The 114,132-nt window shown below is 74.6% G+C and carries 93 protein-coding genes and 1 pseudogene (2 of these 94 only partly in view); 42 read left to right on the top strand and 52 right to left on the bottom strand.

From position 1 onward, the window contains the following. Window positions 1-240 carry the 3' portion of a lysophospholipid acyltransferase family protein gene (locus GBN72_RS16510; RefSeq protein WP_151772542.1) on the top strand. The gene continues 486 nt to the left of window position 1, outside the view, so the window shows 240 of its 726 coding nt (coding positions 487-726); the start codon falls outside the window, past its left edge; the stop codon is at window positions 238-240. 52 nt (window positions 241-292) lie between these two features. Here the strand turns inward: GBN72_RS16510 and GBN72_RS16505 are convergent, their stop codons facing one another. The 4 genes from GBN72_RS16505 to GBN72_RS16490 all read right to left on the bottom strand — a co-directional run bounded on the left by GBN72_RS16505 (window position 293) and on the right by GBN72_RS16490 (window position 4,254). Beyond that, window positions 293-883, bottom strand: coding sequence for a transglutaminase domain-containing protein (locus GBN72_RS16505; protein WP_151772541.1), 591 nt, complete (start codon window positions 881-883; stop codon window positions 293-295). Between the two features lie 71 nt (window positions 884-954). Then, the gene (locus tag GBN72_RS16500) at window positions 955-2,028 is read right to left on the bottom strand and encodes a threonine aldolase family protein (RefSeq protein WP_151772540.1); all 1,074 of its coding nucleotides are present in this window, start codon (window positions 2,026-2,028) and stop codon (window positions 955-957) included. Beyond that, the gene (locus tag GBN72_RS16495; protein WP_151772539.1) at window positions 2,025-2,777 is read right to left on the bottom strand and encodes an SDR family NAD(P)-dependent oxidoreductase; all 753 of its coding nucleotides are present in this window, start codon (window positions 2,775-2,777) and stop codon (window positions 2,025-2,027) included. The genes GBN72_RS16500 and GBN72_RS16495 overlap by 4 nt, the downstream gene beginning before the upstream one ends. Before the next feature lie 73 nt (window positions 2,778-2,850). Then, complete coding sequence (locus tag GBN72_RS16490) at window positions 2,851-4,254, bottom strand: DUF6421 family protein (protein WP_151772538.1); 1,404 nt, start codon at window positions 4,252-4,254, stop codon at window positions 2,851-2,853. A 231-nt stretch (window positions 4,255-4,485) separates the two neighbouring features. Here GBN72_RS16490 and GBN72_RS16485 point away from each other — a divergent pair, with 231 nt between their 5' ends. Next, a complete protein-coding gene (locus GBN72_RS16485; protein WP_151772537.1) occupies window positions 4,486-5,154 on the top strand; it encodes a glycerophosphodiester phosphodiesterase in 669 nt (222 codons plus the stop codon). Here GBN72_RS16485 and GBN72_RS16480 read toward each other — a convergent pair. Further along, window positions 5,141-5,731, bottom strand: a complete 591-nt coding sequence (locus GBN72_RS16480; RefSeq protein WP_151772536.1) for a GNAT family N-acetyltransferase — start codon at window positions 5,729-5,731, stop codon at window positions 5,141-5,143. The two genes, GBN72_RS16485 and GBN72_RS16480, sit on opposite strands and share 14 nt — an antisense overlap. 28 nt (window positions 5,732-5,759) lie before the next feature. Here GBN72_RS16480 and GBN72_RS16475 point away from each other — a divergent pair, with 28 nt between their 5' ends. Further along, window positions 5,760-6,167: a VOC family protein gene (locus tag GBN72_RS16475; protein WP_151772535.1), complete on the top strand. Its 408-nt coding sequence runs from the start codon at window positions 5,760-5,762 to the stop codon at window positions 6,165-6,167. A gap of 33 nt (window positions 6,168-6,200) precedes the next feature. On the opposite strand, the gene GBN72_RS16470 is transcribed toward GBN72_RS16475, so the two are convergent. Continuing rightward, entirely contained in the window at window positions 6,201-6,743 is a 543-nt protein-coding gene (locus tag GBN72_RS16470; protein WP_151772534.1) for a MarR family winged helix-turn-helix transcriptional regulator, read from the bottom strand. Next, a complete protein-coding gene (locus GBN72_RS16465; protein WP_439959772.1) occupies window positions 6,740-8,419 on the bottom strand; it encodes an FUSC family protein in 1,680 nt (559 codons plus the stop codon). The genes GBN72_RS16470 and GBN72_RS16465 overlap by 4 nt, the downstream gene beginning before the upstream one ends. Window positions 8,420-8,620: 201 nt before the next feature. Here GBN72_RS16465 and GBN72_RS16460 point away from each other — a divergent pair, with 201 nt between their 5' ends. The 4 genes from GBN72_RS16460 to GBN72_RS16445 all read left to right on the top strand — a co-directional run bounded on the left by GBN72_RS16460 (window position 8,621) and on the right by GBN72_RS16445 (window position 11,839). Beyond that, window positions 8,621-9,169, top strand: coding sequence for a DUF5134 domain-containing protein (locus tag GBN72_RS16460; RefSeq protein ID WP_151772533.1), 549 nt, complete (start codon window positions 8,621-8,623; stop codon window positions 9,167-9,169). A 129-nt stretch (window positions 9,170-9,298) separates the two neighbouring features. Beyond that, window positions 9,299-10,243 carry a M56 family metallopeptidase gene (locus GBN72_RS16455; protein WP_151772532.1) on the top strand — a complete coding sequence of 315 codons (945 nt, stop codon included), beginning with the start codon at window positions 9,299-9,301 and terminating at the stop codon, window positions 10,241-10,243. A gap of 100 nt (window positions 10,244-10,343) precedes the next feature. Beyond that, window positions 10,344-11,093, top strand: a complete 750-nt coding sequence (locus GBN72_RS16450) for a phosphatase PAP2 family protein (RefSeq protein WP_151772531.1) — start codon at window positions 10,344-10,346, stop codon at window positions 11,091-11,093. Beyond that, on the top strand, window positions 11,090-11,839 hold the full coding sequence (locus GBN72_RS16445; RefSeq protein ID WP_151772530.1) for an HAD family hydrolase: 750 nt from the start codon (window positions 11,090-11,092) through the stop codon (window positions 11,837-11,839). The genes GBN72_RS16450 and GBN72_RS16445 overlap by 4 nt, the downstream gene beginning before the upstream one ends. A 295-nt stretch (window positions 11,840-12,134) precedes the next feature. On the opposite strand, the gene GBN72_RS16440 is transcribed toward GBN72_RS16445, so the two are convergent. Then, the gene (locus GBN72_RS16440; protein WP_246212592.1) at window positions 12,135-13,559 is read right to left on the bottom strand and encodes an LVIVD repeat-containing protein; all 1,425 of its coding nucleotides are present in this window, start codon (window positions 13,557-13,559) and stop codon (window positions 12,135-12,137) included. 257 nt (window positions 13,560-13,816) lie between these two features. Here GBN72_RS16440 and GBN72_RS16435 point away from each other — a divergent pair, with 257 nt between their 5' ends. Both GBN72_RS16435 and GBN72_RS16430 read left to right on the top strand, forming a co-directional pair. Next, window positions 13,817-14,470 carry a DUF305 domain-containing protein gene (locus GBN72_RS16435; protein WP_151772528.1) on the top strand — a complete coding sequence of 218 codons (654 nt, stop codon included), beginning with the start codon at window positions 13,817-13,819 and terminating at the stop codon, window positions 14,468-14,470. A 177-nt stretch (window positions 14,471-14,647) separates the two neighbouring features. After that, window positions 14,648-15,736 carry a WD40/YVTN/BNR-like repeat-containing protein gene (locus GBN72_RS16430; RefSeq protein WP_164540672.1) on the top strand — a complete coding sequence of 363 codons (1,089 nt, stop codon included), beginning with the start codon at window positions 14,648-14,650 and terminating at the stop codon, window positions 15,734-15,736. A gap of 93 nt (window positions 15,737-15,829) precedes the next feature. On the opposite strand, the gene GBN72_RS16425 is transcribed toward GBN72_RS16430, so the two are convergent. From GBN72_RS16425 to GBN72_RS16410, 4 genes are all read right to left on the bottom strand, one after another. After that, window positions 15,830-16,591 (bottom strand): SDR family NAD(P)-dependent oxidoreductase, encoded by a 762-nt coding sequence (locus tag GBN72_RS16425; protein ID WP_151772526.1) that lies wholly within the window; start codon window positions 16,589-16,591, stop codon window positions 15,830-15,832. Window positions 16,592-16,630: 39 nt separating this feature from the next. Further along, window positions 16,631-17,965 (bottom strand): MFS transporter, encoded by a 1,335-nt coding sequence (locus GBN72_RS16420; RefSeq protein WP_164540670.1) that lies wholly within the window; start codon window positions 17,963-17,965, stop codon window positions 16,631-16,633. Window positions 17,966-18,084: 119 nt separating this feature from the next. Continuing rightward, the gene (locus GBN72_RS16415) at window positions 18,085-19,044 is read right to left on the bottom strand and encodes a 3-carboxyethylcatechol 2,3-dioxygenase (protein WP_151772524.1); all 960 of its coding nucleotides are present in this window, start codon (window positions 19,042-19,044) and stop codon (window positions 18,085-18,087) included. Beyond that, window positions 19,041-19,907, bottom strand: coding sequence for a fumarylacetoacetate hydrolase family protein (locus tag GBN72_RS16410; RefSeq protein WP_218042057.1), 867 nt, complete (start codon window positions 19,905-19,907; stop codon window positions 19,041-19,043). Before GBN72_RS16410 ends, GBN72_RS16415 begins: the two co-directional genes overlap by 4 nt. A 65-nt stretch (window positions 19,908-19,972) precedes the next feature. Between GBN72_RS16410 and GBN72_RS16405 the strand changes: the two genes are divergently transcribed. The 4 genes from GBN72_RS16405 to GBN72_RS16390 all read left to right on the top strand — a co-directional run bounded on the left by GBN72_RS16405 (window position 19,973) and on the right by GBN72_RS16390 (window position 23,908). Continuing rightward, window positions 19,973-20,665, top strand: coding sequence for a GntR family transcriptional regulator (locus GBN72_RS16405; protein WP_164540667.1), 693 nt, complete (start codon window positions 19,973-19,975; stop codon window positions 20,663-20,665). Window positions 20,666-20,819: 154 nt separating this feature from the next. Continuing rightward, on the top strand, window positions 20,820-21,497 hold the full coding sequence (locus GBN72_RS16400; RefSeq protein ID WP_151772522.1) for a uracil-DNA glycosylase: 678 nt from the start codon (window positions 20,820-20,822) through the stop codon (window positions 21,495-21,497). Next, entirely contained in the window at window positions 21,494-22,564 is a 1,071-nt protein-coding gene (locus GBN72_RS16395; protein ID WP_246212544.1) for an N-acetylglucosamine kinase, read from the top strand. Before GBN72_RS16400 ends, GBN72_RS16395 begins: the two co-directional genes overlap by 4 nt. 423 nt (window positions 22,565-22,987) lie before the next feature. Beyond that, window positions 22,988-23,908, top strand: a complete 921-nt coding sequence (locus GBN72_RS16390; protein ID WP_151772521.1) for a sirohydrochlorin chelatase — start codon at window positions 22,988-22,990, stop codon at window positions 23,906-23,908. Window positions 23,909-24,144: 236 nt separating this feature from the next. Here the strand turns inward: GBN72_RS16390 and GBN72_RS16380 are convergent, their stop codons facing one another. Both GBN72_RS16380 and GBN72_RS16375 read right to left on the bottom strand, forming a co-directional pair. Then, the gene (locus GBN72_RS16380; protein WP_151772684.1) at window positions 24,145-25,179 is read right to left on the bottom strand and encodes a lactonase family protein; all 1,035 of its coding nucleotides are present in this window, start codon (window positions 25,177-25,179) and stop codon (window positions 24,145-24,147) included. A 142-nt stretch (window positions 25,180-25,321) separates the two neighbouring features. Next, complete coding sequence (locus GBN72_RS16375; protein ID WP_151772519.1) at window positions 25,322-26,884, bottom strand: FUSC family protein; 1,563 nt, start codon at window positions 26,882-26,884, stop codon at window positions 25,322-25,324. 300 nt (window positions 26,885-27,184) lie between these two features. On the opposite strand from GBN72_RS16375, the gene GBN72_RS16370 reads away from it, so the two are divergent. Continuing rightward, window positions 27,185-27,664, top strand: coding sequence for an Lrp/AsnC family transcriptional regulator (locus GBN72_RS16370; RefSeq protein ID WP_151772518.1), 480 nt, complete (start codon window positions 27,185-27,187; stop codon window positions 27,662-27,664). A gap of 39 nt (window positions 27,665-27,703) precedes the next feature. Here GBN72_RS16370 and GBN72_RS16365 read toward each other — a convergent pair whose 3' ends face one another. Further along, on the bottom strand, window positions 27,704-28,498 hold the full coding sequence (locus GBN72_RS16365) for a LysR family transcriptional regulator substrate-binding protein (RefSeq protein WP_151772517.1): 795 nt from the start codon (window positions 28,496-28,498) through the stop codon (window positions 27,704-27,706). Between the two features lie 59 nt (window positions 28,499-28,557). On the opposite strand from GBN72_RS16365, the gene GBN72_RS16360 reads away from it, so the two are divergent. The 3 genes from GBN72_RS16360 (at window position 28,558) to GBN72_RS16345 (ending at window position 35,575) form a co-directional block, all read left to right on the top strand. Further along, window positions 28,558-28,971: a DUF5997 family protein gene (locus tag GBN72_RS16360; RefSeq protein WP_151772516.1), complete on the top strand. Its 414-nt coding sequence runs from the start codon at window positions 28,558-28,560 to the stop codon at window positions 28,969-28,971. Window positions 28,972-29,419: 448 nt separating this feature from the next. Then, window positions 29,420-35,212: a DUF4132 domain-containing protein gene (locus GBN72_RS34135; protein ID WP_246212596.1), complete on the top strand. Its 5,793-nt coding sequence runs from the start codon at window positions 29,420-29,422 to the stop codon at window positions 35,210-35,212. A 147-nt stretch (window positions 35,213-35,359) separates the two neighbouring features. Beyond that, window positions 35,360-35,575: a DUF4177 domain-containing protein gene (locus tag GBN72_RS16345; protein WP_151772515.1), complete on the top strand. Its 216-nt coding sequence runs from the start codon at window positions 35,360-35,362 to the stop codon at window positions 35,573-35,575. Window positions 35,576-35,661: 86 nt separating this feature from the next. Here the strand turns inward: GBN72_RS16345 and GBN72_RS16340 are convergent, their stop codons facing one another. Both GBN72_RS16340 and GBN72_RS16335 read right to left on the bottom strand, forming a co-directional pair. Beyond that, a complete protein-coding gene (locus GBN72_RS16340) occupies window positions 35,662-36,117 on the bottom strand; it encodes a GNAT family N-acetyltransferase (RefSeq protein ID WP_151772514.1) in 456 nt (151 codons plus the stop codon). Window positions 36,118-36,166: 49 nt separating this feature from the next. Then, on the bottom strand, window positions 36,167-36,742 hold the full coding sequence (locus GBN72_RS16335; RefSeq protein ID WP_151772513.1) for a hypothetical protein: 576 nt from the start codon (window positions 36,740-36,742) through the stop codon (window positions 36,167-36,169). An 84-nt stretch (window positions 36,743-36,826) separates the two neighbouring features. Here GBN72_RS16335 and GBN72_RS16330 point away from each other — a divergent pair. Both GBN72_RS16330 and GBN72_RS16325 read left to right on the top strand, forming a co-directional pair. Next, a pseudogene (locus GBN72_RS16330) lies at window positions 36,827-37,099 on the top strand (VOC family protein); the annotation flags it as partial. A gap of 115 nt (window positions 37,100-37,214) precedes the next feature. After that, window positions 37,215-37,976, top strand: a complete 762-nt coding sequence (locus GBN72_RS16325) for a ZIP family metal transporter (RefSeq protein ID WP_151772512.1) — start codon at window positions 37,215-37,217, stop codon at window positions 37,974-37,976. Window positions 37,977-38,021: 45 nt separating this feature from the next. Here the strand turns inward: GBN72_RS16325 and GBN72_RS16320 are convergent, their stop codons facing one another. Beyond that, entirely contained in the window at window positions 38,022-39,581 is a 1,560-nt protein-coding gene (locus GBN72_RS16320; RefSeq protein ID WP_151772511.1) for an SMI1/KNR4 family protein, read from the bottom strand. A 75-nt stretch (window positions 39,582-39,656) separates the two neighbouring features. Then, the gene (locus GBN72_RS16315; protein WP_246212540.1) at window positions 39,657-40,676 is read right to left on the bottom strand and encodes a hypothetical protein; all 1,020 of its coding nucleotides are present in this window, start codon (window positions 40,674-40,676) and stop codon (window positions 39,657-39,659) included. Between the two features lie 99 nt (window positions 40,677-40,775). On the opposite strand from GBN72_RS16315, the gene GBN72_RS16310 reads away from it, so the two are divergent. After that, entirely contained in the window at window positions 40,776-41,606 is an 831-nt protein-coding gene (locus GBN72_RS16310) for a TetR/AcrR family transcriptional regulator (protein WP_246212538.1), read from the top strand. A gap of 497 nt (window positions 41,607-42,103) precedes the next feature. Here the strand turns inward: GBN72_RS16310 and GBN72_RS16305 are convergent, their stop codons facing one another. Next, window positions 42,104-43,576 (bottom strand): MFS transporter, encoded by a 1,473-nt coding sequence (locus GBN72_RS16305; RefSeq protein WP_151772510.1) that lies wholly within the window; start codon window positions 43,574-43,576, stop codon window positions 42,104-42,106. A gap of 102 nt (window positions 43,577-43,678) precedes the next feature. Between GBN72_RS16305 and GBN72_RS16300 the strand changes: the two genes are divergently transcribed. Beyond that, entirely contained in the window at window positions 43,679-44,545 is an 867-nt protein-coding gene (locus GBN72_RS16300; protein ID WP_151772509.1) for a helix-turn-helix transcriptional regulator, read from the top strand. Between the two features lie 353 nt (window positions 44,546-44,898). Beyond that, on the top strand, window positions 44,899-45,561 hold the full coding sequence (locus GBN72_RS16295) for a YceI family protein (RefSeq protein WP_174887144.1): 663 nt from the start codon (window positions 44,899-44,901) through the stop codon (window positions 45,559-45,561). Between the two features lie 109 nt (window positions 45,562-45,670). Here GBN72_RS16295 and GBN72_RS16290 read toward each other — a convergent pair whose 3' ends face one another. The 4 genes from GBN72_RS16290 to GBN72_RS16275 form a co-directional block, all read right to left on the bottom strand. Further along, on the bottom strand, window positions 45,671-47,071 hold the full coding sequence (locus GBN72_RS16290; RefSeq protein ID WP_151772508.1) for an MFS transporter: 1,401 nt from the start codon (window positions 47,069-47,071) through the stop codon (window positions 45,671-45,673). Next, window positions 47,068-47,907, bottom strand: coding sequence for an SDR family NAD(P)-dependent oxidoreductase (locus tag GBN72_RS35335; protein WP_151772507.1), 840 nt, complete (start codon window positions 47,905-47,907; stop codon window positions 47,068-47,070). The genes GBN72_RS16290 and GBN72_RS35335 overlap by 4 nt, the downstream gene beginning before the upstream one ends. Continuing rightward, entirely contained in the window at window positions 47,904-49,289 is a 1,386-nt protein-coding gene (locus GBN72_RS35330) for a flavin-containing monooxygenase (protein WP_151772506.1), read from the bottom strand. Before GBN72_RS35330 ends, GBN72_RS35335 begins: the two co-directional genes overlap by 4 nt. Before the next feature lie 70 nt (window positions 49,290-49,359). After that, window positions 49,360-51,090 carry a hypothetical protein gene (locus GBN72_RS16275; protein ID WP_151772505.1) on the bottom strand — a complete coding sequence of 577 codons (1,731 nt, stop codon included), beginning with the start codon at window positions 51,088-51,090 and terminating at the stop codon, window positions 49,360-49,362. Window positions 51,091-51,354: 264 nt separating this feature from the next. On the opposite strand from GBN72_RS16275, the gene GBN72_RS16270 reads away from it, so the two are divergent. Continuing rightward, window positions 51,355-52,674, top strand: a complete 1,320-nt coding sequence (locus GBN72_RS16270) for a glycoside hydrolase family 16 protein (protein WP_151772504.1) — start codon at window positions 51,355-51,357, stop codon at window positions 52,672-52,674. A 72-nt stretch (window positions 52,675-52,746) separates the two neighbouring features. On the opposite strand, the gene GBN72_RS16265 is transcribed toward GBN72_RS16270, so the two are convergent. Continuing rightward, window positions 52,747-53,334: a hypothetical protein gene (locus tag GBN72_RS16265; protein ID WP_151772503.1), complete on the bottom strand. Its 588-nt coding sequence runs from the start codon at window positions 53,332-53,334 to the stop codon at window positions 52,747-52,749. A gap of 175 nt (window positions 53,335-53,509) precedes the next feature. Here GBN72_RS16265 and GBN72_RS16260 point away from each other — a divergent pair, with 175 nt between their 5' ends. Further along, window positions 53,510-55,831, top strand: a complete 2,322-nt coding sequence (locus tag GBN72_RS16260; RefSeq protein ID WP_151772502.1) for an SCO7613 C-terminal domain-containing membrane protein — start codon at window positions 53,510-53,512, stop codon at window positions 55,829-55,831. Window positions 55,832-55,932: 101 nt separating this feature from the next. Here the strand turns inward: GBN72_RS16260 and GBN72_RS16255 are convergent, their stop codons facing one another. Then, window positions 55,933-57,978, bottom strand: a complete 2,046-nt coding sequence (locus GBN72_RS16255) for an NAD(+) synthase (protein ID WP_151772501.1) — start codon at window positions 57,976-57,978, stop codon at window positions 55,933-55,935. Window positions 57,979-58,149: 171 nt separating this feature from the next. Between GBN72_RS16255 and GBN72_RS16250 the strand changes: the two genes are divergently transcribed. Next, on the top strand, window positions 58,150-58,530 hold the full coding sequence (locus GBN72_RS16250) for an ArsR/SmtB family transcription factor (RefSeq protein ID WP_151772500.1): 381 nt from the start codon (window positions 58,150-58,152) through the stop codon (window positions 58,528-58,530). 121 nt (window positions 58,531-58,651) lie between these two features. On the opposite strand, the gene GBN72_RS16245 is transcribed toward GBN72_RS16250, so the two are convergent. Together GBN72_RS16245 and GBN72_RS16240 are read right to left on the bottom strand one after the other, a co-directional pair. Then, complete coding sequence (locus tag GBN72_RS16245; RefSeq protein ID WP_246212536.1) at window positions 58,652-59,689, bottom strand: glycerophosphodiester phosphodiesterase family protein; 1,038 nt, start codon at window positions 59,687-59,689, stop codon at window positions 58,652-58,654. Between the two features lie 189 nt (window positions 59,690-59,878). Next, window positions 59,879-60,364 (bottom strand): GNAT family N-acetyltransferase, encoded by a 486-nt coding sequence (locus GBN72_RS16240; protein WP_246212586.1) that lies wholly within the window; start codon window positions 60,362-60,364, stop codon window positions 59,879-59,881. 288 nt (window positions 60,365-60,652) lie between these two features. Here GBN72_RS16240 and GBN72_RS16235 point away from each other — a divergent pair, with 288 nt between their 5' ends. Both GBN72_RS16235 and GBN72_RS16230 read left to right on the top strand, forming a co-directional pair. Beyond that, window positions 60,653-61,534: a universal stress protein gene (locus GBN72_RS16235; protein ID WP_174887143.1), complete on the top strand. Its 882-nt coding sequence runs from the start codon at window positions 60,653-60,655 to the stop codon at window positions 61,532-61,534. 180 nt (window positions 61,535-61,714) lie between these two features. Further along, complete coding sequence (locus tag GBN72_RS16230) at window positions 61,715-62,962, top strand: cytochrome P450 family protein (protein WP_151772497.1); 1,248 nt, start codon at window positions 61,715-61,717, stop codon at window positions 62,960-62,962. A 64-nt stretch (window positions 62,963-63,026) separates the two neighbouring features. On the opposite strand, the gene GBN72_RS16225 is transcribed toward GBN72_RS16230, so the two are convergent. Continuing rightward, on the bottom strand, window positions 63,027-64,178 hold the full coding sequence (locus GBN72_RS16225) for an NAD(P)H-dependent flavin oxidoreductase (RefSeq protein ID WP_151772496.1): 1,152 nt from the start codon (window positions 64,176-64,178) through the stop codon (window positions 63,027-63,029). 244 nt (window positions 64,179-64,422) lie between these two features. After that, window positions 64,423-65,379, bottom strand: a complete 957-nt coding sequence (locus tag GBN72_RS16220; protein ID WP_151772495.1) for a phytoene/squalene synthase family protein — start codon at window positions 65,377-65,379, stop codon at window positions 64,423-64,425. A gap of 446 nt (window positions 65,380-65,825) precedes the next feature. Here GBN72_RS16220 and GBN72_RS16215 point away from each other — a divergent pair, with 446 nt between their 5' ends. Beyond that, on the top strand, window positions 65,826-66,641 hold the full coding sequence (locus tag GBN72_RS16215) for a methyltransferase domain-containing protein (RefSeq protein WP_151772494.1): 816 nt from the start codon (window positions 65,826-65,828) through the stop codon (window positions 66,639-66,641). A 73-nt stretch (window positions 66,642-66,714) separates the two neighbouring features. Here the strand turns inward: GBN72_RS16215 and GBN72_RS16210 are convergent, their stop codons facing one another. The 3 genes from GBN72_RS16210 to GBN72_RS16200 form a co-directional block, all read right to left on the bottom strand. Further along, a complete protein-coding gene (locus tag GBN72_RS16210) occupies window positions 66,715-67,998 on the bottom strand; it encodes a PP2C family protein-serine/threonine phosphatase (RefSeq protein ID WP_246212584.1) in 1,284 nt (427 codons plus the stop codon). 146 nt (window positions 67,999-68,144) lie between these two features. Next, window positions 68,145-68,948, bottom strand: a complete 804-nt coding sequence (locus GBN72_RS16205) for an alpha/beta fold hydrolase (RefSeq protein ID WP_151772492.1) — start codon at window positions 68,946-68,948, stop codon at window positions 68,145-68,147. Window positions 68,949-69,047: 99 nt separating this feature from the next. Beyond that, a complete protein-coding gene (locus tag GBN72_RS16200) occupies window positions 69,048-69,671 on the bottom strand; it encodes a LysE/ArgO family amino acid transporter (RefSeq protein WP_151772491.1) in 624 nt (207 codons plus the stop codon). 70 nt (window positions 69,672-69,741) lie between these two features. On the opposite strand from GBN72_RS16200, the gene GBN72_RS16195 reads away from it, so the two are divergent. After that, window positions 69,742-70,668, top strand: a complete 927-nt coding sequence (locus GBN72_RS16195; RefSeq protein WP_151772679.1) for a LysR family transcriptional regulator ArgP — start codon at window positions 69,742-69,744, stop codon at window positions 70,666-70,668. Between the two features lie 6 nt (window positions 70,669-70,674). Here GBN72_RS16195 and GBN72_RS16190 read toward each other — a convergent pair whose 3' ends face one another. After that, window positions 70,675-71,142 carry a hypothetical protein gene (locus tag GBN72_RS16190; protein WP_246212583.1) on the bottom strand — a complete coding sequence of 156 codons (468 nt, stop codon included), beginning with the start codon at window positions 71,140-71,142 and terminating at the stop codon, window positions 70,675-70,677. 278 nt (window positions 71,143-71,420) lie between these two features. On the opposite strand from GBN72_RS16190, the gene GBN72_RS16185 reads away from it, so the two are divergent. After that, window positions 71,421-72,923 carry an aldehyde dehydrogenase family protein gene (locus GBN72_RS16185; protein WP_151772489.1) on the top strand — a complete coding sequence of 501 codons (1,503 nt, stop codon included), beginning with the start codon at window positions 71,421-71,423 and terminating at the stop codon, window positions 72,921-72,923. Between the two features lie 53 nt (window positions 72,924-72,976). On the opposite strand, the gene GBN72_RS16180 is transcribed toward GBN72_RS16185, so the two are convergent. Next, the gene (locus GBN72_RS16180; RefSeq protein ID WP_151772488.1) at window positions 72,977-73,603 is read right to left on the bottom strand and encodes a TetR/AcrR family transcriptional regulator; all 627 of its coding nucleotides are present in this window, start codon (window positions 73,601-73,603) and stop codon (window positions 72,977-72,979) included. A 127-nt stretch (window positions 73,604-73,730) separates the two neighbouring features. On the opposite strand from GBN72_RS16180, the gene GBN72_RS16175 reads away from it, so the two are divergent. Then, window positions 73,731-74,870: an acyl-CoA dehydrogenase family protein gene (locus GBN72_RS16175; protein ID WP_151772487.1), complete on the top strand. Its 1,140-nt coding sequence runs from the start codon at window positions 73,731-73,733 to the stop codon at window positions 74,868-74,870. 102 nt (window positions 74,871-74,972) lie between these two features. On the opposite strand, the gene GBN72_RS16170 is transcribed toward GBN72_RS16175, so the two are convergent. The 6 genes from GBN72_RS16170 to GBN72_RS16145 form a co-directional block, all read right to left on the bottom strand. Beyond that, on the bottom strand, window positions 74,973-76,793 hold the full coding sequence (locus GBN72_RS16170; RefSeq protein WP_151772486.1) for an AMP-dependent synthetase/ligase: 1,821 nt from the start codon (window positions 76,791-76,793) through the stop codon (window positions 74,973-74,975). A 207-nt stretch (window positions 76,794-77,000) separates the two neighbouring features. Next, window positions 77,001-79,196, bottom strand: a complete 2,196-nt coding sequence (locus GBN72_RS16165; protein ID WP_151772485.1) for a 3-hydroxyacyl-CoA dehydrogenase NAD-binding domain-containing protein — start codon at window positions 79,194-79,196, stop codon at window positions 77,001-77,003. Between the two features lie 50 nt (window positions 79,197-79,246). Beyond that, entirely contained in the window at window positions 79,247-80,461 is a 1,215-nt protein-coding gene (locus GBN72_RS16160) for an acetyl-CoA C-acetyltransferase (RefSeq protein WP_151772484.1), read from the bottom strand. Between the two features lie 79 nt (window positions 80,462-80,540). Next, window positions 80,541-81,683, bottom strand: a complete 1,143-nt coding sequence (locus GBN72_RS16155; RefSeq protein WP_164540690.1) for an acyl-CoA dehydrogenase family protein — start codon at window positions 81,681-81,683, stop codon at window positions 80,541-80,543. A 2-nt stretch (window positions 81,684-81,685) separates the two neighbouring features. Continuing rightward, window positions 81,686-82,711 (bottom strand): LLM class F420-dependent oxidoreductase, encoded by a 1,026-nt coding sequence (locus GBN72_RS16150; RefSeq protein ID WP_151772482.1) that lies wholly within the window; start codon window positions 82,709-82,711, stop codon window positions 81,686-81,688. Beyond that, entirely contained in the window at window positions 82,711-83,883 is a 1,173-nt protein-coding gene (locus GBN72_RS16145) for a CaiB/BaiF CoA transferase family protein (protein ID WP_151772481.1), read from the bottom strand. Before GBN72_RS16145 ends, GBN72_RS16150 begins: the two co-directional genes overlap by 1 nt. Window positions 83,884-84,148: 265 nt before the next feature. On the opposite strand from GBN72_RS16145, the gene GBN72_RS16140 reads away from it, so the two are divergent. The 4 genes from GBN72_RS16140 (at window position 84,149) to GBN72_RS16125 (ending at window position 88,061) form a co-directional block, all read left to right on the top strand. Continuing rightward, complete coding sequence (locus GBN72_RS16140; protein ID WP_151772480.1) at window positions 84,149-84,850, top strand: TetR/AcrR family transcriptional regulator; 702 nt, start codon at window positions 84,149-84,151, stop codon at window positions 84,848-84,850. Window positions 84,851-84,969: 119 nt separating this feature from the next. Then, complete coding sequence (locus GBN72_RS16135) at window positions 84,970-85,485, top strand: DUF4334 domain-containing protein (RefSeq protein ID WP_151772479.1); 516 nt, start codon at window positions 84,970-84,972, stop codon at window positions 85,483-85,485. After that, the gene (locus GBN72_RS16130; RefSeq protein ID WP_151772478.1) at window positions 85,482-86,573 is read left to right on the top strand and encodes an NAD(P)-dependent alcohol dehydrogenase; all 1,092 of its coding nucleotides are present in this window, start codon (window positions 85,482-85,484) and stop codon (window positions 86,571-86,573) included. The genes GBN72_RS16135 and GBN72_RS16130 overlap by 4 nt, the downstream gene beginning before the upstream one ends. Window positions 86,574-86,852: 279 nt before the next feature. Continuing rightward, on the top strand, window positions 86,853-88,061 hold the full coding sequence (locus GBN72_RS16125; protein ID WP_151772477.1) for a TetR/AcrR family transcriptional regulator: 1,209 nt from the start codon (window positions 86,853-86,855) through the stop codon (window positions 88,059-88,061). Window positions 88,062-88,187: 126 nt separating this feature from the next. Here the strand turns inward: GBN72_RS16125 and GBN72_RS16120 are convergent, their stop codons facing one another. After that, window positions 88,188-89,387 carry an oxygenase MpaB family protein gene (locus GBN72_RS16120; RefSeq protein ID WP_151772476.1) on the bottom strand — a complete coding sequence of 400 codons (1,200 nt, stop codon included), beginning with the start codon at window positions 89,385-89,387 and terminating at the stop codon, window positions 88,188-88,190. Between the two features lie 287 nt (window positions 89,388-89,674). Further along, the gene (locus tag GBN72_RS16115) at window positions 89,675-91,207 is read right to left on the bottom strand and encodes an amino acid permease (RefSeq protein ID WP_151772475.1); all 1,533 of its coding nucleotides are present in this window, start codon (window positions 91,205-91,207) and stop codon (window positions 89,675-89,677) included. A gap of 240 nt (window positions 91,208-91,447) precedes the next feature. Between GBN72_RS16115 and GBN72_RS35325 the strand changes: the two genes are divergently transcribed. The 3 genes from GBN72_RS35325 to GBN72_RS16100 all read left to right on the top strand — a co-directional run bounded on the left by GBN72_RS35325 (window position 91,448) and on the right by GBN72_RS16100 (window position 95,922). Then, the gene (locus GBN72_RS35325; RefSeq protein WP_164540665.1) at window positions 91,448-93,502 is read left to right on the top strand and encodes an ATP-binding protein; all 2,055 of its coding nucleotides are present in this window, start codon (window positions 91,448-91,450) and stop codon (window positions 93,500-93,502) included. A gap of 116 nt (window positions 93,503-93,618) precedes the next feature. After that, window positions 93,619-95,058, top strand: a complete 1,440-nt coding sequence (locus GBN72_RS16105; protein WP_151772473.1) for an FAD-dependent oxidoreductase — start codon at window positions 93,619-93,621, stop codon at window positions 95,056-95,058. Window positions 95,059-95,271: 213 nt separating this feature from the next. Then, window positions 95,272-95,922 (top strand): DUF4232 domain-containing protein, encoded by a 651-nt coding sequence (locus GBN72_RS16100; RefSeq protein WP_151772472.1) that lies wholly within the window; start codon window positions 95,272-95,274, stop codon window positions 95,920-95,922. 56 nt (window positions 95,923-95,978) lie between these two features. Here the strand turns inward: GBN72_RS16100 and GBN72_RS16095 are convergent, their stop codons facing one another. Further along, window positions 95,979-97,985, bottom strand: coding sequence for an acyl-CoA dehydrogenase family protein (locus GBN72_RS16095; RefSeq protein WP_151772471.1), 2,007 nt, complete (start codon window positions 97,983-97,985; stop codon window positions 95,979-95,981). Between the two features lie 147 nt (window positions 97,986-98,132). After that, window positions 98,133-102,065, bottom strand: a complete 3,933-nt coding sequence (locus tag GBN72_RS16090) for a CHAT domain-containing protein (protein WP_151772470.1) — start codon at window positions 102,063-102,065, stop codon at window positions 98,133-98,135. Between the two features lie 101 nt (window positions 102,066-102,166). Between GBN72_RS16090 and GBN72_RS16085 the strand changes: the two genes are divergently transcribed. Together GBN72_RS16085 and GBN72_RS16080 are read left to right on the top strand one after the other, a co-directional pair. Next, on the top strand, window positions 102,167-102,550 hold the full coding sequence (locus GBN72_RS16085; RefSeq protein WP_151772469.1) for a CATRA system-associated protein: 384 nt from the start codon (window positions 102,167-102,169) through the stop codon (window positions 102,548-102,550). Then, complete coding sequence (locus GBN72_RS16080; protein ID WP_151772468.1) at window positions 102,540-104,063, top strand: CATRA conflict system CASPASE/TPR repeat-associated protein; 1,524 nt, start codon at window positions 102,540-102,542, stop codon at window positions 104,061-104,063. The genes GBN72_RS16085 and GBN72_RS16080 overlap by 11 nt, the downstream gene beginning before the upstream one ends. 159 nt (window positions 104,064-104,222) lie before the next feature. Here the strand turns inward: GBN72_RS16080 and GBN72_RS16075 are convergent, their stop codons facing one another. From GBN72_RS16075 to GBN72_RS16055, 5 genes are all read right to left on the bottom strand, one after another. Then, entirely contained in the window at window positions 104,223-105,497 is a 1,275-nt protein-coding gene (locus GBN72_RS16075; protein WP_151772467.1) for a hypothetical protein, read from the bottom strand. Window positions 105,498-105,801: 304 nt separating this feature from the next. Beyond that, window positions 105,802-106,692: a DMT family protein gene (locus GBN72_RS16070; RefSeq protein ID WP_246212533.1), complete on the bottom strand. Its 891-nt coding sequence runs from the start codon at window positions 106,690-106,692 to the stop codon at window positions 105,802-105,804. Further along, a complete protein-coding gene (locus GBN72_RS16065; protein WP_151772466.1) occupies window positions 106,689-107,540 on the bottom strand; it encodes a phosphatase PAP2 family protein in 852 nt (283 codons plus the stop codon). Before GBN72_RS16065 ends, GBN72_RS16070 begins: the two co-directional genes overlap by 4 nt. Window positions 107,541-107,930: 390 nt before the next feature. Then, window positions 107,931-108,533: a response regulator gene (locus GBN72_RS16060; protein ID WP_246212581.1), complete on the bottom strand. Its 603-nt coding sequence runs from the start codon at window positions 108,531-108,533 to the stop codon at window positions 107,931-107,933. Window positions 108,534-108,604: 71 nt separating this feature from the next. Next, a complete protein-coding gene (locus GBN72_RS16055) occupies window positions 108,605-109,813 on the bottom strand; it encodes a sensor histidine kinase (RefSeq protein ID WP_151772465.1) in 1,209 nt (402 codons plus the stop codon). Window positions 109,814-109,947: 134 nt separating this feature from the next. Here GBN72_RS16055 and GBN72_RS16050 point away from each other — a divergent pair, with 134 nt between their 5' ends. Both GBN72_RS16050 and GBN72_RS16045 read left to right on the top strand, forming a co-directional pair. Beyond that, complete coding sequence (locus GBN72_RS16050; RefSeq protein WP_151772464.1) at window positions 109,948-110,163, top strand: hypothetical protein; 216 nt, start codon at window positions 109,948-109,950, stop codon at window positions 110,161-110,163. Window positions 110,164-110,357: 194 nt separating this feature from the next. Next, complete coding sequence (locus GBN72_RS16045) at window positions 110,358-111,677, top strand: extracellular catalytic domain type 1 short-chain-length polyhydroxyalkanoate depolymerase (protein ID WP_218042055.1); 1,320 nt, start codon at window positions 110,358-110,360, stop codon at window positions 111,675-111,677. Window positions 111,678-111,752: 75 nt separating this feature from the next. Here GBN72_RS16045 and GBN72_RS16040 read toward each other — a convergent pair whose 3' ends face one another. Together GBN72_RS16040 and GBN72_RS35890 are read right to left on the bottom strand one after the other, a co-directional pair. Next, window positions 111,753-113,423 (bottom strand): hypothetical protein, encoded by a 1,671-nt coding sequence (locus GBN72_RS16040; RefSeq protein WP_151772463.1) that lies wholly within the window; start codon window positions 113,421-113,423, stop codon window positions 111,753-111,755. 49 nt (window positions 113,424-113,472) lie between these two features. After that, a protein-coding gene (locus tag GBN72_RS35890) for a hypothetical protein (protein ID WP_151772462.1) crosses the window boundary here: on the bottom strand, window positions 113,473-114,132 show its final stretch. The gene runs 4,155 nt beyond the window's last position; the window shows 660 of its 4,815 coding nt (coding positions 4,156-4,815); its start codon lies off the right edge, out of view — the gene reads right to left on this strand; its stop codon occupies window positions 113,473-113,475.

The raw sequence follows: 114,132 nt of genomic DNA, 5'->3' as shown, positions 1-114,132 counted from the left end.
GACTTCAGCCGCAGCCACACACCCGTGACCATCCGGGTGGGCGAGCCGATCGACACCTCGGAGGGAACCGCCGAGGAGCTGACGGTCCGCCTGCGGGACCGTGTCCAGGTCCTCCTCGAGGCCGCCCAGCGCGACTACCCGGACAAGCCCTCCGGCCCCGAGGACTCCTGGTGGCTCCCCGCGCACCTGGGCGGCACCGCCCCCACCGTCGAAGAGGTCGCCCGCCGCGAGCAGCACTGACCGCCGGCCCCGGCGCGGGCGCCCCCTCACCCCACGTCGCGGCGCGTGCCGGTCACAGTTCCTCCGGCAGCGTCCGCCACAGCTCGGCCCGGTCCCGCGCGCCGCGCAGCGCCGCCAGCACCGCGGGGTGGGGCTCCGCGTGGAGTTCCGGATGGTCGCGCTCGCCCCGTGAGGCGTCCACCGGGAACGCCAGCCTCTCCCCCGTCAGGGAGAACCGGGCGTCGACCCCCGGCTTGTTGCCCCGGGGGTCCTGCCGGTGCCAGGCGCCGCGGAAACGGACGGCGACCAGGCCGTGGATCACGAATCCGCCCCGGTCGTCGCCGAGCCGCTGGTAGCAGAGCGCCGTGGGGATGTCCTCGGCCCGCAGCAGCGCGGCCAGCGCGTGCGCCTTCGCGTAGCAGATGCCGGTGCGCAGTCCGATCACGTCGGAGGCGCGCCAGGTGACCCGCGGGTCGTCCGCGTCATGGGAGTGGGGAATGGCGTCGCGCACGAACTCGAAGGCGGCGCGCGCATAGTCATACGAGTCGCTGGCCGTCGAGGCCAGCCGCGCGGCGGTCCCCCGGACCAGGGGGTGCTCATGATCTATCGCGTCGGACGCGGCCAGATATGCGGACAGGTCCGGCGTCTGCTGGATGGTCTCCATGCGTCATGATCATAGGAAGGCGACCGTCCGGGGTCAATAGATTTCCGGACAGCCGCATACCTATGCATCATTTAGCGGGACGCCATCTCCTCCTTGACGGCGGCGACGAAGGCGTCGACGTCCTCCTCCGCGGTGTCGTACGCGCACATCCAGCGCACGTCACCGGCGGCCTCGTCCCAGAAGTAGAAGCGGAAGCGCTTCTGCAGTCGCTCGGTCACGGCGTGCGGCAGACGGGCGAAGACCGCGTTCGACTGCACGGGGTGAAGGATCTCCACGCCGTCCACGCCCCGGACCCCCTCGGCCAGACGCCGCGCCATCTCGTTGGCGTGCCGGGCGTTGCGGAGCCACAGGTCCTTGGCGAGCAGCGCCTCCAGCTGCACCGAGACGAACCGCATCTTCGAGGCCAGCTGCATGGAGGTCTTGCGCAGGTGCTTCATCCGGCGCACCCGCTCCTGGTCGATCACCACCACGGCCTCGCCGTACATGGCTCCGTTCTTGGTACCGCCCAGCGAGAGCAGGTCGACGCCGGCCGCGTTGGTGAAGGCCCGCATGGGCACGTCGAGGGAGGCGGCCGCGTTCCCGAGCCGGGAGCCGTCGAGGTGGACCGTCATGCCGTGGGCGTGGGCGTGGTCGCAGACGGCGCGTATCTCGTCCGGCGTGTAGACGGTGCCGAGCTCGGTCGACTGGGTGATCGAGACGACCTGTGGCATCGCCCGGTGCTCGTCGTCGAAGCCGAACGCCTGGCGGTCGATCAGCTCGGGCGTGAGCTTGCCGTCGGAGGTCGGCACGGTGAGCAGCTTGATCCCGGCCACCTGCTCCGGCGCGCCGCCCTCGTCGGTGTTGATGTGGGCGCTCTCCGCGCAGATCACCGCCCCCCAGCGGTCGGTGACCGCCTGGAGAGCCACCACGTTGGCGCCCGTGCCGTTGAAGACGGGGTAGGCCTCCGCGGTGGCGCCGAAGTGGCCGCGTACGACCTGCTGGAGGTGTTCCGTGTAGACGTCCTCGCCGTAGGCGACCTGGTGCCCGCCGTTGGCCAGGGCCAGGGCGGCGAGCACCTCGGGGTGGACCCCCGCGTAGTTGTCGCTGGCGAAGCCGCGGACCGACGGGTCGTGACGGCGGCGCGCGTCGGTCTTCGGAGGGTTCACGGCTTCTCGGTCAGCCACAGACGGTTTCCGTTCACTTCACTGGCGGGCTTCTCCCAGACTCCGGCGATGGCCTGGGCCAGGTCCTTGACGTCGGTGAAGCCCGCGAACTTCGCGTTCGGGCGCTCGGCGCGCATGGCGTCGTGCACCAGTGCCTTCACCACCAGGATGGCAGCCGCCGCGGCCGGGCCCTCCTCGCCCCCCTCCTTGCGGAAGGCGTCCGCGAGGGCCAGCGTCCAGGCCTCGGCGGCGGCCTTGGCGGCGCCGTAGGCGGCGTTGCCCGCGGTGGGCTTCGCCGCCCCGGCGGCGCTGACCAGGACGAACCGGCCGCGGTCGCTGCGCACCAGGGCGTCGTGGAAGGCGAGGGAGGTGTGCTGGACCGTGCGGACCAGCAGTTTCTCCAGCAGCTCCCAGTCGGCCAGGTCGGTCTGCGGGAAGGAGGCGCTGCCGCGCCAGCCGCCGACCAGGTGGACCATTCCGTCGATCCGGCCGTACTCCTTCTCGGTCTCGGCCGCCCAGGCACGCGTCGCGTCCAGGTCCAGCAGGTCCACCGGCTCACCGGTGACCGTGGCCCCGCCGTGCGCGTAGCGGGCCGCGTCGACGGCCTCCGCCAGGCGCACCGGGTCGTTGTCCGAGGCCACGACCACCGCGCCGGCCTCGGCCAGCCGCAGCAGCGCCGCCCGGCCGGCCGCGCCGCCCGCGCCGGCCACCGCGACGACCGCCCCCTCGAGCGCTCCGTTTCCGTTCCCCATCGCTCTCGCCTCCCAGGCGTTTCGCTGACTCGTCCGGCCGTTCCCGGGCCGGTCGGTGGCTTGTCCCGGCCGCCTACGCGGCGGTGGGCAGCTCGGCGGTTTCGGCGGTGATCCCCTTGGCGGAGGCGATCACGTGCTTGAGCTTCTTGGCGAGCGCCTCGTAGAACATGCTCAGCGGAAACTCGTCCGGCAGCACGTCGTCGACGAGCTTGCGCGGGGGCTGCGTGAGGTCGAGGGCGTCGGGGCCCTTGGCCCAGCGGGAGCCCGGGTGGGGCGCCAGGTAGGTGGAGACCAGTTCGTAGCCGGCGAACCAGTGGACCAGCTTGGGCCGGTCGATGCCGTCCCGGTAGAGCGTCTCGATCTCGGCGCAGAGCCGGTTGGTGATCTCGGGGGCGCGCTGCCAGTCGATGTGCAGCTTGTTGTCGGTCCAGCGGACGACGTCGTGCTTGTGCAGGTAGGCGAAGAGCAGCTGACCGCCGAGGCCGTCGTAGTTCCGGCTGCGCTCGCCGGTGACCGGGAAGCGGAACATGCGGTCGAAGAGGACCGCCGTCTGCACGTCGCGGGCCTGCCGGATGCCCTCGGCCTCCAGCTTCACGGCCTCCTTGAAGGCGGTGAGGTCGCAGCGCAGCTCCTCCAGGCCGTACATCCAGAACGGCTGGCGCTGCTTGATCATGAACGGGTCGAACGGCAGGTCGCCGTGGCTGTGCGTGCGGTCGTGGACCAGGTCCCACAGCACGAAGGCGTCCTGGCAGCGCCGCTGGTCGTGGACCATCTCCGCGACGTCGTCGGGGAGCTCCAGGCCGAGGATGCCGACCGCGGCCTCGGTCACCCGGCGGAAGCGGGCGGCCTCGCGGTCGCAGAAGATGCCGCCCCAGGTGAAGCGCTCGGGCGCCTCGCGCACGGCGACGGTCTCCGGGAAGAGGACGGCCGAGTTGGTGTCGTAGCCGGAGGTGAAGTCCTCGAAGGTGATGGCGCAGAAGAGCGGGTTGTCGTAGCGGGTCCGCTCCAGCTCGGCCAGCCAGTCCGGCCACACCATGCGGAGCACGACGGCCTCGAGGTTGCGGTCCGGGTTGCCGTTCTGCGTGTACATCGGGAAGACGACCAGGTGCTGGAGACCGTCCTCACGGCGCGCGGCCGGCTGGAAGGCCATCAGCGAGTCGAGGAAGTCGGGCACACCGAAGCCGGTCTCGGCCCACCGACGCAGGTCCTTGACCAGTGCCTCGTGGTAGGCGGCGTCGTGCGGCAGCAGCGGGGCGAGGGCCGTGACGGCGTCCACCACCTCGGACACGGCCCGCTCGGCCTCGGCGCGGCCGGGGGCGCCGTCGGCGGAGAGGTCGAGGGAACCGTCCTTGCTCTGCCAGGGCCGGATGCGCTCCACCGCGCCCTTGAGCGCGGGCCATGCCGGATGGTCGGCCACCCGCGCCCCGGGAGCCTGCCACTGCCCCTGAGTGCCCTTCTGCACAAGAACCTCCGTCATGTCTCACTCTCCACGGGAGTACCTCGGGTGGACTCACCGTAAGCACCATCTTCTTTTTCAGCAAGAGGAGATCTTGGGAAAACTTCCCGTCGAAGCCGCGTTTCAGAGCGAATTTTCCTGTCAAGCGGCCGCCCGGGTGACGCGGAAGCAGGACGGAAGACTGCGCGCGGCCTCTAGGCTGCGGGGCGGACAGGCATCGGAGCAGGCACAGCGCACGGGAGCGAGAAGATCTTGGGTTTCCTCACCATCGGCCACCGCGGACTCATGGGCGTCGAGCCGGAGAACACGCTGCGTTCGTTCGTCGCGGCCGAGAAGGCCGGTCTCGACCTGATCGAACTGGACCTCCACCTGAGCAGGGACGGCGCCCTGGTGGTGATGCACGACGCCACGGTCGACCGCACCACCGACGGCACGGGCCCGATCGCCGACCGCACACTGGAGGAACTGCGCAGGCTGGACGCCGGCGCCGGTGAGCGGATCCCCGTGTTCGAGGAGGTCCTGGACGCGGTGACGGCGCCGCTCCAGGCCGAGATCAAGGACGTGGCGGCGGCGCAGCGGCTGGCCGAGGTGATGCTGGGGCGCGACCTCGTGGAGCGCGTGGAGGTCATCTCGTTCCACGCGGAGGCGATCGAGGAGATCGCCCGTCTCGTCCCGGGCGTGCGGACGGCTCTGGTGGCGAGCCGCTACGACGCGGGGGTCGTCGACCGGGCGGTCCGGGCCGGCGCCCGGACCATGTCGCTGAACATCCGCCGGCTCACCCTGGAGACGGTGGAGTGCGCCCGGCGCGCGGAGCTGCGCGTCCTGGCCTGGACGGTGAACACCCCGGAGCAGCTGCGCCTGGCGCACGCCTTCGGGCTCGACGGGGTGGTCACCGACCGTCCGGAGATCAAGCCGGGCTGACCCCGGGTGCGGCCAGCTCCTTCACCAGCAGTTCGAACTCCAGGTCGTCGCGGCGGGGGATGCCGAACCGCTCGTCCCCGTAGGGGAAGGGGCTGGTCCTCCCGGTGCGGCGGTAGCCCCGGCGCTCGTACCAGGCGATCAGTTCCTCCCGGGCGGAGATCACCGTCATGTGCATCTCGGTGGCCCCCCAGGCCTCGCGGACGAAGCGCTCGGCCTCCGCCATCACGGCACGGCCCAGTCCCCCGCCCTGGAGGCCGGGCCGCACGGCGAACATGCCGAAGTACGCGTGGTCGCCGCGGTGCTCGAGCTGGCAGCAGGCGATGATCCGGCCGTCCCGTTCGGCGACCAGCAGCCGGCCCGAGGGGTCGGTGACGATCTCCCGCACGGCCTCGTGGTCGGTGCGCTGCCCGTCCAGGATGTCCGCCTCGGTGGTCCAGCCGCCCCGGCTGGCGTCCCCCCGGTAGGCGGACTCGACCAGGGCGACGAGGGCGTCGACGTCGTCGAGGGTGCCGTCGCGGAATTCCGGCGCGATGGTCGGGGTGGCGGCAGTGCCGGCTGGGCTGTCGCTGGGGCGCATGTTCTCTCCGGTGTCTAGGCTGCCGCCCATGGTGCACGTACTGGGCAGCAGGACGTTGATCCGCCCCCTCGATCCGGCGGTCTCCCGGGAGTTCTACGGCGAGAGGCTGGGCCTCGCCGTGTACCGGGAGTTCGGTACCGGCGAGGAGCGGGGGACGGTGTACTTCCTCGGCGGCGGGTTCCTGGAGCTGTCGGGACGGCGCCCCGCCGACGCCGACGGGGCCGCGTCCGACGGCGCCGTGCGGCTGTGGCTCCAGGTGGCGGACGCGGCGGCGGCCCGGGAGGAGCTGGCGGCGCGGGGCGTGGAGATCGTCCGGGAGCCGGTGCGCGAGCCGTGGGGGCTGATCGAGATGTGGATCGCCGACCCGGACGGCCTGCCGATCGTACTGGTGGAGATTCCCGCGGACCATCCGCTGCGTCACCGGCCGGCCATCTGAGAGCCGCGGCGGAGGCAGGGGGCCGGCGGCCGGTCACAGCCGTGCGGCGAGCCGGCCCTCCAGCTGGGTCAGGAGCTTGCCGAGCAGTTCCGCCAGCAGGTGACGCTCCTGCGCGTCCAGCCCCGAGAGGACGTCCGCCTCGAACGACAGCTGTTCCGGCAGCACGGCGTCGACGAGTTCCCGGCCCGCCTCGGTGAGGCGCACCAGCACCACCCTGCGGTCCCTGGCGTCGGCCCGCCGTTCCACCAGCCCTCGCTCGGTGAGTTGCTTGAGCCGTTTGGTCACCGCCGCTCCGGACGAGAACGTCTCCCGGGCCAGGTCGCCGGGCGTGAGCTCGCGCCCGGTGCGCCGGAGCGCGCCCAGCAGCTCGAACTCCGGCCGGGTGAGGCCCGGGCGGCGCAGGGGCGCGTCCTCCGCCTGCCGCAGGAGCGCGGCGCTGCGGTTGATCCGCCCGATGAGCTCCATCGGGTCGGTGTCCAGTTCCGGGAGGACGGTCCGCCACTGCCGGACGACCGCGGCGACGATGTCCGCCGCGTCCACCGGCCGCTGGCCGGGTCGGTTCCCGTTGTCCGTCATGACCTGGCGTCCTCCGTCGTCGTGCTCGGGTGGTGCGGCGGCGTCACCGCGGCGGAGCCGGGCAGTGGGTGTCGTACCGTCGCGGCGAGCGTACGGTGTCCGGCCTGGTCCTCCGTCACCACGTCCTCCATCGGCAGGGCACGCGCCCACCATTCGCCGGACGCCGCCTGGGTGGTGCCGCGCAGGCCGACCAGCGCGGCGGCCAGTTCCCGCCGGGCGACGGCCAGGGCCCCGGGTCCCGCCGAGGGCTCCGAGAGCAGCGCCTCGGCCCGGTGCCGCGCGGCCCGGGCGCGCCCGAGGGACGCGGCCACCCGGTCGACGGCCCGCCGGTCGGTGACCACCACGGCGGCGGCCAGGCCGACCAGCGCGCCCACCAGCGTGTCGACCGCCCGGTCCACCACCAGCCCGGGGGTGTCCTGCAGGTGGGCGTACTCGGTGACGAGGAGGGCCATCGGGGTGACGCAGAGGCTGCCCAGCCAGTAGTTGCGGGAGATGAGCGCCTCGGCCCCGAAGTTGAGGGCGAGGCCGGTCAGGACGAGCGTCCACGGACTGAGGTGGGCGATGGGCGCGAGCACCGCGAAGAGCACCACGCCGGCCAGGTTGCCGACGACCCGCTGGACGCTGCGGTCCCAGGTCAGCGAGAGGTTGGTCTGGAACAGCGCGGCCGCGGTGACCACCGCCCAGTAGGGCCGCCCCACGCCCAGGGCCAGGGAGGCCCAGCCTGCCAGGGCGCAGCCCAGCAGCGTACGGAGCGCGAGGGCGCGCAGCGGGGTCAGCCGGTGCCACAGGGGCGGCGGTGTGGAGGCACGCTCCATCTCGACGCCGAGCAGTTCGTCCTCGCCCGCTCCGTCGAGGGCGGGACCGAGGGTGTCCGGGACGCGGCCGAGGCCGTGCAGCCGGCCGGCCCAGCCGCGCAGCAGGGCCGCGTCGCCGGGGGCGGGCGCCGCGAGGACGGCTTCGGTGCGGACCAGCACCCGGCCGAGGGGGCGGCGCGAGGAGGAGCGGCGTCCGGTCATCAGCAGTGTCTGCCACGCGTTCTGCACCGCGCCGGCGGCGTCCGCCCGTGCCTGCGCGGCCGCCTGCCCGCCCGGCTGCGCGCCGTGGGCGGCCTCGGCGTGTTCGGCGACCCGGCGCAGGGCCTGGACCACGGCCCGGCGCTCGGGACCGTGGGGACGCGGCAGGCCGGGCGCCATGCCCACCAGCCAGGAGAACGCGCCCGCGGCGAGGGCCAGGCCCACATGGCCGGGGATCTGGCCCAGGGTCTGCGGGGTGAACAGGGCCGCCGAGGAGACGAAGGTGAGGATCACGTTCCCGGGCGGCCCGACGCGGGTGGCGTCGCAGAGCGCCTTGTGCAGAGCGGCCAGCACCGCCCCCACCGCCACCAGCACCACGCCCGAGGAGGTGAGCGAGGCCGCGGTCAGCGCCACCGCCACGCCGGCCACCATGCCGGCGACGACCCAGGCCAGCGTGCGGGCCCGGTCGGCGTAGGGGCGGTTGTGGGCGTAGAGGGCGCACAGCGACCCGGCCATCGTGTAGACCGCGAGGTCGAGACGGCCGAGGGCGACCAGCAGCAGGTTGGGCGGCGCGGTGGCCACGACCACGCTGACGGCGTGCTTGTACCAGATCTCGGCCGGCCGGCCGAGCCGTAGCACCTGGAGAAGCGGCGGGCGCGCCAAAGGACCTCCTCGGACGTCGGGCGGATGACTCACCCTTTTACGTTAACAGGTGTTTCACTCGTAAATGATCGGCGGCTTCCGTCACGCTCCGCCCGATGCTCCCCGAACGCCCCTCTGCGCCCGTATGCGCGCCGCCCCGGACGGGCATTCCCTGACCGACCGCCGCGGGGGCGGCGGCGACCTCGGGGGAAGGGGGCGGGGGTGCACGGACCGGCCACGACCGGATGGCTGCTGGTCGCCCTGTGCGCGGCGGCGGGGGCCTACTGCGTGCTGCGCATGCGCAGCGACGTGGAGGAGCAGCGCAGGGCCGCGGGAGGGGAGGCGGTGATGGGGTTCGGCATGGCGGCGATGGCCGTGCCCGCCGCCGCGCTGGATCCGCCCGGCTGGGTGTGGCCGGTGTACGCGGCCGTCTTCGCGGCTGCCGCGCTGCACTCGCTGTGGACGGCCCGGAGCAGCGCGCACCACCTGCACCATGCCGTCGGCGCGCTGGCCATGGTCCACATGGCCCTGGCGATGACCGCGTCCCCGGCCGGCCACGCGGGCCACGGCGCCGCCGTCGGCGTCCCGCCGCTGACGGGGATCCTGCTGCTGTACTACGCCGGTTACGTGCTGCTCACCGGGGCGCGGCTGCTGCCTTCGGGCGCGGTGGCCGGGGGCGGCACCGCGCGGTGGGGCGACCGGCCGGAGTTGGCGCGGGCGTGCCGGCTGGGCATGGGAATCGCCATGCTCGCCATGCTTCTGACGATGTGACGGCGTGGGCTCCTGACGAGGTGACGGCGCGGCGCGCCGGTCCTGCGCGTCGCGCCGTGCCGCGTGTCGTACGTCACTCGCGGCGCGGGTTTGTTCCCCGGCGCGGCCGGGGCTCCTACGCTGCCCTCCATGATGGTCCCCGCGGCACTGCTGCTGCTCGGCGCGCTGACCGCCGTCGTCGCGCCCCGTGTTCTGGCGCGGGCGGACGTGGACCGGGAGCCGGTGGTGGCCCTGTGGGTCTGGCAGTGCGTGGTCGCGGCCGTGCTGCTGTGTTTCGCCCTGTCGATGACGCTGAGCGCGGCGGTCGCCTGGCAGGCGGTGCGGGGCCACGTCTTCGCGCCCGCGCCCAGCCGTGTGGTCGACGTCTACGCGCCCGCGGGGACGCCCGGCACGTGGGCCGCGGCGACCGCGGTGGCGCTGGCCGCCGGCGGGCTGTGGACGGCGGCCATGCTGACCCGCGAGGTGGTACGGACGCGCTCCCGTCGCCGCCGGGACCGGGCCGCGCTGCTGGAACGCGCGCCCGTGCTGCCGGGCGAGGCCGCGGCGGCCGACGGGCTGGTGGTGCTGGAGGCCGACCGGCCGGACGCCTGGTGGCTGCCCGGTCCCGAGCCCCGGCTGGTGGTCACCACGGCCGCCCTGCGCCGCCTGGGCGAGCGCGAGCTGGACGCGGTGCGCGCCCATGAGAAGGGGCACGCCCGGGCCCGGCACGACTGGCTGCTGCACTGCTCCTCCGCGCTGGCCGGGGGGTTCCCGCGGGTGCCGGTGTTCGCCGCGTTCCGCGACGAGATCCACCGGCTGGTGGAGCTGGCCGCCGACGACTCGGCCTCCCGCCGCCACGGCCGCCTCGCCGTCGCGCTGGCCCTGGTGGGCCTCAACGAGGACCGCGGCGTCTTCGGCCCCACGCCCTCCGGCGGGCGGGCGGACGTCCCGGACCGCGTCCATCGCCTGATCGCCCCGCCGCGCCGGCTGAGCCCGTTCCGCCGGCTCGGGCTGACGGCGGCGGGCGCCCTGGTTCCCGCGGTTCCGCTGCTGGTCGCCTTCGCCCCGGGCCTGGGCGTGCTCCACCACGGCTGACGTCCGGACGGGTGAACCGCGGCCGCCTGCCGCCCACCACGGGCGGCGAACGACGCGAAAGGGTGGTTTCAGGGGGGCGGGCCGGGTCAGTATCGGCCCCATGCGCCTCTCCCCGCATGCCCCGCCCCTCGCCGCGCCCTCCGCCCCGCACCGACGGCTCCACGACGCCGCGCTGCGCACGGCGGCCTTCCTCGCCTTCTGCTCCCTGGTGCTCCTCGCCCTGGTCGAGGCCTCCTGGCAGCCCCTGATCGCCATGGACACGGAGATCGCCCGGACCACCCACCGCTGGGCGGTCGACGAGGACGGCCTCACGGCGGCCTTCCGCGTGCTCACCGACTGGGTCTGGGACCCGCTCACGCTGCGCGCCCTGACCGTGGTGGTGGCCGTCTGGCTCGTCTGGCGCCGGTCGCAGTGGTGGCCCGCGCTGTGGCTGGTGGCGGTGGTGGCCGTGGCGGCCCTGCTCCAGCAGGTGCTCAAGGCCGTCGTCGACCGGCCCCGGCCGGTGTGGCCCGATCCGGTCGACCACGCCCGCTACGCCGCCTTCCCCTCCGGTCACGCCATGACCGCGGCCGTCTGCTGCGGCCTGCTGCTGTGGGTCCTGCACCGCCGTGGTGCGGGGCGCCGGCTGTGGCGGGCGGCGGTGGCCACGGCCGTGGTCAGCGTCGTGGGGGTGGGGCTGACCCGGGTCTGGCTGGGGGTCCACTGGCTCTCGGACGTGGTGGGCGGCTGGCTGCTGGGGGCCATGACGGTGGCCGCCGCGGTGGTGATCCACGAACGGCTGCCGTGGCTGCGCGAGGCCGGTTCGCGCTCCTCCGCGAACCGGCGGCCGCGGCTACGCTCTCGCGCATGAGCGCTTCCACCCCCGCGGCCTCCGGCGCCAGGCGGTTCGAGACCGTGCTGTTCGACTTCTCCGGGACGCTGTTCCGCATCGAGCCGGTCGAGACGTGGCTGCGCGCGGTGCTCCGGGCGACCGGGACCGCCATGACGGAGGAGCACACCCTCCGCGCCGCGCGGGAGCTGGAGGAGGCGGGGGCGCTGCCCGGCGGCCCGGTGCCGCGCGCGTTGCCCGGGGACTTGGCCGACGCCTGGGAGAACCGCGACCGGACCCCGGAACTCCACCGGGGTCTCTACACGGGGCTGTCGCGCCGGGTGGAGCTTCCGGACCCCGCGCTGCACGACGCCCTGTACGACCGCCACATGACGCCCGAGGCCTGGGAGCCCTACCCGGACGCCTTGGAGGTGCTGGCGGCACTGCGCGACCGGGGTGTGGCCGTGGGTGTGGTCAGCAACATCGGGTGGGATCTGCGTCCTGTGTTCCGGGCACATGGGCTCGACGCCTATGTGGACACCTACACCCTGTCGTTCGAGCACGGCGCGCAGAAGCCCGAGCCGGACATCTTCCGCGTGGCCCTCGACGCCCTGGGAGCGGAACCGTCCCTGACCCTGATGGTGGGCGACGACCGCCGGGCCGACGGGGGCGCCGCGGCGCTCGGCTGCGGAGTGCGCTTCGTCGATCCGCTCCCGCCCCGGCTGCGGCCCGACGCGCTGCGGGCGGTGCTCCCGGCTGCGGCCCCCGGTCCCGGCCGCGCGCGGTAGGCCCCCGGCCGCGTGTAGGGCCCCGGCCGCGTGTAGGGCCCCGTGCCTCGCCGGGGGGCCCTGCCGCGCTGAGCGGAGCGCGCGGCCTCGGTCCGTCCGGGGCGCTCCCCCGCGTCGCCCCGGACGGCCCTCCAGGATGTCCCGGGGCCGCCGTGCGGTCAACGGGACGGCGGGTTCGGCGGAACGCACCGGTGGCACGTGGGCCCCGGAACGACGTTCCCGCCGTGCGGCTGGGCCGCACGGCGGGAACGGGAGGTGCGGGGCCGGGCGGTGAGCCACCGTCCGGCGCCCGGCGTCACCTCCGGTAGTACTTCGGCTGGGTCTGGGCGTTGAGCTCGTCCAGGTGCACGCTGTTGGCCTGGTTGGTACGCCGGTCGTTGAGCTTCAGGACGTCGAAGCCCTTGGCCATGTCGTTCGAGTACAGGTAGCCGTTGTACCAGTACGTCGACCAGGTGCCGCCGCCACCGCCGTTGGGCAGCGGGCCGCGCTCGAAGTAGGCGATCTCCTTCGGGTTCTCGGAGTCGGTGAACTCCCAGACGGACACGCCGCCCTGGTACCAGGACTGGACCATGATGTCCTTGCCCTTGACCGGGATCAGCGAGCCGTTGTGCGCCACGCAGTTCTCGGTGGAGGCCTGGTGACGGGGGATCTTGAAGTAGCTGACGAACCGCAGCTCGGCCTTGTGGCCCTTGCCGACGATGTCGTAGATGCCGTTGGCGCCGCGATTCGGGCCGATCTCCGCGTTGCAGGTGGCCATGCCGCCGCCGCCGAGCTCGTCGGTGAAGACGACCTTGTCGGCGTCCAGGTTGAACGTCGCCGAGTGCCAGAACGCGAAGTTCACGTTGTCCTGGACCTGGTCGATGACGACCGGGGCGGCCGGGTCGGAGATGTCCATCAGGATGCCGTCGCCCATGCAGGCGCCCGCCGCGAGGTTCTTCGACGGGAGGACGGTGATGTCGTGGCAGCCGGTGGTGCGGGAGACGCCCGGGTTCACCGGGGAGCCGGGGTTGCCGCCGCCGAGCTCGCCCTCACCGGGGAACAGCACCGGGAAGTCGACGACGGCCGCGGTCTCCGGGGCGTCGGTCGGCACCTTGATGACGGAGATGCCGTCGTGGGGCGGCCGGCAGTCCGGGTAGGCGGCGTTCGGCGAGTACGACGAGACGTACACGTAGACGTCGTCGCCGTCCGGCAGCAGGGTGTGGGTGTGCGAGCCGCAGGCGGTCTCGACGGCGGCGACGTACTGCGGCGCGGTGATGTCGCTGATGTCGAAGATCTTGATGCCCTCCCAGGAGGACTTCTCCGTCACCGGCTGCGTGGTGCTGTTGCAGGAGTCGTCGCTGCGCGAGGAGTCGGTGGAGAGGAAGAGGAGGTCGCCCGAGACCGAGATGTCGTTCTGCGATCCGGGACAGAGGACCTGGGCCACGACCTTGGGCTTCTTCGGATTCTTGATGTCGAAGACCTTGAATCCGTCGTAGTTGCCCGAGAACGCGTAGCGGCCCTGGAAGGCGAGGTCCGAGTTGGTGCCGGGCAGGAGGTCCTTCGGGGTGTTGCTGACATGCTCGATGTTGCGGGAGTGGACGATCTCGTCCACTGCGGGTATCTCACCGTTGTCGATGGCCGCCTCGACCTCGGCCTGGACGCTGCTGGAGAGTTTCTTCTCCGGCAGGTCGCCCGGACCGGGGACGGCGCCGGCGGGGGCTGCCGTGAGCAGGGCTGCCATGAGACCGGCGGCGGTGGCCGCGACTCCCAGCCGTCTCCGCTGCTTTCGGGGGTTCAGTCTGAGCACTTCATCCTCCCTCTTCGGTCCGTTCACACACCGAGCGGTGGACGGACCCCAGCAGTATGGGCTGCGTCATGCACAGATCAATAGATTCGAAATACAATTAACATAAGATTTTACGATCACACGCTGGTGGAACCGTGCTAGGACGGTGCTGGAAGCCGAGCAACCGTCAACCGTCCCTCCGGGAGGTCACCGTGCCCATCCGTCGCGTCCTGCGAGCAGCGATCGTCACCGCCGCGCTGCCCCTGACCCTCCTCGCGCTCGGCGGCTGTGACTCCGGTGCGGACTCCGGATCGGGCGCGGCCCAGGGGGCTTCCGTGATCGCTCCGGGGAGACCGGGCGAGCCGAACAGGACCCTCTCCGCGGAGGACGCGGCGGAGCACCGCAAGGAGGACGACTCCCCCAACAGCGCCGACGTCTCGTACGTCCGGATGATGGTCGAGCACCACGAACAGGCTTTGGAGATGGCCCGGTTGGCCCCCGACCGGGCCGCGTCGAAGGAGGTCAGGGGCCTGGCCTCGCGCATCGCGGACGTGCAGGGCGCGGAGATCGACATGATGGAGGGGTGGCTGGACGAGCACGGCTCCGGGAAGGACGCCGGCGCCCACGGCCACCAGGGGATGCGGGGCATGGCCACCCCCGAGCAGATGAAGGAGCTCGAGGCCGCCGACGGCGCCGAGTTCGACGGGCTCTTCCTCGACCTGATGACCGCTCACCACGAGGGCGCGATCGCCATGGCGGCGGACGTGAAGGCGAACGGCAACAACATCCGTGCCGAGGAGATGGCCGACGACGTGATCGCCACCCAGACCACGGAGATCGCGCGCATGGACGCCATGCGCGGCTAGCGGCACCCGAGGGCCGCGACCGCTCCGACGAGGCGTCACCCCTCGTCGGGGCAGGGGGACGAGGCCCGGCGGCGGCCGGTCCGTCCGCGGCTCCGCGGCGTTGTCGGTGGCACCGTGCAGACTGGCCGTGTCCGACTCGCTCCCATCCGGACGACGACGTCCTGAGAGGTGGCCGGCATGGCCGACGTACTGCTCGCCGTAGGCACGAACAAGGGTCTGTTCCTCGCGCGCCGCCGCTCCGGCGGCTCCTGGGAGTTCGACCCCGCTCCGCACTTCAACGCCCAGGCCGTCTACTCGGTCGCGCTCGACACCCGCGCCTCCACGCCGCGGATCCTGGTCGGCGGCGTGAGTTCCCACTGGGGGCCGTCGGTCTTCCACTCGGACGACCTCGGCCGCACCTGGGGTGAGCCGTCCAGCCCCGCCGTGCGGTTCCCGCAGGACACCGGGGCCTCGCTGGAGCGCGTCTGGCAGCTCCATCCGTCCGCCGTCGAGCCCGACGTGGTGTACGCGGGCACCGAGCCCGCCGCGCTCTTCCGCTCCGAGGACCGCGGCGAGAGCTTCTCGCTGGTCCGCCCGCTCTGGGAGCACCCCACCCGCTCCCGCTGGGCGCCCGGAGGGGGCGGCGAGGGCCTGCACACGATCCTCACCGACGCCCGCGATCCGGGCGCCCTGACGGTGGCGGTGTCCGCCGCGGGCGTCTTCCGCAGCGCGGACGGCGGCGCGAGCTGGGCCCCCTCCAACTCGGGCGTCTCGGCGGTCTTCCTGCCGGACCCCGACCCGGAGTTCGGGCAGTGCGTGCACAAGATCTCCCGGGACGCCGCCGACCCGGACCGGCTGTACCTGCAGAACCACTGGGGCGTCTACCGCAGCGACGACGCGGGTGCCCACTGGAGCGACATCGGCGAGGGGCTGCCGTCCACCTTCGGCTTCGCGGTCGCGGCCCATCCCCACCGCGGCTCCACCGCCTACCTGTTCCCGGTCAACGCCGACTCCGACCGGGTTCCGGCCGGCCGGCGCCTCAGGGTCTTCCGCACCGCCGACGGGGGCGGCCGGTGGGAGCCGCTGTCCGCCGGCCTGCCCGACGAGGACCACTACGGAGTGGTGCTCCGCGACGCCCTGTGCACCGACGACGCGGACCCCGCGGGCGTCTACTTCGGCACCCGCAACGGCGAGCTGTACGCGTCCGCGGACGACGGCGACAGCTGGCGGATGCTCGCCTCGCACCTCCCGGACGTGCTCTGTGTACGCGCCGCCGTCCTCCGCTGAGGCGGGCCCGGGCCCCCGGCGCCGACCCCGGTGGCGGGGCCACGCCGGGAAGCCTCGCCACGGGGCCGGGCCCGGCGCCGTGGGCCTGCCGCCTCAGACCATCTGCATTCCGCCGTCGACGGCGACCACCTGCCCGGTCATGTAGTCGGAGTCGGGGGCCGACAGGAAGACCGCGGTCGGCGCGAGATCCTCCGCGGTCGAGACCCGGCCGAGCGGGATGGTGTGGGCGTACTGGTCCATGAGTGCCGCCGTCCGGTCGGTGACCGAGTCCCACAGGCCGGTGTCGATGACGCCGGGGGCGATTCCGTTGACGGTGATCCCGTGCCCAGCCAGGGCGCGGGCTCCGGACTGCACGAGGGAGAGGACCGCGAACTTGCTCGCTGCGTAGGCGGAGAAATCCGGGCCGGCCTTGCGGGAGGCCGCCGAGCACAGGTTGATGATCTTTCCGCCGCCGCCCTGCTCGAGGAAGACGCGCGCGGCCTCCTGCATCCCTACGAGCACTCCGGTGACGTTGATGTCGTGGATCCGGCGGAAGTCGTCCTCGGTGGTCTCCATGAACGGCTTCCTGATGCTGATCCCGGCGTTGTTGATCATCACGTCCAGGCGTCCGTGGACGGCCACGGCCGCGTGCAGCGCGGTGGCGACCTGTTCACGTGACCGCACGTCGGCGTGGTGCCCGGAGGCGGTTCCCCCGGCGTCGACGATGTCCTCGACCGTGGCCTCGATCGCGGACCCGTCGATGTCGAGGACCGCCACGTGGGCGCCTTCCCTCGCCAGGGCGCGGGCGAAGCCCGCTCCCAGGCCGGATCCGGCTCCCGTGACCGCGATGACGCGGCCGGTCAGTCGTGGGGACATGCGCCCCTCCTTCGGGTCGTGGTGATGGTGTCCTGCTGTTCAGAGGGACGCGGCCGGGGAGGGCGACGTCTCCTTCCGCGGAGCCCGGTCGCGGCGAGGGCCGCTCGCGAAGGTCATGATCGCGCCGAGGGCGGTGACACCGCACACCAGCAGCGCCACCGAGGCCATGTCGTGGCCGCCGCTGTCGGCCAGCATCGCCGAGTAGACGAGCGGGCCGAAGCCTCCGGCGAGCGTGGCCGCGACCTGGTAGGACAGCGAGGCTCCGGTGTACCGGCCGGCCGTGCCGAACATGTCGGACAGCAGCGCGGGCAGCGGGGCGAAGACGGCGCTGATGAAGACGGAGATGACGGCGTAGGCGAGCACGGTGAGTGCGAGGGACCCGGACTTGATGATCAGCAGGAACGGGTAGCTGAAGACGGCGGCGCCCACGAGGCCGGCCGCGATGATCGGCCGGCGGCCGATCCGGTCCGACAGCCGGCCGAAGGGCAGCGAGAGGCCGACGTTGACGACGGCGCCGACGCACTGGGCGAGCAGCACCGAGGACTGGCCGAGGCCGCCCTCGTCCTTGGCCCACACCAGCCCGAAGCTGTTGACCAGCGCGTTGAAGGCCAGCGGGGCTATCCCGAACAGCAGAGCGGTGAGGAGGGCGCCCGGGTTGGCGAAGACCGCCTGCAACGGGCGCTGGGCCGTGTCCGGGTCGGCCTCGCGGCGTTCCTTCTCCTCGAGGAAGAGCGGCGACTCGGTCACCCGCAGACGGATCCACAGACCGATGGCGATCAGGACGGCGCTGAGCAGGAACGGGATGCGCCAGCCCCAGCTGTTGAACTGGTCGTCGGGCAGCAGCGAGAACAGTGCCAGCATCGCCGCTGCGAGGAGGGTGCCGCTGCCGGTACCGGCGTTGACGACGCTGGCGGCGATGCCCCGGCGCCCCTCCTGGGCATGCTCGTACGCCATCACGACGACGCCGCCCCACTCACCGCCGACGGCGATGCCCTGGACGACCCGCAGGGCGACCAGGAGCACCGCGGCCCAGGTGCCCACCTGCTGCGCCGTCGGCAGCAGGCCGATGCAGGTGGTGGCCACACCCATGATCGTCATGGTGGTGGCCAGCGTGACGCGCCGGCCCAGACGGTCACCCATCTGCCCGAAGATGAAGGCGCCGAGCGGACGTGCGACATAGCCGACCGCGAGGGTGCCGAGCGAGGCGATGGTGCCGGCGAGCGGCGGCAGGTCGCTGAAGAAGAGGTGCGCGAAGACCAGGCTCGCCGCCGCGGTGTAGAGCAGGAAGTCGTAGAACTCGATGAGGGTTCCGAAGTAACTGGACCAGAGGACGCGCCGCAGCTCACGTGGGTCGGCGGTCGGGGAAGCCTGCACTCTGTGCTCCTTTGCAGAGGTACGCCTCGGGCGTGGGCGTGGCGGGGTGTTCCGGGTGGACGGGCACCCGGGAGAAAGGCGGGGAGGGGAGCCGCCCGGCCGACGGGTTGGCCGGCGGGTCAGGCCGGAGTGTGGGCTTCGGTGAGCATGATCCCCATGCCGGTCGCCCACTCCTGGACGGGCCGATACCAGCGGTGGGCGACTCGCGGAGCGCTCGGGCCGGAGAGGGCGGCGAAGGCGGCGACCCAGGACCGGATCTCGTGGGCCGACCCGCCGCCCTCGGCCTCGAGCCATTCGTTGCTCCACCCGTCACACTCACGGACGCGGCCGCCGGCCAGGGTGTCCATCACCAGGGCGTCGAAGGCGGGGTTGACCGGAGGGCCCGGCGGGCTGCCGGGCCCGGCCGTCGCGGCGTGGGCGCGGGCGGCGGCGATGACACCGGCCTGGCGCACCGCCCGTTGGTCCGCCGTCGGGTCGCGGCCGTCCACCAGCCGCTCCCGCACCTCGGAAGAGGCGCCGTCGAGCCGGGGGACGGGCGGATCGTGCGACAGACCGCCGGATCCGACCACCAGCACCCGCTTGCCCCAGGTCGCCGCCTCACGGCCGATGGCCTCGCCCAGCAGACGGATCCGCCGCATCGGGCCGAGGGGGAAGCCGACCGCGTTGACGAAGACCGGCACGACGGGACGGGCGTAGTCGGTGCCGAAGATCATCTCCAGCGTCTGCTCGATGCCGTGGTCCACCCGCAAACGCTCGGACCGGGCGACGTCCAGACCCGAGTCGAGCACGGCGCGGATCAGCGCGGAGGCGGCCTCCGCGTCGACGGGTAGCTCCCGCTCCTGGGTCCGCCAGTCACCGACGCTGCGCGCCGCGGTGCCGATGCAGAAGGCAGGCATCATGTCGTAGAAGACGCCGTTGTAGTGGTCGGGACCGATGGCGACGGTGACCTCGGGGTCGAACTCCGCGATCCGGTCACGGACGACGGCGACGGCCGCGTCCCATTCCGCCATCACGTCGCCCGAAGGTTCGATCTCGCCGATGAGCGGCGAGTGGGACATGGTGCATACCGCCAGGCTCATGCGCGGACCTCCTCCGCGACGATCTCGTTGCACAGGATCCCGAGCCCGGTGATCTCGACCTCGACGACGTCCCCCGCCTCGAGCAGCGCCGGCGGGTCCATGAACAGACCGACACCTCCGGGCGTCCCGGTCACGATGACGTCACCGGGAGCCAGCGGGGTGAACCCGGACACGTGCTCGATGAGACGGCCGATGCCGAACTCGAGGTCGCCCAGCGACGCCGACTGCCGCCGCTCGCCGTTCACCCGGGTCTCCAACGTGCGGCTGTCGAGGTCGGTGAACTCCGCCGCCGGCACCAGGAACGGGCCCATCGCTCCGGTGGCGGGGAAGTTCTTGCCCGGGATCCACTGGCTCGTCTGGCGCTGCCAGTCACGCGCGGTGAAGTCGTTGTAGGCGCAGTAGCCCGCGACGACGGCGAGTGCGTCCTCGGCGGCCACGCGGTGGGCCGGCGCGCCGATGACGACCGCCAGCTCGCCCTCGTAGTCGAACTGGGTCGAGACGGAGGGGATCGCGACCGGACACAGGTGGCCGGTCTGGGAGTCGGCGAACCGCGTGAACACCGTGGGAGCCGGACCCGCCGCACGACCGGTCTCCGCCAGGTGGGTGCGGTAGTTGACGCCGATGCACACGATCTTGCCCGGATCGGGGATCACGGGCAGGTACTCCACCTCCGACTCGCCGGCCACGGCGGTCAGCGCCTCGAGCCGGACACGGCCGTCCGCGACGATCCCCGCGGCGATGGCCGACTTCAGACTTTCGGCCTCGGCGGCACCGCTCGGGCCGAGGTCGTAAACGGCGCCGTCGGCCATGACACCCCAGGTCGGGGCTCCGGTGGACGGAGAGAGGAAGCTGACGTACTGCACGATGCGGCTCCAGAATGCACTCTGTTAGAGAAAATATATTCTTGGGGGATAGTAGAGTTTCAGTCATGGAGGCTGTCAAGACCGTGAACAACACAACGAGTGGCGTTCAGGCACTGCGAGACGCGATCCTGTCCGGGGTGTGGTCACCCGGCCAGCGGCTGCAGCCGGCGGCTCTCGCCGACCGGCTCGGCGTGAGCACGACCGTCGTCCGGGAAGCGCTCACCCGCCTGGCCGGGGACCAGTTGGTCACCCCGATTCCGAACCGGGGGTTCTTCGTGCGCGGACTCGACCTGACCGAGTTCGCCGACATCACGGAACTCCGCTGCGTCGTCGAGGCGCTGGGCAGCCGGCTCGCGGTCGAACGGGGGGAGTTGCGCTGGGAGTCGGACCTCATCGCCGCGCATCACGCCATGACCAGGACCCCGCGTCGGGTCTCGGACGACCCCGCCCACATCAACGCCGAGTGGCAGGCCGCCCACCGCCGGTTCCACATGCAGGTGCTCGCGGCCAGCGACTGCCGGCCCATCCTGATATCGGCCGGCCAGCTCGCGGACCAGACCGAGCTCTACCTCCGGTGGGCCGCGCCCTCCACAGCGGCGTCGACCCGCGATGTCGAGGCAGAGCACCGGCGCATTCTGGACGCGGCGCTGGCGAGGGACGCCGAGGAGCTCGCCCACGCCCTGCGCGACCATTACGAAGCGACCCTGGCCGTGGTCCGCGAGGCCGGCCTCGTGGCGCCGAAGGCATCGGCCACCTAGCGTGTCTTCGGCCCGGGTGACCCTCACCCCGGGCCGCGGGACGGGCGGAGGCGGTCGCCGGGATGTGCCCGAGGAGGGGGGCCTCGGTGCCACCCTCCGGCAGCGTGGGCCAGAGCTTGATCCTCTGTCGGACCCTCGCAGTAGGGTGACGCCCGTGGCACCTAGACCTTTGCACGAGATCGTCGAGCCCGGCTGGGCCAAGGCGCTGGAACCCGTGGCCGGCCAGATCGCCCGGATGGGGGACTTCCTGCGGTCGGAGATCGCCGCGGGACGCAGCTACGTCCCGGCGGGGCCGAACATCCTGCGCGCCTTCCAGCAGCCCTTCGACGACGTCCGCGTCCTGATCGTCGGTCAGGACCCCTACCCGACACCGGGACACGCCGTCGGGCTGTCGTTCAGCGCCGCCCCCGAGGTGCGCCCGCTGCCGCCCAGCCTGATCAACATATACCGGGAGATGCAGAACGACCTCGGCGTCCCCGAGCCCTCCAACGGCGACCTCACGCCGTGGGCCGGCCAAGGCGTGCTGCTGCTCAACTCCTCGCTCACCACGGCCCCGCGCAAGCCCAACGCCCACCGGGGCAAGGGCTGGGAGCAGGTCACCGAACAGGCCGTCCGCGCCCTCGCCGAGCGCGGCAAGCCGCTGGTGGCGATCCTCTGGGGCAGCCACGCCAGGGGCGCGCGCCGCCTGCTGGGCGACTACCCGTCGGTGGAGTCCGCCCACCCCTCCCCCATGTCCGCCGACCGCGGCTTCTTCGGCTCGCGTCCGTTCAGCCGGGCCAACGACCTGTTGCTCCAGCAGGGGGCGCAGCCCGTGGACTGGCGACTGCCGTGAGCGGGACCGGGCCGCGGGACCGGGTGCTGCTGGCGGTGGACTCCGGCGGCTCTGGCCTGCGGGTCGCGGTGGGCACGGCGCGCAGCGGCCCGGTGGTCCGGCGTTCCGGGCGGGAGCCGGTGCGCACCGGTGCGCGGGGTCTCGATCCCCGGCATCTGACGGAGTTGCTCGCCCCGCTGGCCCGGGCCGCGCTGGCCGAGGCGGGGCACCGCGCCCCGGACGCGGTGGCGGTCGGGGCGGCGGGGTTCGCCTCGCTGGGCGACGCCTGGCGCGCGGAGCTGCCGGACGCCCTGACGCGGGAGTTCGGCGGCGGACGCGACGCGTGGGCCGGCACGGTTCTGGCCTCGGACGCCGTCACCGCGTACGTGGGCGCACTGGGGTTCCGGCCGGGCGCCGTGGTGGCGGCCGGGACGGGGCTCACCGCCACCGGCACCGACCTGTCGGCATGGCGGCGGGCGGACGGCTGGGGTCATCTGCTGGGCGACTGCGGGAGCGGCGCGTGGATCGGGCGGGCCGGGCTGGAGGCCGCCCTGCGCGCCCACGACGGCAGACCGGGCGGTTCCGCCGCCCTCCTGGAGCGCGGCGAGGCACTGCTGGGACCGGCCGCCGGGTGGCCGCAGGCCCTGTACCCCCGCACCGACCGCTCGGCGGTGCTGGCCTCGTTCGCCCCCGAGGTGGCGGCCTGCGCGCAGGCGGATCCGGTGGCGGAGGAGATCCTGCGGGAGGCCGCCCGTCACATGGCCGGCGCCGCGGCCGCGGCCTGCCCGGATCTCGGCGAGCCCGTGGTGTCGGTGACGGGTGGCCTGGTACGGCTCGGTGATCCCTTGCTGGCGCCGCTGCGGGAGGAGTTGGCCAAGGCCGTCCCGCACGCGCGGCAGGTGCCGCCCGAGGGCGATCCCCTGACCGGCGCCTTCCGCCTGGCCCGCGGGCTCGCCCTCGGCGATCCGGCGCTCCCTCCCGACCCGCGGCTGCTGTGCGTGACACCGGGCCGGGCGGCGGGGCCGGGGGACGGCGGAGGCGGCCGGGACGGCACGGGCCGCGATCCGGCCACCGGGACGCACGGTTGACCGGCCGCACGGTTGACCACTTGTCGACAAAGCGCCCCGCCCTCGCCCCCGTGGGCCACCGGAGCCTGCGGGAGCCCGCCGGACCCTGCCGGACCCGCCACCTTCCGCATGCTCCCGCAGGGGACGTGAGGATTCCGCAGAGGCCGTGCCCCGTCGGCAGGGGCCGCCACTCCCCCTGGAGGAGGCCTCCGGCGGCTTCCGTATGATGCGGCGTCAGGAGGCGCGGCCGGGGCGCGCACCGGCCCCCCGGCGCCTGCTCGCGGGGCCTGCCGACGTGGAGCGCGGCGGACGGGTGACGCATGCCGCCGGTCCGGCGAAATCATTCCGCTTGTCACACCATCGGGCGGACAAATGCGGACGGATACCGCTCACCCGCCCCCTCCCCGAACAGAGGAGCCCCTTGAGCCAGTAGCATGCGGCGCCATGAGCTCCCCCACTGGGCCCGCAGGCCTGCCCGTACGAATGCCGCGTCCCCGCCAGCCCGGCCGGCACCGCCGGCCCGAGCCGTTGGCGGCTCCCGAGGGTGCGCCCGCGCTGGTGCTCGCGGTGCCCGGCACCCCCGGCGCCGCGACCCGCAGCCTGGCCGAGGAGGTCGTGAGCATCGCCCGCTCCGAGCTGCCCGGTCTGGACGGGCGCATCGGTTATCTGGACGGGGACGACGCCGAGTTCCCCACCCTTCAGTCGGTGCTGGCGCAGGCCGCCGAGGAGCGGACCGCCCGTTACGAGATCGCCCGCGCGGCCGGCTCGGACGTGCAGGAGCCCGACGGCCCGGTCGCCGTCGTGGTGCCGCTGCTGGCCGGTCCGGACAGCGCGCTGCTGCGCCAGGTGCGCCACGCCGTCATCGAGAGCCGGGTGGCGGCCGACCTGACCGACGCCCTGGGCCCGCACCCGCTGCTGGCCGAGGCGCTGCACGTACGCCTGTCGGAGGCGGGTCACGCCCGCGCCGACCGCGCCCGTCTCTTCACCGTGCACACGGCGGCGGACGGCATCGTGCTGGCCACCGTGGGCGGCGACGAGGCCGTGCAGGCTGCCGGTATCACCGGCATGCTGCTGGCCGCGCGGCTCGCCGTGCCGGTGATGGCGGCGGCGCTGGACCAGGAGGGCTCGCTCGCCTCGGTCACCGAGCAGCTGCGTTCCGCGGGTTCGCAGCAGCTGGCGCTCGCCCCGTACCTGATCGGCCCGGAGGTCGAGCCGGAGCTGCTGGAGGCCGCCGCGCAGGAGGCGGGCTGCCCCGCCTCCGAGCCTCTCGGCGCCTATCCGGCCGTCGGCAAGCTGGCGCTCGCCAAGTACACGACCGCGCTGGGCATCGCTCCCCAGCAGCCGCAGGGCATGCCCGTCCGCTGAGACCCCGGTCCTGCGGATACCTGTGGTCGACAGCATGTGGACGGCCGTGGGCCCCGTCTCCCGATCCGACGTGATCCGGGCGCGGGGACCACGGCCGTCCGCCGTCTCGGACGCCGTGGCGGATGCCGTGGCGGATGCCGTGGCGGATGCCGTGGCGGATGCCGTGGCGGACGCGGCGACGGACGTGGTGGCGGACCTGGTGAAGGACGCCGTGCAGGACGCGGTGGCGGCCGGCGTCAGCCCAGGGCCACGCAGGAGGCCGCGGCGACCCGGACCGACCCGCGGCGCTCGGGCAGCCCGGTGACCGGATCGGTCGCGAACCAGGTGACGTCGCCGGAGCGCTCGTTGGCCACGTAGAGGAACCGCCCGCGGGCGGTGAGCGCACGGGGCCAGTGTCCGCCGCAGGGGACGGTTCCGCGCAGCCGGAGGGTCTCGCCGTCGACGGCGAACACGGAGATCAGGTCGGCCCCACGGGTGGCGGTCCAGACGAAACGTCCGTCGGCGGACGCCACGACGCCCGAGGGGTACGCGTCGCCCTCGGCGGCCCCCTCCAGCACCCCCAGCTCGCAGAGCGGCTCCAGCAGGCCCTCGGGGGCCTTCCAGCGGCACACGGTGACGGTGGGGGTCAGTTCGTTGAGCACGTAGGCGCGGTCGCCGTCGGGATGGAACGCCAGGTGGCGAGGGCCCGATCCGGGGCGCAGCTTGACCTCCCGGTGCAGCCGCAGCCCGTCCTCCTCGACGGCGCAGACCCGCACCGAGTCGGTGCCCAGGTCCACGCTGACCGCCCAGCGCCCGCCGGGGTCGGCCTGCACCTGATGGGCGTGCGGGCCCTGCTGGCGTGGGCCGGAGGGCCCTGACCCGCTGTGGGCGAGCACGGCGGCGGGCGCCCGGCGCAGGGCTCCGTCGGGGCGGATCCGCAGGGCGGAGACGCTGCCGGAGCTGTAGTTGGCGGTGAGCACCCGTCCGGCGAAGAGGCTCAGGTGGGTGGGGCCGCTGCCGCCGACCGGCACGGGCGGGCCGAGCAGGACGGGGCGGTCCCCGGCGACCCGGTAGGCGGCGACCGCGCCGCGGGTCGTCTCGCTCACCGCGTAGAGGACCTCGCCGTCGGCGGAGAGGGCCAGGTAGGAGGGGTCGGGCAGGTCGTCCGAGGCGCCGGTGAGGGTGAGTGCCCCGGTCGCCGGGTCCCGGTCGGCGGTGACCAGGCCGGGACCGCCGGCCGCGGTGAAGGACCCGATGTACGCCCTGGGCCGTCGTGTCGCGCTGCCCGTCACCGCCGGGTCCGTCACCGCTGATCCCCTCTCGCCGCCGTGCCGCCTGCCGGTCCACGGCGACGGTAGCAGTCGGCGGCTATTGGCCTAGACCAAACGCGGCAACGTCCCCGGAGGTGTCGCGGGCGGCGGCCAGCCGGCCCGTTCAGGCCCTGGCCGGCACCGGCGCCCGGTCGGACGCGGGGACCCGCAGCGGCTCGGCCAGGGCGACCAGCGCCCGCTCCACACCGTGCAGGTGGGCCAGCGCGCCCTCCGCGGCCGGCTCCCGGCGCCCGGCGGCCGGCGGACGCCCCTCGGCCGGCGTGGTGAGCGCCTCCACGGCCGCCTCCACCCGCCAGCAGGCCGCGGCGAGCCGTGCGTCGTGCGAGGCCTCCGGGTCGGCGGCGACGGAGACCAGCGCGCGGACCTCGCGGGCGCACTCGTCGAGCAGCACGAGCACCCGGCGGGCCCGCTCCCGGCGCGCCCTGCCCAGGTGGAGCGGGTGGACCAGTGGCGCCACGGTCTTGCGCACCTGGGCCAGCAGCGCCTCCAGTTCGGCCACCCGGGGCGCCGGGTCGGCACCGGGGTCTCCCGCCAGCCGGGCCGCGGCCTCGGTGGTACAGGCGTGCACGCAGCGGACGGCGCGCCGGATCCAGGCGTCGTTGAAGGCGTGGGTGGTGACCGGCAGCACCAGCAGCACGGCCAGCCAGGCCCCCACCGCTCCGGCCAGCGTCTCGGCGGTCCTGAGCACCAGCAGACCGCCGTCGAGCAGGCCGGCGAGTCCGTACAGGGCCTGGGCGAGCACGGTGACCGACAGCATCATCCAGGTGTAGGAGGTCTGCGCCGTGTAGAAGATCCCGAAGGTGGCGACGGCCGCGACGACGGCCGAGGGCACCGGCGCGCCGTGCAGCGGCAGGGTGAGCACCAGGCCGAGGAGCGCGCCGACGCAGGTGCCCAGCACCCGCCGGAAACCCCGCACGGCGGTCTCCCCGCGGGAGGTGACGTTGACGAAGATCCACCAGGTGGCGCCGACCGCCCAGTACCAGCGCTCCGCGGAGAGCAGGTGGCCGACGGGGAGGGCGAAGAGGCAGCCGGCCGTCACCTGCACGGCCTGCCGGGTGGTGATGCGGCGCAGGCCGGTGCCGCCGGTGGGCGGCGCCGGGGGCACGGGCAGCGGGAAGCGGCGTTCGTAGCACCACAGACCGAAGCGGACCACGGCGGCGACGGCCACGGCGATCAGGACGTCGGCGCAGAGGGACGGCAGCATGGCGGGCGTGGGCCGGGTGAACTGGGCCACGAAGTAGCACATGAAGGCGAACGCGCCCAGGGTGTGGCCGCGCGGTCCCCAGCGCCGCGCGTAGACGCCGAGACCGCCGATGGCCACGAAGACCAGACCGGCGGCCACCGGCTCGCCCCGCAGCAGCACCGCGACCGTCAGCGCGGGCAGTCCGACCACCGGCTGCAGCGCGACGGTGGCGGCCTGTCCGCGCACCGTCGGGTCGGTGACCGTGAACAGCGCCAGCAGGGCGGCGAGGCCGCCGGTGGCCATGCCGGGTATGCCGTGGCCGAGCAGCCCGCAGGCCGTCACGGCCGCCGCGATGCCGAGCACGCCCCGCGAGGCGAACCGCAGCCGGATCAGCCCGGGGTCGGCCGGCGGCACCAGCGCCTTGCGCGGCCACCCGGCCCACCGGGTCCACCGCGACGTGACCGACTTCTGTGCAAGGACCAAGGTCTCACCCTCCTCGACGCCGTCCCGGTGGCTGCCCGGCCGAACCGGCGCCTTGAAAAGCGGCACGAAAAAGGCGCCGCGGAGGTCCGCAGCGCCATTGACCCGACCATTTCACCATGCGGGACGCGGCTGGCTCAACAGGCCCACGATCACCTAGGCCATTGGCACACTCTGCGCGCGTTGATTCCGGCCACGGGAAAGCCATCGGACCACGGGAAGGCCGTCGGACCACCGCCGGGCCACGGGTCCGGTGGCCCGGCGTCGGGGGGGCGCACCGGGCCGTTGGTACAGTCGGCGGCCATGTCCGTGGACGAACTCGACACCCGCATCCTCCGGCTGCTGCTGGAGCAGCCGCGCACCAGCGCGCGTGAGTACGCGCGCATCCTCGGCGTGGCCCGGGGCACCCTGCAGGCCCGGCTGGACCAGTTGGAACGCCGGGGAGTGATCACCGGGAGCGGGCCGAGCCTCTCGCCGGCCGCGCTGGGGCATCCGGTGCTGGCGTTCGTCCACATCGAGGTGACCCAGGGCCATCTGGACGAGGTGGGCGACGAGCTGGCGGCGGTGCCCGAGATCGTCGAGGCCTTCTCCATCACCGGCGGCGGCGATCTGCTGACCCGGGTGGTGGCGCGCGACAACGGGCACCTGGAGGACGTGATCCAGAAGCTGATCAGCCTGCCGGGCGTGGTCCGCACCCGCACGGAGGTGGCGCTGCGGGAGCGGGTGCCGTACCGCCTGCTGCCGCTGGTGGAGTCCGTGGGGCGCGCGGTCGCCCCGCGGTGAGCCGGGGCCGGCGGCGGACCGTCCCGGGGCCGGGCGGGACTACCCCCGCCGCTTGGGCCTGCCGCCGCGGCGCGGGGCGCCGCCCTTGCCGCTGCCGCCCGTGGCGGCCGAGCCCCGGCCGCCGCGCGCGCCTCCCTGCGGCTTGCCCTTGCCCCCTTGAGGGGCCCTGCGGGCGGTACGGGCGGGAGTCGTCCGAGCCGGCTGTTGCTCGGGGGCCGCGGCCCGCCGCCCCCGGGTGCTGTTGGCGGTGCGTCCCCGCACCACGCCGATGAAGTCGTCCACCGCGTCCGTGGTGGCCTCCTGCGGCCAGGCGAGCGCCACCTCCGACTGCGGCCCGTCCGCGACCGTCCGGTAGGTGAGGTCCCGCCGGTGGTGCAGCCGCGCCAGGGACTGGGGGACGACCAGCACACCGATGCCGGCGGCCACCAGCTCGACGGCGTCGGCGGTGGTGGCGGGCCGTTCGAAGGCCTCCTCCCCCGGCGGCCGCTCCCAGCCGAACACGTCGTCCAGCGGATGCAGCACGACCTCGTCGGCGAGGTCCTCGAGGGAGATCTCGTCCGCCGCGGTGATCAGGTGGTCCTTGGGGACCATGGCCACCGTGGCCTCGGTGTAGAGCGGGATGGCGCTGAAGACGTCACGGTCGACCGGGAGCCGGACCAGCCCGGCGTCGGCGCCGCCGGAGCGCAGCAGCTCCTGGGCCTCGTGGGCCTCCACCGGCACGAGTTCGAGGGGGGTGGCGGGAAAGCGCTCGTTCCAGATCCGCACCCATTTGGCGGGCGTGGCTCCCGGGACGTAGGCGAGCCGGAAGACGGGGGAGGCGGCGGAGTCTGTCACCCGGCCCAGGCTACCCGGCGTGGTCGGGGGCGCTCCGCCCGGTCGTTAGGCTTGGCGGTATGAAGTCGCACCAGAGCACCCAGACGATGAAGCCCGCCACCGCGGCGAAGAAGCTGGGTGTGTACCTCGAGGCCACGCCCGCCGAGTTCCGGGAGGGCGTCGTCTCGCGCGCCGAGCTGAACCAGCTCCAGGCCGACCCGCCCGAGTGGCTGCGTGAGCTGCGGCGCGACGGCCCGCACCCGCGCCAGGTGGTCGCCGCCAGGCTGGGCGTCTCAGCCTCCGGCCTGGCCCGGGCCGGCGTGACCGAGGCCCTGACCACGGAGCAGATCGACGCGCTCAGGAGCGAGCGTCCCGAATGGCTGGAGAGGGAGCAGGCCCTCCAGGCGGACGTCCGCAAGGAGCAGGAGCGCGTCAAGCAGCTGCACGCCGAGAAGGCCGAGAAGGCGGCTGCCCGGGAGGACGCCGGCCGCTGACCCGCCGCCGCAGCACGGCCGAGGGGCCGGTTCCGCCACCGTGCGGGCCGGCCCCTTCGCCGTGGACCGCCACCTGCGGACCGACCGCCACGCTCGGGGATGCCGCCGTGGGGGGGGCGGGCGCAGCCGGTGGGCGGACGTGGCGGGTGGGACGTCGTCGTGGGTGGTCGGCGCTGTGTGTGGGGGGGCGGCGCCGTGGGACGCCCGCACCGGGACGCCCTGGGACGCCACCCGTGCCGGGTCGCCCGGGGCTCGCCGTCCGAGGGCTTCGTGGGCGGGCGGCTCGGATCACGGGCGGGCGCTGCCGGCATGATCGCCGGGTGACCACCCGCGTGATCACTCGCGTGACCACCCGCTTGATCACCCGCTTGATCACCCGATGTCAGTGGCTCGCCCTACTGTTCGTCTCGTTCGATCGATGCGTGCGGTGCGGTGCGGGAGGCTCGGTATGGGGTGGGTGCCGGCCGGCGACCACGAGGTCGCCCTGGACGGGGGCACGGTGGTGTGCCGCAACGCGGCGGGCCGTCGGCTGAGGTCCGTGCCGTCGAAACTCGCGGAGGATCCGGCCGTGGTGGGGCTCCGGCAGCTCGCCGAGTGGCTGGACCGGCACGAACGACGGTGCCGTGCCGACGTCGAGCGGTGGATGCTCCGCTCGCTCCCCGTGCCGCTCGCCGTGATCACCGGGGTCTGGCCCGACCCGGCCTGGCAGGGGGCGCTGCGTGACCTCGTGGTCGTGGACCCCGACGGCGGGACCACCGGGTTCCTGCGCGACGCCGACCCCGGGCGCGGTCTCGCCCTGACCGGCCGGGACGGGCGGACGGCGTGGGCGGCCTCCTCGGTGGTCCGCCTGCCGCACCCCGCGCTGCTCGACGACCTGGAGGCGTGGCGGGCGGCCGCCGGACCGGGCGTCGGGCAGCGGGTGGAGCAGCTGCACCGCCAGGTGTGGCGGCGGCCGCCGGGGGTGGGTTCCGGTGGGGCGAGGGCGGTCCACGACCACGCGGGCGGCGCCTTCGAGGAGGCGCGGTTCCTGCACGCCAGGGCGGCCCGGCTCGGGCACCCGGTGCGCGGCGGCTCCGTCGTCTGCTCCGTGGCGGAGGACGGCCGGACGGTCGAGGCCCGGGTGTGGGTCGGCGAGGAGCCGTCCGGTCCCGTCGAGACGGGCCCGCTGACCTGGGCCGAGCTCTCCGGGCGGCAGCTCGCGCTGTCGGAGGTGGGGCCGGTGGCCTGGTCCGAGGGGATGCGCATGGCGGCCGCGCTGTACGCGGGGCGCCGCGAAGGGCGGGGAAGCGGCGTGAGCGGCGGGATCCGTGTCCCGTCCGCCGACGAGGCCGCGCCGTCGGCGGCGGGCGCCGTGCTGCCGCCGGGCGCGTCCGGGCACCCCGAGGCGGACGTGCTGACCGCCCGCACGTACACCCATCCCGCGCTCGACGGCCGGCCGGTGGTCCGGCTCGTGCCGGGCGCGCTGGGTGAGGCGGAGGACCTCGCCATGGAGTTCCTCGGCCTGGAGCGGCAGCCGGGGACGCCAGAGGTGGGCACGGTCCGCCGCGAGGCGCTGGGGTTTCCGGCCCGGGCGCTGGTCGACGACCCGGCCAACGGGCACCACGCGCTGGCGCTGGTCAAGGACGTCGAGCGGCTGGCCCGGCAGGCCAAGGGGCTGCCCGGCGTCGCCAAGGGCGGCTTCGAGCACCTCGGCGAGCGGCTGGCGAGGTCGGTGCCGCACTTCCTGCCGCCCTTCTACGAACAGGCGGCCCGGATCTACCTGGAGCACGGGCACCGGGCGTTCGCGGCGACCTTCTTCGCCCGGGCGCGCGAGGCGGAGCGGGTGCACGCCCTGGCGGTGGACGAGGAGCAGCAGCGGGCCGCGTTCCTGGAGTTCGCGTTCGCCGGGGCGCTGTCCGTCAAGGTGCTGCGGGAGTACGCCGGGGACGTCGCCCGGCGGCTCGATCCGGCGGCGGCCTGGGAGCAGTTCCGGCGGCTGACCGTGGAGCGGTGCGCGGCGGGGCTGCCGCCGTACACGGCGATGCCGCGGGACGTGCGCGCCATGATCCGGGCGTCCGGTCTGCCGAGGACGGCCGAGGAGTGCCGGCTGCTGGCCGCCGTGGTGGCCTCGCCCGCCGCGGAGCGGGCCTCGGGTGCCTTCTGGAAGGCCTTCCTGCCCTCGCTCCAGGTCCTCGCGGCCGAACAGCCCCTGGTGCGGGTCAGGTTGCTGGAGATCATGCCGCGTGCTCTCGGACTCGGGGCGCAGGACGACGAGTTCTGGCTCTCGCTGCTGGCCGGCACCGGGGCGGACCGGCTGCTCACGGGTGAGGACGAGGCGTCCGGGGAGGTCGACGCGGCGGCCTGGCTGGCCCGTTGGGCCCGCCATCGCAAGAACCGCGGTGTCGCTCCCGGCCGTTGCCCCGCCACGCTCGCCCTGGCGGCGCGGATGGCGCCCCGGCTGCGCTCCGGGGGGCGGACGGTGGACCTGTTCACCGGGCGCTGGGAGCTGGGCGCGGACCTGGACCTCCTGGACCTCTGTCTGGCGGAGGGGGTCCCCCTGGCCGTGCCGGGCCCGGACGCCTACGTGCGCCTTTCCCTGGACCGGCGGCTGAAGGACTCCCGGCCGGGCGCGCGCGACCTGGCCGCGGTGGCGGCCGACCCGCGGACCCGTCCGCTGCTGCGGCGGGCCGTCGGCGCGGTCGCCCGCCTGCGCCCGGGCGCCGCCACGCTGGAGGCGATGGCCGGTCACCCGGTGGTCTCCGGGGTGCTGCGCGAGTGGCTGGAGGAGGCTGCCGGGACCTTCGCCGCGGCGACCGGGCCGGCGGGGGCGCGCGGCGTCGCGGAACGGCTGCGGGCGTTCGCCCCGGTCGCCGAGCGGGTGGCGCCGGGTGTTTCCGCCCGGATCGCGCGTCGCCCGGTCGCACCGCTCCTCGGTCACGCCCTGCGGACGGGACTCCTGGACGAACTGTGCTGGCCGGCCCTGGAGGAGGCGCTGGACCTGCTGGAGGAGGAACCGCCGCACCCCCGCCGGGGCGACCGGCTCCTCGTCCGGGAGGCGTGGCCCGCCCTGATCCTCTCGCGCGGCGAGCGGGTGCTGGTGGTGGGCCCGGAGCGTGTGCTGCTCGACCACAGGCTGCGGCTGCCGGACGGTCCGGACCGCTGGGAGGCTCCCCGGTTCCGGTTCGCGGACGGGGAGTTGCTGGTGATGTGGTCCCAGGCGGGCAAGCGGCACGCGTACTGGTCCTCCCGCCCATCCGACGTCTTCCTCCTGGGCGGTGCGGCGGACGACTTCCTCCCGCATGAGCCCGCGGGCGGCCCGGCGGAGACCGGCCCGCCCTCCTTCCAGCTGCCCGGGGGCGGCCGGGCCACCGGCGGCCCGCCGCTGCGCGCGGGCGACACCGTCCTGCCGCCGTCCCGTCCCCTCCTGGGCGACGGGACGGCGCTGTGGATGCTGGTCCAGGACGGTGGGGAGCGGACCTGGTGCCAGGACGGTGCGGAGCGGACCTGGCGGGAGTACGACCCGGCCACCGGCGGGCCGGGCCCGGCGTCGCTGCCGGGCTTCCTCCGCGCGGGCGAGCGGGAGGCCGCCCGGCTGCTGCCCGGGCACTGCGAGGTGCTGCCCGTCCGGCCCGGGCTGGAGGACAGTCCGCTGGGCACCGACGGGGCGGTGCTGGGGCGTTGGGTGCGCGACGAGGGCGACGGGCGGCTGAGCGCGGGCTCCCCCGACGGCCGGGTGCTCACGGTGCCCGGTGGCGGCCCGGAGGACGGCGTCTGCCCGCTGGGCGTCCTGCGGCTGCCCGGCGGGGCGGAACTGGCGGCGGTACGGCGCCGGGAGACGGTGGTGTTCTTCGCCCCCGACGACCTGTCGGAGGGCGGCGAGCTGGGCCGGGTGGCCGTCGGCGAGCAGGACTTCGGGTGCGACGCCGGTGTCCGGCTGGTGCTGCCGCCCGCCTTCTGGCACGCCCTGCGGCCTCGCGACGACGGTTCCTCGGCGGTGCTGCGGGCACTCACCGACGGACAGGCGCAGGAGCTGCTGGACGCGGCCGGGCGGGCGCTGGCGGAGTACCGGGAGGCGGACCGGGCGGACGGGTCACCGGCCGCCTCGCAGGACGCGCCCGGCCCCGACGAGGTGGTCCGCCGTGCGGTCGCCGCGACGCTGCCGGCTCTCACCGGCACGCGTCTGCTCGCCGGCGTCGCCGCGGTGGTCCGCGAGACGCTCCGGATCGCCGAACGGACGGCGGCCTTCGGCCGGGCTTCCGGCCCCGCGCCGGCCGGCCGGCGCCCGGAGGACACGCCCGCCGGACACCGCCCGCCGCACGGCGACGACCTGACCCTGGAGGCGGCCCTCGCCGGGATCGCGCACCGCGGCGGGCATCCGGGCTCGCCGGACGCCTCGTCGACGCTGCAGCAGGTCCTGGCCGTCAACCATGTGCTCGCCGGCAGCCCCGCGGACGGACGCCCGCTGATCGGCCGGGAGCGGATCGCCGCCCCGTACGACGGCTGGGTCACCGACGAGTTCACCGTGCCGGCGGCGGCGCTCCCCTGGCCGCGGCTGCTGCCGCTGCTGCGTCCCCTCGTCCGGCGGGCGGCCTCCCCGTTCCTGCCGGACGCCCACCGCGAGGCGTTGCGGCTGTTCTTCGCGGCACTGGCCGCCGGTCCGCTCACCGACGGGACGGGCGCGCTGCGCACCGTGGTGCTGAGCGAGCCGTCCGACCGGCAGCAGCGGACCGGGCAGGTGCTGCGGAAGGACGGCCGGACCGTGGTGCTCCTCGGGCGCCGGCAGGTCGACGGCCGGCGCGGCCGTCACAGCTGGACGGCACTGGACCACGACCCGTCGGGCGGGTTCGCGCCCGTCGCCCGTTTCACCGCCGAGCGGGAGACCCGCATCGTGCCGGGGCTCGGCCGCGGCCGTCTCGCGGAGGTCGTGCGGTTGCTGGAGGAGCAGGGGGCGGCGCCGTGGCGGCCGGAGGCGCCCGCCGCCCTCGCGGCGGCCACCGGGGGCGGGCTGGGCCCGCTCCAGGCGGCGGTGCTGCTGGCCGGCGCCGGTCTGGGCGGGGCGGCGTCCCCCGACGGTCCCTCCCCGGCCGGCGTCGCGCCGCGGCAGCGGGACCTGGCGCGCAACCTGCTCTCCGCACTCCCCGAGGAGGACCGGCTGGCCGTCGCGGGGGCGCTGCTGCCCGACGACCCCGCCGGGCTGTGGACGTCCGGACCCGACGTGGCGGCGGCCGGACGGGTGTGGGAGGAGCGGTTGGGCGGGCTCGTGCGGCTGCCGGAGGAGCTGGCCCCCCATCTGCCGGACGCCACGGCCGAGGCGACGCAGGCGGTCCTCAATCCGTCCCGCACCCCCTGGCTCGGCCCGGCGTCCGGGGATGCGTCCCCCGGGCCCGACTGGTACCGGCTGACCTCGTCGGTGGACGCGCTGGCCTCGCTGGCTTACGTGCTCCCGTGGGGGCATCCGCTGCGCGCCGTGCTGCCCGAGTCGCTGGACGCCCTCCGGCGCCGCCTCGCCGCGCCGGGGTTCGCCCTGGTGGTGCGGGGGCAGGCGGTGCCCGGCGGGAAGCCGCTTGCGGCGGCGGTCCGCGAGGAGCTGGGGCCGGCCGGAGCGGTGTCGCTGCGCGCCGTCCACGGCGGTCACGAGGACGTGGTGATCCGGCCGGCCGCGCTCGAGGGGCCGGACGACCCGGCGCTGGTCCTCCTCGCGGGGTGGCCCACGGTGCCCGCGGAGGACGTGTCCGCGCTGCGCACGCTGCTCGGCGAGGAGTTCACCCGCGCGGTGTCGGCGGGGACCGGCGGGGGAACGCCTCACGGCCACGCCCAGAACCCCCTGTTCTCCGTCCCGCACCTGGTGGCCGAGGTCGCCGCGGAGTACGGGCTCGGGCAGGACGCGGCGACGCTCCACCTCCAGCTGCTCGCCCTCCCCGACCCCACCGACCGCGACTGCGCCCGCTGGACGGGGTGGAGTCCCGCCCGGCTGAAGCGGGCCCGCGCCGAACTCGCGGCGACCCCGCTGGTCGTCGAGGCCAAGCGGTCACGGGCCGGGCGGTCCCTCTTCCTCCCCGGCGGGTGGCGGGCGTCGAAGGCGCCCGCGCTGCCCGTGGAGGAGTGGAAGGCCGGGCTGTACCCGCTCACCGACCACCGGCGGACGGTGCCGCGGGTCCCGGTGGCGGAACTCTTCACCCGGGCCTGGGCGCGGGTCCGGGCGGGAGACGTGCCGCGCTACACCGAGCTCGTCACCCGGGCCACCCCGAGGAGCCGCCGGTGACCGCCCTTCCGTCGCGTGGCGCCGCCCTTCCACGCCCCTCTTCTCCCCCGGTCGTCGCGCCGGGCCGCCGAAGGTGGTTGGCTGTGCCCCTGTCAGATGGATCATGTCGGCCCACGTCGGCCGCGGCGCCTCAGGAGGTCCCACCGCATGAGCACCCCCACGGGATACGAGTACAAGGTCGTCACCTTCCGCGAGTCCCTGATAGGCGACGCGCTGGACGGCGACAAGCTCGAGAAGACGCTCAACAAGCACGCCGAGGAGGGGTGGCGGCTGAAGACGATCACGTCGGCGGACGTGAAGGGCCGCATCGGCCCCGGTGCGGTCGAGGGCCTGCTGCTCACCCTGGAGCGTCCGCGCGCCTGAGACCGCCGGGGGTGCGCGGAGACCGGCACCCCCTCGAGGCGGTGGCCGGACCGGCCCGGGGCCCGTTGCCCCGGGCCTCCCACCGCTCAGGCGTCCAGCACCAGCATGATGTGCTCGCGGCCCTCGTAGCGCACCGTCCCGGCCCGTCGGAAGCCGTGCCGCTCCAGCAGCTTCACCGAGCCGGTGTTCTCCGCGTACGGGTCCGCGTACAGCGGCCGGGTGGTCTCCTGCCGGAGGAAGAGTCCGAGGGCCCGCGTACCGATGCCCCGTCCCCAGAACTCCCGGCCCAGCCAGTATCCGACGAAGCGCCGGCCGTCCTGCGACCAGGCGACCAGGTTTCCGGCCAGCACCCCGTCGACCGTCACGGCGCGCACATGGGCGTCGGGGTCGCCGAGGACCCGGGTCTTCCAGTGGGTCATGAACACCTCGCGCTCGCGCGGCGGGAAGTTGGCCCTCCTGGCGGCCTCGGGGTCCTGCTCCTGCTCGAAGAACACCTCCAGATCGGGGAGTCCGACTTCGCGTAGGCGCACGTCTTCTCTCATGCCGCGCGAGTCTGCCAGGCGCCACCGACAGAGCCCGCGTTCCGGCCGGTCAGCGCCCGTACGCCTCGTGGCACAGCGCCACGATGTCCCCCGGCGCGACGCCACGGGCCTGGCGGCACCACTCGCCCATCCGGAACCCCGGGCGCGGCGCCGGCCGGTGCCCGCCGTGCTTCCGGGGCCCGCCGTGCTTCCGGGGCCGGACGGGCCGCACCCGCACGGCCGGGGGCCTCGCCCCGGCGGCGCGCGGCGCCTGGGGGACGGCGCGCCGGTGCCCCTCCGTCACACGCCCCACGGCGGGCGGAGGGACGGCGGGAGCGCCCTGCCCCTGTGCCCGGAACCGGCCGCCGTTCGGCCCGCCCTCGCCCTTGTCCGCGCCGGCGTCCTTCTTGCCTGACCCCGGCCCGCGCCCGTGCCTGCCCTCGGCCTTGCCCTGCCGGGACTTCTCACGGCCGCTCTCCACCAGGTCCCCCCGCCCCCGCGGTGGCACCGCCCGCTCCACCGCGGGCCGGTCGACGGCGCCCGTCCCGTCACGCGAGGGCGGCCCCGCGGTCGGTGTCACGGCGACGCAGCCGGTGACCAGCAGGGGGATGAGAAGCACGAGTGCCAGATGCCGGGTTCGAGTCACGCAGTCACCTTGCTCCGTTCGGCGCAGTCCGCCCGCGGCACCACGCGGCCGGGTCACCGTCACGGATGACGGGGGTCAAGGCGCGTTACCCTCCCGTCGTGTCCCAACTGCCCGCACGCCTCACCGTCCTGGTCGGGGGTGACCCTCGCCTGCGACCTGGACCGCCGTGAGGACGTGGACGCCGCCTTCCACGCCGCCGTGGCCGCCGGCGCGGAGGCGGTGGCCGGGCCGGCGGACCGGGAGTGGGGCGGGCGCTCCGCGTACGTCGCCGACCCGGAGGGCAACCGCTGGGAACTCGCCTGGGCCCGCACCGCGCGGTTCGACGCCCGGGGAGCGCTGGTCGGGTTCGGGGAGTAGGCGGGGCGGCCGCGACGCGTCCTGCCGCGGGCCGTGTTCCACCGGCCGCGTGAAGCCTTCTGGACACCGCCCCGGGCGCACCCCGTGTCCCGGGATCGCGGGTAGAGGGTGCCTTATGGCTGAAGTGGTGGAGGCAGGGCTCTGGGGGCTGGTCGCCGGGTCGGCGCTGCTGGTGGGGGCGGTGATCGGGTTCGGGGTGCGGGTGCCGGCGAAGGTGATCGCCATGGTGATGGCCTTCGGGGCCGGCGTGTTGCTCTCGGCGGTCTCCTTCGAACTGCTGGGTGAGGCGTTCGACCAGGCCGGGCTGGCCCCCGCGGCCCTGGGCACGCTGGCGGGCGCCGTGGCGTACACCCTGGGGAACGCGTGGCTGGCCCGACGGGGCGCGCGGCACCGGAAGCGGTCGGGGCGGCACGCCGCGCACGCGCAGCCGTCGGAGGAGCAGCAGGGCGGTTCGGGCACCGCGCTGGCGCTGGGCGCGTTGCTGGACGGCATTCCCGAGTCGGCGGTGATCGGCGTCAGCCTGCTGGACGGCGGGGCGGTCAGCCTGGTGACGGTGGTGGCGGTGTTCATCAGCAACGTGCCGGAGGGGCTGTCGAGTTCGGCGGGCATGCGGAAGGCCGGCCGCGGCAAGGGGTACGTCTTCGGCGTGTGGGGCGCGATCGCGGCGGCGAGCACCGTCTCGGCGGTGCTCGGGTACACGGTCGTCGGCGCGTACTCCCCGGCGGTGATCGCGGCGGTGACGGCGGTCGCGGCCGGGGCGATCCTGGCGATGGTGGCCGACACGATGATCCCGGAGGCGTTCGAGGACGCGCACCTGGCGATCGGCCTGGTGACGGTGTGCGGGTTCCTGGTGTCGTTCGGGCTGTCGCACGCGTGAGCGCCGTCCGTGCGAGGGGACGTCGCCCTCCCCTCGCACGCGCCGTCACAGCCTCCCGCCGCCCCGTATCGCGTCGGAGGTGTCCAGCCCGAGGCGGGACCCCAGGTCCAGGGCGTCGGTGAACCGGGCCTCGTCGCCGCGGATCCGCGCGGCGGCCAGGCGGGGCGGCGTCCTGCCGTGGGCGAGGAGCGTGGCCCACCGGCGGTGCTCCAGCGACAGGAAGCGCAGCTGGGCCAGGTCGCCGAGGACGCTGGGGTCGGTCACCTCGGCACCGCACAGGTCCAGCCCGCGCAGCCCGGGCACCGACCGCAGCGGGTCGAGGGAGACCGGCACGGTGGTGCGCAGTTCGAGGGACCTGAGGAACGGGTGGCCTTCCAGCGGCGTGAGGTCGCCTCCGTCGAGGGTGACGCGGAGCGACTCCACCGGGAGGTTCCGCAGCGGGCGCAGGTCCGCCGTCGTGGCGCCGTCGCCGAGGTGCAGCCGACGCAGGCGGGGGGCGGCGGTGAGCGGGGCGAGGTCGGCGCGTCCCGGCGCGTTGACGCGGACGTCCTGGAGGGTCGCCGGGACCTCGTCGGGCACGCCGCCGCCGATGTACACGCCGGTCTCGGCGTGGGCGCTCCAGGACGGCCGGTGGACCTCGACGGTGTCGTCGTCCACCTCGAAGGAACCCTCGTCCAGGAGGCGGAGTTCCTCCCGCAGCACGGCGGTGACGGAGTCGGCCACGTACGAGGGGCCGTCGTCGTGGTCGCGCCCGGTCCTGATGACCTGGCCCGGACGGCCGTCGCGCGCGGGTGCCGTGTCGACGGCGAGGAAGTTGCCGTCGAACGCGGTGGCGAAGGGGACCCAGCCGGGATGGCTGCCGCAGCGCCGCACGGTCCCGGCCGGAGCGGCGTCGAGCACCACCTCGTCCCACTTCCGGTCCCAGTCGTACGGGGGCCGGTCCCCGAGGCCGTGGACCGCTTCATACTCCGCGACCAGCTCCTCCAGGGAGAGCCATGCCTTGTCGTGGAGGAGGTGCAGGTGGCCGTCACCGTCGGCGATCAGGTACAGCGCCCTCAGGTCGGCCGGCAGTGCCCGGCCGATGCGCCGCTCCGCCTCCTCGACGGCCTCGGCCGTGGCGGGCGGGGGCAGCGGCTCCGTCCGCCCCAGGGCAGCGGCACGCCTCTCGAGGCAGGCCCGGAGGGCCGCTGCCGCGGCCTGCGGCTCGCCGGCCGGTGCCGCCCGGCCGGCCTCCTGGTCCGTGCCGGGGCGGGGCGGGACGTAGGCGCCGTCGACCTCGACGAGGTAGCCGGCCGTGGAGCCGTACAGGCGGCACACGGCGTCGGTGAACACGACGTGGCGGAACTCGCCGGAGGGCAGGCACTCCACCTCCCAGCTGACGTGGCGCCAGCCGCGCTCGGCACGGGCGGCCTGCGCGAGGTCCCGCAGCACGGGGCTCGCGCTGGACAGGAGGCAGGCGGAGGTTCCGCCGGGCACCGTGTAGCGGCCCGTCGTCCGCGCACCGCCGTCCCGCCCCGCGCGCCCGGACACGACCGCTCCGGTCCAGCCCTCGGGCGCCCGTGCGGCGATCCGCTCCGCCATGCGGCGCATCACCTGTTCGATCACTTCCCCGCTTCCTCGTGTCCGTCACGCACCGTCATCATGCCTGGCGGTACCGACACCGGGCGGGTCCGCGGGCGGTCAGGAGGCGGTCGGCTCCGCCCCGTCCTGCCGGCGGGCCCGGAGGCGTCCGCCGATCAGCAGCAGCGCTGCGCCCAGCACGGTCCAGCCGGCCAGGACCAGTGCGGGACCCGTCGCGCCGGTGCCGTCGAAGAAGGCGTTGGCGCGCAGCAGGCTGCCGGAGGCGCCGGGCGGGAGGACCTGGCCGAGGTCGGACCAGCCGCCGGGCAGCCAGTGCGGGCCGGTGGCGAAGCCGGAGAGCGGGTTGGCCAGCAGCATCATCAGCGCCGCGCCGACACCGAAGCCGGGCAGGCCGAAGAGCGCCTCGAGTCCCAGGAGGGTGAAGGCGAGGGCCGCGATGCCCAGGGAGAGTCCGAGGGCGGTCGCCGCGTAGTCGCCGGACAGGGACCCGGTGCCGAACTGCAGCACCGCGGTGACCGCGAAGCCGGCGGTGAGCGAGAACAGCAGGCCGCCGGCCAGGCGCAATCCGGTCCGGCCGGGGAAGAGCCGGGCGAGGGCGATCGCCGGGAGGATGCCGCCGAAGACCATCGGCAGGGCCGCCGCGGAGAACCCGGCCCCGCGCGGGTCGTCCTCGGGGAAGGGCGCGAGGTCCTCGACGGTGAGTTCGGCGTGCTGCCGCTCGGCGACGGCCGTGGCCATCGCGGTGAGGGCGGCCGTGGCCTGCGGACCGGCCGCCGTCGCCTGGTACAGGGTCACGCCGGCCGGGGCCACCAGGACGCCGCCGACGATCTCACGGTCCTCGACGGCGTCGGTCAGCGCCCGGGCGTCCTCGTAGCGGGTGATCTCCCACTCCGTCCCGGCCGTCGCCTTCTCGAGCGCCGCCACGGCCTGACCCGGCCCGGCGGCGCCGACCGGGATCTCGCGCGGGCCGCCGTTGACGGCGGGCAGGGCGAAGGCCACCAGCATGGCGACGACCAGGGCGGTCAGGCCGAGCACGACGGCGATCAGCCGGCCGCCGACGGCCGGCCGGGGCCGGGGCGGCGACGGGGGTGTGCCGGGGTTCTCGGAGGGTGCGGACATGGTGGGTTCCTCACTCGCGGTGGTGACAGGAGGGGCGCCAGGACGGGTCCGGGACGCCGGGGCTGGTGTGGAACTCGATTACAGGTTACGTTTATCCATGTGTCAAACAGCCACGATGTGAGTCCGGGAGTCCCCGGGGAACTGGTCCGGGCGGCGCTGCGCGTGGCCGAGGCCAAGGGGGTGCCGGTCGCGGAGGTTCCGTTGCAGGCGGTCGCGCGGGAGGCCGGTGTCTCCCGCAGCACGCTGCTGCGCCGCCTGGGCGGCACCCGGCGCGCTCTGGACGAGGCCGTCCGCGCGGCGGGGGCCGATCCGGGCGGCCGCAGGCCGGTGCGGGACCGGGCGGTGGAGGCCGGGGCCGCGCTGATCGGTGAGCACGGTCTGGCCTCGGTCTCGTTGGAGCGGGTCGCCGCCGCCGCGGACTGTTCCGTGCACAGCCTCTACGCCGCCTTCGGTGGTCGTGACGAGCTGTTGTTCGCGATCTACGAGCGGTACAGCCCGATCCTGGACGTCGAGGCCGTCCTTGCGACGCCGGGGCTGGACCTGGAACAGCGGGTGCGGGAGATCCACCGGCTGCTGGCGGCCGCCCTCGCCCGCCGGCCGCGGGTGATGCCCGCCGTGCTGGCGGAGTTCCTCGCCCGGCCCCAGGACCCCGCGGTCCAGGCGATAGTGGGCACGATCCTCCCGCGCATGCTGGGCGGGGTCGGCAGGTGGCTGGAGTCCGAGGCCGCGGCGGGGCGGATCCGCGATCTGCCGCCGCTCCTGCTGATGCAGCAGCTCGCGGGGCCCGTCCTGACCCACTTCCTCCTGCGCTCGGGTCTGGAGGCCGCCTCCGCGGCGGACATCTCACTGCCGCCCGCCGACGAGGTGTGCGACGCCTTCGCCGACGCGTTCCTGCGCGCGGTGGCCGTCGCCCCGCGGGACCGGGAGTGACGGCCGGATGCCCTCGGGGGCTGGGCCCACCGGCCAGTCGTACCGGCCCCCTCGGACCTGGCCTCGCCGGAGCCGGCCCCGCGAGCCGGGCCGCCTGAGAGCCGAGCCACGACCGAGCCTCGCGAGCCGGGCCAGGACCGAGCCACAGGACCAAGCCCGCAGACCGGGTCACGGCCGGAACCGGAGCGCCCGGCCTCATGAGAGCGGGGCCACGACCGAGCCTCGCAAGCCAAGTCAGGCCCCAGCCGCAGACCCGACCCCGCCGGCCGGGCCACAGCCCGAACCGGAGCGCCCGGCCTCCTGAAAGCCCGGCCACGACCGAGCCTCGCGAGCGGGGCCAGGACCCAGCCGCAGACCCGACCCCGCGCGCCAGGTCACAGCCCGAACCGGAGCGCCCGGCCTCATGGAAGCCCGGCCACGACCGAGCCTCGCAAGCCCAGTCAGGCCCCAGCCGCAGACCCGACCCCGCCGGCCGGGTCGCTCGAACCCGGTTCCGCTCAGCCGGCCTGCGCCACCGCGGCAACGCGGCCCGGCCCCCGGGCGTCTGCGGCCCTCGGCAGCACCAGCCCGAACAGTACGGCCGCGCCCGCGCACAGCAGGGCGTCGACCGCCACCGCCGCCATGACTCCGCGTTCCACCCCGGCGGCGGACCCGGCGGCCGCCAGGGCGACCACGGTGGACATCACCGGGGTGCCGAGGGTGATGCCGACCTGCTGGCTCATCGTCGCCAGTCCGGTCGCCACGCCCTGCTCGGCGTCGGGGAGCCCGGAGGTGGCCGTGACCATGTAGCCCACGATGGCCACCAGGTTGGCCGCACCGCCCATGAAGGCCGCCACCAGCAGCACGGCGAGCCAGCCGGGCAGGTGGCCGAGGAGGAGCAACGGGGCCGTGGCGGCGGCCTGGACCGCGAACCCGGCGACCACCGTCCGCTTCCCGCCGAGCCGGGCGATGACCCGCGGCCCCGCCATGCCGCCGGCCACGGTGCCCGCCCCGAGCACGGCGAAGGTCAGCCCGGCCTGGAGCGGAGTGAAACCCCGCACCTCCTGGAGGTAGAGGGTCAGCAGGAAGACCAGCGAGGTCTCGGTGGCGAAGGCGAGCATCCCGGCGAGGTTCCCCCAGCCCACGGACCGGCGGGCCAGCAGTCGCGGCGGCAGCAGCGGCCGTCGCACCCGGCTCTCGATCCGCAGGAAGAGCGCCAGCAGCACGGCGGCGGCCGCCAGGGAGCCCCAGGCGGCCGGGTCGCTCCAGGAGCCCTCCCCCGCGCGGGTGAGGCCGAACACGCCCGCGATCAGGGCGAGAGTGACCGTGACCGCGCCCGGCAGATCGAGCTGGGGCCGCTCCGCGGCGCGCCCCTCGCGCAGCACGGCGGGGGCCACGGCCAGCACCACCACCGCCACGATCACGTTGACGAAGAAGGCCCAGCGCCAGCTGATCAGGTCGGTCAGCAGCCCGCCGAGGACCGCGCCGGTGGTGAAGCCCGCCGCCATCAGCGCCCCGTTGAGGCCGAGCGCGCGCTCCCTCGACGGCCCTTCGGGGAATGCGGTGGTCAGCAGCGACAGGGCGGCGGGGGTGACGGCGGCGGTAGCGATCCCCTGGGCGACGCGGGCGGCCAGCAGGAGCCAGGGCTCCTGCGCGAGCCCGCCGGCCAAGGAGGCCACGCCCAGCAGGGCGATGCCCGCGAGGAACTGGCGGCGGCGGCCGTAAAGGTCGGCGCAGCGGCCGAAGAAGAGGGTGAACCCGGCCGCGCACAGCGCGAACGAGGTCGCGATCCACTGGAGGTCGGCCAGGGCGAACCCGAGGTCGGCGCCGATGCGCGGCAGGGCCACGTTGAGGATGGAGAAGTCGACGGCGAGGGTGAAACTCGCGGTCAGCAGGACGAGGAGGGCGAGCCGTTCCCGGGTGCGCGGGCCGCCGGCCGCCGGGTGGGGCGAGCCGGCGGGCCGGGTGCCGCTGAGGTCGGTGGTGGTCATGGGCCCGAGCCTGCCGCCCGCACAAAACGCCGGCCAGATCCTCCTTATTGGTACCACTGGCAGGGGCAGGCGGAATCGTTCGAGGCCTCCGATACTGGGGTCATGTCCGTCCGTGACGCACACGAGAACGGGGCCGGCGGCCTCGGCCACTTCCTGCGCACCCGCCGCGCCGCCGTGACCCCGCAGTCCGTGGGTCTCGCCACGTGGGGCGCCCGGCGGGTGCCGGGGCTGCGCCGCGAGGAGCTGGCCCAGCTCGCCGGGATCTCGGTGAACTACTACACGCGCCTGGAACAGGGGCAGTCGGGGAACGCGGGGGACGCCGTCGTGGAGGCGCTCGCCCGGGCCCTGCGGCTGGACGACGACGAGCGCGCCCACCTGTTCGCGCTCGCCCGCCCCGCTCCGGCGGCACGCCGGGGGCCCGCCCGCGCGGAGAGCCCGGGTGCGGGAGCGGTCCGCCTGCTGGCCTCCATGCCCTCGGTGCCCGCTCTGCTGCTGGGCCGGCGCAACGACGTGCTGGCGTGGAATCCGCTCGGTCACGCCCTGCTGGCCGGGCACCTCGACCCGGACGCGCCCGACGGCCCCGGCGACCGCCCCAACCTGCTCCGCATGCTGTTCCTCGACGCGCACACCCGGGAGCTGTACCGGGACTGGCGCGAGGAGGCGGCGCTGGCCGTCTCGTCGCTGCGCTACTCGGCGGCGCACCACCCGGACGACCGCCAGCTGGCCGAGCTGATCGGCGAACTGTCGATCCACAGCCCCGCCTTCGCCGCCCTCTGGGCGCGGCACGACGTCCGTCTGTGCTCCAGCGGGACCAAGCGGTTCCACCACCCGCACGTCGGCTGCCTCGAACTCCACTACGAGGTGCTGCATCTGCCGGACAGTGACGGGCAGCGCCTGCTCACGCACACCGCGGAACCCGGCTCCGCGTCCGCCGACGCCCTGAGCCTGCTGTGCCGTCCGGGCGGCTGACGCATTTCGGGCGCAAAGCGGGGAATCTCGTGCCGGGCACCCCTTCGGGAAATGCCGAGGCATTTCCACTTGTTGCGACTGCCCGGCGAAGAGAGCGTGATCGGTTTCACGCCATGAATCCACGGCCTTGTGGCGCGACAATTGCGCCACATGACGCGACCTGGGAAGTCGCCCAACTCACCCCCACCGCCGCGCAACCCGTGAATCCGCGCCTCCGGAGCAGGAATAAAGGTCGCCGGGTGGGGAATACGTGAGGATTCTGCACCCGCCTGCTTATGGTGCCGAATTGCGGGTCCCTGGAATAGGATCCCGCAGTCATGCGTGCAGTCCCGAGCGAATGCGACAGGTGAAGTGTGAATCTGTTCAAGCGAACCGCGGCCCCCGGTCGCCCGGAGCCTCTCGCCGTCACGGACCCCGCCGTCGAGGCGAGATCCGCCTTCGCGCAGGCATCTCCCGTCGATCCCGCCCTCGCCCCGCTCACCGGTGAGTGGTTCATCGACCCGGCGCACAGCCGGGTCGGCTTCTCCGTGCGGCACGCGATGGTCACCACCGTCCGGGGATGCTTCACGGAGTACCGCAGCCGGCTCTTCTTCCACGGCACCCGGCCGACCCGCTCCCAGGCCGAGATCGTGATCGACACGGGCAGCGTGGACACCGGCGTGGAGCAGCGCGACGCGCACCTGGTGGGGCGGGACTTCCTCGACTCCGCCAACCACCCCACGATGCGGTTCGTCAGCACCTCGGTGGAGATGGCCGGTGACGACGTCTACCTGATGACCGGGGACCTCACCATCAAGGAGGTGACCCGGCCGGTGACGCTCGAGCTCACCTACATCGGCACCGTCACCGACCCGTTCGGCTACCAGCGGGCCGGGTTCGACGGGACCACCACCATCAACCGGTCGGACTGGGGCCTGACCTACGACAGCAGGCTGGCGGAGGGCGGCGCCATGGTCAGCGAGAAGGTGCGGCTCCAGTTCGACATCGCGGCGATCCGTTCCGCGCCCACCGTCTGAGGGCTCCCCCAGGGCCCGAGGGCGCATGACCGCGGGGCCCCGCCGGCCCCCGCGGTCATGCATGTGTCATGCCCTGGTCACTCGGCCGGGCTCCGGGCCGTGCCCCGGGTCACCCCGCCGCCTTCGGCCGGCCCCGCTCGTCGAGCCGGCAGCGGCTCTGGAAGAGGAGTGCGAGCGCCATCAGCGCGGCCGGAAGGGCAGTGAAGCCGAGAAGCAGCAGGTCCAGTGCCCGCTGCGACTGCGCCACGGTTCCTCCGGTGGTGGAGACGAAGCCGCCGGCCGCGAGGGCCAGCGCATACAGGTAGGGGCCCAGTGCCGTTCCGGTGGCGTCGGTGGCCGTCCAGATGCCGGAGTAGGCGCCCGCGCGGGTGCTGCCCCGCGCCTCGGCCGCGGCCACGGCGTCGGAGAGCATGCTGAACGCGAGCAGCTGGAGTCCGGCGAAGGCGACGCCGAGCAGGACGGCGACGACGACCGTCGCCGGGGTGCCGAGCCCGCCGGCCGGCCAGAGGCCCAGGCAGCCGGCCAGGAACAGCGTCTGGGCGGTCATCAGGGCCCGCTGCTTGCCGTGACGTCGGGAGAGGGCCTGCCAGAGGGGTCCCACGACGATCGCCGGGCCGAGGAAGGCGCCCATCAGCACGGAGGTCAGCTTCTCGTTCCCGAGAACGTACGCCGTGTAGTAGGGCACCGCCGCCAGGAACAGGTGCGTGGTGGTGCCGGTGACGAGGTAGGCGAGGAGCAGGGGCCGGAAGTCCCGGTCCCGCAGCGCCGTCCGGACGTCGGCGAGGACCGAGTGCCCGCTCTCCGGGGGCGGGCGGGTGCCGCATTCCTCGGTGAGCAGGCGCACCCCGCGCACGGCGACCAGACCGGTGACGACCATGAAGACGGAGAGGATCATCGCCGCGCGGGAGTACGCGTCGCGTTCCCCCGAGGCCACCAGTGCCGGGGCCGCGACGCCGGTCGCCAGCAGACCGACGGTGAGCGCCGCCATGCGGAACATGAAGACGCGGGTGCGTTCGTGGTAGCCGATGCGCAGTTCGGAGGGGGTCGTGACGTAGGGGACCTGGAAGCAGGCGAAGAGCAGGTTGCCTGCCGTGTAGGCCACGCCGACCCACAGCGCCGCGCCGAGGCCGGTGAGTCCGGAGGGCACGGTGAAGAGGGCGACGAGGGCGAGGGCGAGCGTCAGGCCGAGGGTGAGCATCCGCCGGCGGTGGCCGTACTGTCTGGCCTCGCGGTCCGACCAGGTGCCGAGGGCCGGGTGGGCCACCGCGTCGACGATCTTGGGGATCAGCAGCGTGACGCCGGCCAGTGCGGGGCTCACCCCCAGGGTGTCGGTCATGAAGTACAGCAGCAGCATGCCCGGGACGGTGATCCAGACGCCCATCCCGAGCGAGCCCGCCGAGTAGCGCAGCAGGGCGCCGGTGGCCGCCCTGGCCCCGTCGTCGGAGGACGCGGCGGCACGCTGTCCGCCGCCCGCCGCCGGTTCCTCGCGTACCGGCCCGGTGCCGCTCATGACCGTCCTCCCCGCACGCCGGTGTGGCGGGCGACCACGCCGGAGGCCGGCTCGGCGCCTTCGAAGGCCCCGGCGCCGACCCGTCCGGCGAGGGTGCGGGCCACGATCCGGTCGGTCACCGAGGGCAGGTGGCGGGCCAGCCAGAGTTCCACCGCGCCCCGCCGGGTGGTGGCCACGTCGCGCGGCGCCCTGGCGGCGGTCGCGGCCCGCAGGATCGCGTCGACGACTCCGTCCAGGGGCTCGTAGGAGCTCATGCCCTCCAGCGAGAGGCCGGCCCGGGCGGTCGAGTCGTGGATGGGGCTGCGCACCATGGACGGGTAGACGCAGGAGACGCCGACATGAGTGCCGATCTCGTGCCGGAGGGCGTCGGCGTAGGCCACGAGGGCACGCTTGGAGGCTCCGTAGGCGGCCGCCAGCGGCAGTTGGAGCACCGCCATCCGGGAGCTGACCATCACCACCCGGCCGCGGGAGGCGACCAGTGCGGGCACGCAGGCCGCGGTGACCCGCCAGGCTCCGAACAGGTTGACCTCGAACTGACGGCGGGCCTCCCGGCCGGGCTCGCGCTCCGCGGGGGCGGGGCCGCCCACTCCGGCGTTGTTGACCAGGATGTCCAGCCCGCCGAGCCGTTCCACGGCGGCGGCGACTGCCGGACCCACCGCGTCGTCGTCGGTGATGTCGCAGGCCAGCACCGGGAACGGCCCGGACTCGTCGGCCACCAGGTCCAGGCCCACCACGTTCGCGCCGAGTCCGGCGAAGCGGCGGCACAGTTCGCGCCCGAACGTCCCCGAGGCGCCGGTGACGATCACCCGGCGTCCCGCCGCGGTCGGCGTCCTCATCTCTCTTCTCCGATCGTCCGCGGGGCGGCCACGCGCACCCGTACGCCCTGTCCGGCGCGGGCCCGGTCCACCGCCGCGCGCCGTACCGCCGCCGTCTCGGCCAGGTAGCCGTCGAAGTCGATGCGCATGGCGGGGCGGCGGTCCCCTCCCCAGCGCTCGGTGCTCGCCCGCAGGGCCCGCTCCGCGTCGGCCCGCTGTTCTCCGGGCGTGGGCAGGCAGGCACGGCCGGACAGGACGTCGGCGACCAGCCGGGACTGCGCCTCCACCACGGGGAAGGCGGCGCCGGTGGACTGCATCAGCCCCACGAAGCACAGCGTGGGGTCGTCGAGGTGGAACACCCGGTGGTGGAGCAGGAGTTCCTCCGGGCCGGTGCCGAGCCACCGGTCGTCCAGGAAGGGGACGGTCACCCGGTAGCCGGTCGCCCACACCACCAGGTCGACGGTGTCGCGGCGGCCGTCGGTGAAGACCACCTGGTCACCGTCGAACCGCGCGATCCCGGGACGGTGCGCGACCTCGCCGTGGGTGAGGCGGTGCAGCAGGGTGTCGGAGACCGTCGGGTGGCTCTCCAGCAGGCCGCGGTCCGGTTTCGGCAGGCCGTACGCCTCGGGGCGTCCGACGGCCAGCCGGAGCGCCGCCTCGGAGATCCGCTGCCGCAGACGCCAGGGAAGCCCGGACAGTGCGCCGTTGGTCGCGTCGGCGGGCCTGCCGAACAGGTACTTGGGGATCACGTACGCACCCCGCCGCGACGACAGCAGCACCGGCCCCTCGGCCCGGTGGGAGGCGTCCACGGCGATGTCCACGGCGGAGTTGCCCAAGCCGACGACCAGCACCCGGCGGCCGTCGAAGGTGTCGGCGTCCTGGTAGTCGTGGGCGTGCATCTGCTCGCCGGTGAAGTCGCCGGGGTAGGCCGGATCGGGCCACCGCGGGTCGTGGTGGTGGCCGTTGGCCACCACCACCGCGTCGAAGCGCTCGGTGCCGCCGTCGGCGGTGACCAGCCAGCCGTCGCCGTCCTGGCCGCGCTCGACCCGCGTGACCTCCACGCCGAACCGGATGCGGTCGTACAGGCCGAAGCGGCGCGCGTAGTCGTCCAGGTAGCCGGCGACCAGGTCGGCGGACGGATAGTCCGGCCAGTCGGCGGGCATCGGGTGGGCGGCGAACTCGGTGCGCCCGCGGCTGGTGTTCAGGTGCAGGGAGGCGTAGGCGGGCGAGGCGTTCCCCTCGGGGTCCCTGACCCAGAGCCCGCCGGGCCGCTCGCGCCGTTCGAAACCGACGGCCTCGAGCCCGGCCTCGGTCAGCTCCTTGACGGCCGTCAGCCCGGCGGCCCCGGCACCGACGACCGCGACCCTGCAGGTCCGGGCGGCCGAGGGTATGTCTTGTGTCATGGGCAGAGGCTAGACATCTGCCCGCCGCAGGAACAGGGCCACAACGGTGCCGGCCGGGCCGCCGGGCGGTTCAGTCGTCCTCCAGGTCGTACGGGAAGTCCGCCATGCGCTGTTCCTCCTGGTCCGCGAGGTCGCCGAACCGTCCGGCGAGGGCCGCGTCGCCGCAGGACAGGGCGGCCGAGTGGGCCGCCCGGCAGAGGACCGGGGGCGGATCGCCGAGGGAGTCGAAGAGGTCGGTGCCGGTGGCCAGGAGCCCCCCGGCCAGGTCGGCGGCGCCGGCCTCGGCCGCGGCTTTCGCGAGCAGCAGGTGCTCCCCGGTGACGTCGCGTCCGAGCCCGGTGTCGCGCCAGGACGGATCCGCGGCTTCCGTTCCGGGTCCGCCCGGCGGGCCGCCGAGGTCGGCGAGGGCCCCGGCGAGCGAGTCCGCGGCGGCCCGCAGGTGGCCCGCCTCGCGCTCCAGGAGCGCCAGGCGGGTGCGGGCGGAGGCTCGGGAGCGGCCGGCGGCCTGGAGCCCGGCGTGGAGGCGCTGCGCGCGGACGGCCTGCCGGTGGTCGCCCAGCGCGGCGAACTGGTCGACGATCCACGGCAGTTCGTCGGCGTCCGCGGGTCCGGCGTCGTCGAGGACGCGTATCAGGGCGGTGCGTGCGAGTTCGGTGAGGCCCAGACGGCGCGCGAGGTCGATCCAGGTCTCGGCGTCGTCCTCGGCGGCGTCGTCCTCGGCGGCGTGGTCGCCGAACCACTCCGGGGTGTCCAGAGCCTCGGCCCACCGGCGCAGAGCCTCCGGCTCCCAGCGGGGCTCCTCGCCGTTCCCCCGCCCGGTCAGGCCGAGCGGGAGGTCGGACAGGGCGCACCAGGTGTCGAAGTTGGCGCAGCGCGCGGCGTACAGGCGGGGCAGGTCCTCCTCGGAGACGAAGCGGGCCACGAGGAAGACAGCGAGGTGCAGTTCCTCGCCCATGCCCCCGAAATCGGACTCGCGGCGGCAGCGGGTCTCCTGCTCGAGGAGGTACCGCAGCAGGGGCAGGTCGGCGGCCCTCCGGTCGCGCCGGGCGGCGTGCAGCACCGCCGCGCGCCGGGCGGCGTTGGCGTCGTGCTCCGGCACTCCCGGGCCGGCGTCCGGTACTCCCGGGCCGGTGACGGGGCTGAAGGCGGCCCGCTGCCAGGCGGAGCGGTCGGCACGCAGCCGGGCCAGTTCCTCACGGCAGGCGGCGAGCACGGTCCCGGCCGTGGACGGCCACGGGAAGGGGTCGAGCGGGGCGTGGGCGGTGCCCTCGCCCACGAGCAGCAGCAGATGGTCCGGTTCGGTGCGGCGCAGGGCGCGGCGCAGACGGGCGAGGAGCTCGGCGGGCGGGCGCGGCGTGAGGCCCAGGGCGCCGAGGAGCCGCTCGCGGTCCGCGTCGAGCGCCGGGGCGGAAGAGGACCGGACTCCGGCCTCGGCCTGCCGGGCCGCGGCGGTCACCTCGCTCTCCCGGGTGCCGGGCGGAAGGCGCAGGCAGTCCCGCCAGCCGACGAGGCCGGCGCACAGTTCCAGCGCGTCCGCGACGCTCTCGGCGATCAGGCCGGCCCGGCCCTCCAGGTCCGCGTACAGCACCCCGCCGCCCGCGCACAGGAAGTAGGTGCCGCCGGTGTCGTCGCCCGCGATCGCGGTGAGCGGCGCGCCGGAGGCCCACGCGACGTCCTCGCCGTGCTCGGCGCGGGCGAGGTCGAAGCCGAAGGGGTGCGCCGCCAGGCGGGCGGCGTCCCGGTTCCGGCGCAGGACGTCGAGCGGGCCGTCGAGCGGGCCGGGAGTGTCGGTGCGGGACATGGGACGAACCTAGCAACCGGGGGTGCCGTCACCGGGCCCGGGCGGGCGTCAGGCCGTCCGGCCGCCGGAGGCCGCACTGGCCGGATCCGGCCATGTTGCGCGCGGGAGAGGTCCGGTGTCGTCCGCCCCATTGGCCGCGAACCCATTGGTCCATACCATCTGGGGCAAGCGGAGGGAGCCTTCCCACTCGGGCCCGCTCCCCCGCCCGGCACGGCGCGCGCACGACCCTCCCCCCGCCCCCCCCACCCAAGGGACGTACATGCCATGGCAGTTGGCCTTTCGACCCACCCGGCCCGCTCGGCCCGCCCGACGAGACGGCTTCCCCTCACGACACTGACGCTGCTGCTGGCCGCCGCCCTGGCGGCCGCCCTCCTGGTGGCGGCCGGCGCGGGCGCTCCCCGCGCGGCCGCGGTCCCCGACCCCGCTCCGGCGGCGGCCGCCGTCCAGACCTGGGCGGACGAGTTCGACGGAGCGGCCGGCAGCGCCCCGGATCCGGGCAAGTGGACCCTGGAGACGGGCGGTTCGGGCAACGGCAACAACGAGCTCCAGTACTACACCAACAACAGGGCCAACTCGGCCCTCGACGGCAACGGCAACCTGACCCTCACGGCCCGCCGGAACACCGACACCAATCTCCAGTGCTGGTACGGCAGTTGTCAGTACACCTCGGCCCGCCTGAACACGGCGCGCACCTTCACCCAGGCCTACGGCCACTTCGAGGCCCGCATCAAGATCCCGCGCGGCCAGGGCATCTGGCCGGCGTTCTGGATGCTCGGCAACGACCTGGGCAGCGTGGGTTGGCCGAACAGCGGCGAGATCGACATCATGGAGAACATCGGCCGTGAGCCGGGAACCGTGCACGGCACCCTGCACGGGCCGGGGTACTCCGGCGCGGAGGGCATCGGCGCGGGCTACACGCTGCCCGGCGGGCAGGCGTTCGCCGACGGCTTCCACACCTTCGCGGTGAACTGGAGCCCGAACTCGATCACCTGGTACGTCGACGGCACCGCGTACCAGACGCGGACCCCCGCGGACCTGGGCGGCGACCGCTGGGTCTTCGACCACCCGTTCTTCCTGATCCTCAACCTGGCGGTGGGCGGCAACTGGCCCGGCAGCCCCGACGGCTCCACCAGCTTCCCGCAGACCATGACCATCGACTACGTGCGGGTCTCGACCTCGGACGGCGGTTCCGTCCCCGTCCCCGGCACGGGCCCGATCCGCGGCATCGGCGGCATGTGCGTGGACGTGGCGGGCGGCGCGACCGCCGACGGAACGCCGATCCAGCTCCACAACTGCACCGGCAACGTCGCCCAGCAGTGGACCTTCCCCGGTGACGGCACCGTCCGCGCCCTCGGCAAGTGCCTCGACGTCTCGGGCGGTTCGACCGCGGACGGCGCCGTGGTCCAGCTGTGGACCTGCAACGGCACCAACGCGCAGAAGTGGGTCCGCACCGCGGCCAACGACCTGACCAACACGGGCTCGAACAAGTGCCTGGACGCCAAGGGCAACTCCTCGGCCGACGGGACCCGCCTGCAGATCTGGACCTGCACGGGCGGCGCCAACCAGAAGTGGACCGTCGGCTGACCCCGGCCCCACGACGGGGAGGGCCGGCCGGGGATCCGGCCGGCCCTCCCTGGCCGGGGCCGGGGCGGTGCGTCAGAGCCGCATCGCCTGCGGCTCGTCGCGCCGCGCCGGGTCGGGCCCGTCGAACTCGCGGACGGCCGTGTAGGCACCGTCGTGCTGGACGGGGCGGAAGCCGGCGTCCTGGACGAGTTCGACGACCTCGTCGCCCGCCGGGCCCTCGATCTCGTCGGCGCCGTGCTGGAGGGCCAGCTGGGCGGTGCGGTCGCCGTAGGTCTCCCGGGAGACCTTCAGGTGCGGCACGTTGTCCAGCAGCAGCCGGGCCACCGCGTAGGTCTTCAGCACCTCGAGGCCGGACAGGGAGCGGTCCCCGGCCGGGACGGCGGCCTGCTCGCTCCCGTCCCACTCCTCGCGCAGCCGCAGCATCGCGTCGACGTCGGCGGCGCGCTCCCGCCATCCGCCGACCCCGAACGCGAGCCCGCCGCCGGCCTCGGCTCCGTGGAAGTACGCGACGTCCCCGTGCCGCGCGGTCCGCACCTCGTGGGCCAGCGCGCCCAGCCAGGCCAGGTCGTCCGACTCGTACAGCGCGATGCCGTCCTCCCGGGTCAGGCGCTCGCCGGCCCGCACCTTCCGCTCGAGCTCACGCTTGAGTCCGACGTCCATGTGTTTCCCTTCCTGACACGACAGCGCTCGAAAAAGACAAGCGTCCGGAAAACCGTACCTGTCGCCTCCGCCCGCCCCACGGCACCCCTCCCACGCCGGGGGCGGGGCCGGGTGAGTACGGGTTCTGAGTATCCGCACTCATGTGCGCGGGCCGCCGCCGCGCCAAGGTGCCGGTATGACGACGACACCACCGCAGCCGGCCGAGGAGCTGCGGCTCATCGACGCCGAGTTGCGGGCCCTCGACGCCCGGCGGGCCCAGCTGCTGGCACGCCGCGGCTGGCTGCTCGAGGTGCTGCGGACCGCGTACGCGCCCGCACCCGCGCCCGCGCCCTCTTTCGTGCCGCCGGCGCCGGGACCCCGGAGCGAGGCGTCCGGACCGGACGTGCAGAACCTGCTGTTGCTGCTGGGCGGGCTGCTGCTCGGCATCGCCTCGCTGGTGTTCACCCTGGTGGCGTGGGGCTCCCTGGGCATCGGCGGGCGGGCCGCGGTGCTGGGCGCGCTCACGGTCGTCGTGCTGGCCTCGCCCGCGCCGCTGCTGCGGCGCGGACTGCGGGCGACGGCGGAGTCGCTGGCCGGGCTCGGGATGACCCTGACGCTGCTGGACGCGTACGCGCTGCACCGCGCGGCCCTGGCCGACGTGCCGGCGACGGCGTACGCGGCGGGGGCCTGCGCGGTGCTGGCGGCGGTCTGGGCCGGGTACGGGCGGCTGTTCCGCGAGCTGCGCGGGCCGTGGCCGGCCGCGGCCGCCGTCGCGCAGCTCGCGCTTCCGCTGTGGGCCTCGGACGGCGGTGACGGGGGCGCCGAGCTGTTCGTCGCCGCGCTGCTGACGTCGGCCGCCCTCGGCGCCGCGGCCGCGCTGTGGCTGCGGGTGACGTCGGTGCGGTGGACGGCGGGCGTCGGGGCCTGCGTCCAGGGCGCCCTCGCGGTGCCGGCCGCCCTGTGGCTGTCGCTGTCGGCGCAGGGGCCGGGCGAGTCGGTTCCGGCCGGCCTGCTGCTGGCCTTCGCCGCGGTGATCGCGGCGGTGACGGCGTGGCGGCTGCGCGAGGGCGCGTCCGCCACCGCGTCGGCGGTCCTCGCGGGCGTGCTCGCGATCGCCGCGGCGGGCGGTGCGTCGCGGGACGCGCTGCCCTCGCAGTGGGAGGTGCCGGGATACCTGGCGGGCGGGCTGCTCCTGCTCGGCGCGGTGCGCACGCCGCTGCCCCGGGTGCTGCGCGAGGGAGCGCTGTGGGCCTCGGCCGGTGTGCAGGGGGCCGCGCTGCTGTGGGCGCTGCCGCTGCCCCTGGTGGCGCTGCTGGAGCCGCTGGCCCCGCTGCGGCTGCCGTACGCGGGACCGGCGGCGGTCGTCCTCGCGGCCCTCACCGCCGTGCTGCTGGTCGCCGCCCCCGACGAGGGGTGGCGGGGCCGCGGCCGGAGGGCGGCGACCGTCCTGGGCGCCGCCGTGCTGTACGCGCTGCCGACGGTGTTCGAGCTGCCTCACGGGGCGGGCCTCGCCGTGCGGGTGCTGGTGGTGGCGGGCGCGCTGGCGCTCGCCCTGCGGACGGCGGCCATGTCCCGGACCGCGATGGTGGTGGCCCTCGTCGCCTCGGGCGGGGTGGCGCTCTCGGCGATGTCCGGGCGGTCGGCGCCCCTGGCGGTGCTGCCGGCGCTGATCGCGCTGTTCACGGCCGCCTCCCTGGTCCGCCGCCCGCTCGCCCCGGCCGGGCTGCCCGCCGCCTTGGTCCACGCCGCCCTGCTGGTCTGCTCGATCGCGTCCCTGCGGGACTGGGACGCGGCCACGGCCGGTCTGCTGCTGCTCGTGGTGACGGCGGCCGCGGCGCTGGTCGCGGCACGGCCCGCGACCGGGCCTGCGACCGTCCCGGTGGAGGTCACCGGGGCGGTGGTCGGGGCGTGCGCCCTGGCGTTCACCGTGCTGGACCCGCCGCTGCTTGCCGTCGCGCTGGCGCTGGCCGGGGTGATCGCCGGGGCGACCGCGCTGCGCGCCGGCCGCCGCCCGGTCGGCCACGCGGCGGGCGTGCTGTTCGTGCTCGCCGCGTGGGTGCGGCTGGCGGCCTGGGGGGTCGGCACCCCGGAGGCGTACGCGCTGCCGGTGGCGGTGCCCGTGCTGGTGCTGGGCGTGGTGCGGCGGCGCCGGGACGTCTCCGTGTCGTCCTGGGCGGCGTACGGTCCCGGCCTGGCCGCGGCGCTCCTGCCGAGCCTGATCGCCGCCTGGGCCGACCCGCACTGGACCCGCCCGCTGCTGCTCGGCCTGGCGGCCCTCGCCGTCACGGTGGCCGGCGCGGTGCGCCGGCTCCAGGCGCCGCTGCTGATGGGCGGCACGGTGCTGGTCCTGGACGCCCTGCACGAACTCGCGCCGTACCTGGTCCAGGCGCTCGGCGCGCTCCCCCGCTGGGCACCACCGGCCGCGGCCGGCCTGGTGCTGCTCCTGCTGGGCACCACCTACGAACGCCGTCTGCGGGACGCCCGCCGGGCCCGGGAGGCCGTGCGGCGGATGGGGTGACGCGGCGACGGACGGACGGCGGCGGGGCCGCGACCGGTGCTCCGGTCGCGGCCCCGCCGCCGTCCGTCACGCGTGGGACCCTCGTGTCCGCACGCGCGCGGTCACTCCTCGCCGAGCGCGCCCTCGACGCGCGCCAGGTCGCGCAGCCAGGTGGCCGCCGAGCTGTCGGAAGGGGCGCGCCAGTCGCCGCGGGGCGAGAGCGAGCCGCCGGCCGAGACCTTGGGGCCGTTGGGCATGGCCGACCGCTTGAACTGCGCGAAGGCGAAGAAGCGGCGGCAGAACACCTCGAGCCAGTCGTGGATCTCCTGGAGGCCGTAGGCGACCCGCTTGGCCTCCGGGAAGTTGGCCGGCCAGGCGCCCGCCTCCGCGTCGTGCCAGGCGTGCCAGGCCAGGAAGGCGATCTTCGACGGCCGGAACCCGTACCGCAGCACGTGGAAGAGGGTGAAGTCGTGCAGGGCGTAGGGGCCGATCTTCGACTCGGTGGACTGCATCTCCTCGCCGGGGACCAGCTCCGGGCTGATCTCCGTGTCGAGGATGGCGGCCAGCGTCCTCCCGGTCTCCTCGTCGAACTGTCCGCTGCCGATGACCCAGCGGATGAGGTGCTGGATGAAGGTCTTGGGGACGCCCGAGTTGACGTTGTAGTGGCTCATCTGGTCGCCGACGCCGTACGTGCTCCAGCCGAGGGCCAGCTCGGAGAGGTCGCCGGTGCCGAGCACGATGCCGCCGCGCTGGTTGGCCAGCCGGAACAGGTAGTCGGTGCGCAGGCCCGCCTGCACGTTCTCGAAGGTGACGTCGTAGACCGGCTCGCCCGCCGAGAAGGGGTGGTCCATCTCCTTCAGCATCAGCCGCGCGGTGGGCGTGATGTCGAGCTCGGCCGCCGTGACGCCGAGGGCGTTCATCAGCTTGTGGGCGTTGCCCTTGGTGTGGTCGCTGGTGGCGAAGCCGGGCAGGGTGAACGCCAGGATGTCGCTGCGGGGGCGGCCGGCGCGGTCCATGGTCTGGGCGGCGACGATCAGCGCGTGGGTGGAGTCCAGGCCGCCGGAGACCCCGATGACGATCTTCGGGTCCCCGATCGCCGCCAGACGCTGCTGGAGGGCGCTGACCTGGATGTTGTACGCCTCGTAGCAGTCCTGGGCCAGGCGTTCCGGGTCGGACGGCACGAACGGGAACCGTTCGAGCCGGCGGCGCAGCCCGAGGTCCCCGGTGGGTGCGTCCAGCCGGAAGCCGACCTCGCGGAAGTCGCCGGTGCGGGCGGCGTGGGTGCGGCGGTTGTCGTCGAAGGTGCCCATCCGCAGGCGTTCCTGGCGGAGCAGGTCGAGGTCGACGTCGGCCACCGCGTACCGCTCGTCCTGCGGGAAGCGGTCGGTCTCGGCGAGCAGGACGCCGTTCTCGTAGATCATGGTCTGCCCGTCCCAGGACAGGTCGGTGCTGGACTCGCCCAGGCCGGCCGCCGCGTACACGTAGGCGGCGAGGCAGCGGGAGGACGCCGAGCGGCAGAGCAGCTTGCGGTCCTCGGCGCGGCCGACGGTGATGGGGCTGCCGGAGAGGTTGAGCAGCACGGTGGCGCCGGCCAGCGCGGCCTCGGCGCTCGGCGGCACCGGCACCCACATGTCCTCGCAGACCTCGGCGTGGATCACCAGGCCGGGCACGTCCTCGGCGGCGAAGAGCAGGTCCACGCCGAAGGGCACGGTCTCCCCGCCGATCCGGACGGTGCCGCCGCGCTCGTCGTCGCCCGGGGCGATATGCCGCTTCTCGTAGAACTCGCGGTAGTTCGGCACGTAGGACTTGGGGGCGACGCCGAGGATCCGGCCTCGGTGCACCACCACGGCGCAGTTGTAGATCCGGTTGCGGTGACGCAGCGGGGCGCCGACCACGAGGACGGGCAGCAGGCCGGCGGACCCGGCCACCACGGCGGCGAGCGCCGTCTCCACCTCGTCGAGCAGGGCGTCCTGGAGCAGCAGGTCCTCGATGGAGTAGCCGCAGAGGTTCATCTCCGGGAAGAGGGCGACGGCCACGCCGTCCTCGTCACATCGGCGGGCCTGCCGCAGGACCGCCTCGGCGTTGGCGGTGGGGTCGGCGATGGCGGCGTGGCCGGTACAGGCGGCGATCCGCGCGAAGCCGTGCTGGTAGAGCGACCAGAAGTTCAACGGGGCTGACTCCCACGAGAGTTGGACAGGCGGCGGCCCTGACGACGACGGGTCGGCCCGGTCAGGGCACTGCAAAGCCTACGACTGCCCGGTCGCGGGCCCTCCGACGCCTCACCTGTTTCGACGGGCGTCGACATGGGCCGCCGTCCCGCCGGGTGGGACGATGGGGGCATGCCGAACAGCGAGGTGCTCCCTCTCCCCGCCCCCGCGGCCGGTGGTTCCGCCGTCGCGCCGGGCTTCCCGCCGCTGACCGAGCGCCCGCTGGGCGCCGGGGAGGCGGAGGCCGTCGCCCGCATGTTCAAGGCCCTGGGCGACCCGGTCCGGCTGCGGCTGTTCTCCGCGGTGGCCTCCCACGAGGGCGGGGAGGCGTGCGTGTGCGACATCTCCGACGTCGGCGTGTCGCAGCCGACCGTCTCCCACCACCTGAAGAAGCTCCGGGAGGCAGGCCTCCTGACCTCCGAGCGGCGCGGCACCTGGGTCTACTACCGGGTCGAGCCGTCGGTCCTCTCCACGATGGGCCACCTCCTCACGCCCCCGGCCACGGCCGCCTGACCGGGACGGCGGCGGCCACCGCGCCTCGGAGGCCGGCGGGGGGGGCTCCGGGTGGGTTCCTGCCCGTGGGCGCGGAGGGCCGTCGTTTCACGGGGCGGGTGTGGTCACGGGGCGGGTGTGGTCACGGGGCGGCCGGGCGGGGGTAGGCGCGGGGCAGGCGGTGGCCTTCCTCCGCGAGTACCGCGCGGACGGTGTCGGGGGCGTTGGTGATGAGGCCGTCCACGCCGAGACCGAGCAGGTGGCGGACGGTCGCCGGGTCGTCCACGGTCCAGGGCACCACCTTCATCCCTTCCGCGTGCGCCGCCGTGACCAACTCCCGTGTCGTGAACGGCGTGTAGCCCGGGGTCCCGATCCCGCCGCCCTGCGGATCGCCGTGCACCGGGGAGACGGCGTCGGCACCGAGGGAGGCCGCGGCGGCCACGTAGCGCCGCTGGAGCGAGCCCTCGAAGTCGTCGATGTCCAGCCCGCCGAGCCAGGGCGAGGCCCCCGGCACACCCTGCTGGAGGAACTGCTGTCCGTTGGTGAGCGCCACCACCGGCAGCCGGGGCTCCAGTTCCCGGACCCTCCTCAGCGCGCCCCAGTCGAAGCTCTGGACCGTGACCTGCCGCACCATCCGCGCCCGCCGCGTCTCGGTGATCACGGTCCGCACGAACCGCTCCCGCGGCGCGGTCTCCTGAGGCGCCCCGGCCTCGACCTTGGTCTCCACGTTCAGCGTGACACCGTAGGCCCGGTACCGGTGCACCAGCGCGTACACCTCCGAGAGCAGCGGCATCCGCGCCCCGGGCGCGAGTGCCTGGGCGGGGAACACCGCCTGGCGGAGGGACCCGCAGTCCAGCGTGCGGATCTGGGCGAGCGTGAGGTCCTTCACGTACGTCCGGCCGGGGACGTACGGGTACTCGGGGTCACCCGGGAACGCCGGCCCGGTGTCCCGGCAGTTGCGCTCCTGGACGTCCCGGTCGTGGGTGACGACCGCGTGGCCGTCCTCGGTGATCTGGACGTCGAGTTCCAGGGTCGTGACCCCGAGTTCCAGCGCCCGCGCGAAGGCCGGCAGCGTGTTCTCGACGGTCATCGCGGCGCCGCCGCGGTGCGCCTGGAGGTCGAACTGCCGCGCCTGGGGCGGGCGTTCGGAGGCCGCCGCGGTACCGGCGGCCGGAAGCACCAGCGACAGAACCAGGGCCGCGGCGACGGCCGGCCACCGGGCCGGCCGCCGGCGGGGAGGACGTGCCGCCGGCCGGGGTTCCACTGCTCTCGGACGAGGTCTCATCCCCCGAGCCTGCCCGTCCTCGGCGACGCCCGCGTGACCGGTGCCCCGCCTTCCGGTGAAGCCCGGCGGAAGCGGCCCGCCGCCCTACCGCCCCGGACCGTCCTCGCCCGGGCCGACGCGCTGCGCGAGGACCTGGCCCGGCCAGGCGCCGACCTGGAACTCCTCGGTGCGGGAGAAGCCGTTGCGCTCGTAGAACGAGACCAGCCGTCCCTCCTCGCCCGCCCAGCAGTCCACCCGCAGCAGGGCGACCCCGGCCCGCCGGGCCTCCTGGACGGCGTGGGCGAGCAGCGCGGCACCGATGCCGTGGCCGGCGTGGCGTCGGTCGGAGACCAGCAGCCGGACGTACCGCTCGGGTTCCCCGGCCGGGGGGATCGGCACCTGCGGGCTCGGGCCCGTGTGCAGCACCAGCGCTCCGGCCGGGACGCCGTCCAGTTCGGCGACGAAGGGACGGCACTCGGTGAAGTACCGCTGGACGCGCTCCACCCCGCCCTGCTTGCGCGAGTAGGGCGTCGTGCCCCACTGCTCGGTGTTGCCGCGCGCGTTCATCCAGACGATCGCGGCGTCGAGCATCGCGAGGACGGCCGGCACGTCGTCCGGGGTTCCCGGGCGGATCAGCAGGCCGGTCGCGCTCGCGGTGGTGGTCGCGCCCGCGGTGGTGGTCGGGGTCGGAGGTCGTGTGGTCACGACGGTCATCCTGCCAGGCCGTCGCGGCGCCCGAGCCGCCCGTACCGCCGCCTCCGCCGCCCACGGCCGGGCCCCGCCCGGTGGCCCCGGTCCCCCGCCTCGGCGAGGCTGGTCCTGGACCAGGCCGGACCACGGGCGCCGGCGGAGGCGGACGGGCCGGGACGGGAGCCGGAAGTGAACGAACCAGTGATCGTCGGGGTGGACGGTTCGCCGTCCGGCTTCGCCGCGGTCGACGTCGCGGCGGACGAGGCGCACCTGCGCGGCGTCCCGCTGCGCATCGTGCACGCCTTCGGCAACCGGCCCTCGCGGATGCCGGGCGTCACCCCGCCGCCGGAGATGACCGGGCGGGGCCTGGCGGGGCTGGTGCACGGGGTGCCCTCGGAGGCGGAGCAGCGGGCCCACGACCGTGTGCCGGGCCTGGAGGTCACCCGCTCGGTGGTCTCGGGCGAGCCGCTGGAGGTCCTGACCATCGAGTCGCGGTCGGCGGCGCTGGCGGTGGTCGGCAGCCGCGGCCTCAGCGGCTTCTCCTCGCTGCTGCTGGGCTCGACGGCCGTGCAGCTGGCCGCGCACGGGCGGTGCCCTCTGCTGGTGGTGCGGGGCCGTTCCTCCCCGGCCGGGCCGGTGGTGCTGGCCGTCGACGGCTCCGAGGCCGGTGAGGCGGCGGTGGCCTTCGCCTTCGCCGAGGCCGCGCTGCGCGGGGCGCCGCTGGTCGCGATGCACGTGTGGAACACCCGCAGCGAGCGGGCCCTCGACGACGACCCCCTCGACCCGCTGCGGATCGTGGTGGACGTCGACCGGCTGCGGGAGGCGCAGCGGCGCCTGCTGGACGAGACGCTGGCCCGTCACCGCGCCGCCCACCCGGACGTCGTGGTCGAGCCGCGGCTGGTCCGCTCCCGGATCCGCCCCGCCCTGCTGGAGGCGAGCGGCGACGCCCGTCTTCTCGTGGTCGGCGCCCGTGGGCGGGGCGGCTTCCAGGGCATGCTGCTCGGCTCGGTCAGCCAGGCGCTGCTCCACCACGCCGACTGCCCGGTGGTCGTGGTCCGCGGCCGTCACTGACGGACCGGAAGGCCGCCCGCCCGGGCGGCCCCGTGCGGCCGGCCGCGCGCCGGTGACCGACCGTGCGAATCCCTGTACGCTCCGCCCTTGTCGCACGGGCCGGGCGTCCAAGTCGCCTTGCGCCAAGGGCAGTCGGCCCGGGCGGCTTCCGCCGGCGCACCCACACACGGAGCTTCCCTCATGGCCGACACCGAAGCCCTCGCCTGCCCGTTCTCCGGAGCCGTCGACATCACCACCCTCGGGAACACCGCGCACGAGCAGAACGCCGGGCTCCGCGACGCGGGCCCCGCGACCCGGGTGGCACTCCCCCAGGGCGTCGAGGCATGGGTGGTGCCCCACTACGCCACGCTGCGCGACCTGCTCGCGGACCCCCGCGTCGGCAAGCATCCCTCCCACTGGACCGCCCTGTCCGAGGGCCGGGTGCCCGCCGACTGGCCGTTGATCAACTTCGCCGTCGTGCCCGGCCTGCTGACCTCCGACGGAGCCGACCACCGGCGGTTGCGCAACCTGCTCGGGCAGGCGTTCACCCCGCGCCGGGTCGAGGAGCTGCGCCCACGGGTGGAGTTCCTGGTGTCCGGGCTCCTGGACCGCCTCGCCGGCCACCCGGCGGGTCACCCGGTCGACCTGCGGCCGGAGTTCTGCCTGCCGCTGCCGGTCCAGGTCGTCTGCGAACTGGTCGGCCTGCCCGGCGACCGGTGGGACCGCATGCACGAGCTCAGCAACGCCCTCGTCGGAGCGGGGACCGGTCCCTCCGGGCCGGACATGGGCGCCGTCCAGCGCGACGCCTTCGCCCTCCTGACCGACCTGGTCGACCTGCGCGCCCGGGAGCCCGGCGACGACCTGACCACCGCGCTGATCGCCGCCCGGGAGGCCGACGGCAGCCGGCTCGGCGCCGACGAACTGGTGGGCACCCTCCTGCAGTTGCTGGTGGCGGGTCACGAGACCACCATCAACCTGATGGGCAACGCGGTCCGCGCCCTGCTCACCCACCCGGAACAGCTGGAGCTGCTGCGCTCCGGTGCGGTGCCCTGGTCGGCCGTCACCGAGGAGACCCTGCGCTGGGACTCCCCGGTCAACCACTTCCCGCTCCGCTACGCCCTGGAGGACCTGGAGGTCGACGGCGTCGTGATCCGCCGGGGCGAGGCCGTCCTCGCCTCCTTCGCCTCGGCCGGCCGCGACGGCCGGGAGTACGGGGAGAGCGCCGACGTCTTCGACCTCGCCCGTCCCGCCTTCCGCCACCTGTCCTTCGGCCACGGCCCGCATTTCTGCATCGGCGCGCCGCTCGCCCGTCTGGAGACGGAGATCGCCCTGGAGGGTCTCTTCACCCGCTTCCCGGACCTGCGCCTCGCCTCCGGTGACGAGCTGCCCCGGCGCGGCGGCGTCGTCTCCAACGCCCTCACCGGCCTCCCGGTGTTCCTGACGGCCTGACGGCCTGACCGTCTGACCGCCTGACCGCCTGACGGCGCCGGGCCGCTCCGGCGGCGGAGCCCGGCTACCGCACCGGCAGGTCGGCGGCCAGGCGGCGCAGGGTGTCGGCGGCGGGCTCGACGCGTGCCCGGCGGTGGCCTGCGCCGGCCCACAGGTGGATCATCGAGGTGTCTCCGGCCTCGGTGGCCGCCTTGCGCAGCGGGGCGGTGAGGTGGTGCAGCGCGGGGTAGCCGAGCGGGGCCGACGGGCCGTACAGGTCGGTGAAGCGGTTGCGCAGCGCGCGGGCGGGGCGGCCGGTGAACGCGGTGGTGAGCACCGTGCCGGTGAAGGCGGGGTCGGTCAGGGCGTCGCGGTGCGGCCCGGACGCCCCGCTCTCGTGGGTGCGCAGCAGCAGGGTGCCCACGGAGACGGCCTCGGCCCCGGCCCGCACCGCCGCCGCGGCGTCGCGGGCGTCGGCGACCCCGCCGGCGGCGATCAGGGGCAGCGGCACGCTGCGGCGCACCGCGTCGACCAGCTCGGGCAACGGCACGTCGGCGGGCGGGCGTTCGGGGGTGAGGGTGGCGGAGTGCCCGCCGGCCGCCGCGGCCTGCACCACCAGGCCGTCGACGCCCTGGTCCGCCGCCCGCAGGGCCTCCTCGGGTGACGTCACCGACTGGAGCACGACCGTCCCGGCGCCGCGCAGCGCCTCCACCAGCTCCACGCCGGGGAGGCCGAAGGTGAACGACACCACCGGCACCGGCCGGGCCAGCAGCAGCTCGGTCTTCTCCCGCCAGCGGTCGTCGTCCTCCACCGGCGGCCCGTCCGGCAGGGCCGTGCCGCGGCGTTCCGCCTCGGGCGCCAGGGCGTCGGCGTAGGCCCGGTACGCCCGTGGGTCGACGGGCACGGGAGGCGGGGCGAAGAGGTTGACGCCGAACACCACCCCGGTGTCCCGCACGGCCTCGATCTGTGCCGCCAGCGCCTCCGGCGTCCGGTAACCGCCCGCCAGGAAGCCCAGGCTTCCGGCCCGCGCGGCGGCCACCACCAGTTCGGGTGTCCCCGATCCGCCGGCCATCGGCGCGGCGAGGACGGGCAGGGTCGGTCCGAGGCGGTCGAGAAGGCGAGTGGGCACGATGCTCCGATGCGGGTGACGCGGACGATGCGGCGGTACGGACGGTGCGGGTGGCGCGGGATGACACGGACGGTGCGGAGGTCGGGACCCGTTGCCGTCGGGGGCCACTCTAGGGAGCCGTCCCGCACGTCCGCCCTCGGGTCCTCGCCGCGGCGTTCCCCGGACGCCCGGCCGGCCGGGATGCTCCCGCCGGCCGCTCGCCCGTCCGGTCGGCGCCCGCTCCGGCGCCCGCTCCGGCACCTCGCTCTCGTGGCCCGCTCCGGCGGCCTCCGGTCACGGCCGTCGGGGCGTCACGCCCGGCTCGCCGCCGTGGCCTGCGGGTACCGGTGCCCACGCGGCCGCGGGAGCGGGTTCACCCGCCCATCGCGCCGGTCAGGCGGGCCCGGGCCCGCGCCGCGGCGACCCGGGCCAGCCCGTCGGCGGCGACGGCCGCCCGGCGGCGGCGCGGCACCACGGCACGCCGGTGCAGCACCGCGTATCCGCAGGCCGCGACGGCGTCCAGGATGCCCTGGTAGAGCACGTACGCGGTGCGGATGCAGGGTCGCGCCACCGGGTCGAGCAGGGCGATGCCGGGTGCGGCCTCCCGGTAGACGCTCCGGGTGAGGTCCTCGGCGGCCCGCAGCGCCGCGGTGATCCGCGGGTCGTGGCGCCCGGTCCGGCGGCTCCACAGCAGCAGGGGCCGGTCGACGCCGTGTGCTGCCAGCAGGTCGGCGGGGAGGTAGATCCGGCCGCGGTCCAGGTCCTCGCCGACGTCCCGCAGGAAGTTGGTGAGCTGGAACGCGACGCCCAGTGCGGCGGCGCGCGGGGCGGCCAGTTCACGGTCCGCCGCGCCCAGCACGGGGAGCATCTGGAGGCCGATGACGGCGGCCGAGCCGTGCATGTAGCGCCGCAGGTCGCCGTAGGTGGCGTAGTCGGTGACGGTCAGGTCGCTGCGCATGGAGCGCAGGAAGTCGGTGAAGTGGGCGCCGTCGACGGCGTACCGGGCGGCGGTGTCGGCGACCGCCCGCACCACGGGGTCCTGGGCGGGAGGGCGGCCCGCCAGCGCCTGCCGCAGCCGCTGCTCCAGGCCGGTGAGGGCGGCGGCACGCTGTTCGCGGGTGGCTCCGCCACCGAGGTCGTCGACGATGTCGTCGGCCCACCGGGCGAAGCCGTAGAGCGCGTGCACGGCGGGCCGCCGCGCCGGCGGCAGCAGCCGGGTGGCGAGGAAGTAGGTGCGTCCGTGGCGGGCGTTCAGCCGGCGGCAGCGGTCGTAGGCGGCGCGCAGCGCCGGGTCGGTGATGCCGGCCGCGTCGAGTTCCCGGCGGGTCATCTCCCGCCGTCCCTCGGCCCGGTGGTCCCGGCGGCGTTCCCCGGAGCGGTCCGGTCGGCGGGTGTCACCAGGAATCCTCCTCGACGGCGTCGGCGCCCGCGGTGCGCCCGCACGGCGCGTGCCCCGCCGTACGGCGGGCCCACGGCGAACCATGCGTCCCCCTCGCCGCGCCTCCTTAGCCCGATCCCGTGGGCGGATCACCCTTCCGGCGGGCACCCGCCGCGCCGGTGCCGCGTCCCCGGCGCCGGGCGGCGCGATACTCCGCCGGAGCGCCACAGCGCGCGGTGCGGGCGGCGCGGGCGACGGACAGCGGGCGGGGACCGCCCGCCGCGGTCACCGCGCCCACCCGCCCCGCCGGTCCGCGCCGCGGCGACGGCCCCCCGGCCGCCCCGCCGTTCCCCGTCCCGTCCGTTCCGCGCCTCCCCGCCCCGCCCTGGAGCCGACCGATGACCCTGTTGCACGACGCCGAACTGACCGCGGCCTTCGACCGCGGCGCCGACTCCTACGACCGGCTGGTCGCCCTCAACCCCGGCTACCACGCCCACCTGCGCCGCTCCGCGCGCCGGCTGGCCCTGCCGGACGGCGGCACGGGCCGCCGGGTGCTGGACCTGGGCTGCGGCACGGGAGCGTCGACCGCGGCGCTGGCCGCCGCCTTCCCGCACGCGGAGATCGTGGGCGCGGACGCGTCGGCGGCGATGCTCGCCCGGGCCCGGTCCCGGCGGGGCCTCGAGCGGGTGCGGTTCGTCCACGCGACGGCGGAGAACCTGGTCGCACGGGCCTCGCACGGACCGTTCGACGCCGTCTTCGCCGCCTACCTCTTCCGCAACGTCGCCGGTCCCGACGCCCTGCTGCGCGGCGTCCACGACCTGCTGGTCCCCGACGGCCGGCTGGTGGCGCACGAGTACGCGCTCGGCGGGCGGCGCACCGACCGGGCGGTGTGGTCCGCGGTCTGCCGGGGCGTCGTGGTCCCGCTGGGCACGGTGACCGGCGACCGGGTGCTCTACCGTCATCTGTGGCGCAGCGTCCTGGAGTTCGACACCGCGCCGGAGTTCGCCGCCCGGATGCGCCGGGCGGGGTTCGACGGGGTGCGGGTGCTGCCGTTGCCGGGCTGGCAGGCGGGCGTGGCGTACACCTTCGCCGGACGGCGGCACCCCGTCACGGCGGACCGTGACCTGGTGGCGGCGGACGGCCGGCGGACCACGGCGGACGACCGCCGCGTCACGGCGGACGACGGCCCCATCACGGCGGACGGCCATCGGTGAGCGGCGGACGGTGAGCGGCGGACGGGGGCGGGGCGCGTGGACCGCACCGGGGCGCGGGAGGTGACGGCGCGGGTCAGGTGGCGGATGGGCCGGGGGGCCGGGCCGGGGCGCCGAGGGCGAGCAGCGCGGTGTCGTCCTCCAGGGCGTCGCCGAAGCGGTCCAGCAGGGCCCGCACCTCGGCGACCAGCCCGTCCGGGCCGCGGCGGGCGAGTCCGCGGGCGAACTCCCGCAGCCCGTCGCCGCCGAACAGTTCTCCGGGGCGCTCCCCGGTGCGGGCCTCGGTGAGTCCGTCCGTGTAGAGCAGCATGGTGTCGCCGGCCTCGAGGGTGGTGGCCGCGGACACGAAGTCCGCGTCGGCGACGACCCCGACCAGCATCCCGCCAGGTGTCTCCAGGTACTCCGCCCCGCCCTCCGCCCGCAGGATCAGCGCGGGCGGGTGCCCTCCGGAGACCAGCCGGACGCGGACCTCGCCCCGTTCCGGGTCCGGCTCGAGGAAGCCGACCACGGCCGTGCAGTACCGCGGATCCGCGTCGCCGTCCGCGTTGTTCCCGTACAGCGCTTCGTTGAGCGCTTCCAGCGCCCCCAGCGGGTCCTGGTCGTGGAAGGCGGCCGCCCGCAGGGTGTAGCGGGTCAGCGAGGTGACCGCCGCCGCCTCCGGTCCGCTGCCGCTGACGTCGCCGAGGAAGAACGCCCAGCGGTCCCCGCCGACTTCGAAGACGTCGTAGAAGTCACCGCCGAGCCGCTCGGCCGAGGCGGGCCGGTAGTGGCAGGCGAGTTCCAGCCCGGGCACCGTGGGCAGCTCCGGCGGCAGCAGGGCCTGCTGGAGCACCCGGAAGGTCTCCTCCAGCCGGGTCCGGTCGCCGTCGGCCTGCCTGCGGGCGGCCTCCGCCTCACGCCGGGCCTGTTCGGCTGCCTTGCGCTGCCGCAGCAGTTCCTCCTCGTAGGTCCGCCGGTCGGAGGCGTCGAACACCGTGGTGCGGATGAGCTGGGGCACGCCCTCGGCGTCGTGCTTGACGGTGGACGACACCAGGACCGGCAGCCGTGAGCCGTCGGCGGTCCGCAGTTCCAGCGCGACGCCGCCGATCTCGCCCCGCATCCGCAGCAGGGGGGCGAAGTGGGTCTCGTGGTAGAGCCGTCCCCCGGCGGTGAGGAGGTCCGCGAAGCGTCTGCGGCCCACCACCGTCTCCGCGCGGTCGGCGCCCAGCCAGCGCAGGAGCGTGGTGTTGATCCTGATGATGGTGCCGTCCATGAGCGTGGACAGGTAGCCGCAGGGCGCCGAGTCGTACAGTTCCTCCGCGTCGTCCGTGGGCAGCGTCCGCCCCGGCGGTGAGGCCCGCGGCGCGTCCGCCGATGCCACGGCGACCTCCGGAGTCTCCGGTTCCTCCGGGGCGTCCGGGGCGTCCGGGGCGTCCGGGGCGTCGGGGGCGTCGGGGGCGTCGGGAGCCTCCCGTGACGGCGCCGCGGCGCCGTCGCCCCGTTCCCCTTCCCCTTCCTCCTCCGCGCTCACCGCTCGTGCTCCAGGAAGTCGAGGACGGCGTCGGCGGTGGCGTCCGGGTCGCTCAGGTGCGGGCAGTGGCCGTTGGCGTCCAGGGTGACCTGCCGGGAGCCGGCGATGTGGTCGCGCACGAAGGCCCCGACCTCACGCGGCGCGAGCGCGTCCTGGGCGCAGTCCACCACCAGCGTGGGGACGTCCACCCGGGCGAGGTCGTCCCGGTTGTCGGAGAGGAAGGTGGCCTCCGCGAAGACGCGGGCCATGGCCGGATCGGTCGAGCAGAAGCTCTCGGTGAGTTCCTCGCCGAGTTCGGGGCGGTCGGGGTTGCCTATGATCACCGGCGCCATGGCGGACGACCAGCCGAGGTAGTTGGCGTCCAGGGAGGCCAGCAGTTCGTCGATGTCCTCCCTGCTGAAACCGCCGCGGTACCCGCCCTGGTCGATGTAGCACGGCGACGGCGTGATCATCACCAGCGCGCCGATCCGGTCCGGCGCCGCCCTGGCCGCCAGGACGCCGATTATGGAGCTCACCGAATGGCCGACGAAGGCGACGTCCCGCAGGTCGAGTTCCTCGCAGATCTCCACGACGTCGCGGGCGTACCCGTCGAGGGAGGAGTACCGCTCCTCGCTCCATGCGGAGGGGTCGGAGCCCCCGGCGCCGACGTAGTCGAACAGCACCAGGCGGTGGCGGGCGGCCAACCGGGGCACGACCAGCCGCCACATGTTCTGGTCGCATCCGAACCCGTGCGCCAGCATCACGACCGGCCCGTCGGGATCGCCGACGACATTCACCCTGTTTCTTTGCAGAACGCCCATATCACCCATCCTGCGGCAGCACGCCCACTTCACCAAGCGCGGCCCCGCGGGAAGGCGACCCGGTCGCGGGGCGGCGCGCACCGCCCCGCCACCGGTCCGTCACAGGGCGCGGACCAGCAGCATGGCGCCCATGAGCAGCATCGTGGCCGCCACCAGGGTGTCCAGGATCCGCCAGGCGGCGGGGCGGGACAGCACCCCGCCGAGGAGCCGGGCCCCGTAGCCCAGTCCCGCGAACCACACCAGGCTGGCCAGCATCGCACCACCCCCGAAGACCCAGCGCAGTGAGCCCTGGTCGGAGGCGACGGAGCCCAGCAGCAGCACCGTGTCGAGGTAGACGTGCGGGTTGAGCCAGGTCATGGCCAGGCAGGTCAGCACGGCCGTGCGCACCGAGCCCGCCGCGGCGCCCTGGACGCTCAGCGCCTCTCCGGCCGGCCGCAGGGCACGACGGGCGGCCAGCGCCCCGTAGCAGATCAGGAAGGCTCCGCCGGCGAGGCCGACCACGGTCAGCGCGGCGGGCCAGGCCGTGACCACCGCGCCCAGACCGGCGACGCCGAGCGCGATGAGCACCGCGTCGGAGACGAAGCAGATGCCGACCACGGCGAGCACCGCCTGCCGGCGCACCCCCTGACGGAGGACGAAGGCGTTCTGGGCGCCGATGGCGACGATGAGGGAGAGCCCTGTACCGAATCCGGCGAGTGCCGCCGGGAGAAAACCGCTGTTCACGTGATCCGACGCTATGCGGACGAGCCTCATTAGTACAGCTGAAGTTTCTTAACTATCATTAGCTGGCGTGATGAACGATCTGCCCCATGACCAGGTGCGCACCCTGCTCGCCGTCGTCGACGAGGGGACTTTCGACGCAGCCGCGGCCGCCCTGCACGTCACGCCGTCGGCGGTCAGTCAGCGGATCAAGACACTGGAGCAGCGCACCGGGCGCGTGCTGCTGAGCCGCACCAAGCCGGTGCGGCCGACGGAGTCCGGACAGGTGGTCGTGCGCTTCGCCCGCCAGCTGGCCGCACTGGAGCAGGACGCCGCCGCCGAGCTGGGGCTGGCGGACGCCGCGGCGCCGGCCCGGGTGCCGATCGCGGTGAACGCGGACTCCCTGGCGACCTGGTTCCTCCCGGCGCTGACCCGGGTGCCGCAGGATCCGCCGGTCTGCTTCGAGCTGCGCCGCGAGGACGAGGCGCACACCTCCACCCTGCTGCGGGACGGGCAGGTCATGGCCGCGGTGACGTCCTCGGCGGAGCCGGTGACGGGCTGCACGGTGCGCCCGTTGGGCCTGGCCCGGTACCTCCCGGTGGCGAGCCCCGGATTCATGGAGCGGCACCTGTCGGGCGGGCCGCTGGAGCGGCTCCTGCCGGAGACCCCCGTGATCGTCTTCGACCGGCGCGACGAGCTCCAGGACCGGTTCGTCCGCTCGCTCGCGCCCGGCGCCGCCGGCGCCGGGCGCCTCCGGCACCACGTGCCGACGTCCGAGGGCTTCTGCGACGCGGTGGTCGCCGGCCTGGGCTGGGGCCTGGTCCCGGAGCCGCACGCCGCACCGCTCCTGCGCGCGGGGCGACTCCGGGAACTGGCGCCGGGAAGGCGGGTGGACGTCCCGCTGCACTGGCAGCAGTGGAAGCTGGACGTCCCGGCCCTCGCCCTTGTCGCGCAGGCCGTCCTCACCGCGGCCGCCGAGGCGTTGCACCACCCCGGCGGCACGCCCGCCCCGCGCGGCTGACGGCGGTCAGCAGCCGCCGCAGTTGTAGTACGTGACGTCCCAGTGGTTGCCCTCCCGGGCATAGATGTTCCCGGAGGCCGACTGGTACTGGGCCGCGCCGTCGCTGCGGTTGGCGATGCGGGTGAAGCTGCCGGTGATGTAGTTGCCGAGGCAGGTGGTGAGGCTGTAGTCGAGCTTGTAGCCGTTCCAGTGGCTGTACGTCCCGCTCGCGTGCCCCGTCTCGGTGCCGCCGGTGATGGTCATGGCGCACCCCGACGCGTTCCGCAGCGTCACCGCGCCCTGCGCGGTGGCCAGGTTGAGCTGCTCGAACGAGGTACAGGTGGAGGTGTTGCGGTTCGAACAGCCGCCGCTGGAGGTCCAGCCGATGCCGGCGTTGCGGAACATGGTCGTCGCGGTGGAGTGACTGATCTTGGTCACCGCCGCGGCGGCCGACTCCTTGGCGACCGCGGTGCCCGGGGCCATGGCCAGCCCCATGGTCAGTACGGACGCCGCCAGGACCGCGTACGTCTTCGCCCTCATCGTTCACCCCTGATGTCTCGACCGGCCTTGATCTCTGTCATGCGCATGCTAAACCCCTTTCCCGCCGCGCGACAGAGCCCCGCACGGGCCGGACTATTGACGCACCTCATGAAACAAGTGAATAGTTTTTGTATCTTCGGCTCACCATACGGTGCTCCCCCACAGCACGCACCCTCCCCCTCGGCCCGACCCTCGACGACCTGGCCCGCACCGGCCCCGGAACAGGAGCTCCGATGACCCGAACCACCCCGGACACCACGCCACCCGCGGCGGTCTTCACCACGTACTCCCCGTCGACCGGCGAGCCGCTCGCCGAGCATCCGTCGGACGGCCCCGAGCAGGTCGCCCACGCGGTCGCCCAGGCCCGGAAGGTGCAGGAGGGCTGGGCCGCGCTGCCCGCGGCCCGGCGCCGCGCCCACCTGCTGGACTGGAAGCGCACCCTGGCCCGCGAACTGGACACCGTGGCACGGACCATCGCCGAGGAGACCGGCAAGCCGGCCGGCGACGCCCAGCTGGAGGTCGTCCTCACCCTGGAGCACCTGGCCTGGGCGGCCCGGAACGCCGAACGCGTCCTGCGCCGGCGCAAGGTGGGCACCACGCTCTTCACCGTCCACCAGCGCGCCACCGTGGAACACCGGCCGCTCGGCGTGGTCGGCGTGATCGGGCCGTGGAACTACCCCTGCTACACCCCGATGGGGTCCATCGGGTACGCCCTGGCGGCCGGGAACGCCGTGGTCTTCAAGCCCTCCGAGCTGACCCCGGCCACCGGGGTCCTGCTCGCCGCGCTCTTCGACGCCGCCGTGCCCGAGTACGCGGGACTGCTCACCACCGTCACCGGCGGCGCGGCCACCGGCGAGGCCCTGGCCCGCTCCGGCGTCGACAAGCTGGCGTTCACCGGCTCGCCGGGAACGGCCCGCAAGGTGATGGCGGTGTGCGCGGAGGGCCTGACGCCGTTCCTCGCCGAGTGCGGCGGCAAGGACGCCGTGATCGTCACCGCGGACGCCGACCTCGACGCCGCCGCCGACGCCGTCGTGTGGGGCGCGCTGAGCAACGCCGGCCAGACCTGCGCCGGGGTGGAGCGGGTCTACGCCGTGCGCGAGATCCACGCCGGGCTGTGCGAACGTGTCGTCAGGCGCGCCGAGGCCCTGCCGACGGGAGGGGAGGACGCCGCCTACGGCCCGATGACGATGCCGGGCCAGATCGCGGTCGTCGAACGGCACGTGGAGGGGGCCGTCTCGGCCGGAGGACGCGCCCTGCTCGGCGGCCCGGAGTCGGTCCGGGCGCCGTACGTCGCGCCCGTCGTGCTGACGGGGGTGCCGGAGGACGCCGCCGCGATGACCGAGGAGACCTTCGGACCGGTCGTCACGATCAACGAGGTCGCCGACGTCGACGAGGCCGTGGCCCGCGCGAACGCCTCCCGCTACGCCCTGGGCGCCGCCGTGTTCTGCCGCAACGGGCGTGCCGGGGCGGCGATCGCCGCACGGCTGCGGGCCGGCGCGGTGTCGGTGAACTCCGTGCTCGGCTTCGCGGCCGTTCCCGCCCTGCCGTTCGGCGGCTCCCAGGACTCCGGCTTCGGCCGCATCCACGGCGAGGAGGGCCTGCGCGCCTTCACCTCCGTGCAGTCGACGACCGTGCAGCGCTTCACCCCGCCCATCGCACTGACCTCCTTCGACCTGCCGGCCGCCGCCCGCGAGCGGGCCGTGCGGATGGCCCAGGCGCTGCACCGGCGCCGCTGAGCGACGCCGGCGCGCCCGGCCGGCCGGACCGCGCGTGCCGACGGTCCGGCCGGTCAGGCTCCGAGCAGGGGGGCCAGGTAGCGGCGGGCGAAGGCGCGGGACTGGTCCTCGTCGCCCGTCTCGATGCAACTGGTGGGGTTGAGCAGGAACGACACGGCGACCCGCACCATGAGCTCGGCGACCGGCCGGGGGTCCTCGTCGGGCCGCCCCTCGGCCTGCTGGGCCCTGCGCAGATGACCCGTCAGGTACTCCACCGTGGCGGAGAGCGAGGAGCCGCCCTGCACCGTGAGGTAGGGCAGCACCACCTCGGGCTCCAGGCGCAGCAGCCCTCCGAAGAGCGGGTGGGCACGGGTGTGGCGCAGGGCGACCACGAACCCCTCGACCACCCGCTCCTCCATGGTCGGCAGCGCGGCCACCGCGGCGTCCAGCCGCTGGAAGAACCGCCGGTGCTCACGCAGCAGGGTGTCCTCGACGAGCCGGTCCTTGGTCTGGAAGCGCCGGTAGACGGTGACCCGGGAGACGCCGGCCCGTTTGGCGACGTCGTCCACGGAGGAGCGGCGCAGGCCGAAAAGGGTGAACTGTTCCAGCGCGGCGTCGAGGATCCGCTGCGCCGTCCGGTCCTCGGTCTCGGACCGGCCGAGGGCCCGGGTGAGGAAGGAGTCGTCCGCGTCAGTCTTCATGGTGCTCCTCACGATACCGGCGAAGATCTCCCCGAGAGACGATGAAACACTTATCATCTCTTTGTAACTCTCTTTCCCGTGCGACCCCGGCCGGACCACCGACCGGCACCGGAGACCGGAGGACCTGATGGGCAGTCGACTCACCGAAGAACAGGCCGACTTCGTCGCGGCCATCCGCGACCTCGCCAAGCGCGAGTGCGGTACCCGTGAACAGCGTGACGCGCTGACCGACGGCGGCCGGGAGGCGCACCATCCCGGGCTGTACGGCAGGCTCGCCGATCTCGGCTGGCTCGGGGTGTGCCTGCCCACGGAGTACGGGGGCGCCGGCGGCGGGCTGGCCGACGCCTGCCTGTTCCTGGAGGAGACCTCGTACGGCATGGTCCCGGCGGGCGGTTTCGTCACCACCGTCATCGCCGCGAAGGCGTACGAGAAGTTCGGCACCGAGGAGCAGCGGCGCGAGGTGCTGACCGGCGTGATCAACGGGGACGTCCTGTCCATCGCCATGTCGGAGCCGGGGGCCGGGTCGGACGTCGGCGCGCTGCGCTGCCAGGCCCGGCGGGACGCGGACGGCTCGTGGGTGATCGACGGCCAGAAGACGTGGATCTCCAACGCGCACTGCGCGAAGCACATCCTGCTGGTGGCCCGCACCGGCGAGGACAAGCATGGCGGTCTCACCATGTTCCACCTGCCCTCCGGCACCCCGGGCGTGGAGGTGCGGCGCATCGACACCATGGGCGGCAGGGAGGTGAACGACGTCTTCCTCACCGGTGTGCGGCTGCCCGCCGACGCGGTCGTCGGGCAGGTGGACAACGGCTGGCGGCAGCTGATGGCCGGGCTGAACTACGAGCGGCTCTTCCTCGCCGCGAACATGCTGGGACTGGCGCGCCGCGCCTTCGACGACGCGGTGACCTACGTCCGCGAGCGTGAGCAGTTCGGGCGTCCCGTGGGCTCGTTCCAGGCGCTGCGGCACCGGATCGCCGACCTCGCCACCGAGATCGAGTGCACCCGGCTGCTGGTGCGCGAGGTGGCCCTGGACTGCGACGCGCAGCCGGACAAGCTGTTCCCGCGCGAGGCGTCCATGGCCAAGCTGAAGGCCACCGAGGTCGCCAAGCGGGCGGCCCTGGAAGGCATGCAGATGATGGGCGGCTACGGCTACACGACCGAGTTCGACATGGAGCGCCATCTGCGCGCCGCGGTCGTCTCCACGGTCTACGGCGGGACCAGCGAGATCCAGCGGGACGTCATCGGCAAGACCTACGGCCTCTGAGCGGGCCCTGGGTCCGCACGGATCCCCACGCGAGGCGGCCGCCCACCCCCGGTGCGGGGTGGGCGGCCGCCTCGTGCCTGCGGAGCGTGGGGGCGCCCCCGTTCAGTCCTGGTACAGCCCGGTGAGCGCGTCGGCGTACTTCTCCCGGATGACCCGGCGCCGCATCTTCAGCGACGGCGTCAGCTCGCCGCCGCCCGGCCCCCACTCCTCGGCCAGCAGCTCGTACCGCTTGACCTGCTCGGTGCGGTTGAGCCGGGAGTTGGCCGCGGCCACCGCGCGGTCCACCTCGGCGCGGACCGCGGGGTGCTCCGCCAGCGCGGCGGGTCCGCCCTCGGCGTCGACGCCGTTGGCCGCGGCCCAGGCCGGTGCGGCCTCCGGGTCGAGGACCAGCAGGGCGACCAGGTAGGAGCGGTTGTCGCCGTGCACCATCGCCTGGCCGATCAGCGGGTGCTCCTTCAGCGCGTTCTCCACCAGGGCCGGCGAGACGTTCTTGCCGGTGGAGGTGATGATCATCTCCTTCTTGCGGTCGGTGAGCCAGAGGTACCCGTCCTCGTCCGTCCGGCCGATGTCGCCGGTGGCGAGCCAGCCGTCCTCGTCGAGGGCGGAGCGCACCGAGCCGTCCGGCTGGAGGTAGCCGGAGAAGAGGGACGTGCCCCGCACCATGATCTCGCCGTCGTCGGCGATCCTGACCTCGACGGACTCCATCGGGCGCCCCACCGAGCCGAGCCGGAAGCCGAGCTTGGGGCTGTTGCTGGTGGTCACGCCGGTGGTCTCGGTCAGCCCCCAGGCGTCCATGATGACGACGCCGAAGCCGGCCCAGAACCTGACGACGTCCACCGACATGGGCGCCGACGCGCTGGCCGACCAGGTCACCCGGTCCAGGCCGCCCGCGGCCAGCATCGGCAGCAGCACGTCCTTGCGGACACGGGCGTAGCGCTCCTCCAGCTCGGCGGACGGCGTCTCGCCGCGCTCGCGGCAGGCGACGTGTTCACGGGCCACCTCGAAGGCCTGGTCGATGACGCCCCGCTGCTCGGCGGGCATCAGCGACAGGACGGCCCGCACGGCGGCGGACAGCTTCTCCCAGATCCTCGGCACGCCGAAGAACTGCGCGGGACGCACCTCGCGCACCACCCCGGCGACAGCCGTCGGGTCGGCGCAGAGGTAGACGTGGGAGGCCCGGTGACAGGGCAGGTAGATGCCGAGCATCCGTTCGGCTATGTGGGCGAACGGCAGGTAGCAGATGTGCTCGACGTGCGGGGGCAGCTCCACCACGGCGTCCAGCGCCAGGGCGTTGGACATCACCTGGCGGTGGGTGAGGACGACGCCCTTGGGCTCGCCGGTGGTGCCGGAGGTGTAGACGACGGTCAGCGGGTCGTCGGAGCGGGCGGCGTCCAGTTCCTTGGCGAACTCCTCCGACACCGGCTCCCGGAGCAGCGCGGCGTACGGGAAGTGGCTGCCCTCCTCGCCCGGCTCGGCCACCACGAGCCGCTCCAGCGGGGTGTCCGCGTCGGCCAGCAGCGGCTCCCACACCGCGGTCTGCGCCGTTCCCTCCACCACGGCGATCCGGGCCCGGCAGTTGCGGGCGATGTGGGTGATCTGCTCGGGGGCCGCGGTGCCGTAGACGCTGACCGGGACGGCGCCGAGCCGCACCAGCGCCAGGTCGGAGAGCCAGTGCTCGGGCCGGTTGGACATCATCATCAGCACGTGGTCGCCGCGGCCGACGCCGAGCGCGGCGTAACCGGCGGCGAGGTGGCGGGTGTGCTCGTGGATCTGCGCCCAGGTGAACGTCGTCCAGTTCTCGGGGTCCTCGGCCGGCTTCCAGGAGAGGCCGGGGAGGTCGGGGTACTCCTCGGCGTTGCGGGCGAGCAGCCGCGGCAGGGTCAGGTCGGCCGGGGCGCTGAGCAGGTCGGCGGTGGATGTCATCGGGGCCTCCATGCGGGTCGGAAGGGAACGTCCGGGGAGGCCGGGGCGGTGGGGACGCCCCGGCGGGCATGCCGGGCGGAACGCGGCATGGGGTGCGCCGGGCCGCGGTGGGCCGGGCCGAGGGGAAGGACGGCCCGGCCCGGGCGGACCGGTCGGTGCTCAGGAGGTGCGGACACGGGCCGGGGGCGCCGCGGTCCCCCGGGCGGCTCAGGAGTCGGCGAACGTCTCGCCCTTCTCCGCCTTCTCCACCAGCAGTGCGGGCGGCTGGAAGCGGTCGCCGTACTTCCCGGCCAGTTCGCGGGCGCGGGCGACGAAGCCGGGCAGGCCGGCCCCGGCGGCGCCCTGGTAGCCGTTGACGTACTGGAGCACGCCGCCGGTCCAGGCCGGGAAGCCGATGCCCATGATGGAGCCGATGTTGGCGTCCGCCACCGAGACCAGGACGTTTTCCTCCAGGCAGCGCACCGAGTCGAGCGCCTCGACGAAGAGCATCCGCTCGACCAGCTCGGTCAGGTCGGCGGGCTGCGCCGCGGGGTCGGTGAAGTGCTCGCGCAGGCCCGGCCAGAGGCCCGCCCGCCTGCCGTCCACGTAGTCGTAGAACCCGGCGCCGCCGCTGCGGCCGGTGCGGCCGAACTCGTCGATCATGCGGTCGACGACGGCGTCGGCGGGGTGCGGCTCCCAGTGCTGCCCCGCCTCCTCGACGGCTCGGCGGGTCTCCTCGCGGATCTTGCGCGGCAGGGTGAGGGTCAGCTCGTCCATCAGGTTGAGCACCTTGGCCGGGTAGCCGGCCTGGGCGGCGGCCTGCTCGACGGACGCGGGCTCGACGCCCTCGCCGACCATGGCGACGCCCTCGTCGATGAAGCGGCCGATGACGCGGGAGGTGAAGAAGCCCCGGGAGTCGTTGACCACGATCGGCGTCTTGCGGATCTGGCGCACCAGGTCGAACGCGCGGGCCAGCGCCTCGTCGCCGGTCTTCGCCCCCTTGACGATCTCCACCAGCGGCATCTTGTCGACCGGGGAGAAGAAGTGCAGGCCGACGAAGTCCTGCGGCCGCTCGACCCCCTTGGCGAGCCCGGTGATGGGGAGGGTGGAGGTGTTGGAGCACAGCAGCGCGTCGGGGGCGACGACGTCCTGGATCTCCTGGAAGACCTTGTGCTTGAGGCCGGTGTCCTCGAAGACGGCCTCGATCACCGCGTCGCAGCCGGCCAGGTCCTGGACGTCGGCGGTGGGGGTGATGAGGGCGAGCAGGGCGTCGGCCTTCTCCTGGGTGGTGCGGCCGCGGGAGACGGCCTTGGCGCAGAGCTTCTCGGAGTAGGCCTTGCCCCGGGCGGCGGCCTCGGCGGAGACGTCCTTCAGGACGACCTCGATGCCGGCCCTGGCGCAGGAGTAGGCGATGCCGGCGCCCATCATGCCCGCGCCGAGCACGGCGACCTTGGCGACCTTGCGCGGCTCGACGCCCTCGGGGCGGCTGGCGCCGGAGTTGACGGCCTGGAGGTCGAAGAAGAACGCCTGGATCATGTTCTTGGTGATCTGGCCGGTGACCAGTTCGGTCAGGTACCGGGCCTCGACGACGAAGGCGGTGTCCACGTCGACCTGGGCGGTCTCCACGGCCGCCGAGAGGATGTTGCGGGGAGCCGGGTACGGGGCACCGCCGGTCTTCTTCTTCAGCAGCGCCGGGAACGCGGGGAGTTGCGCGGCGAACTTCGGGTGCGCGGGGGTGCCGCCGGGGATGCGGTACCCGGGCGCGTCCCAGGGCTGCGCGGACTCCGGGTGCGCGTCCACGAACGCCCGCGCCTTGGCGAGGAGTTCGTCGTGGTCGGCGGCGATCTCGTCGACCAGTCCGGCTTCCAGGGCGCTCGCCGGCCCGTACTGCGTGCCCTCCAGGAGGACCTTCTGCAGGGCTTCCGCCACGCCGAACATGCGGACGGTCCGGGTCACTCCCCCGCCTCCGGGCAGCAGCCCCAGGGTGACCTCGGGAAGCCCGACGCGGGCGGAAGGGCTGTTCAGCACCACACGGTGATGACAGGCCAGCGCGATCTCGTAACCGCCGCCCAGCGCGACTCCGTTGATCGCGGCGACGACCGGCCTGCCCAGCGTCTCCAGGACGCGCAGCGAGCGCTTGACGCGCATCCCGGCCTCGAAGGAGGCCCCGGCCGTCTCCGGCGTGACGGAGATCAGGTCGCGCAGGTCTCCGCCGGCGAAGAAGGTCTTCTTGGCGGAGGTGACGACGACGCCCCGGATCTCGTCCCGGCGCTCCGTCAGCCGGGCGGCGACCGCGTCCAGCGAGTCGATGAACGCGGCGTTCATGGTGTTGACGGAGTGGTCCGGGTCGTCGAGGACGAGGGTGACGACGTGGTCGTCGGACTCTTCCCAGCGGATGGTGGAGGGTCGTGCGGTGGTGTCCATGGCTGACTGGTCTCCCGTGAAGGTGGACGGCTGCGGAGGGTCGACGGCGGTCAGAGGCGTTCGACGACGGTGGCGATGCCCATACCGCCGCCGACGCAGAGGGTGGCCAGCCCGTACCGCAGGTCGCGGCGCTCCAGTTCGTCGATCAGGGTGCCGAGGATCATCGCGCCGGTGGCACCGAGCGGGTGGCCCATGGCGATGGCGCCGCCGTTGACGTTGACCTTGTCCAGGCTCAGGCCCATGTCCTTGGCGTAGCGCAGGACGACGGCGGCGAACGCCTCGTTGATCTCGACCAGGTCGATGTCGTCGATGGTCAGGCCGGCCTTGGCGAGCGCCTTGCGGGAGGCCGGGGCGGGCCCGGTGAGCATGATGGTGGGCTCGGAGCCGGAGACGGCCGCGGAGACGATGCGCGCCCGCGGGGTCAGGCCGTGGCGCTCACCGACCTCCCTGGTCCCGATCGCGACCAGCGCCGCGCCGTCCACGATGCCCGAGGAGTTCCCCGCGTGGTGGACGTGCTCGATCCTCTCGACCCAGTGGTACTTCTGCAGCGCCACCGCGTCGAAGCCGGCCGCCTCGCCGATCGTGGCGAACGAGGGCTTGAGCCTGGCGAGCGAGTCGGCACTCGTGCCGGGCCTCATGTGCTCGTCCCGGTCGAGGACCGGCAGCCCGTTGCGGTCCCGGACGGGGACGACGGACCGGTCGAAGCGGCCGTCCTTCCACGCCGCGGCGGCCCGCTCCTGGGAGAGCGCCGCGTACTCGTCGCAGTCGCGGCGGGAGAAGCCCTCCAGGGTGGCGATCAGGTCGGCGCCGATGCCCTGGGGGACGAAGCCGGTGTCGTGGTTGGTGCGCGGGTCCTGCGCCCAGGCACCGCCGTCGCTGCCCATGGGCACACGCGACATCGACTCCACGCCGCCGGCCAGGACCAGGTCCTCCCAGCCCGAACGGACCTTCATCGCGGCCAGGTTGACGGCCTCGAGGCCGGAGGCGCAGAAGCGGTTCTCCTGCACGCCGGCCACCGTGTCCGGCAGGCCCGCGAGGATGGCGGCGGTGCGGGCGATGTCCGCTCCCTGGTCGCCCACCGGGCCGACCACGCCGAGGACGATGTCGTCGACCGCCGCCGGGTCGAGGCCCGGGAAGCGGCGGACGGTCTCGTGGATCAGGCCGACGACCAGGTCGACCGGCTTGGTTCCGTGCAGGGCCCCGTCGGCCTTGCCGCGCCCGCGGGGGGTGCGGATCGCGTCGTACACGTACGCTTCGGTGCTCACCTTGGGTGTGCCTTCCATTTCCGGGTGTGGGAGAAGCCGAGAACTCACACGGGTGGTGCGGGCGGGAGCCGGTCGGCCCTCAGCCGAGGAGGGAGCGGCCGATGATCTCCTTCATGATTTCGGTGGTGCCGCCGTAGATGGTCTGGATGCGGCTGTCGAGGAACGCCCGGGCCACCGGGAACTCGCTCATGTAGCCGTAGCCCCCGTGGAGCTGGAGGCAGCGGTCGACCACGCGCTTCTGCAGTTCGGTGGCCCACCACTTGGCCATCGAGGCGTGCACGGCGTCGAGTTCGCCCCGGCTGTGCTCGACGACGCAGCGGTCCAGGAAGGTCCGGGTGACGGCCGCCTCGGTGGCCATCTCGGCGATCTCGAAGCGGATGTGCTGGAGCCTGGCCAGCGGCCTCCCGAACGCCTCGCGCTCCTTCACGTACGTCTTGGTGACGTCGAGGATCGTCTCGGCCGCGGCGGCGGCGCCGACCGCGATGGCCAGCCGTTCCTGGGCGAGGTTGCCCATCAGGTAGGCGAAGGCCTTGTTCTCCTCGCCCAGCAGGTTCTCCTTGGGGACGCGCACGTCGTGGAAGAACAACTCGGCGGTGTCCTGGGCCTTCTGGCCGATCTTGTCGAGGTTGCGGCCGCGTTCGAAGCCCTCGGTGCCGCGCTCGACGACGAGCAGGCTCTGCCCGCCGCTGCCGCCCTCGGGCGTGGTGCGGGCGACCACGACGACGAGGTCGGCGAGGATGCCGTTGGAGATGAACGTCTTGGTGCCGTTGAGCAGGTAGTGGTCGCCCTCGTCGGTGGCCGTGGTGCGGATGCCCTGGAGGTCGGACCCGGCGCCGGGTTCCGTCATGGCGATGGCGGTGACGATGTCGCCGGAGACGAAGCCGGGCAGCCAGCGCCTTCGCTGCTCCTCGTTCGCGAGCCGGGTCAGGTAGGGCCCGACGATGTCGTTGTGCAGACTGAGGGCCAGCCCGGAGGCGCCGGCGCGGGCGAACTCCTCGATGAGCACGGCGCTGTAACGGAAGTCGCCGGTCCCTCCGCCGCCGTACTCCTCCCCGACGGCCATGCCCAGCAGACCCTGGCGGCCCGCCGAGCGCCACACCTCGCGGTCGACGACGCCGTCCTTCTCCCAGCGTTCGTGGTGCGGGGTCACCTCCTTGGCGAGGAAGGTCCGCACCGTCTCGCGGAAGGCCTCGTGGTCGGGGCCGTACAGCTCTCGGTCCATGGTCACAGCCAGCTCCTCACTTGCTCGATCAGCCGAGCGGGATCGGGACCGACGGGGGTGACGTTGAGCATCGTCACGCCCGCCTCACGGAAGACCTCGACACGGTCGCGGACGTGGCCCTCGGGGCCGGCCAGACAGATCTGCTCCAGCAGTTCCGCCGGCACGGCGGCCTCCGCGTCCTTCCTGCGGCCGGCCAGGAAGTGCTCCTGGATCGCGGCCGCGGCGGCCTCGTATCCGTAGGAGCAGACCAGGTCGTGGTAGAAGTTGCGGCCGGGAGCGCCCATGCCGCCGACGTACAGGGCGACGGTGGGCCGCATCAGGTCGCGGACCGCCTCGGCGTCGTCGCCGACGGCGAGCAGGCCGCCCGCCACGACCGAGAGCGGGCCGAGCGCCGGGTCGCGCCGGGCGGCGCCCTCGGCCAGGGACTCGCCCCACACCTTGGCGGCGTGTTCCGGCGCGAAGAGGAACGGCAGCCAACCGTCGGCGAGTTCGGCGGTCATCCGGACGTTCGCGGGTCCGAGTGCGGCGACGTACACGGGGATCGCGTCGCGTACGGGGTGGGTGAGCAGCTTCAGCGGCTTGCCGTGGGTGCCGCCCTTCTCGGGCGGCAGCGGCAGGTCGGTGATGCCGTGGTGCTCGATGACCTCGCGCCGCCAGATCCGCCGCGACAGCTCGATCACCTCGCGGGTGCGCCCCAGCGGGCGGTCGTAGCGGCGGCCGTGCCAGCCCTCGACGACCTGGGGTCCGGAGGCACCGATGCCGAGCATCGCCCGGCCGCCGGTGAGGGCGTCGAGTCCGGCCGCGGTCTGGGCGATCAGCGCGGGGGTGCGCGAGTAGACGTTGAGGATGGCCGAGCCGATCCGCATCCGCTCGGTCTTCGCGGCCAGGTACCCCATGATCGTCGGGGAGTCGAAGCCGTACGCCTCGGCCACCCAGACGGCGTCGAGTCCGGCCGACTCCAGGGCGGCGGCCTCGTCCGCGGCGGCGCGCGGATCACCCGCGTACGTCAGGGGTGAGGACAGTTCCATCAGCGGTGGTCCTTCAGCAGTTCGGGCACGTCCCAGTCGCGGGCCACGTCGGGGGTGTGCGCGCCGGGTACGGCGGGGGGCAGCCGGAGGGTGCCGGGGGTGGCGGAGAAACGGGGCGCGGGGGCCGGCTGGGTCATGCCGTGGGCCTCGGTGTAGGTGCCGCGCCCGGTCAGGTGCGGGTGCGCGGCCGCCTCGCGCAGGGAGAGGACGGGCGCGACGCAGGCGTCGGTGCCCTCGAAGACGGACGTCCACTCCGCGCGGGTGGCGCTCCGGAACCGGGCGGCGAACCGGTCCCGCAGCTCAGCCCAGTTGCGGGGGTCGGCGCGGTCCGGCAGGTCCTCGGCGTCCAGGCCCACCAGGGAGACGAAGGCCGCGTAGAACTGCGGTTCCAGGGCGCCGACCGCCATCCAGCCGCCGTCGCCGGTCTCGTAGGTCCCGTAGTAGGGGCAGCCGCCGTCGAGCAGGTTGCCCCCGCGGGCGTCCCGCCAGGTGCCCTCGGCGAGCATGCCCCAGAACATGGAGGTCAGGTGGGCGGTGCCGTCGACGATCGCCGCGTCCACCACCTGGCCCCGCCCGGTGGCGCGGGCGGTCAGGAGCGCGGCGAGCACACCGGTGGTCAGGTACAGGGAGCCGCCAGCGTAGTCGCCGAGCAGGTTGACGGGGACGGCGGGCGGGCCGTCGGCCGCCCCGATCATGGACAGGGCGCCGGCGGTGGCGATGTAGCCGATGTCGTGCCCGGCCAGGGGCGCGAGGGGTCCGCGCTGGCCCCAGCCGGTCATCCGGCCGTAGACCAAGGCCGGGTTGACGGCCATGCACTCCCCGGGGCCGACCCCCAGCCGCTCCGCGACGCCGGGCCGGTAGCCCTCCACCAGGATCTCGGCGCGCGCCGCCAGCGCCCGCACCGTCTCCGGGCCCTCGGGCGACTTGAGGTCGACCAGGACGGAGCGCTTGTTGCGGTTGGTCACGTCGAAGGCGGGATCGCCGCCGAGGGGCGAGGGGCCGGGGCGGTCGACGCGCACCACGTCGGCTCCCAGGTCGGCGAGGAGCATGGCGGCGAACGGGCCGGGGCCGATCCCCGCCAGTTCGACCACGCGTACGCCGTACAGCGGTCCGGCGCCGCCGGGGTGTCCGGCTCCGCCGGGGTCCGGAGGGTCGGAAGGGTGATGGCTCATGGGTTCCTCTCTCGGTGCGCGGCGAACTCACCGCCGAGCGGACCGGGGCCTTACTGAGCGTTCGCTAAGAACGTAGGAGGGCGACGACGATCGGTCAACTCCCCGTGCGGCAGATGTTTTTCGCGACATCGGTCAGGGAAGTGAGACGAGACCGGACGGCGGTCGCCGTGGTTTACTGATCGCTCGCTAAGCATCCGGGAGGAGATGTTCCCGCGCCTCACGGCCGTACGATGTCGCCGATCGCCGCCCGTCCCGAGGAGAGTCGTTGAGCACCGAGCCGAGCCAGGACACGCAGCCTTCAGCGGAGCACTGGCGCTCCTACGGGCCGCTCGGCCTGCACCCGATCCTGTTGCACGCCATGGAGGCCTTCAACGAGCAGGGCTACCACGGGACGTCGGTGCGCCAGATCGCCGGCCGGGTCGGCGTCACCGTGCCCGCGCTCTACTACCACTACGAGAACAAGCAGGCCCTGCTGGCCACCCTGCTGGAGACCTCCATCAAGGACGTCCTCGACCGCTGCCGCGCGGCGGCCGCGGAGGCCGGGGACGACCCGCTGGCGAGGTTCTGCGGCATGGTCGAGTCGATCGTGCTGTACATGACCCACCGTCAGCGTCTGGCCTTCCTGGACACCGAGATCCGCAGCCTGGAGCCGGAGAACCGGGCCCGCTACGTGGCCCTGCGCGACTACCTCCAGCACATGCTGCTGGACACCGTCGAGGCGGGCCGGGCCCAGGGAGTATTCACCACGCCGATCCCGGCCGACGCGGTCCGCTCGGTCCTCACCATGTGCCAGGGGGTCGCCAACTGGTTCCGTGCCGACGGACCGCTCACCGCCGAGGAGGTCGCCGAGCGCCATGTGCTGCTGAGCCTCGGCACCGTCGGGCACCCCGGCACGGTCACCGGCGGCACCGCGCTCCCGCTCGCCCGGCCGTCCCTCACCCGTTCCGCGCCGCGCGCCTCCCGGTGAGGCGGCCGGGCCCGCCGGCGTCCCGTGCGTCGGGCGGGCCCACCTGCCACGACGCCCCGCGGCACGGCGTCGTCCCGATGCTCCACATCCCTGGTTCAGCACCGACGAGAGGACATCGCATGAACACGTCCGAGGCCCGCGCCCGTTTCCAGGAGCTCCGTCAGGTGGACGGCCCGGTGGACGCCGCCGGGCTCGACGCCGTCTGGGCCGCCCTGGAGACCGTCCGCCCCGAGGAGATCCTCGGCGAGTGGAAGGGCGGCGAGTTCGAGACCGGCCACCCCCTCAACGGCATGCTGGCGAAGGCCGGCTGGTACGGCAAGTCGTTCGCCTCCGTGCACGACGTCAAGCCGCTGCTGTGCCGCGACGAGAAGGGTGAGCTGTACTCCAACGTCGAACTGGGCAAGGGCGAGGCCAGCCTGTGGACCGTCGAGTTCCGCGGCGAGTCGACGGCGACGATGGTCTACGACGGCCAGCCGGTCCTCGACCACTTCAAGCGGGTCGACGACGCCACCCTCATGGGCATCATGAACGCCAAGGGCGTCACCGCCGAGGGCCCTTACTACTACTTCTTCCTCGAGCGCGTGGCCGAGGCCCCGCGGACGGAGCCGGGCGAGGTTCCCGGAGGGCGCTCGTGAGGGTCGTCCGGGCGGCCGTCACCGGGTCGCCGGGCGCACCGTTCACCGTGCGGGAGGTGCTCCTGGAGGATCCGCGGCCGAACGAGGTCCTGGTGCGGATCACCGCGGTCGGCGTGTGCCACACGGACCTGAGCATGCGGGCCGCCTGGCCGCCGCACCTCACCCCGATGGTCTTCGGCCACGAGGGCGCCGGCCGGGTCGAGGAGGTGGGCGCGGAGGTGACCGGTCTCGCCCCGGGGGACCACGTCTGCCTCACGTTCGCCAGCTGCGGGGCGTGCGAACAGTGCGTGGCGGGACACCCGGCCTACTGCCGCAGCGCGCAGGCCCTGAACTTCTCCGGCGGCCGCGGCGACGGCACCACTCCCCTCTCCCTCGACGGCGCGCCGGTCCACGCCGGCTTCTTCGGCCAGTCCAGCTTCGCCACCCACGCCGTCGTCCACGAACGCGGCGTGGTCAAGGTGCCCTCCGACCTCCCCGCCGAGGTCGTCGCGCCGCTGGGCTGCGGAGGGCAGACCGGCGCGGGCACCGTGCTCAACCGGCTGCGTCCCGAACCGGGCAGGTCGCTGGTGGTCCTCGGGGCCGGCGGGGTGGGGCTGAGCGCGCTGATGGCGGCGGTGGCCGCCGGCTGCGACCCGGTGGTGGCCGTCGATCCCGTCCCCTCCCGGCGGTCCCTGGCCGTGGAACTGGGCGCCAGGGCGGCCCTGGCGCCCGGCGACGGCCTGGTGGCGGCACTGCGCGACCTCACCGGGGGCGGCGCGCACCACGTCGTCGACACCACCGGTCGTCCGGAGATGCTCCGCCGGGCGGTCGGGGCGCTCCGCCCCCGGGGCGACCTCGCCCTCCTCGGCATGGGCGGCGAGGTCACGTTCGACGTGATGGGCCTGCTCGCCAAGGGCGTGCGCGTCCACGGGGTGATCGAGGGGGACTCGGATCCCGCCCGGTTCATCCCCGAGCTGGTCGACCTGTACCGCGGGGGCTTCTTCCCGGTGGACCGGCTGGTCACCACGTTCCCCTTCGAGGACATCGGCGCCGCGGTGGCCGCCATGGGCGACGGCAGCGCGGTCAAGCCGGTCCTGACCTTCGCCTGACGGCGGCGACCGCGCGGGCCGGACGCCAGGGGACCCGGGTCCGGGGCGTCACGCCGCGGCGAGGACGCGGCACGCCCTCGCCGCGGCGGCGCGGCGGGGCGCGGCGGTTGCGCGGCGGGGCGCGGCGGTTGCGCGGCGGGGCGGACGGCGTCCCTCGACGGGCGGCGGCCGCGGCGCGGGCCGGTGCGGCCGGGGGCGCGGGCCGGGCGCGGGGGACCGGGCCGTCGCGCGGGCGGTCCGAGGCTGCCGAGTGGGCCCACGACCTCGGGCGACGTGTGGTTGACTGACCCGCATGGCCCCGTCCCCGCATCCGCCCGTCCGGCCGTGAGCGTCGATCCGACCACGGCGACCCGGCCGCGCAACCGCAGGCAGCTCATCGTCGAGGCGGCGGGCCGGGTCTTCAGCGAGCGCGGGTACCACCGGGCGTCGATGGAGGAGATCGCCGCCTGCGTGGGCATCACCGCGGCGGCCCTGTACCGGCACTTCCCGAACAAGTACGCGCTGTTCGCCGAGTGCGCCGACGTCATGGCGGACCGGCTCGTCGCCGCGCTCGACGACGTCCCGGCCGGCGCCCCGCCGGCGGACCTGCTCGCCGCCGTCACCCGGGTCACCGTCGCGCACCGCTCGTCGGGGGGCGTGTACCGGTGGGAGGCCCGCTACCTCAAGCCCGAGGACCGGCGGCGGCTGGCGGTGAAGTTCGGGCGGCTCGTGGGGCGGGTCGACGAGGCGGTGCAGCGCGAGTCGCCGCTGCCCGACGACCGTCTGCGGGCCGTGGCGGCCCTCGGCGCCGTCGGGTCCATCACCATGCATCACACCTCCATCGCCCAGCGCCGGGCGGAGGAACTGCTGCTGGCGTCCGCGCTGGACGTGGCCGCCACCGACCCCGCGACGGCGCCGGGCGCGGCGCGTCCCGTGCGGCTGCCCGCCCAGCCCGTGCCGCGGACACGGCGCGCGGAGATCCTCGCCGCCGCCATCCCGCTCTTCGCGCGGGACGGGTTCGCCAGCGTCACGAACGGGCAGATCGCGGAAGCGGTCGGGCTGGCACCGTCGGCCCTGTACCGCCACTACCCCGGCAAGGTCGACATCCTGGCCGCGGCCTGTCTGCAGGCGGCCGGACTGCTGGCCCAGGGGGTGGAGCAGACGCTCCAGGGGGTGAGCGGCCCCAGGGAGGCGGTGGTGGCGCTCGCCGCGACCTATGTGGCCTACAGCTTCGAGCACACCGAGCTCAACAGCGTGGCGGAGGCCGAACTGGCGGGGCTGCCGGCCGAGTTGCGGCGGCCCCTGGTGCTCGCGCAGCGGGAACACATCGCCGTCTGGGAGCAGCAGTTGCGGCTGGTCCGCCCGGACCTCGACCCTCGCCAGGCCCGGGTGCTGGTGCACGCGGGGTTCGGCGTCGCGGTCGAGGCGGGGCGGAGGCTGCGGTGGCGGGACGGCGGCGACCGCCGTGACGCCGTGACGGCCCTGGTCGTGGGCGCCCTGGGCCTGTGAGGCCCGCCGCCGGGGCCGCCACGCGGCGAGGCGCCGCGGGGTGCGGCGCCTCGCGCGGGCCCGGCCGGGTGCCCGCCCCGCGGGGATCGCGGAGCGGGCACCGGCGGGGCGGGGCGGCGGCCCGTCTCAGGCCGCCCTGTTCCCGGTGGGGATCGTGATGGGCGTCGTGGTCCCGGAACCGCCCTTGTTGAGGAACAGCATCGCCAGGCCGCGCACCAGCTGGTCCATCATGTAGAAGGTGCCGGGCATGACGGGCGACAGTCCCTCGCGGAACAGGATGAACGCCGGCCACGCGGTGCGGACCAGGGCCGCCGCCGCGTAGTCCCGCTTGAGGCCCAGCCAGTTGCCGACCTCGTCGCTGAGGACGTAGCGCACGAACTCGTTGAGGAACCCGCGGGTGACGCCGAGGTCGATCTGCGCCGTCAGGCCGAGCAGGTCCTCGGCCAGCGCGATGCCCTCGTCCGTCGGGGTGAGGATGGGGGTGAGCACCTGCTTGGACTGCGCGAGCGCGGCCGACCAGGTCTGCGGGATGTGCTCGTCCGGAACGCCGAGCAGGTGGACGGCGACCTGCCACGAGTGCAGGAACGCCTCCTGGTCCGCCGTCGAGTACGGGATCCGCCACTCGAGCAGCTTGCTGTGCACGTAGGTGCCCAGGCTGTGGAAGGTGACCAGGATGTCCGCGGCGCTGATCGGGATGGTCTCGTCGGCGGCCGCCCGCCAGCCGGGCGACTGCGGCAGGAGGTGACGCACCGCGGCGTGCACCACGCGCGTCTTGTTGGCGGTGACGACGAACTGGCCGGTCGGCTTGAAGGCGCCCAGTTCCGACAGGTCGTAGCCGAAGGTGAACGTCTTGGCCGCGCGGTCCTGCATGTCGGCGCCGCCCGCGGACCAGTAGACGCTCCTGGCCTCCCGCGGGATCACGGTGCTCATGATGCCGCTGCCGAGGCCGTACAGCATGAACAGGTAGGTGTCCCGGCGCCGGTTGAAGTCGGCGGCGCGGGTCAGCTTGGTCTGGTCCGCCCAGCTGGGGAGCTTGTTGACCTTCCCCAGGTAGGTGGCGAACTCGGCCGGAAGGCCGCTGGGCAGCGGGTCGTTGTTGTTCACCCACGACCCCCACGCGGCGTTGATCGCCGGCACGTGGCCGTTGTCGAGCATCCGGACCATCAGCGGGTCCGCCAGGTCGTCCCAGATCCACTCGGGACCGGTGCCCGCGGCGGCTCCGGCCACCGAGCCCGTCGACGCCCACGCCTGACCCGGACCCGCCACGCCCGCGAGGCCGAGCGCGGCGCCGAGCGACAGCAGTCTCCGCCTGCTGAGATTGTCCATTGACTTACCCACTTCCTTGACGGACCAGACGGCACGCCGTGCCTTTTCCACTGGCCAGTTGGGTGACCGCCATGTTTCAGAAACGGTGGAGCGATGTGATTTCTCATTAACATAGCGACGCGGGACACTGGCGGCAATGGTCGTGACGGAGAGGGGTTGCCGAGGTTGGCCGCCCCGGCGGGCAGGCGGGAACGTGAAGCGGCGGTGTGCCCGGCCGGGCACACCGCCGCTCCGTGTCTCCCCGTCCGCCGTCGTGGTCCCTTCTCGCGGCGGTCCGTCGCCGCGGTCTACCGCAGGCTCGGTTCCCTCCCTTCGGCGTCGTCGCCGGCATCCGGCGCGGCGTTGCGCGGATGCGTGGGGTCGAGGAACCACCGGCGGGCCGAGACGAGCCACCAGATGCCGCAGAAGGCGGTGACCACGCCCACCGCCACGGGCGCGTAGTTGAAGGTGCGCGCGGTGACCGGCGAGGTCTGCGGCAGCATGAACAGCACGGTGATCACCAGCACCCAGGCGACGGCGACCGTGCCCACGGGACGGGACCAGCGGCCGAGGTGCCAGGGGCCCCGCTCGAACCGGTCCCCCTGGCGGAGCCGGAGGAAGGTGGGGATGACGTAGGCGATGTACAGGCCGATGGTCGCGATCGACGTGACGGCCGCGTACGCGGTGGTGTTCCACAGGTACGGCAGGCCGAGGACGAAGGCCCCTCCTGTGGCGAGCCAGACGGCGTTGGCCGGCGTACGGGTGGCCGGGGTCAGCTGGTGCCACACCCTGGAGAACGGCAGGGCGCCGTCGCGCGAGAAGGCGTAGATCATGCGGGAGTTGGCGGTGACCGAGGCCATGCCGCAGAAGAGCTGCGCGACGATGACGACCAGCAGCAGCCACTTGCCGGCCGCCACACCCAGGGCGTCCATCAGGATCTGGGCCGGCGGGACGCCCGTTTCGGAGGCGAGGGCGCCGGTGTAGGACTGGATGGCGAAGGTGAAGCCGAACAGCAGGACGAAGCCCGCCGCGAGGGAGACGAGGATCGAGCGGACGATGCCCCGCGGGCCCGCGGTGGAGGCGCCGACGGTCTCCTCGGTCATGTGGGCGGAGGCGTCGTAGCCGGTGAAGGTGTACTGCGCCATCAGCAGCCCGATCAGCACCACGTAGAGGCTGGAGGAGAAGCCGGTGTTGTTGACGAACTCACCGAAGACGAAGCCGGCCGACCGGTGCTGGTCGGGCACCAGCACCAGGGCGCCGCAGATGACGACCACGCCGAGGATGTGCCACCAGATGGAGACCTCGTTGAGGAAGGCGACGATGCGGACCCCGAAGGTGTTGAGCACTCCGTGCAGCACCAGGATGAGCCCGAACAGCGTGATGGTGTGGCCGGGGGTGGCCGCGAAGCCGAACTGGAGGTCCAGCCAGGCGTTGAGGAAGGTCGCCGCGCCGAAGTCGACGCCCGCGGTCACCGCGATCTGGCCCAGGGTGTTGAACCAGCCGGTGAACCAGGCCCAGGCGGCGGCCGTCCTCGCGGGCGCCATGCGGTGCGCCCAGAAGTACAGCCCGGCGCTGGTCGGATAGGCGGAGCAGACCTCCGCCATCGACAGACCCACGAACAGGGTCATGAGGCCGACGAACAGCCAGCCCCACATGATCACGAGGGGGCCGCCGGTGTTCATCCCGAAGCCGTACAGGGTCATGCATCCGGACAGGATCGAGATGATGGTGAAACTGACCCCGAAGTTCGCCCGGCCGGACATCGAACGGGAGAGGGTCTGCCGGTAGCCGAGTTGCTCCAGTCGTTGTTCCTCGGACACGCGGGACTCGTCCAAAGGCATGGGAGTACCGTCCTTCGCACATCGGAGATGGTGCCGGATGCCCGGTGGTGCCGACGTCGCGCGGGGTGCGGTCGCGCCGGAGGCCGCCGCGCATCCGACGAAGCACGGGATGCATGCCCACACCGGGCGGGCCCCGAAGCACGTGCGGGCCGGCGGGCCGACGGGCGGTGTCCGGCCACGGACGGAGGGCACGGCCGGCGACCGCCGCTCCAGCCGGGGGAGGCCCGATATTCTCGTCGGATGAGCAGAGGATCGGGCAGTCTGGCGGAGCGGTTGAGGTGGGCGCGCGAACGCGCCTTCGTGGGGCGCCTGGAGGAACTCGCCGCGTTCCGTGACGCCCTGTCGGGGGCGCCGGACGCTCCCGCCGTGCTGTACGTGCACGGCCCCGGCGGGGTGGGCAAGTCGACCCTGCTGCGCCGGTTCGCGGACGAGAGCCGCGACGCCGGACGGCCCGTGGTCGAGGTGAACGGACGGCTGATCGACCCCTCCCCCGCCGGGTTCCGGGCCGAGGCCGAGGCCGTGGGCGCCGCACCGGACACCGTGCTCCTCATCGACGCGTTCGAGCACTGCCAGGGGCTGGAGGGCTGGCTGCGCGACCACTTCCTGCCCGGACTGCCCGGCCGGACCCTCACGGTGCTCGCCGGGCGGGAGGCGCCCAGCTCCGCCTGGAGGGCCGACCTCGCCTGGAGCGAGGCCCTGGCCGTCGTCCCGCTGGCCGATCTCGCGCCGGCCGACGCCGCGCGGCTGCTCGAACTGCGGGACGTGGCCCCGCTCGTGCGGGAGCAGGTATTGGCCTTCGCCGGCGGGCACCCGCTCGCGCTCAGCCTCGCCGCCGGTGTCGCGGCGCACGGCGAGGACAAGGACTGGGAGCCCACACCGGACGTGCTGACCGCGCTGCTCTCCCAGATGGTGGGAGAGGTGCCGACGCCCGACCACCGGCTGGCCCTGGAGATGGCGGCGCACGCCATGACGACGACCGAGGGACTGCTGCGGGCCGTGCTCGGCCCCGACCGGGGCGCCGAACTGTTCACCTGGCTGCGCCGCCTGCCGGTCGCCGACTGGGGGCGGCAGGGCGTGTTCCTGCACGACCTCGTCAGCGACGCCGTCGACGCCGACCTGCGCTGGCGGGACCCGCAGGGGTACGAGGAGATGCACCGCCGCGTCGGCCACCACCTGCTCGAACAGGCACGGACCGCCTCCCCCGCGGAGGCGATGGTGGCGATCCGTGAGATCAGCTACCTCAAGCGGTACGGGCCGATGGGCGAGTACTTCCAGATGCGCCGGGAGGGCGACTACCACGAGGACGTCCTGCGCCCCGGCGACTACGACGCCGTGCGACGGCTGATCACCGAGGCCGAGGGGCCCGAGTCCGCCGCCGTCGTCGACTTCTGGCTGGAGCGGCAGCCCGAGGCGTTCTGGATGTACCGCGAGTCCGCGACCGGCGAGCCGGTCGCGTTCATGACCTGGCTGCGGCTGTCCGAGCCCCGGCCCGACGAACTCGCCGCGGACCCGGTCATGGCGCAGGCGTGGGAACACACCCTGCGTACCAGCCCGCTCCGGCCCGGCGAGCACCTGCTGCTGGCGCGCTTCCTCATCCACCCGCCGGCGTACTACGAGATATCGCCGGTCCTGCACCTGATGCAGCTGCGCATCTGCGCGGACTACATCCGCTCCGGGTCCCTGGCCTGGTCGTTCATCATCAGTCCGTTCCCGCAGAACTGGGAGGCGCTGATGGAGCACCTGGGGCACGAACGGGCCACCGCCCTGCCGTGGCCCAACGGGCACACCTACACCTTGTTCGCCTGCGACTGGCGGGTCACCCCGCTGTCGATCTGGTTCGACCGCACGCAGCCGGGCGCGCTGACCGAGACCCCCGCCCGCCCCGCCGCCGACGCCCCGGCCGCGCCGCTGACCCGCGCCGCGTTCGACACCGCGGTCCGCGACGCCCTGCGTGACTGGCACCGGCCGGACGTCCTCGCCGCCGGCCCGCTGCGCACCACCCGGATGGTCACCGGCCAGCCGGGGTTCGCCGCCGAGCACTCCGGGGAGATGCTGCGGGAGCTGCTCAGCGACGCCGTGGACGCCCTGCGCGCCGATCCGCGTGACGCCAAGCTGCACCGCGTGCTGGCCACCACCTTCTTCCACCGGGTGCCCAGCCACATGGTCGCCGCCGAGCGGCTGAGCCTTCCCTACAGCACCTACCGCAGACACCTGCAGCGCGGCTGCGAACGGGTCTGCGACATCCTCTGGCAGCGGGAGACGGCCGGCCTGCCCATCCCGTCGCCGCACCCCTGACGGGAAGTGAGCACCGAACGGTCGACGGGTGAGCACCGAACGGACTGGTGACTGAGCGGTGTTCGCGGCGAACGTGGCCTTCACGACGAACTGACGTTCTCTCGAGGAGGCTTCGGATGCCGGAACGACCGGAACAGGACGTGATCGTGATCGGCGGTGGACCCGTCGGCCTGGCCACGGCGATGTCCCTGGCCGGGCAGGGACTGCGCGTCACCGTGCTGGAACGGGACGGCGAGGCAGTCGTCGCCGGGCCGGACGTCGCGGAGCACGCGTGGGGGCAGTGGCACCGGCCCGGCGTGTCCCAGTTCCGCCAGCCGCACATCCTGCTGCCCGTCGGGGCGGCGCTGCTGCGCGCGAGGCTGCCCCAGGTCGTGGACGCGCTGGAGGCGGCGGGGCCGCTGCGCATCAACTTCGTCGCGGCGGGACGGGAGTTGCCGGGTATGGGCGGTCCCCGGCCCGGCGACGAACGCTACGACACCCTCACCGCGCGCCGCCCCGTGCTGGACGCGGCGTTCGCCACGGCCGCCGCGGCGACGCCGGGGCTGACCGTGCGCCGCGGCACCGAGGTGACCGGACTGCTCACCGGGGCCGAACAGCTCGAGGGACGCCCCCGGGTGACCGGCGTGGTGACCCAGGACGGCGAGGAACTGCGGGCCGCCCTCGTGGTCGACGCCGGAGGCCGCAACTCCCCCGTGTCGGCGCTGCTCGCCCGGCTCGGCGGCCCGCCGCCCGCCAGCGAGCGGGCCGAGGCCGGCTTCGTCTACTACGCGCGGACCTACCGCGCCGTCGGCGGCGCGCCCGCCCAGGCGCCCTGGCCGCTCAACCACCACGAGGGCGTGTCCACCATCGTGATCCCCGCCGACCACGACACCTGGTCGGCGGTCCTGGTGGTCTCCAGCCGCGACCACGCCCTCAAGGCCCTGCACGACCCCTCCGCCTGGGAGCGGGCGGTGAAGCTGCTCCCCGAGCTGGACGGCCGGACCGACGGCGAGCCGATCACCGCCCCGCAGGCCATGGCCGGTCTGCACAGCCGCATCCAGCGGACCGTGGTGGAGGGACGGCCGGTCGTGACCGGTCTGCTCCACGTCGGTGACGCCTGGGCGTCCACCGACCCGCAGTTCGGACTGGGCCTGTCGATGGGGATGACCCACGCGACCGCGCTCGCCGACACGGTCGCCGCCACGGGACTGACGGACACCGTCGACCTGGCGCTGCGTTTCGACGAGGTGACCGAGCGGACGCTCGCCCCCGTCTACGGGCGCCTGCGCGAGTGGGACCACCACCGGCTCGCCGAGATCGACGCCGCGATCGCCGGCCGCCCCTACGAGACGGACGACCCGGGCTGGCACCTCACCAACGCCCTGGACGGCGTGAAGCTCGCCGACCCGGACGTGCTGCGGGCGTTCACCGAGGTGGCATGCATGCTCGACTCCCCGGAGGGTGCCTTCGGCGCCCCGGGCCTGGTCGAGCGGGCCCTCACCCTGAACGGCGGACCGGACTGGACGTGGCCGGGCCCCTCCCGCGCCGAGGTGCTGGCCGCGGTGCAGGCCGGCTGACACCGCGCGCCCCTCGGAGGGCCCTCGCGGGAGGGCCCCCACGGATCACCCCCGGCCACACGGTGCCGGGGGAGAGGACGACGCGTCCGGCCGCTCGCACGCGGCCGGACCCGTCGACGCACATCGCGATCGAACAACCGAGCAGCAGAACAGCCGAGCAGTAGAACACGAGGCGTACGCGGGGAGACCCCGCACGCCGACCGAAAGGACACCATGAACAGCCGTTCGCACGCCGCACTCACTCTTTCCGTCGTACTCGGTGCGGCCCTGCTGACGAGCGCCTGCGGCAGCGGCTCCGAGGGGAGTGCCGACACGCCCGCTTCGAGCCCCGCCGCCGAGGCCGCCCAGGAGAGCCCGGCCGACGGAGGCGACGCGACCGCCTCGGGTGACGCCGCGTCCGGTGACGCCCCGGAGCAGGACACGGACTCCTCCGACGACGCGGCGGCCGACAAGCCCGGTTACGGACAGGGGTGCGGCACCAACGACCTCGACTGGTCGGCCAAGGAGGAGACGCAGGCCGGCGGCTACGTCCTGGTCTCCGTCAAGGCGAAGTCCGGCATCACCTGCGTCCTGCCCGGCGGTCTGCCCGTGATGGCCTTCGGCTCCGGCGGCACCCAGGCCGGTCCCGCCGAGCAGTCCGCGGGCGACGAGATCACCCTCACCGGTGGCACGAAGGTCTACGCGGGGGTCGCGCCGAAGACCACCAACAGCGATGCCGGGACCGAGTACGGCACCGTCATCGTCTCCGTGAGCGAGGACGACCCCCACCCGGTCTCGCTGAAGATCGGCGCTGTCCTCGTCGACGAGCCGGTCGTGACCAACTGGCACACCGACCCGGCGGACGCCGTCCCGCTCACGCAGTGACGCCCCGGACAGCCGCTGCCCGCGCCCCCCTCGAAGGCGCGGGCGGCGGCTGCCGGTCAGCCGACCAGACCGGGCGCCCGCAGCATCTGCGCCGGGACGCCCCAGGCGTCGACGAGGTCGACCGCGAGGGGCCGCACCTTGCGGCAAAGGGAGTTCACCTCGCGGCTGATGGCCTTGGAACGCTGGACGGTCAGACGGCCGTGTTCCATGAACCAGGCCCGGTCCGCCTCGATCGTGGACAGGGCGAACAGGTCGCACAGCAGACCCAGCGCGACCTTGTTGCCGCCCTCGGGCTGCGCCTTCACCTTGTCGGTGAACGCCTCCAGCACCAGCCGCTCGACGTGGGCGTGGGCGAGCGCGATGACGTGGTCCTGCACCTGCGAGAAGACGACACCGGGGTTGCGCTTCCGGTCGATCCCGCGCTTGAGGCGGCGGGCGAGCCCGGCGAGCATGTGCTCCTCGCGGTAGCGGAGCATGGCCAGCTGGTACTCAGAGTCGAGCAGTCCGGCTTCCTGGTCCCAGTCGTCCCCGCCGGGCAGCAGGTCGCGCACCCGCTCGAGCAGCTTGTGGACCGAGGCCTTCTCGATGACCGTCTCGACGGCGAGACCGGTGACGTAGCGGACCATGCCGAGCTGGTCCAGGTCCTCGAACTCGCTCGCGTAGTGGGTGAGCAGGCCCTTGGCCACCAGTTGCAGCAGGACGTGGTTGTCGCCCTCGAAGGTGGTGAAGATGTCGCTGTCGGCCTTGAGCGCGGCGAACCGGTTGACGGTGAGGTAGCCGGCGCCGCCGCACGCCTCTCGGCACTCCTGGACGACCCGGGTGGCGTGCCAGGTGCCGAGCGCCTTGGTGCCGGCGGCCCGTGCCTCCAGCCGCCGCCGTGCCGGGGCGTCGTCCTCGGGGGCGGAGAAGACCTCGTGCAGCTGCGTGCGCACCACGTCCTGGGCGAAGTGCAGCGCGTAGGTGCGCGCGATCAGCGGGAGCAGGCGCCGCTGGTGCAGGCCGTAGTCGAGGAGGAGCTGCTCCTCCGTGTCCGAGGCCGCCTCGAACTGGCGGCGCCGGTCGGCGTACCTGGTGGCGATGGTGAGGGCCACCTTGGCGACGTTGACCCCGGCGCCACCGACGCAGACCCGGCCCTGCACCAGGGTGCCGAGCATGGTGAAGAAGCGCCGGTGGGGGTTGTCGATCGAGCTCTCGTACACGCCGTCGGGGGTGACGTCGGCGAACCGGTTGAGCAGCGCCTCGCGCGGCACCCGCACGCCGTCGAAGTGGATGCGGCCGTTGTCCACTCCGTTGAGGCCCATCTTGCGGCCGTCGTCCTCGATCCGGACGCCGGGCACGACCTCGCCGCCGGCCCGGACCGGCACCACGAACGCGTGCACGCCCTCGGACTTGCCCGCCACCTCCAGCTGGGCGAAGACCACCGCCAGTTCGGCGTGGCGTGCCGCGTTGCCGATGTAGTCCTTGCGCGCCCGGTCGTCGGGGGTGGTGATGACGAACTCCCGGGCGGCCGGGTCGTAGCGGGCGACGGTGCCGAGGGCCTGGACGTTGGAGCCGTGTCCGGTCTCGGTCATCGCGAAGCAGCCCATCAGCTTGCCGGTGACCAGGTCCGGCAGGTACGCGGCGTGGTGGCGTTCGGTGCCCAGGTGCAGGATCGCGCCGCCGAAGAGCCCGAACTGCACGCCGACCTTCACCAGCACCGACAGGTCGCCGAAGGCGAGCGTCTCGAACGCGGCGATCGAGGCTCCGATGTCGCCGCCCCCGCCGTACTCGCGCGGGAAGCCCATGCCGGTCTGTCCCGTCGCGGCCATCTCGACCACGAGCTCGCGCACCCGCTCGCGGAACGCGTCGACGCCGAGCTCCTCGGCCTCCTCGAGCACGGAGGCGTACGTCACCAGGTTGGTGCGGACGAGGTCGCGGATCCGGGCGTACCCGCCGTCCAGGACCCCGGTCAGCGCCGGGACGTCGATCTCGGGCCGGACGTAACCGCCCGCGGCGGCGGACGGGCTTGCGACGGACGGGCTTGCGGCGGACGGGCTTGCGGCGGACGTGTTTTCGGCGGCCATGCCACTCCGCTACCCCGCCGGCCGGTGGTCAAGCGGCTGACCGGGGCCCTTGGGGCCGTACGAGGGACACGGCGGCGGCCCCGAGCGCCGCGCGCGGGACGCCCACCCCGCGTTCAGGACGCCGCCCGTGGCACGGCGCGGTGCGGGTCACGGACCGGTGTGCAGGTACGCCGCCCACAGCGCGGGCGCGTCGGGACGGGCGCCGCGCAGTCCGCGCACCGCGTGGCGGAGTGCGCGGGCGGCCGGGAGCGTGCCGTCGGCCGCCCGCGGGGCCGAGTCCAGCGCCCGGTAGAAGTCCCCGGCCACCTGCGGGGCCCGGTAGTCGCTGATGGGCCACTGGGTGGCGATCACGTGCCGGAAGCCGGCGATGTGGAGCCCTCCGGCCAGGTGCGCGAACTCGTCCGCGAGATGGGCGACCCCGCCGGCCGTCTCGCAGGCGGAGAGGAAGGCGAGCTCGGCGGCGGTCAGCCTGAGGGCGGTCAGGTCGCGCAGGCCGATCACGTCGTCCGCGCAGTGCAGCGCGGCGCCGGCGGGCGAGTGCTGCGATCCGTGGCCCGCGAAGTGCAGCCAGGAATGGGACCGCACCAGGTCCAGGACGGTGGAGCGGTCGGCGCGGCGGCCGAGAACGGCGGTCACCGCGGGGAACCGTTCACGCAGGCGGTCGATCTCCGCGGTCGCGTGGCGCAGCTGCGGCATGCCGGGAGCGCCGGGGACGGCGACGCCCAGCACTGCCGGGGTGCCGGGCGCCGGGCGGTCCCCCGCCTCGAGGAGGGCGCGGAGGGTGGGCGCGTAGGAGCAGACCGCACGGTCGAGGAGGCTGGCGCCCGGCGTCCCGGTGGGCGCGTCCCCGTGGGGAGGCCGGCCGCCGGGGGCCGGGTACTCACCGGCCGCGTGCAGGGGCAGGAGGGCCAGGGGGCCGGTGGGGCACCACCACAGGCGCGGCTCCTCTCCCTCCGCCGGCCGGTCGGGCAGGCCGAGCCCGGCCAGGACCGGTTCCGCGACGTCCCTCCACAGCCAGGCGAGCAGGGACCGGAGGGCGTCGTTCGTCCCGTGCGGGGCGTCCGCGCCGGAGCCCCTGAACAGGCCGACCAGTTCACGCGCCCGGGCGGTGACGACCGGGCGGGAGATCCGCTCCAGGGGGACGAGGAGCGGCGCCTCGGACGTGTCGGAGACCAGCAGGGCGTCACAGCGGTGGCGGGAGATGTTGACGACGACGACCGGTCCGCCGCGCGCCGCCTCCCGCAGGCGGGCGTAGGGAAGCGGCCGCAGGAAGTTGGGTACCAGTGCCCTCGCGCGGTCCAGGAGACGGTCCCATTCGGCTGCCGCCTCCCGGCGGCGCTGGGACTCCACCGCCGCCAGGGCCGCCCGGCCGGCGGGGACGCCGGGCGCGTCGGGGCTCGCTCCGGCCGCGCCGGCGCCGTCGAGCCGGTGCCGGACCTCGTCCATCGCCCGGACCAGATCGGCGTCGAGGGCCCGGAGTTCATCCAGGTCCGCGCGGGCGTCGAAGGCCTGTCCCAGGAGGACGCCCCGTCCCTGCTCCAGCAGTTCCACGGCGCGTGGGAGGTCCCCGCGCCGGACGGCGACGGCCGCCGCGTCCGACGCGAGGCCGTTGGCCATGGCCAGGAAGCGCTCGCGGTCGCCGCGTTCCAGACCGTGCCAGGCCGCCTGGGGCAGCAGTTCGACGGCGTACCCGTAGGCCTGGTCGGCTTCCTCCCACCGCTCGTCCGCAGCGGCCGACGCGCCCCATGCCACGGCGGCCTTCAGCCGTACGGGCAGGCGGCCGGTGGGGAGCCGGGCGGCTTCCCGGAAGGCGTCGACGGCCTCGCCGGTGCGCCCCGCACGCGTGAGGGCGTCGCCGAGGAGCGCCAGACACCCGGCCCGGATCTCGTGGTCGACGGGGCACTGGTCGACCGCCGGACGGCAGGTCCGGAGAGCCTCCTCGAGGTCCTGCTCCCGGCCCAGGAGTTCATGGCGCCGCAGCAGCATCTCGCCGAGGCTGGACAGGAATTTCGCCTGGTCCGGGTGGTTCCCGGCCGCGACGGCGACGGCCTCACGGACCGCCGTGATCGCCGCCTCGAGGTCGTCGCGGTCGTCGGACACGTCGAAGCGGTCCTGGGTGACGATCGCGAGGTTGCAGAGGTTCATCGGTCGCCGGTGCGATGCTCGCGGCGTCACCTCGACCGCGCGGCGGGCCGTCAGGACGGCCTCGTCGAGATCGGCCCGCCGTCCGTGGCGCTGGTGCGAGACGGCCAGTGCGAGGCTCAGGTTCGCCAGGAACCGGTCCTGGGCCGGGTGGTCGGTGGCCACGGCCCCCACGGCCTCCGCGCAGGCGTCGACCGCCGCTGCCAGGTCCGCGACGTCCCCGGTCCGCTGGTAGCGGGTCAGGAGCGAATGGCCGAGCCCGCTCAGACACATCGCCCGGTGCGCGACCGTGAGTTCGGGGGCCTGGGTCGCGGCGCGTTTGGCGTCGACGGCCGCGTCCAGGTCGTCGAGTGCGCCACCGTGCTCGTAGCGCGCGTGGAGGGCGGCGCCCAGGGTGTTCAGGGCCAGAGCCCGCTCGAGCCGGTCCGGCCGGGCGCACCGTACCGCCTCGCGTGCGGTGTCGACCGCGGCGGTGAAAACGGCGCGGTCCCCGGTGTACTGGGCGCGGACCCGCAGCACACCGCCCACCGCGTTGAGGACCGTGGGCCGATGGGTCGCGTCCACGGGCGTGTCCCGTGCTGCCGCCGCGGCCGCCTCCGTCGCGGCCTCGAGGTCCGAGGGGTCGCCGCGGTCCTCGAAGCGGGAGCGCAGGATCTCGGCGCATGTCGCCCGCAGCAGGTCGGTCTCACCGCCGCCGGGGCGAAGGCCGAGGCCGCGTCGTGCGGCCTCGGCCGCCTCGTCGAGGTCCGACGCCCGCGCGGTGTGCTCGCCGTAGAGCGTGAGAAGGGCGACGGCCCGGAGGCAGAGGAGCCTGGGCAGGTCGGTGGAGGATTCCGGCAGGGCGAGGACCGCGCGACGCGTGATGTCCGCGGCGCGGCGGAGGTCGCGGGTGTCGTTGGTCCGCCCGTGGCGCTCCAGGAGGGCGGCCGCGAGCTGTGTGCGCATGTACGGGTGACGGTCGTGGCCCGGATGGTCCGTCAGGAAGCGTTCACAAACAGCGATCCCCCGGTCGAGGTCGCTTTGGCCGTCCGCGATCCCGTCCCGCCGGAGCAGTCCGTCGGCCAGGCAGAGGAGATGCAGAGGGTGTCCTTCGTCCGCCGGTCCACCCTCTTCGACCGCGTGGCCCGCCGCGAGGATCAACTCCTCGACGTCGGCATCAGCGTCGGGATCTCCCTGCCGCGCCGTCAGGACCTTGTGGTACAGCCCCAGCGCCAGGGATCCCCAGGCCGGGACACGTACCGGATCGCCCGGCCGGGACAGCGCGATCGCGCTGCGGGCCGCCTCGACCGACTCCTCGAGGGCCGCGGCGTCTCTCGTCTCCGTGTAGACCGCCCGCAGGAGTTCGGAGAGGTGCATGCGGTGGGGGGCGGCGGCCGGATGGCCGGGCGGTGCGTCCTCCACCGCGTCGCGCGTGGCGTCGAGGGCCTCCGCCAGGTGCACGGGCGAGCCGGTTCGCTGACATCTCATCATCAGCATCTGCGAGAGGTTGCCGCGGCGTGACGGCCGGCGCTCGTCCCCGGCGGCGGTGGCCGCGAGACTGCGGCGTCCCGCCGCGATCGCCGCCTCCAGGTCGGGCATCCGGTGACCGTTGCGGTATCGCTCCCAGCGGGCCAGCGCGAGATTGGACAGGATCTCGTCCAGGAAGAGGCCGTCGAGCGTCTCGCTCTCCCGCACGGCGGCCGCGCTCACCTCGACGGCCTGGTCGAGCACCCGGGGATCCCCGGTGACCTGGAACCAGCCGCGCAGGGACCGGCCCAGCTCGGTGAGGCAGCTCGGCCGTTCCCACGAGCCGGGCGGCAACTCCTCCACGGCGGTGGCCCACAGTGTCACGGCGGTCCGAACGGCACGGGGGTCGTGCGACCGCTGCCATGTCTCGAAGTGCGCCAGCGCCTCACGCATGTACCGCAACACCGTCCGACGGTCCTGCGGACCCGCCATCGACACCTCCTGACCCCGACCGGTGCGAAAGTCCCACTCAGACGCAACTCACCTATACTCACACGTAGTTCACGGCACTTGGACCCTGCGGGAGGCCCCGTTTGAGCGACTGGCGGAACGCACTGGAGGAAGCGCGTCTCCTGCTCGAGGCAGCCGGGGCGACGCCCGTGGCGAACCGCGCGGTCTGGGCCCGGCTGGACGCCGCGCTCACCGGCCTGGAGGGCGCCGTCCGCCGGAGGGACCCGGATCGTCTGCGGCTCGCCCTGTACACGCTGGAGGACTCCCTCCCGGCCGTCAGGATGCGGATGCTCGGTGGCCCGGACGACCTGACGCCCCCGCCGCCACCGCTGGCGGAACGCCTCGACCGGCTGATCACCCGTATCCGGGTGGCCGAGGCGGACGTGGCCCGCCCCGGCCGGGCGGATCCGGGCGACCACGCCGGCCCGGTCGGCCGCGTCGATCCCGCCCCCGCCGATGGCTCGTGACCGCTCCGCGGGACACGCCCTGATCGTCCACACGTTCGCCCACCTGGCAGGTGCCGCCGAGGACGAGGAGAACGGCGTCGCGTCCGTGGGGCTGATGTGGTCACGCCTGCGCGACCGGCTCGGCCTGCACGACCCGGTCCCGCACCACGGCCCGGCCGGGCTCCCCGCCCTGGCGCCGCTCGCCGGGCCGGGCCAGGACACCGGGTACCGGCTGCTCGCCGCCTGCCAGCGCACCGGATCCCGTCCGGCGCAGGCGTTCGCCTACGTCCGCCACGACGTCGTCGCCGTCACCGTCGTCCAGTTCCCGGCCCCCCGCCTCTCCTGGGGCGAGATGCTCTCCCACTGGGAGGCCGCGACGACGCCCCTCCCGCACACCACCGCCCTGGGCACTGTGCACGTCTTCCGGGCCCTCCAGGGCCGACGGACCGTGGGGAACGCCGGCGGTCCCGGCCGGCTCCTCGCCTCAGTACCCCCGTCGGCGGCGCCGCCCGACGGAGCGTGGCGTGGCACTCCCGACGGCTTCCGAATCCTGTGGTCCGCCCCTCCCCGGTCGGTCTCGGACCCGTGGGCGGTCGTCGCGGTGGGGCCCTCGGCCCGGGAGGACGCCTTCGACGCCTGGGCCTGGCACGTCCGGCGCGCCGGCGGCCCGGCTCCGCTGACGCGCTGTCTGGAGGGGGCGGCCCGCCTGCGCCACCAGGCGTCGGTGCACCGCGCGCACCGGCCGGCCTTCCGCGCCCTGTGCGCGCGCCTGTCCGACGCGTCCGAACGGCTGGCGCGGCTGTCGGGCGAGGTGCTGGCCGGCGGCTCGTCCGTGCACGACGTGCTCGCGGCCGATGCCGCCATCGCCGCGCTGTACGTCGGCGACCAGGGGATCAACCAGTCGCTGCGCGATCTGCGCGACATGCGCCACTCGGCGCGGATCACGACGGACACGATGACCGGGGTGCTGCCGCCCGGACCCGACGACGGCCCGGGCGGCCCGGGTGGCCGGGGCGGCCCCGACCAGTTGGGCGACGGCCTCATCGCCCTCCTCGACGACGACATCGGCCACGGGGAATCGGTGAAGAGGGAGGCGGACGAGATCGCCCGCACCTCGGCGGTCGTCGTGCAGCAGCGCATGCAGCTCCACCAGCAGCGGACGACGGTCACCCAGGGAGCCGTGCTCGGTTCCCTGCTCATGGCGCTCGCCGCGATCCAGGCGCTCTCCTACCGGCTGCCGCTGCCGGGCGCGCTGCACGCGCCGTCGATCACCTGGCTGTCGGTGCTGGCGCTCTCGCTGCCGGTGCAGTCGCTGCGCCGGCGGCGGGCGGACGGCGGGTCCCGCCGGCCGACCTGGTTCGACCGGCTCTCCGTGTTCGCCATGGGTGCGGCCACGGGCTGGCTGGGCGCGTCGGTGGGCGCGGTGGCCTGGACCGACGGCCCGGCCCACCCGCTGGTGAGCGCCGCGTGTGCCCTGGCCTCGGGACTCGCCGCCCTGCTCACGGACCGGGTGCGGACGTCGCGCGGCAGGTGAGGCGGCGGGTGAACACGGAACGCGGGCGGCGTCCCGCCCCGTTCACGCCGCGCCCCGCCCACGCCGCGCGCCGCCGCGCCGGGCAGCCCCGTGCGCTTGGCCCGGTGCGTGTGGCCCGGTGCTTGTGGCCCGGTGGCCGTTCAGGGCTGCCCGCGGTGGTCAGGTGGCGGCGAGCAGGTCGCGCATCCCGGCCCGAACGGCGGTGTAGGCCTGCTCCAGCACCTCGGGCGAGGTGGTGAGGTGGGCCAGGTCGTCCGGGGTGTGGAACTGGCGGAAGTTGCCGGCCAGGGAGAGCAGCGGGACCGAGGGGCCGAGGAGCTGGTTCCACACCGCGCCCTCGCCCGGGAACTTGGCCGCCTGGCCGAACCGCGCCGTGGCGAGGTCCGCGGCGAGGCCGGGAACCGTCTCGAAGGCGGGGTTGCTGGCCGCGACGCGGGGCCCGAGTTCGAAGCGCCCGTCGGCGCCGGGGGCGGCCGCTGCGAGGGCGGAGCCCAGGTGGACGACCGCGCGCGGCCGCAGGTCGAACTCTTCGGCCAGGTAGGCGCGCACGCCGTAGTTGCCGAGTTCGTGACCGGTGTTCCCGAGGAAGAACACCGGGTGCTCGCGGGCGAGTTCGGCCGCAAGGGCCAGCGACAGCGCGAGGCCGGTCCCGCGCTCCGCCGCGCAGGTGAACCATCCGCTCAGCGGGGTCGTCACGACGATCGGGTCGGCGACGGGCGTCCGGGTGCCGAGCCAGCCGGTCAGGCAGTACGCGCGTGCCGTGACGGTCCGGGCCCGGAAGTCGACGTCGGCTCCATGGCGCTGGATGCGGTCCGCGAACCGTCCGGGGACGAGGAGCGTGGGGATGCCGGTCTTCGGGGCGTCGGGGTCGCTGTTGTAGGCGACCAGTCCGTCGTAGGCGGGGTAGAGGGCGGTGGTGCTGGTGGTCGGCAGGACCGCCACCGACGCACCGGCCTGGGCGGCCTCGGCCAGGGCCGCGAGCACAGCGGGGTCGTTCCCGTCCTTGGCGGTGGTCACCGGCCGGACGAAGTCCGCGCGGCCCTTCACCCGTCCCACGCCCTCGTAGTACAGCGGGAGGGTCGGCACGTCGGCGTTCCCGACCCGGACCCGCGCCTTCCAGTCGTAGTGCGGGTATTCGTAGTACCAGCGGCCGGTGACCGCGCCCAGGTTTCGCAGCTCACGCTCGAGCCAGCGGAGCGCTGCCGCCTCGTCGCTCGTCCCGGTGCGGTGGTTCCACCTGCCGAAGGCCTCGACCAGGGAGTAGAGGGAGGCACCCGAGCCGAGCGGATCGCCGGCCGCGCCGCCCGGCCGGCCGGCGGAGCCGGCGTGGGCCGGGGCGGCCCCGAGGGCCGTGAGGCCCGCGGCGGCGACACCCGCGGCCAGGACGGCACGGCGTGACGGGCCGCCGGGAAGGTGCGATCGGTTCGAAGTCATCCACTTGCTCCAGGAGTACGTGAGGTGCCTCCCCGCTCCTCCGGAACGCCCGGGTGGGCGCGCCCGCGGGGATCACCGGTTGTGCCCGGCGGCCCCGCCGGGCCGGAGGAAGGGGGGTGTGCGGATACGCCCGCGGGGCGGATCACCGCGGCAGCCGGCCGAACCGCGCGGTCGACGTGATCGGCATTCGATCATCTGACCGGGCGGGATTCCACAGATCGACGCCGGCTGAAACATGAACGACACGAACGACGGGCCGGCCGGATGCGGCCCGGAGGTGGCGGGGTGCCGGCCCGGCGGCCCGTCAGGCGAGCTGCCCGTGCGGACGCCCTCGTTCCCGCGGCTCGCCCTCCCCCGGCCGCCGCGCCCGCCCGGGGCCGGCCGTGGTGTGGGTCAGCAGGACGACCCCTCTCGCCGCGGCGACGGCCCCCGCGAGGGCCAGCGGCACGCCGAGCAGGCCGTCCTGGAGGTGTTCCCCGAGCAGGACGAGACCGATCACGGACGCGGCCACCGGGTTGACCAGCGTGGTGACCGCCAGCGGTGCGCCGAGGCCGGAGCGGTAGGCCGTCTGCGCGATGAGCAGGCCGCCGGCCGCGAACGCCGCGACCAGGACGGCCACCATCACGGTCTGCGGGCCGAGTCCCGGGCCCCCGGGCCCGGTGGCGGCCACGGTGAGGGTCTGGGTGAGCGCCGAGGCGACACCGGACGACACCCCGGCCGCCGTGGCGTGGCGGAGTCCGGGCCTGGTGCCGGGCCGGGCCAGGACGCCCATCAGCGCGGCGGCACAGCCGGCGACCCCGATCGCGGCGACGGGCGACAGGCCGCGGACCGGCGCGGGCCCGGAGGCGGACACCAGCAGGGCGGCGAGACCCGCCAGGGTCAGGGCGGTGCCCCGCCATTCGGCGCCGCTGACCCGCCGTCCGGCAGCCTTGGCGCCCAGGGGCACCGCGACGACCAGGGTCAGCGCGCCCAGCGGCTGGACGACGGAAAGCGGGCCGTGGTCGAGCGCGACGACGTGCAGCAGCGCGCCGCCGGCGTTCAGGCCGGTGGAGGCCCACCACGGGCCCGAGCGGAGCAGCGGTGCGAGGCCGGGCCGCGGGGCGCGGGAGGCGAGGCGTTCCTGGGCCACGGCGGCCAGCGCGTAGGCGACGGCCGACAGGAGGGAGACGGCGACCGCGGTCAGGGTGTCGGTCACGGGGCCGCCGCCTCGAAGGTGCGACCGCCCGCGGCGGGTGCTGCGACGGGCCCGCGACCGGTCCGGGACCGCCCGCCGGCCGCGGCCGTCTCCCGGGACCGCGCGGGTCCCGCCGCCCGGGCGCCGCCGCGGCCGGGCACGGGGACCACGGTGAGGGCGGCGCCCAGCATGACGGCGGCGGCCACGGCGTCCAGCCAGTAGTGGTTCGCCGTCCCGACGATGACCGTCAGGGTGATCAGCGGGTGCACCAGCCACAGCGCGCGCCACCGCGACCGGGTGGCCGCGATCAGACCGATCGCGACCATCAGCGCCCAGCCGAAGTGCAGCGAGGGCATCGCGGCGAACTGGTTGGAGAGGTGGTCGGTGTTCGGGGGGCCGTACACCGACGGCCCGTAGAGCCTGCCGGTGTCCACCAGTGCGGTGGACGCCAGCATCCGCGGGGGAGCCAGGGGGAACGTGAACGGCAGGACGAGCGCCGCCGCCGTGACGAGCGCCAGGACGCGGCGCGCCCAGACGTAGTGGAGCGGGCGGCGGAGGTACAGCCACACCAGGAACAGCACGGTGGCGGGGAAGTGCACGGTCGCGTAGTAGACATTCGCCAGGTGCACCATCGTGTCGTCACGCAACAGCAGGGACTGCACGGCGCCTTCGCCGGGCAGGTGGAGCACGCGCTCGAGGTCCCACATCCGGTCCGCGTTGCGGAAGGCCGCGTCGGTACGGCCGAGGGCGAGCCGGCGTCCGATCTTGTAGACGACGAAGAGTCCCGCGACGAGCAGGAGTTCCCGGACCACCGGCGGCCGGGGCACGGCTCCCGGCCCGGACCCGGTGGGCTTCGTCAGGGCTCGCAACCCCGTCCTCTTCTCTTTCAGTCGGGCCCTCGCGCCGCGCCGACCCACCGGTACGCTCACGTATCGATACGACTCCGTATCGATAAGCGGTTGTATCCTACATTCATCCGTCGTCACGCCGGCACGACAGGGGTGGACAGGACGCCACGGCCTTCGACGCCGTGCTCGAGGAGCTCCGCGCCCCGCCCACGAGGCCGTCACCATGGAGGGCGTGGCCGCCGGGCCCGGGCGGCGCGCCCGGTGCGCGGACGTCGACGGCGCGCCGACGCGGAGCACCTGACGCGGCACGCCGAGGCCGCGACGCTGCCCGCGCCCGGCCCGGCCCGACGCGGTCCCCGCCTTCCCCGGCGGGAGCGGCCCGGCCGCTCCTCCACTCCCCCGGCCCCGCGTCTACTCCCCCAGCCCCGCTTCGTGGACGACGATCGCGATCTGCACGCGGTTGTTGAGTTCCAGCTTCGCGAGGATGCGCGAGACGTGGGTCTTCACCGTCGGCAGCGCCATGTGCAGTTCGCCCGCGATCTCCCCGTTGCTGCGGCCCCGGCCGACCGCGACGGCCACCTCGCGCTCGCGTTCCGCCAGCAGGGCGAGCCGCTGCCGGGCGTGGGCGGCCCGGGCGTCGCGTTCGTTCCGGCCGTCCGTGGCCCGGGCGATGAGCTGCCGGGTCACGGACGGCGAGAGCACCGGCTCACCGGCGACCACCCTGCGCACCGCCGCCACGATGTCCTGCGGCGGGGTGTCCTTCAGCAGGTAGCCGGCGGCGCCCGCGCGCAGGGCGCGCAGGACGAGTGCGTCGGCGTGGAAGGTGGTCAGCATCAGCACCTCCGGGGGCCGCTGGGCCCCGCGCAGGATCTCGGTGGCGGTGAGACCGTCCATGCCCGCCATCCGGATGTCCATCAGGACGATGTCGGGCAGATGCCGTGCCGCGAGGGTCTGCGCCTGCGCCCCGTCGGCGGCCTCGGCGACGACGTCGATGTCGGGGGCGCCGCCCAGCATCAGCCGCAGCGCGGACCGCACCAACGGGTCGTCGTCGACGAGCAGGACCCGGATCGTGTTCCCGACACCGCTCACGCCGTGGATCCCTCCGTCCCGCCCGGGACGCCGGCCGCCTTCCACGGCAGGCGGGCGCACACCGTGAAACGGCCGTCCCGCGCGCCGTGCTCCAGCCGGCCGCCGGCCAGCGTCACCCGTTCGGTCAGACCTGCCAGTCCCTGGCCGGCCCCGGGGATGGCGTCGCCGTCGGCGACGCGGTCCACGGCCGCCGCGCCGCCGGGCGACGGCCCCTTGTCCAGCGGATTGACCACCTCGACCGTCAGTCCCGCCCCCGGTCCGCCCGTCACCGTCACGGTCACCTCCGCCCCGGGGGCGTGCTTGCGCGCGTTGGTCAGCCCCTCCTGCACGACACGGTAGGCGGTGCGGCCGGTGGTCGCGTGCGGGGGGCCGGGGTCGGCGCCCGGTCCGGTGCCGGTGACCGCCACGCGGTGGGTGACGCGCATCCCGGCGGCCCGGGACTCGTCGAGCAGCCGCTCCAGGTCGGCGAGGCCGGGCTGCGGCCTGTCGCCCTCGTCCCCCCGCGCGCCCGGGGCGCGGAGGACGCCGATCACCTCCCGCAGGTCCTCCAGCGCCTGGTGCGCGGCGGCGCGGATCACCCCCGCGGCCCGGCGGACGTCGTCCGGCGAGGCCCCCGGGTTGTACTCGACCGCCCCGGCCTGCACGCTCAGCAGCGACAACCGGTGGGCCAGGACGTCGTGCATCTCCCTCGCGATCTCCTCCCGCACCTGCCGCCGGGCCTCGTCCGCGGCCCGGACCGCGCGCTCCTCGAGGGTCGCGACGAGGGCCCGCCGGGAGCGTACGTACAGCCCCCAGCCGATCGCGCAGGCGACCAGCGTGAAGTAGGTGAGCGCCGACCCGACGGCTTCCTCGCCCCGGTCCAGGTCCACCGCCAGGAACAGCCCGAACTGGGCGAGGGTGAAACCGCCCAGCCAGGCGGTGACCCGGCGCGGGCGGTGCGCGGCGACGGTGAACAGGGCCACCAGGGTCGCTCCGGTCAGGAAGTGGAACTGGGTGCCGGCGAGCATGAGCAGCACGGCCAGCCACACCGGCCACCGCCGCCGCAGGAACACCGCGGCGCAGCCGAGCGCCCCGGCGGCCTGCTCCGCCACCGGCACGCCGGCGGACACGTCGCCCCGGTACGAGGCGTCCGCCGTGACGACGGAGAAGACCACGGCGAAGAGGAAGAAGGCGATGTCGACGTAGAGGGCGGAGCGGGTGCGCATGGCCTCGAATGTACGGGCGACCCGGCCGTGCCCGGCGCGGTGCGCCCGGGAGCGATACTTTCGGACGACAAGGCCGCCCCCGTCCGATACCGACGCCCGACGCCGTCCGCCGACCGCGCCGTCACGATGGGCCCATGAAGGGTTTCCTCGGTTTTCTCAGCTTCGTCCTCGTCGTCGGCGGCCTCCAGGGGCTCGTCCAGCGCTTCTTCGACACGTGGATCCCCGTGATGGGCTTCATGCGGTACGTCTACGTCGACGGCTACGAGATCTACATCGGCGTCGCACTCCTCGTCCTCGGGACGGCCGTGGGGGTGGCCGCGGGCCGGAAGGACGGCACGCACGAGGGGTGAGGCCCTCGCGCCGCCGGGCACCGCCGGGGACGTGCGCAACCGCCTGCTGCGCCGCGGCCGTTGACTCCCCACAAGCCCCACACTTAACTTATCCGCATCAATTCGACAAAGGGACCGAAACTTTCGAAGACCTCGAGCCGTCACGCCCCTCGGACCGGCCGTATCGGTTCCGCCCCCGCGGAAAGGACACGCACGTGAAGACCGGACGGAAGTCACGCTTACGCCCCTTCCTGCTGACACTGCTGGGAGGGGTGGTTCCCCTGCTCACCGGCTTCCTCCTCTCGGCGCCGAGCGCACAGGCCGCCTCGCTGACCGAGGTGACCGATTTCGGGAACAATCCCGGCAACCTGCGCATGTACGAGTACGTTCCCGCCAGTGCCGGATCACGTCCGCCGGTCGTGGTCGCGGTCCACTACTGCACCGGCACCGGGCCCGGCTTCCACTCGGGCACCGAGTTCGCCTCGCTGGCCGACCGGTACGGGTTCATCGTCGTCTACCCGGACGCCAACGTCAGCGGCCAGTGTTTCGACGTCTCCTCCCCGCAGGCGCTCCGGCACGACGGTGGCAGTGACCCGACGAGCATCGCCTCCATGGTGCGCTCCGTGGTGCAGCGGCACGGCGCCGACGCGAGCCGCGTCTACGTCACCGGGGCCTCCTCGGGGGCGATGATGACCAACGTGCTCCTCGGCGACTACCCGGACGTCTTCAAGGCCGGGGCGTCGTTCATGGGCGTGCCGTTCGGGTGTTTCGCCACCACCGACGGATCGGGATGGAACAGCGCCTGCGCCAACGGCCAGATCAGCAGGACGCCCCAGCAGTGGGGTGACCTGGTGCGCGCCGCCTATCCCGGCTACGGCGGACCGCGGCCGCGCGTGCAGCTCTGGCACGGCGCGACGGACACGACGCTGCACCACAACAACCTCGGCGAAGCGGTCAAGCAGTGGACCAACGTGCTGGGCGTGAGCCAGACCCCGGTGCTGACCGACAGCCCGCAGTCCGGCTGGACCCGCACCCGCTACGGCGCCAACGGCACCCAGGCGCCCGTCGAGGCCATCAGCCTCTCGGGCGTCGGCCACAGCCTGCCCACCTCCGGCATGGCCGCCAGGGCCATCGCGTTCTTCGGCCTGGACCAGACCACACCGCCGCCCACCACGCCGCCGCCGACCACCCCTCCGCCGACCACTCCGCCGCCGAGCGGTGCCTGCCGGGTGACGAACACCGTCAGCGCGTGGAACACCGGTCTCACCGACAACATCACGATCACCAACACCGGTTCGTCGACGCTCACCGGATGGACGCTGACGTTCACCCTGCGCTCCGGGCAGACCATCACCTCCGGCTGGAACGCGACCTTCTCCTCCGCCGGCGGCGCCGTCACGGCCAGGAACGTCGGCCACAACGGGACGCTCGCCCCGGGCGCCGGCACCTCCATCGGCTTCCAGGCCACCCACGCGGGTGACGCCGGGACGCCGACGGACTTCAAGCTCAACGGATCCACCTGCCAGACCGGCTGACCGGCTGACCCACCCGGCCCCCTCGCCGCCCCGGCCCCCTCGCCGGGCGTCCCGGCGAGGGGGCCGGGGCGGTCGTCACTCCTCCGTGAGGTCGAAGCGGAGGCCCGAGGTGGAACCGCCGCGGCCGGGGCGGGTGTGGCGGGCGGTCCACAGGACGCCCCGGCCGTCGCTGCCGCGGGCGTACTGGTGGGCGCGGGTGACGGTGAGGCCCTCCCGGGGGACCTCCTCGGCGAACAGGTCGTAGGGGCCGGGGAGTCCGGGGCGGAGCAGGCGGCCGAGGGGCCGGCTCCCGTCGAGGCGGGACAGGCGCAGGCGGTAGGAGCCGGGGCGCGGTTCGACGGGGACCAGGGGCAGCCAGTGGTCGGGGACCTCGGTGCGCAGCCGGTAGGCCAGGGTGCCGGCGGGCGGGGCCGGGGCCGCCTCGGCGGGCGGGGTGGCGCGGTTGCGGTCGAGGGTGGCGCCGTGCGGCGTGGGGACGCGGCGTTCGACGGCCCAGGCCAGGTTGGCGTCCTCGTCGCGGACCAGCAGCACTTCCTCGAGCGGGTCGCTCTCCAGGGAGCTCGCGGTGACCGGCGGGACGAAGAGCGCGGTGCGGCGGCCGCCGGAGGCGGTGCCGAGGCGGTAGAGCGACCAGTGGGCGTCGCCGGCTCCGGCGCCCGGCAGCGGCAGCAGGGTGGGGCCGCCGAGTTCGGAGCTGAAGGTGTCACCGACGACGACGGAGGTCACCGTGGTGAGGGAGCCGGCCGGGACGTCCAGCGGGACCAGGTACCAGTCGTTGCCGTAGACGGTGGCGAACTCGGCGACCAGCATCCGGGCCAGGTCGGACGGCGCCGCCTCGACGGAGCCGAGGGCGACCCGCGCGTCCTCGAACTCCCAGAAGCGGCGGGCCGGCATGCCGGGGAAGCGGACGGGCGCGGGGAAGGTTGTGGACAGCAGCGGCGTGCGGTCGGGCGCCGGGGCCAGCCCGGTGGCCCCCGTGGCGGTGAAGTCGGTCCAGTCGAGGGTGCCGCCCTGGTACGCGTCGGCGGTCAGGGTGGTCTCGGTGAACCCTTCGGCGAGGCCGACCGAGAAGCGGTACTCCAGCCGCCGCGGGTCCCAGGTGTCCGGGCCCGTCCCGGCGGCGGTCAGGTGGCGTTCGTCGTACCAGGCGAGCCATGCCTCCAGGACGGGGACCGCCTCGGGCGGCAGACCCCACAGCGGTTCCTGGGGGGTGGGCGGGGAGGCGTGCAGGGTGAAGGCGACGGAGGTGCCGTCCGGCACGCGGCCGCGCAGCACCGCGAGGTAGCGCACGGTCGCCTCGTCGACGGCGCCCTCCTCGCCGGTGAGGCCGAGCGGGTAGTCGTCGAGGAGGAGGGTGACGGCCTCGGCGACGGCGTCGGCGGGAAGGTCCGCGGCGCGCAGCATGCGCAGCAGGTGCTGGCCGCTCTCGGCGCCCGCCCGCAGGTCCGCGGCGGTGGAGCCGGGGCCGCCGGGCTCGGCCTCGGCGAGCGCCTCGAGGGGGGTGTTCCCGTCGTAGGGGACGCCGGGTCCGTGCGCGGGTCCGGGGCGGTAGCGGGTGACGCGGTCGGCGTGGCCGCGGACCCGCACCCAGACGGGGCTGCCCGCGTCGTCGCCGAGGAACTCGCCGAGCTGCCACTGGCGGGCGAGCATCCAGGCGGGGTCGTGGACCTGTGCCTCCAGGGAGGGGCGCAGGTCGCCGGTGCGGGCGCGGGGTTCCAGCCGGGTCCAGCTGGTGATGGAGGGCATGGGTGACGCTCCTGTCTCCGGGAGCTCCCGGATCGGTCCGGTCCGGGGGCTACTGGGGCAGTCCGCGGGTGAAGTCGGTGGCGACGGCATCCAGGTGGGCCACGTTGGCGGCGAGGACGGCGGCGGGGGCGAGCTGCCCGATGTCGGCGACGGCGGTGGGGCTGTCGGGGTGCAGCGCCTCGTGGTCGACGGCGCGCAGCCGGGCGAGTTCCAGGGCGGACTCGACGGTCGCGCCGAGCAGGTCCGGCGTCCAGGTCGGCGAGGCGTCCGGGGGCACGGCGAGCAGGACGGCCTGCGGGGGCGCGGCGTCCGGCGCGTCGATGTGCAGGGCGAGGCCGGTGGTCTGCTCGGCGCGGGGCACCACCTCGGTCCATTCGTCGACGACCAGCCCGCGCAGCCGGCCGGTGAGCAGGTCCTCGGGCGCGGACGTGCCGGGGGTGTGCAGGACGAGGGAGAGCCGGGCGCCGGGGCTCCCGCCGGTGGCGGAGGGCAGGGCGGCCCAGCGTTCGGCGCGGGCGGGCCGGTCGGGGTGGTCGGGGTCCGGGGCGGGGGGGGTGTACGGGGTCTGGGCGACGACCGCGGTCAGGGCGTCGCCCGCTTCCAGGGCCTCGGCGTAGCCGAGGGTGGTGACCAGGCGTTCCACGCCGCGGCGGACCCGGCCGAGCCGGGTGAGCCAGCCGACCGGGGCGTGCGGGTCGCCGTCGAGGAG

This window comes from Streptomyces abyssomicinicus (assembly GCF_008974245.1).
Lineage (GTDB): Bacteria > Actinomycetota > Actinomycetes > Streptomycetales > Streptomycetaceae > Streptomyces > Streptomyces abyssomicinicus.
Note: the sequence above shows the minus strand (reverse complement) of the source record. Positions and strands in the feature narration are given on the sequence as shown.

Excerpts from the sequence above, each read along its gene's own strand:
- GBN72_RS16155 (WP_164540690.1), bottom strand. The coding sequence starts at position 81,683 with ATGGACCGAGAGCTGTACGGCCCCGACCACGAGGCCTTCCGCGAGACG.
- GBN72_RS16425 (WP_151772526.1), bottom strand. The coding sequence starts at position 16,591 with ATGTCCCCACGACTGACCGGCCGCGTCATCGCGGTCACGGGAGCCGGA.
- GBN72_RS16490 (WP_151772538.1), bottom strand. The coding sequence starts at position 4,254 with ATGACGGAGGTTCTTGTGCAGAAGGGCACTCAGGGGCAGTGGCAGGCT.
- GBN72_RS16185 (WP_151772489.1), top strand. The coding sequence starts at position 71,421 with ATGACCCGAACCACCCCGGACACCACGCCACCCGCGGCGGTCTTCACC.
- GBN72_RS16260 (WP_151772502.1), top strand. The coding sequence starts at position 53,510 with ATGACGACGACACCACCGCAGCCGGCCGAGGAGCTGCGGCTCATCGAC.
- GBN72_RS16315 (WP_246212540.1), bottom strand. The coding sequence starts at position 40,676 with ATGTCCGCACCCTCCGAGAACCCCGGCACACCCCCGTCGCCGCCCCGG.
- GBN72_RS16370 (WP_151772518.1), top strand. The coding sequence starts at position 27,185 with ATGTCCGTGGACGAACTCGACACCCGCATCCTCCGGCTGCTGCTGGAG.
- GBN72_RS16095 (WP_151772471.1), bottom strand. The coding sequence starts at position 97,985 with ATGGCCGCCGAAAACACGTCCGCCGCAAGCCCGTCCGCCGCAAGCCCG.
- GBN72_RS16215 (WP_151772494.1), top strand. The coding sequence starts at position 65,826 with ATGACCCTGTTGCACGACGCCGAACTGACCGCGGCCTTCGACCGCGGC.
- GBN72_RS34135 (WP_246212596.1), top strand. The coding sequence starts at position 29,420 with ATGGGGTGGGTGCCGGCCGGCGACCACGAGGTCGCCCTGGACGGGGGC.
- GBN72_RS16145 (WP_151772481.1), bottom strand. The coding sequence starts at position 83,883 with ATGAGCCATCACCCTTCCGACCCTCCGGACCCCGGCGGAGCCGGACAC.
- GBN72_RS16305 (WP_151772510.1), bottom strand. The coding sequence starts at position 43,576 with ATGACCACCACCGACCTCAGCGGCACCCGGCCCGCCGGCTCGCCCCAC.
- GBN72_RS16205 (WP_151772492.1), bottom strand. The coding sequence starts at position 68,948 with ATGGGCGTTCTGCAAAGAAACAGGGTGAATGTCGTCGGCGATCCCGAC.
- GBN72_RS16390 (WP_151772521.1), top strand. The coding sequence starts at position 22,988 with ATGAGCTCCCCCACTGGGCCCGCAGGCCTGCCCGTACGAATGCCGCGT.
- GBN72_RS16080 (WP_151772468.1), top strand. The coding sequence starts at position 102,540 with ATGGCTCGTGACCGCTCCGCGGGACACGCCCTGATCGTCCACACGTTC.
- GBN72_RS16470 (WP_151772534.1), bottom strand. The coding sequence starts at position 6,743 with ATGACGGACAACGGGAACCGACCCGGCCAGCGGCCGGTGGACGCGGCG.
- GBN72_RS16430 (WP_164540672.1), top strand. The coding sequence starts at position 14,648 with ATGGCCGACGTACTGCTCGCCGTAGGCACGAACAAGGGTCTGTTCCTC.
- GBN72_RS16325 (WP_151772512.1), top strand. The coding sequence starts at position 37,215 with ATGGCTGAAGTGGTGGAGGCAGGGCTCTGGGGGCTGGTCGCCGGGTCG.
- GBN72_RS16135 (WP_151772479.1), top strand. The coding sequence starts at position 84,970 with ATGAACACGTCCGAGGCCCGCGCCCGTTTCCAGGAGCTCCGTCAGGTG.
- GBN72_RS16340 (WP_151772514.1), bottom strand. The coding sequence starts at position 36,117 with ATGAGAGAAGACGTGCGCCTACGCGAAGTCGGACTCCCCGATCTGGAG.
- GBN72_RS16100 (WP_151772472.1), top strand. The coding sequence starts at position 95,272 with ATGAACAGCCGTTCGCACGCCGCACTCACTCTTTCCGTCGTACTCGGT.
- GBN72_RS16275 (WP_151772505.1), bottom strand. The coding sequence starts at position 51,090 with ATGTCCCGCACCGACACTCCCGGCCCGCTCGACGGCCCGCTCGACGTC.
- GBN72_RS16495 (WP_151772539.1), bottom strand. The coding sequence starts at position 2,777 with ATGGGGAACGGAAACGGAGCGCTCGAGGGGGCGGTCGTCGCGGTGGCC.
- GBN72_RS16120 (WP_151772476.1), bottom strand. The coding sequence starts at position 89,387 with ATGGACAATCTCAGCAGGCGGAGACTGCTGTCGCTCGGCGCCGCGCTC.
- GBN72_RS16055 (WP_151772465.1), bottom strand. The coding sequence starts at position 109,813 with ATGCGCACCCGCTCCGCCCTCTACGTCGACATCGCCTTCTTCCTCTTC.
- GBN72_RS16230 (WP_151772497.1), top strand. The coding sequence starts at position 61,715 with ATGGCCGACACCGAAGCCCTCGCCTGCCCGTTCTCCGGAGCCGTCGAC.
- GBN72_RS16180 (WP_151772488.1), bottom strand. The coding sequence starts at position 73,603 with ATGAAGACTGACGCGGACGACTCCTTCCTCACCCGGGCCCTCGGCCGG.
- GBN72_RS16060 (WP_246212581.1), bottom strand. The coding sequence starts at position 108,533 with ATGCTGGGCGGCGCCCCCGACATCGACGTCGTCGCCGAGGCCGCCGAC.
- GBN72_RS16360 (WP_151772516.1), top strand. The coding sequence starts at position 28,558 with ATGAAGTCGCACCAGAGCACCCAGACGATGAAGCCCGCCACCGCGGCG.
- GBN72_RS16170 (WP_151772486.1), bottom strand. The coding sequence starts at position 76,793 with ATGACATCCACCGCCGACCTGCTCAGCGCCCCGGCCGACCTGACCCTG.
- GBN72_RS16505 (WP_151772541.1), bottom strand. The coding sequence starts at position 883 with ATGGAGACCATCCAGCAGACGCCGGACCTGTCCGCATATCTGGCCGCG.
- GBN72_RS16175 (WP_151772487.1), top strand. The coding sequence starts at position 73,731 with ATGGGCAGTCGACTCACCGAAGAACAGGCCGACTTCGTCGCGGCCATC.
- GBN72_RS16195 (WP_151772679.1), top strand. The coding sequence starts at position 69,742 with ATGAACGATCTGCCCCATGACCAGGTGCGCACCCTGCTCGCCGTCGTC.
- GBN72_RS16050 (WP_151772464.1), top strand. The coding sequence starts at position 109,948 with ATGAAGGGTTTCCTCGGTTTTCTCAGCTTCGTCCTCGTCGTCGGCGGC.
- GBN72_RS35330 (WP_151772506.1), bottom strand. The coding sequence starts at position 49,289 with ATGACACAAGACATACCCTCGGCCGCCCGGACCTGCAGGGTCGCGGTC.
- GBN72_RS16165 (WP_151772485.1), bottom strand. The coding sequence starts at position 79,196 with ATGGACACCACCGCACGACCCTCCACCATCCGCTGGGAAGAGTCCGAC.
- GBN72_RS16345 (WP_151772515.1), top strand. The coding sequence starts at position 35,360 with ATGAGCACCCCCACGGGATACGAGTACAAGGTCGTCACCTTCCGCGAG.
- GBN72_RS16440 (WP_246212592.1), bottom strand. The coding sequence starts at position 13,559 with ATGGCAGCCCTGCTCACGGCAGCCCCCGCCGGCGCCGTCCCCGGTCCG.
- GBN72_RS16190 (WP_246212583.1), bottom strand. The coding sequence starts at position 71,142 with ATGGGGCTGGCCATGGCCCCGGGCACCGCGGTCGCCAAGGAGTCGGCC.
- GBN72_RS16290 (WP_151772508.1), bottom strand. The coding sequence starts at position 47,071 with ATGAGCGGCACCGGGCCGGTACGCGAGGAACCGGCGGCGGGCGGCGGA.
- GBN72_RS16445 (WP_151772530.1), top strand. The coding sequence starts at position 11,090 with ATGAGCGCTTCCACCCCCGCGGCCTCCGGCGCCAGGCGGTTCGAGACC.
- GBN72_RS35325 (WP_164540665.1), top strand. The coding sequence starts at position 91,448 with ATGAGCAGAGGATCGGGCAGTCTGGCGGAGCGGTTGAGGTGGGCGCGC.
- GBN72_RS16090 (WP_151772470.1), bottom strand. The coding sequence starts at position 102,065 with ATGGCGGGTCCGCAGGACCGTCGGACGGTGTTGCGGTACATGCGTGAG.
- GBN72_RS16265 (WP_151772503.1), bottom strand. The coding sequence starts at position 53,334 with ATGGACGTCGGACTCAAGCGTGAGCTCGAGCGGAAGGTGCGGGCCGGC.
- GBN72_RS16450 (WP_151772531.1), top strand. The coding sequence starts at position 10,344 with ATGCGCCTCTCCCCGCATGCCCCGCCCCTCGCCGCGCCCTCCGCCCCG.
- GBN72_RS16150 (WP_151772482.1), bottom strand. The coding sequence starts at position 82,711 with ATGGAACTGTCCTCACCCCTGACGTACGCGGGTGATCCGCGCGCCGCC.
- GBN72_RS16475 (WP_151772535.1), top strand. The coding sequence starts at position 5,760 with ATGGTGCACGTACTGGGCAGCAGGACGTTGATCCGCCCCCTCGATCCG.
- GBN72_RS16250 (WP_151772500.1), top strand. The coding sequence starts at position 58,150 with ATGCCGAACAGCGAGGTGCTCCCTCTCCCCGCCCCCGCGGCCGGTGGT.
- GBN72_RS16220 (WP_151772495.1), bottom strand. The coding sequence starts at position 65,379 with ATGACCCGCCGGGAACTCGACGCGGCCGGCATCACCGACCCGGCGCTG.
- GBN72_RS16115 (WP_151772475.1), bottom strand. The coding sequence starts at position 91,207 with ATGCCTTTGGACGAGTCCCGCGTGTCCGAGGAACAACGACTGGAGCAA.
- GBN72_RS16075 (WP_151772467.1), bottom strand. The coding sequence starts at position 105,497 with ATGACTTCGAACCGATCGCACCTTCCCGGCGGCCCGTCACGCCGTGCC.
- GBN72_RS16405 (WP_164540667.1), top strand. The coding sequence starts at position 19,973 with ATGGAGGCTGTCAAGACCGTGAACAACACAACGAGTGGCGTTCAGGCA.
- GBN72_RS16455 (WP_151772532.1), top strand. The coding sequence starts at position 9,299 with ATGATGGTCCCCGCGGCACTGCTGCTGCTCGGCGCGCTGACCGCCGTC.
- GBN72_RS16240 (WP_246212586.1), bottom strand. The coding sequence starts at position 60,364 with ATGCTCGACGCCGCGATCGTCTGGATGAACGCGCGCGGCAACACCGAG.
- GBN72_RS16300 (WP_151772509.1), top strand. The coding sequence starts at position 43,679 with ATGTCCGTCCGTGACGCACACGAGAACGGGGCCGGCGGCCTCGGCCAC.
- GBN72_RS16415 (WP_151772524.1), bottom strand. The coding sequence starts at position 19,044 with ATGAGCCTGGCGGTATGCACCATGTCCCACTCGCCGCTCATCGGCGAG.
- GBN72_RS16105 (WP_151772473.1), top strand. The coding sequence starts at position 93,619 with ATGCCGGAACGACCGGAACAGGACGTGATCGTGATCGGCGGTGGACCC.
- GBN72_RS16040 (WP_151772463.1), bottom strand. The coding sequence starts at position 113,423 with ATGCCCTCCATCACCAGCTGGACCCGGCTGGAACCCCGCGCCCGCACC.
- GBN72_RS35335 (WP_151772507.1), bottom strand. The coding sequence starts at position 47,907 with ATGAGGACGCCGACCGCGGCGGGACGCCGGGTGATCGTCACCGGCGCC.
- GBN72_RS16480 (WP_151772536.1), bottom strand. The coding sequence starts at position 5,731 with ATGCGCCCCAGCGACAGCCCAGCCGGCACTGCCGCCACCCCGACCATC.
- GBN72_RS16270 (WP_151772504.1), top strand. The coding sequence starts at position 51,355 with ATGGCAGTTGGCCTTTCGACCCACCCGGCCCGCTCGGCCCGCCCGACG.